Below are 111,944 nucleotides of genomic sequence, written 5' to 3' on the forward strand. Positions count from 1 at the left end.
CGCAGCGCGCAGAGCGGTATTAGTCCGGGGGTCAATCGCCCTGCGGGCGATTGAACATAACGCGGCGTTATGCAAAGCGCCGGTCTGTCACAGCGCTTGCAATGCTGCCTTTGGCCAAGGGGTTGCTCGCAGGCAAGCGCTGCGCCAGCCCAGCGCTTCGCATAACACGCGTTCATGTCTTGCGCCCCCGGAAGATCAAGAGCCGATCACCCAACGGTACGTGTGGGCGCGTGTGCTGCGCACACCCACCCACGTCATGTGGTGCGCGTTCCGCGCCCGCATCCCACGGTCCGCGAGCTGCGCGTGGGCAGCGTCCACGGCTTCGGCCACATCCGGGCCACGCGCCGGTCAGCAGGGAGGAAGGATCATCGCTGCCCCAGGATCATCGCCCTGGGAACCGAACCGGCGGCGTGGCGATCGGGATCAAAAGCGTCATCGTCGGGGCGCTGCCCCGACACCCCGGGACGGTCGACGCGTGGCCAAACCCTCTTCCTGATGACCAATGATCTGGTCGAAGCCGAACCTGGTGGCCGGCTGAAGCCGAGCGCGCTGATCGGGACGCCGCAACGTGCTTGCCGATCCGACGCCCAGGCCGCTTGACGCGCCCGCGCTGCCGGCCGAAAGTCGCATCAAGGGTTTTGGCCCGAACCACAGGAGGTGCATCAAGGCGATCGAGCGACGGCAGGCCGCATTGCATCAAGGGTTGATCGCAGCACCAGGCGGAACCCGCGTCGGGTCAGAGTGTTCAGCGCTATTACGATCCGGCGGTGGGGCGGTTCTTGAGCGTTGATCCTGTGACCGCGCTCGACAACGGCGACATGCGGCATTTCAACCGCTATGCGTATGGTTACAACAATCCCTACAAGTTCACTGACCCCGACGGCCGTTGTCCTGTTTGCTTGATTCCGTTTGTGATCGGACTGATCACATATTCAGAGCCTGCGAATGCGCCTGCACCGGGCGAACAACCAGTGAGCGCTTCTTCCGGTGAAGCACTGGCAGCAGCATTGCCTCCGGCAAGACTGCTTGTTCCTTTAAGGATGGCAGCGAATGCAGGAAAAACTCACACAACCTATACCCGCGAGAAAGGTGACGGCACTACTTACGGGGGAAGGACTAGCGGAAAAGGAACGCCTGAGCAGCAAGTTGCCGCGAGAACCGCGAAGCCGGACCATCAGGCAAAAACAGCTGAAGGCTACGGCCCAGCCAGGGTGGACAAGAACACAACGAATCCGGATGCCGCTCGTGGTCGCGAGCAGCAGCTAATTGACCAGAATGGCGGTGCGCAATCGCAAGGTGGCACTTCTGGCAACAAGATCAATGGCGTGGCACCCACGAACCCTAAAAGCGAGACATATCAGACCGCGTGCAAGAAAGAGTTTGGCTGCTAGGTGGAGGAGTGGCCCGCGCTAAGTGAAGCGCGGGTCTTTTCCCAGGAGTTGAAGTTCAGGGCGGGCCAGTTCCCAAGTAACGTCTTGCTCCATGTGATAGTCCCACTCGCGCAATGGCAATGATTCCGAAGCCAGCGCTTGGAGCGTATCGCTGGCCGTTTCCGGATTGCTTACCCGAAACAGAAGCACTCGTTCGCCTCGCGCGGTTATTCGCGCCAGAAAAATCGCATTGTTGTTGGCTTGCAGCGGCCTAGTAATTTCGTCTTCCAAAAGATGAAGCGCTTTGCCTTCTTCATTAGTAGGCATGCCGTTAGCCCCTAGATCCTTGCACTCAATTCCAATTCTCAAGTGCCAAGGAAAGGCGTCGTAATCCCTAAACGCTCGCAGCGCAGAATTGACAACAACGACAGCTGGATCCTTGCCGATCGTGGTGTTTATCACCGTGTAGTAGGGCTCAGGAGTCATATTCGTCTTCGCGGTTTTTGGCAGATGCTGAGGCTTTCTTAGATGATGATGTGCGGCCAGATAGCTTGGCGTTTTCGCTGTGTCTGTTCAGGATTTGGCCTGCCCTGATGCTGCCAAGAATGTATCGATCAGCCCGAGTAGTTGCTGCTTGGGCTTGGGCGGCATCCGCTCGATCATCTTGAGCCGGCGCTCGAGCCGCGTGCTGACAGCGGGCATGGCGACCTTGGCGCGTCGCCCGGTGTGTACGCCGAGCAGTTCATCGGTAGTGACATTGAGTGCCTGCGCCAGCGCGATCAGCAGCCCGGCCGGCGGATGTTCCGACTCGCCCTCGTAGTAGGCGACCTGGCGCCGGCTGGCGCCGATCTCGTCGGCGAGTTGCTGCTGGGTGTAGCCGGCGGCCTTGCGCAGCAGCGCGAGGCGTTCCCCGAACCCTTGGGTCTGTGGGTCGGCGTGCTTGGACATGGCGGCGGTTCCGGTGGGTGACCGCTCCGGAGAGTAAACCCGGTTTTCGTACATGGCGCTTGCTCGGGGCTGGGGCATGGCCTAGAGTGTACGATATTCGTACACGCTGCTGTCCCGGTCTTTTGTCGCAGAAAAGTTGCGCCAGGGGCTTGACAGGTTTTTGAGGGAGACCGCCATGCCGACCTTGCCCCCTGCCGATCCGCGGACCCGTGAAGCGGACTTGTCCGCTCCACGGCTGCCCGCCCAGGCGGCCGCTTCTACGCCTACCGCGGCCGTGATCGCCGGCGACGACGACATCCGCCTGGCCCGCGGCCCGCGCCACTACCGCGTGCGCGGCCTGGCGCGGAACCTGAGCGCCGAGGTGCTGAAGGTGACGCTGCGGCTGGCGTGCGGTGAGCACCTGCACCTGGACACGCTGGACCTGTACCAGGCGCGGGCCCGCAGTGCGTTCGTGAAGGCGGCGGCGCTGGAGCTGGGCGTGGCCGAGCCGGTGATTGCCGGCGATCTGGCGGCGCTGGTGATCGCGCTCGAGCCGCTGCAGGAGGCGGCGATCCGCGGCGCGCTGCAGCCGGACGCATCGAGCGCGGAGCCCACGCTGACGCCTGACCAGGAAGCCGCCGGCCTGGCCCTGCTGCGTGACCCGGCCTTGGCTGAGCGCATCGCCATCGACGTCGAGGCCATCGGCGTGGTGGGCGAAGGCACGAACGCCCTGGTGGGCTATCTGGCCATGGTGTCGCGCCTGCTGGCCAAACCCCTGGCGATCCTGATCCAGTCCACCAGCGCGGCCGGCAAGTCGACGCTGATGGACGCGCTGTTGAGCCTGATGCCCGAACGCCAGCGGGTGCACTACAGCGCGATGACCGGCCAGTCGCTGTTCTACCTGGGCGAAGGGGATCTGAAGCACAAGATCCTGGCCATCGCCGAGGAAGAAGGCGTGCGCCAGGCCGCGTACGCCCTGAAGCTGCTGCAGAGCCAGGGCGAGCTGACCATCGCCAGCACCGGCAAGGACCCGGCCACGGGCAAGCTGGTGACATCGGACTACCGGGTGCAGGGCCCGGTGATGCTGTGCCTGACCACGACGGCGATCGACATCGACGAGGAGCTGCTCAACCGCTGCCTGGTGCTGACGATCAACGAAACCCCCGAACAGACCGCAGCGATCCAGCAGCGCCAGCGCCAGGCGCGGACCTTGGCCGGGCTGCAGGCGAACGTTCGGGCCGGCCAGGTGCTGCAGGCCCACCGCGCCGCGCAGACGCTGCTGCGGCCGCTGGCGGTGGTGAACCCCTATGCCGAGAGCCTGACGTTCGCCAGCGACCGGGTGCGCCTGCGCAGGGACCACGTGAAGTACCTGGCGCTGATCGACGCGATCGCGCTGCTGCACCAGAACCAGCGGCCCGTGCAGACGGTGGAGGTCGACGGCGCCGCCGTCGAGTACATCGAGGTGACGCAAGGCGACATCGCGCTGGCCAACCGGCTGGCCCACGCGGTGCTGGGCCGCAGCCTGGACGAGCTGCCGCCGCAGACGCGGCGGGTGCTGGCGGCTCTGGATGCGTGGGTGAGCGAGCAAGCGAAGACGCAGGGCATCGAGCGGGCTGCCGTGCGGTTCACCCGGCGCACGGTGCGCGGCGTGCTGGGCTTGTCGGACACGCAGCTGCGCGTGCACCTGGAGCGGCTGGTGGCACTGGAGTACGTGCGCCTGCACAGTGGCCAGAACGGCAGCCTGTACACCTACAGCCTGGGGTTCGACGGCCACAGCGAGGACGACGCCGCGCAGCTGATGGGGCTGGCCAGCACGCAGGCGGCCCCGACCTTGCGGGGCAACGCGGCCACCTTGCGGGGTAAAACCCCCGACCCTGCGGGGACCTTGCGGCCCGCTTGCGGTGACCCTGCAGCCACCTTGCGCAGCACGAAATCAGCCAAAGACGCCGGGAAAATAGCGCTCAACCGCACCACGGCACCGATACCCGCCCAAAAGCCACGTAGCAGGAAGGTCAATGGCCATGCCACGGCCGATCACTGATGGCCGGCAAGCGCACCGAGCGGCTGGCCCAGCTGCTGGCGCCGTCGCCCCCGGACAGCCTGTCGGCCTGGATCCGCCGCTACCTGCAGCACCTGGAAACCCAGCACCGCAGCCTGGCCGATCAGCGAACGCGCAGGAGCCGCCTGGCCCACTTCCACAGCTGGTGCACCGAGCGGGGCATCGAGCAGCCCCAGGCCGTCACCCACGCGCACCTGGCACGGTTCCAGCGCCACCTGTTCCTGTACCGCAAGGCCAACGGCGCCCCGATCGCGATCAACGGCCAGCGCATCGCCCTGTTCACCGTGGAAATGTTCTTCCGCTGGCTGGTGCGGCACAAGGTGATCACATCGAACCCCGCCGCCGACCTGGAGCTGCCCCGCCGCACCGACGACTTGCGCGAGCCGCTGACGCTGGACGAAATGGAGACCGTCCTGGCCTTGCCCGACATCGCCACCGCCGACGGCCTGCGCGACCGGGCCTGCCTGGAGCTGTTCTACGCCACGGGCATCCGCCGGGTGGAGCTGACCAACCTGCACCAATCCGATCTGGATAGAACCCGCGGCACGCTGCACGTGCGGCTGGGCAAGGGACGCAAGGATCGGTTCGTGCCGATCGGGGAGCGGGCGCTGGCCTGGGTGACGAAGTACGAACGTGAAGCAAGACCTGAGCTGCTGAGCGACCCCACAGAGCGACATCTGTTCCTGAACCAGTATGGAAATCCCCTGTCTCCCGATGGGTTGAGTTGGCGTGTGCGCGACTACTTCAAGCAAGCCGGGATCGAGAAACGAGGCGCCTGCCACCTGTTCCGGCACACCATGGCCACGGCGATGTTGGACAACGGCGCCGACATCCGCCACGTGCAGGAGATCCTGGGCCACGGCCAGATCACCAGCACGCAGCGCTACACGCACGTGTCGATCGCGAGGCTGCACGCGGTGCATGCGGCGACGCACCCGGCGGCGAAGCTGCTGCGTGACCTGGACAACGCCGGCGACGTCGACGATCCGGGCGACGCGGCTTAACGGCTTCGCCGTTCAAGCCGACGTCGCATCGCCCGGCCGAGCCTACCGGCGACCGGGGAGTAAAGAGCGAGTCGGTCAGCGCCCTGCTTCGCAGCGCGCAGAGCGGTATTAGTCCGGGGGTCAATCGCCCTGCGGGCGATTGAACATAACGCGGCGTTATGCAAAGCGCCGGTCTGTCACAGCGCTTGCAATGCTGCCTTTGGCCAAGGGGTTGCTTGCAGGCAAGCGCTGTGACAGACCGGCGCTTCGCATAACACGCGTTCATGTCTTGCGCCCCCGGAAGAGCAACAGCCGATCACCCAACGGTACGTGTGGGCGCATGTGCTGCGCACACCCACCCACGTCATGTGGTGCGCGTTCCGCGCCCGCGTCGGCGGGTCCGCGAGCTGCGCGTGGGCAGCGGCCGCAGCTTCGGCCAGGTCCGGGCCACGCGCTGGTCAGCAGGGACAGGGTCGTCGCTTCCCGAGGAACGTCGCCCTGGGAACCGAAACGGCAGCCCAGCGATCGCGATCCGAAGCGTCACCGTCGGGGCGCTGCCCCGACACCCCGGGACGGTCGACGTGTGGCTGAACTTCCTTCCTGCTGACCATCAACCTGGTCGAAGCCGAGCATCGCCACCGGCTGAAGCCGAACCGGATAACCGGGACGCCACGATGTGCTTGCCGATCCGAAGCCAGGCTACTTGACGTGCCCACGCTGCCGGTCGAAAGTCGCATCAAGGGTTTTTGCCCGAACCACAGGAGGTGCATCAAGGCAATTTGGCGACCGCAGCCCGCACCGCATCAAGGGTTGATCGCAGCGTCAGGCGGAACCCGCGTCGGGTCAGAGTGTTCAGCGCTATTACGATCCAGCGATCGGGAGGTTCCTGAGCGTCGACCCGGTGACGACGGATCCGAACTCTGGGGCCATGTTCAATCGCTACTTCTACGCCAACAACAACCCATACCGATTTGTCGATCCGGACGGGCGCGCTCACCAGATCTTCTGGTCATCAGAAAACACGGCAACAGTAGTCGTTCCATTCGCGGTATCTGATCCGCACGGTGTCGCAGCTTTCACTGGTGCTCAGGTCGCAGCCGACTTCAATGCCAGATTCTCGGGCGCGACCGTCATCGACGGCGTCAAGGTGACGGTAACGGCGGTGGCGATCGAAGTGCCTTTCTCCCTCGGTTCACTAACGAACGAGAATGTCAACGTCGTGACCGTCAATCCGCAAACTACTACGTCCACGACCAGCAAGATCGGTGGCAGGGCCGTGGATCTACGAGGGACGGCAGGTGCCGATGTTGTATCCCACGAACTGGGACACGCTGCAGGCGCGGGAGACCAGCGTGGCGGAGGTGTTGACGTAAGTGGCCAACGGATCCCTGGAGGTGTACCAGCAACGCCCGGCGCGATGGGCGACAATGTCGGGCCTGCAAATGATCAGACGAGGCGAGAGATCCTTCAGGCACCTTCCGCCAAAGTAGGCTGCGCAGGCGGAGTCTCGAACGGAGCTTGCTCATGAGAATGCTTGCATTGTTGCTGCTGCTCGTGGGATGCCACGAGACTCCGAGAAGTGAGGTGGAGATCCCGCAGGAACCGCCTGTAACCTGTACTTTCAATCGCGGGGCTTGGTGCCTTCTGACGAATTCGTTTGGCTTGAGTTCTGAGCAACGTGATCCGGAAACCGACCGCTGGGTTTGGCAAATTTCTGAACCATTTTGGAGTGACGAGCCAGGCTACATCCTAGAAAACAAAAACTGTAAAGATCGTCTGGCGACTGGAGCCAATATTCGAAGGATGCCGGACATTGAGTGGCGAGATAGCAAGTGGCGGGTTGTGAGGGTTGCGCTGACGAAGGACTGTAGTTTGGAGTTACTTGCGCCGCTGCGCGAAGAAGTGAAGCTGGATATGGCTGCTAGCGCGATCGCCACTCATCTAGCGATTTGTATAGCTGGTACTGAATGCGAGAAAACGCTTGTTGCCGCCGAGATATTCGCAAAGTTCAAGGAATCCGCGCCACAGCGTCACCAACGCTAATGGGATCGTCGGAAATGCGAAAAGTTGCGGATGCAGCAGCGCTACTACGACCAGAAGATCGGTAGATTCTTGAGCGTCGATCCGGTGACAGTTGATCCCGTGACGGGAGGCGGATTCAATCGATACCAGTACGCGGCGAACAACCCATATCGGTTCGTCGACCCGAACGGGCGACAGGAAACAACCTGCACGGGGAGTCGGACGGGCTGTCCGAGCGCCACGGAGGGCGCAACGCAGAATGAGCCAGAGGCACGTGCGGCTGCCCGGGAAGACCGTAAGGCGCAGGAAAGTTCATCAGCCGGGAGTGGCTCACAGTACCTCGCTAGCGCAAGCGGCGGCGGCGGGGGCGGTGGCGGGATAACCCCAAGGGATACGGTCGACGCCAAGATTAGGGATGAGATACGCAAAGGCAATTGGGAAGATGCGATCTATACGGCCGAATTGATGGGCGGAAACGTAACACCGGCAACTGCGCGAGCACTCGAAGCAATCAGCATCTTGCGAAAAGCCGGTTATAACCCCAACGGCCTAACTCACGTTTTCAAGCCAAAACATTTTCTAGACGATATCGTGAAGGCCGCTGGCTCTCAGGAGGCGGCAATGGTCCAGATTCACCGTGCCGCTCAAACTCTGGCAAATGGAGCCGCGAACGGCACCGTGATAAGAACAAGCTTAGTGAGGGTAGCTGGTCACGATGTATATGTATCTGGAAGGATCATAGACGGAACGCTAAGGGTTGCCACTGCAAGGACAAGGCTATGAGTGGCTTGTTGATAAGTGCTGCGGAACGTCTAGCCTTGGCAGAGATGTTGCGCCAACGCCTCGCTGAGGATGAAGTAGAGGGAATAGTGGGTGGGCTCGTTGTCACCAAACGCGAGATTGATGGCGCCGGATTTATTACTGAGTTTGCACCTTCGCGAATAGATTCGCTTGCGAGAACATCTCAATCACCGCTTACTGCCGTCGCAGAGCATCCGAACCTTTCCGAGGGCGCGATCTTTACTCTAATAATCACCGAGGACGGGACTATCGACTCAATCGAGGGCGCGACTTTCGCTGGCGAGGTTTGGCCGGAGGACGATTCGCTGTTTCAGTTGTCTGAAATTTAGCTACTCCGAACGCGCAATGCCTTTGCAGCTGTTTGATCGGGGCCATTTACGCGTCATCGATAGCTGGCTACTGGCGAGTCTCGCCTCCATTTAGGTTCCACGCGACTGGAGACAACAAGATGAAGAATGATCCCGTTTCTTTTGGCATCTGCATGAAGGTAATTGGTTACGCAGCCATGTCTTTGATATTTCTTCTGCCATCCGATAACGCAGGTGCGCAAGCTACTAGCCGATCCTGTAGTGCTAGCGAAGAATCCGCTGCCAGGCTTACCGCTGCGGAATGCGCCGCTCTGTCGCCTTCGGCCAAGACAAGGTCGATGATCTACCGGGATGCCGAAGTGCAGGTCATGATCGATCATGAACGATCGATGTTGTCAAACGGTTCCGGCGAAGCGACTCTTATAATCAACTTGGGTGTCAATCCGAATGAAGACACCGAAAATGCTATCCGTAGCCTCAAGCGCCGGCAACGCTTCGACTGCCGCAATGGTACGCAGGCAATAGTCGATGAAGAGGTGTTCACTCGGCCCGTAGCTCGCGGCGAGGCTCTCACGTACTCCCGCACGCCGAACGCCACAATGCAGAGCCCACAAGACGGCAGCATTGATGCGAAGATTCTGTCTGCTTTGTGTGTGGCTTCATTGTAGGAACACGGGCACGGGGGCCGTCGATGATCGCCCCAATAAAGGAACAGCAACGGTCCGAAGGGCTTTCTTCTATTGGTCTTTTAGTCTCTGCTGTTCATGACCGGCGGTTTCGCGCGTGCTGGTCAAAGTCAACCGGAATCAGAGGTCAACCTGGCCGGAATACGCACGCGTTCACCGAAGCGGCGAACGGCATCTCCAAACTGCTCCAGCGGACGGGGCGCGGCTATGGGTTCGAAGTCATGCGAGTGAAGCTGCTGTACGGCAAGCGCGGGCAGGCTGTCGACCTGTCGGACTATGACGCCGATCTGGCCAGCGACGGAAACCAGGGATATCTTGGGTACAGTCGTGCGACCGGAGGTTTCCGTCCTAGACTGCCAGCGGCCTCTGGAAACCGCGTGCGCCGAGGGCCGACATTTCCCCGGGTCGAGTGGCTGACCAATGAAGGCTACTACGACCTAGAAGATGAGCGAATTGCCAATGATCTCGACCAGCTAGTTCGAGAATTCGCCGTTTTGGCCTAGGAGCAGGCTGGTCACTCCTCAGTGCCAACCTATCCCACACGATCTATAAGCTCAACTATTTCATTGAGCTTGCAGGGCTCATCAGTCATTCCATCAGGCCATTTGAGGACGAACTCATCCTCTATTCGGAATGTACTCAACGGACCGTTTGAGGCATAGAAGAGCCCGTCTGCTCGTCTGTTCGCAAAAACCAAGTAGCGCCCAGAAGCCTCGCAGCAGTCGGGATCCGCTTCTACAAGATGTCCCTTCGTAATCAGTACGACAAGACCAGATGGCGGGTCTCCCTTGACCATGCTTTCTACAGCAAGAGTCACTGATCCGTGAACACCCCGCTCCGCATCGACGGGGCCTGCCTCTCCGACTTTTACGACCATTATGAATTCGGAGCTTGTGACCTGTTCTTCCACTGAAATCTTTCGGAGTTCGTAGGCCGCAGCAGAAGATGCGAATAGCCAACTCGCCAATAATGGAATCAAAGGAAGTATCGACACGCGTGAAGGGAAGTTGCGCATCACCTTAGTCCCGTGTTTCGGGATGAGGAAGTACCTTTCGTTCCGGAAGCCCCTGAATCTCGCGCCGAAGATTGTTTTCGTTCTCGATTCCGTTGCCGGTGTTGGGATGCCCCATCATCGGCAAGACATGCGCCGTAAATTCATGCATGACGGTGTCAGCGGCGGTATTTAGGTAGCTGCTACCGTCTTGCGCGGTCCCGACGGAGTCGTTGCCAGTAATGTAGACCTCGATACCTCCTCCAACTCTCCCGGTGGCTCCTCCTTTCAGGTGGACGTCAATATCGACATCAGTGCCCGATGTCCTATCGGCGATCGTCTGCCGCACAAACATCGTGGCGGTTTTGTCGCTCGCAATTGCAGTATCTAGCTCCCGCGAGTAGCTGCCAGACCTGGTTTCACTTGGCGTTCCCTCGCTGGTCCGTACCAATCGGTTGTCGGAGCTGAAGGCGTACGTGCCTTGAGCCCTCTCATTGATCCATCCGGCAATGCGCCGCCCCTCCTCGGGGGTATTCGCGACAACTTCCCGCCCATCCGGGTCAGTAAACCGATAGGGGTTGTTATTCGCGTACCAGTAGCGATTGAAGTTCGCGCCGTCCCGCTGATCCGCTTTCACCGGATCTACGGACAAGAAACGAGCCTCGGCGCCGCCGCAGATCATGACCAGGATGCCGGTCATCACAACTGAATTCTTAGCATTCATCGGTCAGTTCCTCGCCTCTCGAGTCTTCTTCTCGCGTCGAATCGATTCTAGATACCTTGCTTCCTGCTCCGGCGACGGTGGTGTCCAGCCGAGCCGCTCGGCCTCAGCATACCAGCGCAGGTTCTCTTGGCTAACGCTGAGAAATTCGGCCCGCTGGTGGGCAGGAATTTGGTTCGGATCGGGATACGGACGCACGAAGCGCTGCTGCAGCAGTAGGTAGTAGGCCGCGCCCTTGTGCTGCATGGCCACCACATCGCGCGGATCGACCTTGAGGGCCAAGTCTGCCGCGGCGATGCGCTGGGTATGAAGGCCAGTCTTGCCGTAGTGCTCCATTAGCGAGATCATCATTACCGTCACGGATTCCCGGCGGCTAAGCGGCCGCAGGTAGATCCCGGTTTCGGTGGCCCGAGGTGAGATGCCGGTCTCACGTTCGTAGCTGCTGTCATATTTGAAGCCGCCCGCCGTGGCCTCCACGTTCAGCCAAGCGCCATCATCACCGCGGAACTTGACCAGCACGTGGCTGGGTGCGGTAGCGAGGGTCACCGGCAGGCCCAGGCGCTGGCCAACGATCGCAAAGAGAATCGGCATCGAGACGCAGTTCCCCTTGCGAGTCGTCAGATAGACCGAGAGCAGTTTGTTCTGAAGGTCTCGGCCCACCGGGTCATCTAAGTCGTACTGGAACGGCCTGCCGCCATTCCAAGCGCCTGGTTCGTACAGGGTCGACAGCAGCACATTGGTCTTGCCAAGGTTCGATGCTCCGGCGGGAATGCGGGCCTTCACGCTGGCGACCAAAGCGTCAATCTGGAGGCGGACTGAGGCTGGATTAGCCTTCGGCGAAATCAGGCTATCGATGGCCAGCTTGGCTTCCAGCAGGTCAATCTCCCCATCCCGACCCTCCAGGATTGACTCGATGCGTTCCAATCCAGCCGATCCCGGATCAGATGCGGATGCAGGCGGTATGGCGAGCAGGCAAGCGAGGAACGCCACGATCAGTCTCATCTGGACCTGCGAGTGGTGAAGGCTCAGCCATCGTAGGCGGATTGGCCGGAGGGCTTCAACTGACTGGCGGACCCGGAATCCACATCTTGGCTGCAGATCGCCTTCCCCGGAATCCACGCCTGCACCATCCCTCCCAAACCCAGGCCTTACGGGGGCCTGCCAGTCAGTTCAACACTGAAATCCAAATAGCCAATAAAAACCCCGCGGGCCAGGGGAAGCCCGCGGGGTCAGGGGTTGGGAACCTAAGGCTGGGGAGAGCCCGGTTCCCGGTTGGATCCACTCAGGGGAGGGAGTGATCCTGCGTCGGACCTTGCATCCGACGCCCCTAGTAGACCCCCCAAACCATGAGAAGTTCGTGAATAGCTTCGCAGGTTCGGGAATTAGTTCAGGACGCATTCATGGATTTTTCAAGCCACTGATTAATAAGGAGAATTAGGTCACGCTTCAGTGCGCCTCTTCCCAGTTGGAACCCGTCCCCACGTCCACCACCAGGGCCACCCGCAGCTCGGCCGCGGCAACCATGCGCCGGCGCACCTCATCCACCAGGGTTTCCACGAAATCGGCGTCGACTTCGAACACCAGTTCATCGTGCACCTGCATCATCATCCGCGCCCGATCGCCCTGCCCGTCCAGCCAGGCCTGCACCGAGACCATCGCCCGCTTGATGATGTCGGCGGCCGTGCCCTGCATCGGTGCGTTGATGGCGGCGCGCTCGGCGCCGGCACGCTGGGCCTGGTTGCGCGAATGGATTTCGTTGAGCTGCAGGCGGCGGCCGGACACCGTTTCCACGTAGCCCTGTTCGCGCGCCTGCTGGCGAATGCGCTCCATGTAGTCGCGCACGCCGGGATATTTGCCGAAGTAGAGCGCGATGTAGTCCTGCGCTTCGCCGCGGCCGATGCCCAGTTGCTTGGCCAGCCCGAAGGCGCTCATGCCGTACATCAGGCCGAAGTTGATGGCCTTGGCCGCGCGTCGCTGGTCGCCGTCCACCTGGTCGAGCGGCACGTCGAAGACTTCGGACGCCGTGGCGCGATGCACGTCCAACCCGCCTTCGAAGGCCTTGAGCAGGCCGGGGTCGCCCGAAAGATGGGCCATGATCCGCAGTTCGATCTGCGAGTAGTCGCAGGCGACGATGCGGCATCCCTCCGGCGCGATGAACGCCGTGCGGATGCGGCGACCATCCTCGGTGCGGATCGGGATGTTCTGCAGATTCGGATCATTCGAACTCAGGCGGCCGGTGGCGGCGCCGGCCTGGTGGTAGCTGGTGTGGACGCGACCCGTGTCGGGATTGACCATGTCCGGCAGCTTGTCGGTATAGGTGTTGCGAAGCTTGGCCAGGCTCCGGTAGTCGAGCACCAGGCGCGGCAGCTCATGCTGGTCGGCGATCGCTTCCAGCGCTTCTTCGTTGGTGGACGGTGCGCCGGTCGGGGTTTTCACCAGGGCCGGCAGCTTGAGCTCCTCGAACAGCAGCTGGCCCAGCTGCTTGGGCGAGTCGAGGTTGAAGCTGCGGCCGGCGAGTTCATGCGCGCGCTGCTGCGCGACCAGCATGCGCTGCGACAGGTCGGCGCTCTGGCGTCGAAGTTCGACCACGTCGATCAGCACGCCGGTCGCTTCCATGCGCGTAAGCACCGGCACCAGAGGCATTTCGATGTCGCGATACACCGCCTGCAGCGTCGGCTCGGCGGCCAGCTTTGCCGACAGCACGCGGTGCAGGCGCAGGGTGACGTCGGCGTCCTCGGCGGCGTAGCGGGTGGCGTCGTCCAGGGCGACCTGCGAGAACAGGATCTGCTTGGCGCCCTTGCCGGCGACATCAACGTACTTGACGGTGGTGTAGCCCAGGTACTTCTGCGCCAGCGTGTCCATGTCGTGGCGCTGGCCGCCGGCGTTGTAGACGAAACTCTCGAGCATGGTGTCTTCGGCGTAGCCGCGCACCACCACGCCGTGCCGCCGCAGCACGTGCAGGTCGTACTTGCCGTGCTGGCCCAGCTTGGGCTTGCCGGCGTCTTCGAGCACCGGGCGCAGGGCCTCGAGCACCGCGGCGCGATCGAGCTGCACGGGCGCACCGGGATAGTCGTGGGCAACCGGGATGTAGCAGGCGTGGCCCGGCTCGATGCAGAAGCTCAGGCCGACCAGGTTGGCGCGCATCGGGTCGAGCGAGTCGGTCTCGGTGTCGAAGGACACCAGCTGAGCCGCCTGCAGCTTCGTGACCCAGGCCTGCAGGGCCTCGGCGTCTAGGATGCATTCGTATTCGCCTGGCGCAGACAACGAAGGATCGGGCGCCTCCTCGGCCACCGCCGCCGCCACCGGCCGGGCACCGCGGCCGATTGGCGCCGCGCCGCCGTCGAGCTCGCGCAGGGCGCTACCGAAGCCGCAGCGGGTGTAGAGCTCGCGCAGCGCCTCGACGTCGCGCGGTTTCAGCGTCAGTTCGTTCGGCGCGCGGTCCAGGGCGACATCGGTCTTGATGGTCACCAGCTGCTGGTTCAGCGGCAGGCGATCGAGCGCCGCGCGCAGGTTGTCGCCGATCTTGCCGCCGATCTTGTCGGCGTTGGCTACCACGGCCTCCAGCGTGTCGTATTCACCCAGCCACTTTGCCGCGGTCTTGGGGCCACACTTATCGATCCCGGGCACGTTGTCGACCGAGTCGCCCATCAAAGCCAGCAGATCGATGATCTGGTCCGGACGCACGCCGAACTTCTCGACCACGCCGGCGTCGTCGAGCACGCTGCCGCTCATGGTGTTGGTAAGCGTAATGCCGGGTCGCACCAACTGGGCGAAGTCCTTGTCGCTGGTGGAAATGGTGACCGGGATACCGGCCGCATGCGCCTGCAGCGCCAGCGTTCCGATGACGTCGTCGGCCTCGACCCCGGGCACGCACAGCAGCGGGAAGCCGAGCGCTTCGACGATCTGCTTCATCGGCTCCACCTGAGCGCGCAAGTCGTCCGGCATCGGCGGACGGTTGGCCTTGTACTCGGGGTACAGCGCGTCGCGGAAGGTCGGTCCGGGGGCGTCGAGCACGAAGGCGGTGTAGTCCGGGCCTTCCTTGAGCGTGTTGCGCAGCATGCTGACGATGCCGTACAGGGCGCCGGTGGGCGAGCCATCCGGGGCGGTCAGCGGCGGCAGCGCATGGAAGGCCCGGAACAGATAGGACGAGCCGTCGATCAGGACGAGGCGGGACATGGCGGGGCCTTTCTGGACGAAGGCTGGATTTTAAGCCCCACGGGCCTTGAGCGCCCGCCCCGCATTTGCCATTCTCGAAGGCCCGCGTGAGGACATTGCCATGGCCATCCTGCTCCCCCTGCTGCTGGCCCTGTCGGGCCAGGCCGACGCGCCGCGCGAAGAAGCTCCGCTCCCGGAAAAAGCGCAGGCGCCCGCGCCCGTGGATGACGCCGTGCCCGAGGTCGCCATTCGCGTCCAGGACAACGGCGACCGGGTCGAGGAATACCGCCAGAACGGCGTGCTTTACATGGTCAAGGTCACGCCCGAGCGCGGGCCGCCGTACTACCTGATGGACACCGACGGCAACGGCCGCTTCAACCGTGACGAGCGCGACCCCCGCATCCAGCCGGTGCACTGGGTCATCTACGAATGGGATTGAGCCGGCTGGGACCGCTGCTGCGCGCGGTCGACGCCGTCAACGACGCCGCCGGCCGCCTGGCCGGCTGGCTGGCCGTCGCCCTGGTGGCGCTGGTGTTCGGGCTGGTGCTGGCGCGCTATGCCTTCAGCCTGGGCTCGGTGGCGGCGCAGGAAGCGATGCTGTGGCTGCACGCGGCCATCTTCCTGCTGGGCCTGGGCTATACGCTGCGGCACGAAGGACATGTGCGGGTGGATGTGTTTTCCCAGCGCTGGTCGCCGCGCACCCGGGCCCGGGTGACCCTGATCGCGACGGGCCTGCTGTTGCTGCCGTTCTGCCTGTTCATGATGGCGATGAGCTGGGACTACGTCGCGGCCAGCTGGGCGGCGGGTGAAGGCTCGCGCGACCCGGGCGGCCTGCCGGGCTGGTACTTGCTCAAGTCGCTGCTGCCGCTGTCGGCGGCGCTGCTGTTCCTGCAGGGCCTGGCGCTTGCCCTGCGGTCACTGCCGCCGGCCCTGGCGCGCGAGGCCGGATGAGCGGCCACGATCAACAGATCCTGATGCTGGTGCTGCTGATGCTGGGCCTGTTCGCCGGCCTGGCCAGCGGCTTCCCGGTCGCCTTCGTGCTCGGCGGTGTGGCCCTGCTGGCGGCCGGCGTGGGCATCGTGTTGGGAAGCTTCGATCCCAGTTTTCTGGAGGCATTCCCGAACCGCGTGTTCGGCGTGATGACCAACGAAACGCTGGTCGCGGTGCCGCTGTTCGTCTTCATGGGCGTGATGCTGGAAAAATCCCGCATCGCGGAATCGCTGCTCGAGGCCGTTGCGTCACTTTTCGGGCAGGTCCGCGGGGGACTCGTGGTCGCCGTACTGCTGGTGGGCGCGCTGCTGGCGGCATCCACCGGCATCGTCGGCGCCACGGTGGTGGCGATGGGCCTGATTTCACTGCCCACCATGCTGCGGCATGGCTACTGTCCGCGCCTGGCCAGCGGCGCCATCTGCGCATCCGGCACCCTGGGCCAGATCATCCCGCCTTCGATCGTGCTGGTGCTGCTGGGCGACCAGCTGGGCAACGCCTACCAGCAGGCGCAGCTGCGTCAGGGCGTGTTCGCGCCCGAGACGATTTCGGTCGGCGACCTGTTCGCGGGCGCACTGGTTCCGGGCCTGGGCCTGGTCACCCTGTATCTGGTCTACGTGCTGTGGGTGGCATGGCGCCAGCCGGCGCGCGCGCCCGCGATCGTGACGACGACACGCGGGAAGCTGGCTCTGGCGAAGGCGATCGTACCGGCGCTGTCGCTGATCCTGTTGGTGCTGGGCTCGATCCTGGGCGGCATCGCCACCGCCACTGAAGCGGCGGCGGTGGGCGCCGTCGGTGCCACTGTTTTCGCGGGGCTGTACGGTCAACTGGGCTGGGCCCGGCTGCGCGAAGTCGGCGAGCACACGGTGCGCGTGACCGCGATGGTGTTCGCCATCCTGCTTGGCGCGGCGCTGTTCTCGCTGGTGTTCCGCGGTTACGGCGGCGACGATCTGGTGCACGAAGCGCTCACTGCGCTGCCGGGCGGCAAGTGGGGTGCGGTGGTGGCGGTCATGCTGCTGATGTTCCTGCTCGGCTTCGTGCTCGACTTCATCGAGATCGTGTTCGTGGTGGTACCGATCGTCGGGCCCGTGCTGCTGGGGCTGGGCGTGGATCCGGTATGGCTGGGCGTGATGATGGCCATCAACCTGCAGACCTCGTTCCTGACCCCGCCCTTCGGCTTCGCGCTGTTCTACCTGCGCGGCGTGGCGCCGCCCGGGCTGGCCACCGGCGACATTTACCGCGGCGTGCTGCCCTTTATCGGCCTGCAGCTGCTGATGCTGGCCCTGGTGGCGACCTTCCCGGCGCTTGCGACGGCGCTGCCGGCCTGGCTGTACCGCTGAGCGCCCGCGCCTAGCCGCGGGTGGCGTAGAAGGCCTCTTCCGACACTGCATGCCAGGCCTTGGCCTGGGCCTGGAACTTGCGCATCGAGTCGAGCGCACGACGCGCCATCGGATCGGCGACCGCGGTTTCATCCAGCACTTTGTCCGAGGCGCGACGCAGGGCCAGCAGCACGTCGTCGGGCAGCTGGCGCAGTTCGACCTCATGTTCGCGCACCAGCACGTCCAGCGCCTGCTGGTTGCGTGCGGTGTACTCGGCCAGCATGGCGTCGTTCACGGCACGGCAGCACAGCGCGACGATCTCGCGCAGGTCGGCGGGCAAGGTGTCGTAGGCCGCCTGGTTGACCATGCATTCGAGCGTGGGCCCCGGCTCCTGCCAGCCCGGGTAGTAGCAATACTTCGCCGCGCGGTGCAGCCCGAACGCCAGGTCGTTGTAGGGACCGACCCATTCGGCGGCGTCAATGGCGCCCGACTGCAGTGAACTGAAGATCTCGGCGCCGGGCAGGTTGACCGGGGTGGCGCCGACGCGCGCCATCACTTCGCCGCCCAAGCCGGGAATGCGCATCTTCAGGCCCTGCAGGTCGCGCAGTGACGCCACCGGCTTGCGGAACCAGCCGGCCATCTGCACGCCGGTGTTGCCGGCCGGGAACGGCAGCAGGCCGAAGGGCGCGTACAGTTCGCGCCACAGTTCAAGACCGCCGCCCTCGTACAGCCAGCCGTTCATTTCCTGTGCGTTGAGACCGAAAGGAACGGCGCAAAAGAAGGGTGCGGCGGCCGCCTTTCCCTTCCAGTAGTAGCTTGCCGAATGACCCATTTCGGCGGTGCCACGGCTCACGGCGTCGAACACTTCGAAGGCCGGCACCAGTTCACCGGCGCCGTAGACCTTCACCGACAGGCGGCCGCCGCTGGCGGCCGTGATCATTTCGGCCAGGCGCGCGGCGCCGGTGCCCAGACCCGGGAAGTTGGTGGGCCAGGACGTAACCATTTTCCAGACGAATTTCTCGGTCGATGCCGCCGTAGCCGTAGCCGCCTCGGGGCGTGCACCACAGGCCGCCAGGCCGGTCGCCACCGCGGCAACGCCGGCACCGCGCAGGAGTTCACGTCGCTTCATGGATTCATCCCCGTTAATCAGGCCCCAAGTATGCCCGACGCCCCTGTAGGAGGGCCTTCAGGCCCGAAGCTCTTCGCCGAACAGCTTCGGGCCTGAAGGCCCTCCTACAGGGTGCGGCTTAGGCGGGGCTTAGGTTGGCGTAGCCCAGGACCAGCCATTTGGGGCCACCGCGTTCGAAGTTCACCTGCACCCGCGCATGCGGGCCGCTGCCTTCGGCGTCCATTACCGTGCCTTCGCCGAAGCTGGGGTGGGTGACGCGCTGACCCAGGCGCAACATCGGGCCCGACGCTGTCTCCAGCGCGGCCGCGCGCGGCGCGCCGTAGGACGGTCGGCTGACGCTGACTTTCGGGCGAATCTCACGCACCAGCGCCGGCGGGATTTCGCGCAGGAAGCGCGAGGGCGTGCCGAACATCTCCATGCCGTGCAGGCGGCGCGATTCAGCGTAGGTCAGCACCAGCTTTTGGCGCGCGCGGGTAAGCCCGACGTAAGCCAGCCGGCGCTCCTCCTCCAGGCGGCCCGCTTCCTCGATGGACTTGCCGCTCGGGAACAGGCCTTCCTCCATGCCCACCAGGAACACCTGCGGGAACTCCAGGCCCTTGGCGCTGTGCAGGGTCATCAGCTGCACGCCGTCCTCGCCGGCCTCGGCCTGCCCTTCGCCAGCCTCGAGCGAGGCATAGCTTAGGAAGGCGACCAGTTCGCTCATCTCGGCGCTGGCTTCGTCGTCGCGACGCTCGAAACGACTGGCCACCGAGACCAGTTCGTCCAGGTTCTCGACGCGTGAGTCGAGGCTGCCTTTCGACTCCTGCGCGTAGTGGACGCGCAGGCCGGACGTGACAATGACGTGGTCGAACTGCTCATGCAGCGGCTGGTCCTCGCTGCCAGCATCCAGTCCATCCACCAGTTCGGCGAAGGCGCGCAGGGCGTTGCGGGCGCGACCAGGCAGCGCACCGCCTTCCGACAGCGCCACGGCGGCATGCCACAGCGGCAGCGCCTGTTCGCGGGCGTGGCGGCGTACTTCGTCCAGGGTCTTGCCGCCGATACCGCGCGGCGGCGTATTCACGGCGCGCTCGAAGGCGGCATCGTCGCTGCGGTTGGTCATCAGGCGCAGATAGGCCAGCGCGTCCTTGATCTCCATGCGTTCGAAGAAGCGCTGGCCGCCGTAGACGCGGTAGGGCAGGCCGGCCTGCACCAGCTGTTCTTCGATCGCGCGCGACTGGGCGTTGGAGCGATACAGCACGGCATTGTCGCCGGCGCTGCCGCCGTCGCGGATCCAGGCCTGGATGCGGTCGATGACGAAGCGCGCCTCGTCCACCTCGTTGTAGGCGGCAAACAGATCGATTTGTTCGCCGTCGCCGTCCGCGGTCCACAGCTCTTTGCCCAGACGATCCGGATTGTGGGTGATCACCGCATTGGCCGCGGCCAGGATATTGCCGGTGGAGCGATAGTTCTGCTCGAGCTTGAGCGTGCGGGCACCGGCATAGTCACGCAGGAAACGCTGCACGTTTTCGACTTTTGCGCCGCGCCAGCCGTAGATGGCCTGGTCGTCGTCGCCGACCACGAACACCTCGCCGGTATCGCCCGCCAGCACGCGCACGAAGGCGTACTGGATGGAGTTGGTGTCCTGGAATTCGTCCACCAGCAGGTGACGGAAGCGCTGCTGGTAGTGGCTCAGCAGGGCCGGGTGCTCGAGCCACAGCTCGTGCGCGCGCAGCAGCAGCTCGGCGAAATCGACCAGCCCCGCACGCTGGCAGCGCTCCTGGTAGGCCTCGTAGACCTTGAGCATGGTCGAGCCATACAGATCGCCGCCGGCTGGCTGGATGTGCTTCGGGCGACGTCCCTCGTCTTTCTGTGCATTGATCCACCAGGCCATCTGGCGCGGCGGGAAACGGCCGTCGTCGAGCTCGAGGTCGGCGCTGATCCGCTTGAGCAAGCGCACCTGATCGTCCTGGTCGAGCACCTGGAAGGACTCCGGCAGGCCGGCCTCCTGCCAGTGCAGGCGCAACAGCCGGTGCGCCAGCCCGTGGAAGGTGCCGATCCACATGCCGCGAGCGCCGTTGCGCAGCAGCGCTTCGACCCGGCCGCGCATCTCGGCGGCGGCCTTGTTGGTAAAGGTGACGGCGAGGATGCCGTGCGCCGGCACCCCGACGACTTCGTGCAGCCAGCCGATGCGGTGGGTGAGGACACGGGTCTTGCCCGAGCCGGCGCCAGCCAATACCAGGGCATGGCCCGGCGGCGCGGAAACGACCTCGCGCTGGGCCGGGTTCAGTTCGTCAAGCAGGTGGGAGACATCCATGGCGCCATTGTACCGGCGCTACCCGCCGCACTGCCCGTGCATGTAGGAGGGCCTTCAGGCCCGAAGCTCTTCGCCGAGAAGCTTCGGGCCTGAAGGCCCTCCTACACTGGGTTGGGTCAGTGCGCGGCTTTGCCGGAAGGCTTCGCCGCATGCGACATCAGTCGGTCGGTCCAGGCAATGCCGATAGCCGAAAGGATGAAGATGGTGTGGATGATGGTCTGCCACATCACGCCGATGGCGGTGACGTTGGTGCAGCCTTTCTCCTTCGAGCCAATCTCGATCATCAAGCGCATGGCTTCGACGCCCGCCTGGCTGCTGCAAAGCGGCACGCCACCGAGCGCACCGGCCTCGATGAAGGTCTTGAGCAGGTGGATCGAGGAAATGCCGATGATGGCCATCGCCAGCTTCACCTTGAGCACCGAGGCATTCACGTGGCTCAGCCATTCGGGCTGATCGGGGTGGTTTTGCAGGTTCAGGCGCGAAACGAAGGTTTCGTAGCCACCCACGATCACCATCACCAGCAGGTTGGAGATCATCACCACATCGATCAGACCCAACACCAGCAGCATGATCCCCATCTCGGTGAGGACGTTGGCGTCGGCAATCAGGTGCCACAGTTCCTTCATGAACAGGAACACGTAGACGCACTGGGCCAGGATCAGGCCCAGGTAGAGCGGCAGCTGCAGCCAGCGCGACGCGAAGATCAGGGTTGAAAGCGGGCCGAGCTTCGGCGTCGCGTTGGATGCAGGTGCATTCATGGTTTCGTCCGCTTACTTCTTGCTTGCCACGCCAACCACGACCGCGATGGCGCCGGCGCCGAGCAGGATCCAGCCGAGGTTGATGGGCGGGGTCTTGGTGTCGGTCTTGCTGATTTCGATCGGGCCGATGTCGGCCACCTTCTCGGTACTCTGGAACTTGAACACGCCGCCGGCGATCAGACCGCCGATGATGAGCAGGATGACGCCGATGACGATGGCGGGCGTACGCATGGTTCTACTCCAGGTGGGCCCGTGGATCGGGCACGCGAAGCGTAGTGGCAACGCGGGGCGCTGCCAAGCGGCGGCGGCCCGGATCGCTCAGTCCAGGGTCACGCCGGGCAGGCCCAGCACGTAGTCGGCACCCATCAGGGCCGACGGCGTGTAGTACCCGCCCGCCGGCGCCGGACCGTCCAGCAGCCGCGCGACGATGCCCAGGGCGGCGGTGACGGTGATTTCGTAGCCGTTGGGCGTGCGCAGGCGGCGCCTGACCTCGCGACCCTCGGCGTCGCGGGCCTCGCCCCAGACCACGCAGCCGGTCTTGCCGCGAGTGGCGCCCGAGGGGCCGCGCACGCGCTTGGCGACCTGCCGCTTGAGCAGTGCCTGCACCGGCCCAAGCCCCAGCAGCGGCCCCAGCAGACGCAGTCGGCGCAGCTTCGAGGCCGTACCCGGCGGCACGCCCATGTAGACCTCGATGTTGCCGATGCCGGTGGACACGTAAGCGGTGTAGACGTCGCCCCAGGGAATGGTCATGGCGAAGCGCTGCTCGCCGTCGCGCTCGAAGGTCCGCGTCTTCCAGGCCAACGGCACCCGGGTCAGCTTGCCCTCGATGCGCGCGCGGCCGCCGTTGCCCAGGCCCTCGACGCTGGTCTTGGCGGTGCCGGGGCTGGGACCGCCACCGGCTTCGAAGGCCAGCACCAGCGAATCCGCGCCTGGAAGCTCGCGCTTGAGCTGGGCGGCCAGGCAGTCGGTCGGCACCACGTCGAAACCGGAGCCCGGCAGCACCACGATGCCTTTCTCTCGCGCCCGCGCATCCTGGGCATGGCAATGGGCGAACACGTCTATCTCGCCGGTGATGTCCAAGTAGTGCACACCGACGTCCAGGCAGGCCTCTAGCATCGGCTCGCAGGTGGCCGAGAACGGCCCCGCGCAGTGCAGCACCAGTCCGATGCCGTTGAGGCCGCTGCGCAGCGCCTGCGCGTTGTCGAGCGCAAAGGCGCGTACCGGCAGTCCGTGTTTCTGCGCCATGGCCTGCAACGAGGCCGCGCTGCGCCCCGCGAGCACCGGGCGCAGGCCGCGGCGCACGGCTTCCTCGACCATCATCTGGCCCGTGTAACCGTTGGCGCCATAGATCATCCAGTCCATGTCAGGAGCCTGCGCCGCGTGCCCGGGCGTACTTGATGACGTTCGAGAAGTAGAGCTCAGGGAACCAGCGTTTGATCCGCCAGCGCATCGGCTCGTGCTTGGTCGGAATGATGAGGAACTGGCCGCGCTCAACCGCCGCAAAAACACCGTCGGCAACGCTGTCCAGGGTGTCGGGCGAGGTGTCCATCAACTTTTCCGCGAAACCGCGCAGCTTCGGGTTGCCCTGCCAGCTTTCCAGCAGGTTGGTGCGGAAGAAGCCCGGGCACAGCACGCTCACCTTGATGCCTTTTCCGTGCATTTCGGCGCGCAGCTGCTCAGAAAGCGCCACCACCGAGGCCTTCGTCACTCCGTAGCTCATGATGCTGGGCGCCCCGGCCAGTCCGGCGTAGCTGGCGGTATTGATGACGTGACCCCGACCCGCGGCGATCATTCCGGGCAGGAACAAACGGCAGCCGCGAACCACGCCCAAAAGGTTGATGGCAAGCACGTTGTGCCATTCAGCCATGGTGGTTTCCACCATGGCGCCACCGGTCGCGATGCCGGCGTTGTTCACCAGCACGTCCAGGCCACCCCATTCGCGGGCTACGGTTTCGTGCACCTGCTCCATGGCATCGTCGCTGGCAACGTTGGCGGCCATGGTCAGGTGACCATTGCCCGGCAATGCGGCGCGGGTCAGTTCAGCGCGGGCCGCGTCAACATCCACGCAGGCCACCCGATCGCCGGCCCTTGCGTAGCGTATGGCCAGCGCCTGCCCCAAACCGCTTCCCGCACCCGTGATCAATACCCGACGCTGCGACATGGAACGTTCCCCTGGTGTGTGCCAAGCCGCGACGGGGCCTGTGCTAGATTCCCGAGCATACCAATCCGTACGTTAATCACACGTCCCTGTGGAGTTCCCCGTGCCTGATTCGCTATTCGACCTCACCGGCAAGACTGCTCTCGTCAGCGGTGCCTCGCGCGGCATCGGTGAGGCCATCGCTCGCCTGCTGGCCGGTTTCGGCGCCCACGTTGTCTGCACCAGCCGCAAGCTTGAAGGCTGCGAAGCGGTCGCCAGCAGCATTCGCGGCGACGGCGGATCGGCCGAGGCGCACGCGGTGCACGTGGGTGATACGGCGGCGATTGAAGCCCTGTTCGCCCGCCTCGATGGCACCGGCCGCCGCGTTGACGTGCTGGTGAACAACGCCGCGGCCAATCCCTATTTCGGCCCGGCCATCGACATGACGCTCGACGCCTACGAGAAAACGGTCGAGGTAAACCTGCGCGGTTACTTCTGGACCACCGTGCAGGCGGCCCGCCGCATGCAGGGACACGGCGGCAGCATCATCAACATCGCGTCGGTCAACGCCGAGCGTTCGGCTCCGGGCCAGTTGGTGTACTCGATGACCAAGGCCGGCATCGTCAACATGACCGAGGGCTTCGCCAAGGAGCTGGCGCCGATGGGCGTGCGGGTGAATGCCGTGCTGCCGGGCCTGACCGACACCAAGTTCGCCTCGGCCCTGACCAGCAATCCGAAGATCATGGCGATGATGCTGCAGCTGATTCCGATGGGCCGCATGGCGCAGCCCGATGAAATCGCACCGGCGGTGCTGTTCCTGGCCACGCCGGCCTCGTCCTACCTCACCGGCGTGTCGCTGCCGGTCGACGGCGGTTACCTGGCCTGAGGAATTCAAGATGATTGACCTTTACTACTGGCCGACGCCGAACGGCCACAAGATCACCCTTTTCCTGGAAGAAGCCGGACTCGACTACCGCATCGTGCCGGTCGACATCGGCGCCGGCGATCAGTTCAAGCCGGAGTTCCTGGCGATCTCGCCCAACAACCGCATGCCCGCGATCGTCGACCAGGCGCCGGCGGACGGCGGCGCGCCGATCAGCGTGTTCGAATCCGGCGCCATTCTTTGCTACCTGGGCGAGAAGTCCGGCCAGCTGCTGCCCGCTGGCGCGCGCGAACGCAAAGCCGTGCTGGAGTGGCTGTCCTGGCAGCTGGGCGGCTTCGGGCCGATGCTCGGCCAGAACCACCATTTCACCCGCTACGCCCCGGAAAAAGTGCCGTACGCGATCGAGCGCTATCAGCGCGAGGCCGCGCGTCTGTATGGCGTGCTGGACAAGCACCTGGCCGATCGCAGCTTCATTGCCAACGAAGCACTTTCCATCGCCGACCTCGCCTGCCACCCCTGGGCCGCGGCGCACGAATGGCACCACATCGACCTGGCCGACTATCCGAACGTACTCCGCTGGCACGACGCCATTGCGGCGCGACCGGCGGTGGCCCGCGCCTACGCGCTGGAGCAAACCTTCAAGCGTCCCGCAGAAATGACCGAAGAAATGCGCCGAAACCTGTTCGGGCGTCCCGCCTGACCCCACCCGCTGCCCGGAGTCCACCATGTTGCCTGCCGTCCGCCCCGCCCTTCTTCCCGCCGCGCTGGCGGCCCTGATGCTGGCCCTGCCGGCCGCAGGCCAGGACTTTTCCAAGATCGAGGTTGAAAGCACCCGGATCGCCGAAGGCGTCTATGCGCTCAAGGGCGCTGGCGGCAACCTCGGCCTGGTCATTGGCGAGGACCGGGCCTTCCTGATCGACGACCAGTACGCACCGATGGTGCCCAAGATCCGGGCCGCCATCGCCGCAATCACCGACAAGCCGGTCAGCTTCGTGCTCAATACCCACTGGCATGGCGACCACACCGGTGGCAACGAGGCCTTTGCCGAAGCGGGCACGCTGGTGGTGGCGCATGACAATGTGCGAACGCGGCTGTCTTCGGACCAGGTCATGGCGGCTTTCGACCGCACCGTGCCCGCTGCGCCAAAAGGCGCGCTGCCGGTGATTACCTTCAACGACCAGATGACTTTCCACGTGGGCGGCCACACCGTGCGCGTGATCCATATCCCCAACGGCCACACCGACGGCGATGCCATCGTGCAGCTGCCGGAAACCAACGTGATCCACACCGGCGACCTGGTTTTCTACGGCCTCTACCCGGTGGTGGACTACAGCAATGGCGGCAGCCTCAAGGGCATGGCAGACGCCACGGCGCGCCTGCTTGAGATGTCAGATGCCGACACCCGTTTCATCCCTGGCCACGGGCCGGTGCAGATCGGCCGCAAAGAGCTGGCGGAGTACCTGGAGATGCTGCGGGTAGTGCACGCGCGGCTGGAAACCCTGATCGGCGAAGGCAAGACGCTGGAACAAGTGATTGCCGCCAAGCCCACCGCCGAGTTCGACGAAGCCTGGGGCAAGGGCTTCCTGCCGCCGGACCGCTGGGTTTCCATCAACTACCAAGGCATGACCGCCGACCGGGACGGTGGCCGATGAAGAGCCTGCTGCTGGCCACGATGATGACCTTGACCACCTCCGCCATTCCCGCTGAAAAGCTCAGCCTCGAAGCCATTACCGGCGGCGCGTCGCTTTCGGGCCCGAGCCTGATGAAGCCGGCGATCTCGCCCGATGGCCAGCGCGTCACCTTCCTGCAGGGCAAGGCCGACGATCGTTTCAAGCTCGACCTCTGGGAGTACGCCATCGCTGACGGCGAGCGCCGCTTGCTGGTCGATTCGGCCGTGGTGCTGCCGGGCGAGGAAGTGCTCTCGGACGAAGAGAAAGCGCGGCGCGAGCGCCAGCGCATCGCCGCCTTCAGCGGCATCGTCGAATACCAGTGGGCGCCGGATGGGCAGTCGCTGCTGTTTCCGCTGGGTGGCGAGCTGTACCGCTACGACTTGGGCGAAGGCGTCGCCGATCCGGTGCGCAAGCTCACCTCGGGTACCGGCTTCGCCACCGATCCCAAGGTCTCGCCAGCCGGCGGCTTCGTCAGCTTCGTGCGCGACCGCAACCTGTGGGTGATCGACCTGGCCACCGGCCGTGAGCGTGCGCTGACCACCGACGGCAGCGACGTAATCGGCAACGGCGTGGCGGAGTTCGTTGCCGACGAGGAAATGGACCGGCATACCGGCTACTGGTGGGCGCCGGATGATTCCGCGATTGCCTTCGCGCGGATCGATGAGACGCCGGTGCCGGTGCAGAAGCGTCCGGAGGTCTACGCCGATCGCACCGAGATCGTCGAGCAGCGCTATCCGGCCGCCGGTGACCCGAACGTGCGCATCACGCTGCACGTGGCTTCCCTGCGTGAGAGCGGCGGCATCACCGACGTCGACCTCGGCGCGGAAACCGACATTTACCTGGCGCGCGTGAACTGGCGCGATCCGGACCGACTCACCTTCCAGCGACAGTCGCGCGACCAGCGCCGGCTGGACCTGATCGAGGCCACTTTGGCGACGGGCCGCCAGCGTGTTCTGCTCACCGAAACCAGCCGCACCTGGGTGCCGCTGCATGACGGTCTGCGCTTCCTGGCCGACGGCAGTTTCCTTTGGCTGTCCGAGCGCAGTGGCTTCGAACACCTTTACCTGCACGACGCCGACGGCAAGCCCCTGCGTGCGCTGACGTCCGGCGAGTGGACGGTGGAAGCGCTGCTGGGACTGGACGAGACGGCCGGCAAGGCCTACGTCGCCGGTACGCGGGACACGCCGCTGGAAAACCACGTGTACGCCGTGCCGCTGTCCGGTGGCGCGCCGGAACGACTGACGCGCGAGCCCGGCATGCACCAGGCGGTGTTCAGCGCCAATGCCGCGGTGTTCGTCGACCTGTGGTCGAGTCCGACCACGCCGCCCCAGACCGAATTGCTGCGCGCCGATGGCACTGCGTTGGCGAAGCTGGTGAACAACGACCTCGCCGACCCGGCGCATCCCTATGCGCCGTATCGGGCCGCGCACCGCCCGGTGGAGTTCGGTGAACTTACCGCCGCCAGCGGCGAGACCCTGCACTACAGCCTGATCAAGCCCGAGGGCTTTGACCCGGCCAAGCAGTACCCGGTGGTCGTATACGTTTACGGCGGCCCGGCTACGCAGACGGTGACGCGCGCCTGGCCCGGCCGCGCCGACGCGCTGTTCAACCAGTACCTGGCCCAGAACGGCTACGTGGTGTTCTCGCTCGACAACCGCGGCACGCCGCGGCGCGGCGCCCGGTTCGGCGGCGCGCTTTACGGCAAGCAGGGCACGGTGGAGGTCGAAGACCAGAAAGCCGGCGTCGCCTTCCTGCGCCGCCAACCCTGGGTCGACGGCGCCCGCATCGGCGTGCACGGCTGGTCGAACGGCGGCTATATGAGCCTGATGCTGCTGGCCCAGGCCAGCGATCACTACGCCTGCGGCGTGGCCGGCGCACCGGTGACCGACTGGGCGCTTTACGACACCCACTACACCGAGCGCTACATGGACCATCCGGCGGCGAACCCGGAAGGCTATCGCGTCGCGTCGGTTTTCACCCACCTCGACGGCCTGCGCTCGAAGCTGCTGCTGGTGCACGGCATGGCCGACGACAACGTGCTGTTCACGCATTCGACCAAGCTGATGTCCGAGCTTCAAAAGCGCGGTACGCCGTTCGAGCTGATGACCTATCCCGGCGCCAAGCACGGCCTGCAGGGCGCCGACGCCCTGCACCGCTACCGCCTCGCCGAGGATTTCCTGGGCCGCTGCCTCAAGCCCTGAGCCTTCGCCGTCTTTGTAGGAGGGCCTTCAGGCCCGAATCCTTTCGCGCAAAAGCTTCGGGCCTGAAGGCCCTCCTACATGATTTGAGGGATCAGTAGATCAGCGGCTCAGGCGCACGATGGCGGGGGCGTGGTCGCTGGGGCGCTCCCAGGTGCGCGGCTCGCGATCAATCTCGGCGCCGGTGCAGCGGGCTATGAGCGCATCGCTTATCAGACACAGGTCAATGCGCAGGCCCAGATTGCGTCGGAAGCCCGCTGCACGATAATCCCACCAGCTGAACACGCCGCCTTCCTCATGGTGGAGGCGGTAGCTGTCGTGCAGGCCCAGGGCCAGCAGTCGCGTCAGGGCCGCGCGCTCAGCGGTGGAGGTTAGGATGCTGGCGTCGTTCCAGGCCGCGGGATCATGCACGTCGCGGTCGTCGGGGGCGATGTTGAAGTCGCCCAGCACCACCAACTCCGGATGCGTCTTGATCTCCTCCGCCAGCCAGCCGTGCACGGCGTCGAGCCAGCGCAGCTTGTAGTCGTACTTGTCAGTGCCGACTTCCTGGCCGTTCACCACGTACAAATTAACGACGCGCAGCCCACCCACGGTCGCCGCGATCACCCGCTTCTGCTCGTCCTCGAAGCCGGGGATGCCGAGCTGCACGTCCGTAGCCGGCTCGCGCGAAACGATGGCGACGCCATTGTATGTTTTCTGGCCTGCGAAAACGCTGCGATAGCCCAGCGCCGCCAGCGCGTCGTCCGGAAAGCGCTCGTCCTCGAGTTTGGTTTCCTGCAGCGCGACGATGTCGGGCGCGCGCAGCTTCAGCCAGTCCTCCAGATGCGGAAGGCGGACGTTGAGGGAGTTGACGTTCCAGCTGGCGATCGTGGTCGTGGTCATGTGCGAATGCTAACGGTTCGCGCCTTCGACGGCGACCGCTTGACGCCGATCAAGGCCGATGGCGGCAATAGGGCCACACTCATACTCAGTAGTCCATCTGGAGACCCGCCATGAATAACGCTCGCCGTTACGCGCCTTCCCGCCGCGCGCTGCATTGGCTGATGTTCGTTGGTGTGGTCCTGGCTTTCATCTTCATCGAGGGCCGGGTCTGGTTTGAACGCGGCACGCCGGCGCGGCTGGGCATGGTGCAGGCCCACTTCTGGATCGGCATCACGCTGCTGGCGCTGATGCTGCCGCGGCTGCTGCTGGCTTTCTCGGGTCCGGCGCCGGCAGTGCTGCCGGCCCTGCCGGCCTGGCAGGCGCTGCCGGCCAAGGCCGTGCACCTGCTTCTGTACGCCATGCTGGTGGTGCAGCCGCTGCTGGGTCTTGCCACGGCCTGGACCGACGACAAGGCGATCCTGATCCCGCTCACCCAGATCGCCCTGCCCACGCTGCTGGCCCCCAACGAGGCGCTGGCGGGCCAGATTGAGGACCTTCACAAGCTGCTCGGCACAGCCTTCTATTGGGTGGTCGGGCTGCACGTGGCCGCGGCGCTCTATCACCACTTCGTCCGTCGCGACGACACGCTGCGGCGGATGCGCTGAGCGTTGCGTTCATGGATGGGCTCGGCCAGAGTGACGACTTCTCTGCCGTCACGGATTCGCGCATGCCCTGGGTTGATCTTCGCAGCGACACCGTCACCTGTCCCACCGACGCGATGCGCGAGGCCGGCATGCGTGCGCCGGTTGGCGATGACGTGATGGGCGACGACCCCAGCGTCAATGCGCTGCAGGATCGTCTTGCCAGCGAGCTGGGTTTCGAGGCCGGGCTGTTCGTCCCCAGCGGCACCCAAAGCAACCTGCTGGCGCTGATGGCGCACTGCGAGCGCGGTGACGAATACCTGGTCGGCATGGACGCGCACACCTACAAGTACGAAGGCGGCGGTGCCGCGGTGCTGGGATCGATCCAGCCGCAGCCGATCGTCAACGCCGTCGACGGCACGCTGCCGCTGGACGCCGTGGCCGCGGCGATAAAGCCGCTCGGCGACGCCCATTTCGCGCGCACCCGGCTGCTGGCGCTCGAGAACACCTGGCACGGCCGCGTGCTGCCGCTGGCCTACCTGGCACAGGCGCGCGAGCTGGCGAAAGCACACGGACTTGGTTACCACCTGGACGGCGCACGCCTGTACAACGCCGCGGTGGCCGGCGGTGTCAGCGCCGCGCACATCGCCTCGCACTTCGACTCGGTGTCGGTCTGCCTGTCGAAGGGCCTGGGCGCGCCGGTGGGCTCGGTCCTGCTCGGTCCCCACGCGCTGATCGACAAGGCGCGACGCTGGCGCAAGGTACTCGGCGGCGGCTGGCGCCAGGCCGGCCTGCTGGCGGCGATGGCGCAGCATGCGCTCGACCACCACGTCGAGCGACTCGCCGACGACCACCGCCGCGCCGCAGAGCTGGCGGCGGCGCTGCGTTTGCTGCCCGGCCTGCAGGTGGAAGACCCGCAGACCAACCTGGTCTTCATCACCGTGGCCAACGACCGGCAGGCCGCGCTGGCACAGCATCTGGCCGCCGAGACGATTCGGGTGTCCGCCGGCCGCGGTCCGCGGATGCGTTTGGTCACCCATCTTGATGTCGACGACGCCGGGCTGGCGCGGGTGATCGCCGCGTTCCAGGCCTTCTTCAAATGAGGCCTGTCGCTTTCGGCATAATCGGGCCATGAACCTACCCGATAGCCACCTCGATCTCGGCTGCGGCACGCAGCCGCGCAACCCCTACGGCCGCGGCACGCTGTACGGCGTCGACATCCGCGCACCCGAGGGCCCGGTCGACTACGAGCACCGCGTCGCCAACCTGGTGCTGCAGCCGATCCCCTTCGCCGACAGCAGCCTGGGTTCGGTGTCGGCCTTCGACTACCTCGAGCACGTGCCGCGCCTGTTCCCGGACGGCGCTGGCGGCACCTGCTTCCCCTTCGTGCGGCTGATGGACGAGATCTGGCGCGTACTTGCGCCCGGCGGCCGGCTGTACGCGCTGACGCCGGCGTATCCGCATCCGGAAGCCTTCGTCGACCCGACCCACGTCAACATCATCACCGACGAAAGCCACACTTATTTCTGCGGCGAATCACCGCTGGGCCGGATGTATGGTTTCCAGGGTCGATTCCGCGCCCTGCGGGTCATCCGCACGGAGCGCGCCAGCGCCTACAGCGCGCTGGCGGATTCGCCGCTCAACCACGGCCCCGGCAAGCGCTTCGCGCGCAGCCTGCGCCGCTGGATCCGCTTCCTGCGCGGCAAGCGCACGCAACTCTCACCCGCCTGGCTGCTGTGGGAACTGGAAGCCATCAAACCCTGACCCACGCCCCCGCCCTGTAGGAGGGCCTTCAGGCCCGAAGCCTTTGGCGGAAAAGCTTCGGGCCTGAAGGCCCTCCTACAGGGGGAGCTTCGGGCCTGAAGGCCCTTCTGCAGGGGGAGCTTCGGGCCTGAAGGCCCTCCTACAGGGTGCTCAGGTGTTGGGGCGTTGGGCGGCTTTGGGTTCGGTGACTTCGTGGCCGGCTTCGGCGCGGCCGGCCATCTCGGCGCCGGCGTCTTTGGGCAGGCGGAACATTACCCAGGCCGACAGCGCCGAGATCGTGCCCACGGTCAGGAAGGCCCAGCCGAAGTTGCTGGCGTCGGCATAGTCCTGGCCCGTGAACGCCCCCGCCAGCTGCAGCGCATAGCCGCCGATGGCCACACCCAGCGCCAAAGACAGCTGCTGCATCATTCCCGACAGGCTGCTGGCCTGGCCCATCCGCGCCGAGTCCACTTCGGCGTAGCTGATCGCATTGAGGCTGGTGAACTGCAGCGAGCGGAAGCAGCCCGACACCAGCAGCACCGCCATGATCACCCAGTGCGCGGTGTCGGCGCGGAACAGGCCGAAGCCCGCCAGCATCGCCGAGGCCAGCAGCGCATTGATCCACAGCACGCGCCGGAAGCCGAAGCGCTTGAGCACCGAGGCCGCGATCGTTTTCATGAACATCGCGCCCACCGCCGAAACGAAGGTCAGCAGGCCCGAAGCCAGCGGCGTCAGGCCGAAGCCCAGCTGCAGCATCAGCGGCAGCAGGAAGGGCGTCGCGCCGATGCCGATGCGAAACAACATGCCGCCCATGACGCCGGCGCGGAAGGTGGCCAGCTTGAGCAGGCGCAGGTCAATCAGCGGGTGCGGATGCCGCAGCGCGTGCCAGACGTAGCCACCCATGCCCGCCAGCCCCAGCAGCAGGCAGCCGACGGCCACGGACGTTGAGACCATGTGCCGCCCCAGGCTGGAGAAGCCGAACAGCGCCAACGCCAGCCCCAAACCCGACAGCGCGAAGCCGGTCCAGTCCAGCGGCTTCACCGGCTCGCGCAGGTCGGGCACGAAGCGCCAGGCCAGGAACAATCCCAGCAGGCCCATCGGGATATTGATCAGGAAGATCCAGCGCCAGTCGCTGTAGGTGGCAATCAGGCCGCCCAGCGGCGGGCCGATGATGGGCGCCACCAGCGCGGGAATGGTCAGCCAACTCAGCGCCTGCACGAGTTCGTTCTTGGGCACCGTGCGCAGCAGCACCAGCCGCCCGACGGGCACCATCAGCGCCCCGCCCATGCCCTGCAGGAAGCGCGCGGCGACCAGTTGCTCGAGCGTTCCACTGGCCGCGCAGGCCAGCGAGCCGAGAAGAAACACTGCAATCGCCACCATGAATGTGCTGCGGGCGCCAAAACGATCGGCAATCCATCCGCTGATCGGGATGAAAACCGCCAGCGCCAGCAGGTAGGCGGTCAATGCCAGTTTCAGCGCGATCGGCTCGGTGCCCAGGTCGGCCGCGATCGCCGGCAGCGAGGTCGCGATTGCCGTGGAGTCCATGTTCTCGATGAACAGGGCGCAGGCGACGATCAGCGCCAGCCGCCGACCCGCGTTCATGGCAAAAACGTCACGCCGGCTGCCACCGCGCGCTTATGCCGCCAGTCCGTAGGAACGCAGCAGGGCGTCGGGCTGCGGCTCGCGGCCGCGGAAGGCGATGAAGCTCTCCAGGGCCGGGCGCGAACCGCCCACCGACAGGATTTCGCGGCGATAGCGTGCGCCAGTGTCGGCATCGAAAACCCCGGCCTCCTCGAAGGCCGCGAAGGCGTCGGCGCTGAGCACTTCAGCCCACAGGTAGCTGTAATAGCCCGCTGCGTACCCGCCCGAGAAGATGTGGGTGAAGGCGTGCGGACCGCGGTGCCAGGCCGGCGGCGGCAGCACGGCGACTTCATCGCGAACCGCGTTGAGCAGCTCCAGCGCGCGTGCGCCGCGGGCCGGATCGAACTCAAGATGCAGGCGGAAGTCGAACAGCGCGAACTCCAGCTGCCGCACCAGGAACAGGCCGGCGTGGAAGTGCCGGGCCTGAAGCATTTTCGCGTAGAGGGCGTCCGGCAGACGCTCGCCGGTCTGCCAGTGGCGCGCAAACATATCCAGCGCCTCGCGCTGCCAGGCGAAGTTTTCCATGAGCTGGCTGGGCAGCTCCACCGCATCCCACTCGACGCCGCTGATGCCGCCGATGCTCGGCCAGTCCACTTCGGTAAGCAGGTGATGGATGCCGTGGCCGAACTCGTGGAAAAGCGTAATCACGTCATCGTGGGTCAGCAGGGCCGGCTGCCCGTCCCTGGCCGGCGCCGCGAAATTGCAGGTCAGGTAGGCCACGGGTTTGGACTGCGACTCACCGTCGTTCATGCGCGCGCGGCAAACGTCCATCCAAGCACCGCCGCGCTTTCCGGCGCGGGCGTAGTGATCGAGATAAACGCCGGCGCGGACCGTGCCGTCCTGGTCCACGACGTCGAAGAAGTGCACGTCGGGATGCCAGGTATCGACGTCGCTGCGTTCGACCAGGCGCACACCGAACACGCGCTCGGCCACGGTGAACAGGCCCTGCATCACCGACGGCAGCGGGAAATAGGGCTTGAGGTCTTCCTCGCTGAAGGCGAAGCGGCGCTCGCGCAGCTTCTCCGAAGCGTAGGCCACGTCCCAGGGCTGCAGGTCAGCCAGGCCCAGTTCGGTGGCCGCGAAGGCGCGCAGCCCGTCAAGCTCGCGCGCCGCGACCGGCTTCGCCTTGGCGGCCAGCTCGTGCAGGAAGCCCAGCACGCGCTCGGGCGTGCCGGCCATCTTGTCGGCCAGGGAAAGGTGGGCGCTGGAATCGAAGCCCAGCAGACCTGCCGCCTCGTGCCGCAGCGCCATGATCTGCTCGATGCGCGCGCTGTTGTCGCGCGTGCCCGCCTGCGGCCCCTGGTCGGAGGCGCGGGTGTTGTAGGCGGTGTAGAGCTGTTCGCGCAGCGCGCGATCGTCGGCGAAGGTGAGGATGGCCTGCACCACCGGCCCCTTGAGCGTGGCGAGATGCCCGTCCACGCCCTTGTCCTTGGCCATCGTGCGCAGCATGTCGCGCGCCGAGTCCGGCAGGCCGGCCTGCTCGGCTTCGGTCACCGGCCGGGTCCAGGCGTCGGTGGCGTCGAGCACGGCCTCTTCGAATTCGGTCTCGAGCTTGCTCAGCCGGGTCTGGATGTCCTTGAAGCGCGAACGCGCGGGCTCTTCCAGCGCCACGCCCGACAGCCGGAAGCCGCGCAGGCTGTCCTCGACCACCGTGCGGCGGGCGCGGTCCATCGCAGCGAAACCGGGGCCATCGTGCAGGGCCTTCACCGCCTGATAGAGCTCGCGGTTCTGGCCCAGCTCGGTGCCGTGCACGGTCAGCTTTTCCAGCGCCGCCGAATAGGCCTCGCGCAGCGCCGGCGAATCCTTGACTCCGTGCAGGTGCGACACCGGCGCGAAGCAGCGCCCCAGGCGCTCCTCCCAGCGCTCCAGCGGCGCCATCAGGCCGGCGAAATCACGCGCACCCGGATCGGCCACGAGCCGCTTCACTTCGGCGCGGAAGCCGGCCAGCACCTCGTCCACGGCGGGATTGACGTGCTCGGGCGTGATGGCGGAGAACGCGGGCAGTTCGCCGGCGGCAAGCAGGGGGTTTTCAGTAGTCATGGCTTTCCAGATGGCGGTCCGGGCCGCCGTTTCCAACCCTGGCCGGCCCCGGCGTTGCCGCCCGGGCCCGTCATGGCATCAGCGCGTGAGCAGTTTCACGACGAAATCCGCGAGCTTTCCGAAGGGCGGATCGAATATGGACATCCCGTTCAAACGCGACTGATAGAGCACAGGCATGGACTTGCTGAGCGCCAGGAAGCCCGCATGGCCGTGGTATTCGCCCATGCCGCTGGGCCCTACGCCGCCGACCGGCAACGAATGCTGGCCGAACTGGATCAGGCAGTCATTGACGCAGACGCCGCCCGCCACGACGGCGTCCAGCGTGCGCCGCAGGCGCGCCCGGTCGCGATCGAAGGGATAGAACGCCAGCGGCCGATCGCGGCCATTGATGTAGGCGATCGCGGCGTCGTGGTCGTCGTAGGACTTGATCGGCAGCAGCGGCCCGAAGATTTCTTCCTGCATCACCTTGGCCTCGTCCGGCGGGTCGAGCAGGACCGTGGGCGGGATCACCTCGACGCCCGGCGGCGGCGCATCGGCGTCGGGCCGGTACTGGATCACCGATACGCCGCGGTCGCGGGCGTCATCGATCCAGTCGCGCAGGCGGCTGGCCTGGCGGCGGTTTACCACCGCGGTGTAGTCAGGGTTCGCGGCCAGGGTCGGGTAGCGGCGGCGGACGCTGGCCAGGTAGGCGCGCACGAATTCGTCGCGCTGCGCGCGGGGCACCAGCACGTAGTCGGGCGCGACGCAGGTCTGGCCGGCGTTGAAGCACTTGCCGGCGGCGATGCGGTCAGCGGCCTGTTCGATCGGATAGCCGGGCGCCACCAGCGCGGGCGACTTGCCGCCCAGCTCCAGGGTCAGGGGCGTGAGGTTGTCGGCCGCGGCCGACATCACCGCCCGGCCCACCGCGGTGGAGCCGGTGAAGACCAGATGGTCGAAGGGCAGCCGGGTGAAGGCGGCACCGACAGCGGCATCGCCCTGCACCACGGTGACCCGCTCGGACGGGAAGGCCTCGGCCAGCAGCCGCGACAGCAGGGCCGAGGTCCGCGGCGTGTGCTCGGACGGCTTCACCATCACGTGGTTGCCGGCGGCAATGGCGTCGGCCAGCGGGATCAGGGCCAGCTGGATCGGGTAGTTCCAGGGCGCCACCACGCCGACCACGCCCAGGGGCTGGCGGCGGATCTCGCCGCGGGCGGGCAGGAAGGCCAGGTTCAGGCCGCGGCGCTCGGGCCGCATCCAGCCGCGCAGCTTGCGGCGCAGATATTTGATCTCGTCCAGCGTGACCATGATGTCCGCGGCCAGAGTCTCGTGCCGCGAGCGGCGGCCGAAGTCAGCCGAGACCGTCTTCACCAGTTCGTCCCGGTGCGAACGGATGACCTCGCCCAAGCGGGCCAGGTCGTCCATGCGCTGCCGGTAGGTCGGCGGCTGGCGGCGGTGGGCGGCGCGGAGCTGCTCGAGCAGCGGCCGCAGGGCGTGGTCGGGGTGCGCGGAAGTGTCCATTCCCCCAGTTTATGCCTATCCCGGGAGGGTGGCGCGAAGGCGGGGTTAGAATGCGCGCATGCACATCCGACCCTTTCGGGGCATCAGCCCCACCCTTGGCGCCCGCGCCTACGTCGACCCCGCCGCCTGCGTCATTGGCGACGTCCACCTGGGCGACGACAGCTCGATCTGGCCCGGCTGCGTGGTGCGCGGCGACGTCAACTACATCCGCATCGGCGCCCGGACCAATATCCAGGACGGCACCATCGTCCACGTTACCCACGAAGGCCCCTACACGCGGCCGGGCGGCTGGGCGACCTTGATCGGCGACGACGTCACCATCGGCCACGGCGCCATCATCCACGCCTGCACCCTTGGCAACGCCGTGCTGATCGGCATGGGCGCCACCGTGCTCGACGGCGCCGAGGTGATGGACCACGGCTTCGTCGGCGCTGGCGCCGTGGTACCGCCGGGCAAGCGCGTGCTCAGCGGCGAACTCTGGCTGGGCAACCCCGCCAAGCCGGTGCGCAAGCTCAGCGACAAGGAAATCGAGCAGCTCTACTACAGCGCCAAGCACTACGTGCGGCTGAAGGACGAGTACCTGCAGGCGGCGGGTCCGGCCAACGCCTGAGCGTCGGCCGCGCGCCAGTCAGCGCCTCAGTCGGCGGTGAACAGGGCGTCGCCGTGGGCCCGCAGTTCGGCGTAGACCTCGTCGGTCTCGGGCCGCTGCCCGTGCCAGATGGCGAAGCTTTCAGCCGCCTGTTCCACCAGCATGCCCAGCCCGTCGATGCGCGGTTCGCAGCCGGCCGCCTGGGCCCAGGCCAGGAACGGGATCGCGGCTTCGCCGTAGCTCAGGTCCACCGCCAGGGCGCGCGCTTCGGCAAGCCGGAACGGCAGCGTGATGCTGCCGTCGCCGTGCCCCGCCGAAGTAGCGTTGACGATCATGTCGTAGTTGCCGAGGTTCGGCAGATCCTCCAGATAGCGCGTGTGCACGCGATCGGGATCACCCAGGGCGTCGGCCAGGGCATCGGCTTTCTCGGGGGTGCGGTTGACGATCCAAAGCTCCTGGACGCCCGCATCCAGCAGCGCCGGGGCGACGCCGCGAGCGGCACCGCCGGCGCCGAGCAGCAGCACGCGGCGCGCGCGCAGGTCCTGGCCATGGCGGCCGGTGAGGTCGCGCACCAGGCCTTCGCCGTCGGTGTTGTCGCCGTGCCAGTCCTGGCCGACCCGGGTCAGCGTATTCACCGCACCGGCGCGCTTGGCGCGGGCGCTTAGCTGGCTGCACAGCGCCAGCGCCTGCTCTTTGTGCGGCAGCGTGACGTTGGCGCCCATGCCACCGGCCGCGGCGAAGGCCGCGATGGCGCCGGTGAACTCAGCCGGGCTGGCGTTGATGGCGACATAGTCCATCGCGATACCCGCCTGCTTGGCGAACACAGCGTGGATACGGGGTGACAGCGAGTGCGAAACCGGGTGTCCGAAGACGGCGTAATGCGCGGTCATGTCATTCCTCTTTAAGCCAGCGGGCCGCGTCGAGCGCGAAATAGGTGAGCACGCCGTCAGCGCCGGCGCGTTTGATGGACAGCAGGGTTTCCAGCGCGCAGGCGCGCTCATCGAGCCAGCCGTTGAGCGCGGCCGCCTTGAGCATCGCGTACTCGCCGCTCACCTGGTAGACGAAGGTCGGCGCACCGAAGTGATCCTTCACCCGCCGGACGATGTCGAGGTAGGGCAGGCCTGGCTTGATCATCACCATGTCGGCGCCCTCCTCGAGGTCCAGGCCGACCTCGCGCAGGGCTTCGTCGGAATTGGCCGGGTCCATCTGATACGTGTACTTGTTGCCCTTGCCCAGGGCGCCGGCGCTGCCGACGGCGTCGCGGAACGGACCGTAGAAGCTGGAGGCGTACTTGGCGGCGTAGGCGAGGATGCGGGTGTCGGAGTGGCCGTTTTCTTCCAGCGCCTCGCGAATCGCGCCGATGCGGCCATCCATCATGTCGCTGGGCGCGACCACGTCGGCACCCGCTGCGGCATGCGACAGCGCCTGCATCACCAACGCATCAACGGTGTCGTCATTCACCACGTGGCCATCGGCGTCCACCAGGCCGTCCTGGCCGTGGGTGGTGTAGGGATCGAGCGCGACATCGGTGATCACGCCCAGCTCCGGAAAACGCTGCTTTAGCGCGCGGATGGCGCGCTGGACCAGTCCGTCCTCATCCCAGGCGGCAGCGGCGTCGAGCGACTTGGCCTCCGGCGCCGTGACCGGGAACAGCACGATGGCGGGAATCTTCAGCGCCACGGCCTGCTCGGCCGTGCGCAGCAGTTCGTCCAGGGACAGGCGCTCAACGCCGGGCATGGACGCAACCGCAGCGCGGCCCTGCAGTTCGTGGATGAACACGGGCAGGATCAGGTCGTCGGCGACCAGTCGATGCTCGCGCATCAGGCGCCGGGAAAAATCGTCGCGGCGCATGCGCCGGGGGCGGGTGTAGGGGAACGCCATACAGGGTCTCGCTGCCAATAGCCTGAGCCCATGATACGCCCCGCACGCGACGGCTAAGATGCGAGGCATGACCCCGCGGCCGCCCCTGCCCCGCTCCGCCCGCGCCTGCCTGTGGCTGATCGCGCTGCTGGCAGCGGCCTGCTGGCTGGCGCTGCTGCTGCCCGGACACGACCCGCACCGGCCGGACTGGAGCGCGCTGTCTTCAGCCCCATCGCTGGCCAGCGGCCACTGGTTCGGCACCGACGCGATCGGCCGCGACATCCTGGCGCGCACGCTGGCCGGCGGCCGGCTGTCGCTGACGGTGGGGGCGCTGGCGACCGTGATGGCGCTCGCCATCGGCCTGGCCTACGGCGCCATCGCGGGCTACGCCGGCGGTCGCGTCGAGCGGGCCATGGTGCGCGTGCTGGACCTGATGTCGGCGCTACCTTTCCTGCTGATCGTGATCCTGCTGCTGGCGCTGTTCGGCCGCTCGCTGTGGCTGCTGCTGGCGGCGATTGGCGGCTATGTGTGGATTGATCTTGCGCGCGTTGTCCGCGCCGAGTCCGCACGCCTGCGCGAAGCGCCGTTCGTGCTGGCTGCGCGCGCGGCGGGAGCGCGCTTCGACCAGGTGCTGCGCTGGCACCTGCTGCCGAACCTGCTTCCGCTGGCCTTGGTCTATCTGGGCCTGATCCTGCCGCAGGCGATTCTGGTCGAGAGCTTCCTCGGGTTCCTGGGCCTGGGCGTGGACGAACCTGCCGCCAGCTGGGGCAGCCTGCTGCACGAAGGCAGCCAGGAACTCGACACCGCACCTTGGTCGCTGCTGTTCCCCGCCGGTTTCCTGGTCGCGACCCTGGCCAGCTTCCAGATTCTGGGTGACGGGCTGCGCGACTGGCTGGACGTGCGCGGAGCGGCGGCATGAGCGCCCTGCTGTCGCTGCGCGGGCTGGAAGTGCGCGCCGGCCCGCAGCGGCTGCTGGGCCCGCTGGACATGGAGCTGGCGCCGGGTCAGTGCCTGGGCCTCGTGGGCGAAAGCGGCAGCGGCAAAAGCCTGACCGTGCTGTCGCTACTGGGCCTGCTGCCGCCCGGGCTGCGGGCGTGCGGAACCCTGTCATGGCAGGGCCGAACGCTCGATGCCGGGCGCAGCGACCACGTCGCGCTGCGCGGGCGCGACATCGCCTGGATGCCGCAGGACCCGCAGGCCAGCCTGCATCCGCTGCGCCGGGTCGGCGCAACGCTGATCGAAAGCCTGCGCGTACTGCGCGGCCTGGACGCGGCGACGGCCCAACGCGAGGCTTTGGCACTTTTCGAGCGGCTGCAGCTGCCCACGCCGCCCGCGCTGATGGCGCGCTACCCGCACCAGTTGTCGGGCGGCCAGCGCCAGCGCGTGCTGCTGGCCCTGGCCCTCGCCGGCTCACCCCGGCTGCTGCTGGCGGACGAGCCGACGTCGGCACTGGACCCGCGACTGGCGAAAGAGTCGCTCGACCTGATCGACGCGCTGCGGCGCGAATTGGGCCTGGCGGTCCTGCTGGTCAGCCACGATCTGCCCTTGGTGGCTGCCTACGCACAGCGCGTGGCCGTTCTGCGCCAGGGCGAATGCGTCGAGGCCGGGGACGCCGCCGAGATATTCACTCGACCCGCGCACGCTTACACCCGCGAACTGCTGGCCGCCGACCAGTTGCCCGCGCCGGAGCAGGCGACCCCCGGCCCGCGCCTGCTGCAGGTGGACAGCCTCACCGTGCATTACCCGCGCGCGCCCGTGGCCGCGCTTCAGGACGCCAGCCTGTCGCTGCATCGCGGCGAATGCCTGGCCCTGGTCGGCGAAAGCGGAAGCGGCAAAAGCACCCTCGGCCGCGCGCTGCTGCGGCTGGTGGTGCGTGGGGTGCACGGCCGCATCCTGCTCGACGGCGAAGACCTGCTGTCGGCCGGACGCGGCCGGCTGCGGGCGCTGCGCCGACGCATCGGCGTGGTGTTCCAGGATCCTTATGCCTCGCTCGACCCACGCATGCGTATCGGCGAGATAGTGGCCGAGCCGCTGCGCATCCATGCGCTCGGCGCCGCTGCATCCCATCCCGCGCGGGTCGCGGCCTTGCTGCAGGCCGTGGGCCTGGATCCGGACCTGGCCGCGCGCTGGCCACACCAGCTTTCCGGCGGCCAGCGCCAGCGCGTCGCCATCGCCCGCGCGCTGGCGACCGATCCCGACCTGCTGGTCTGCGACGAAGCGGTGTCCGCACTCGATGCCCATCACCGCGCCGGCGTGCTGGCGCTGCTGGGTCAACTCAAGCGCGAGCGCGGGCTGGCCTTGCTGTTCATCACCCATGATTTCGGCGCGGCGCGGGCGCTGGCCGAACGCACCGCCGTCATTGCCGACGGCCGCCTGCTGACCTGTGGCGACACCGCCACGGTACTGGCAGGCGGCGCTCGAACCGGCTGATACACTCCGCCAACCCCCGGGTAGGGGCACGGATCCTAGATGTCGCAGAGTCCCCAGGCGCAGAGCCCCGCGCCCGCCAACATCGCCGAGCCAACACGGACCGACGAGTCCGCCACCCTGGCCATCGAGGTCCAGCGCCTGCGGGTGGACGTCGAACGCCTGGGCCGCGCCGAACGACTGCAGCGCGCACTGTTCGCGATCAGCGACTTGGCCAGCTCCGACCAGGACACCACGGCTGTATTGCGCGGTCTGCATGAAATCGTCGGCCGCCTGATGTACGCGGAGAATTTCTACATCGTTCGATACTCGCCCGAGACCGAAGCGATGCGCTTTGCCTACTTCGCCGACAGCCTCGACGAGAGCTATCCGGATCCGAAAGAAGAGTTCAGCGCGGACCGGATGGCCAACAGCCTCACCTTGGCCCTGATCCGTCACGGCAAGCCGGTGCTCGGCCCTTCCGACCTGGTGCGTCGCCAGCTGGGGGTCACGCATGACGAGAGCCTGGGTCCGGACAGCGTGGACTGGCTGGGCGTGCCGATGGTGGACGACGGCGTCGTACGCGGTGCAGTGGTGGTGCAAAGCTACGATCCGGAATCGCGCTACACGGAAGACGATCGCACCCTTCTCGGCTACGTCGCCCAGCACATTCTTACCGCCCTGGCCCGGCGCGAGGCACAGGAAGAGCTCGAGCGCCGCGTGGACGAACGCACCCGCGAACTGCGCGAGCAGGTTACCGAACGAGAGCGTAGCGAGAAACTGCAGGCGGCGCTGTTCCGCATCGCCGAGCAGGCCGGGCGCAGCGAAAGCATCGAGGTCTTCTACGCCGAGGTGCACGGCATCGTCAGCGACCTGCTCGACGCCCGGAACTTCTTCATCGCCTTGCTCACCGAGGACCAGCAGGAGCTCGACTTCCCGTATTCGGTGGACGAACGCGACCAGAAACGACCGCGCCGCCGGCTGGCGCGCGGCATGACAGAGTACGTACTCAACACGGGCGCACCGCTGCTGGCGGACCGGGACGAAGTGCGCTCGTTGATCGCAAGCAAGAAGCTGCTGTCGTTCGGCACGCCTTCGGTGTGCTGGCTGGGCGTTCCGCTGCATTTGGACGGCCACGCCGCCGGCGTTATCGCCGTGCAGAGCTATACGCCGGACTACCTGTACACCCGGCGCGACCAGGAGCTGCTGAGTTTCGTTTCTTTCCATATTGCACAGGCACTGGAGCGGCGGCGCGCCAACGAATCACTGCGCCTGGCCTACGCCGACCTCGAGCAGCGCGTGGCCTCGCGTACCGCCGAACTCGCCGACGCGAACCGCGAGCTGCTCGGACAGATCTCGGTGCGCGAGCGCATGGAGCGCAAGCTCAAGCACGAAGCGCTGCACGACACGCTGACCGGCCTGCCCAATCGAAGCCACCTGCTCGGCCGCATGGGCCAGGCGCTGTCGCGCTATCGCGCCGATGAGCGCCAGCAGTTCGCCGTCCTGTTCCTCGATCTCGACCGATTCAAGGTAGTCAACGACTCGGTCGGCCATCTGGTCGGCGATGAATTGCTCAAGGAAGCCGCCCGCCGAATCGGCAGCTGCGTACGCGACCCGGACATGGTGGCGCGCCTGGGCGGCGACGAATTCGCGATCGTGCTCGACTTCATCCACGGCGACGAGGACGCGGTGGCCGTCGCCGAGCGTGTGATCGAAGCGCTGGCGGCGCCGATGCGTATCGCCGGCAAGGAGCTCTACACCTCGGCCAGCATCGGCATCGCCGTGGTGGACGGCCGCTACCGCCGTCCGGAGGAGCTGTTGCGCGACGCCGATGTCGCCATGTACCGCGCCAAGGCCAACGGCCGCCAGGGCTATTCCATCTTCGACGAACAGCTGCACGAGGCCGCGCTGAAGCTGCTTGAGCTCGAGGGTGACCTGCGCCGCGCGCTGCAGCGCCATGAGTTCGAGCCTTACTACCAGCCCATCCTCACGCTGGCCGACGGCGGCCTGGTCGGTTTCGAAGCGCTGATGCGCTGGCACCATCCGGTGCGCGGCCTGCTCGCGCCGGGCGAGTTCCTCGGCATTGCCGAGGAAACCGGCAGCCTCGAACACATGGACTGGCAGATCTACGACCTGGCCTGCCGTGACATCAAGCGACTCTCGGCGCGCAACGGCTACACCACGCTCAATGTCTCGCCGCGACACCTGCGTACGCCCGACTTCGACCAGCGCCTGCTTGAGCTGATGTCGCGACACGGCGTGAAGCCTGGCCACCTGCGCCTGGAGGTGACGGAAGGGGCGCTGCTTGAACAGCCCGAGGAGGTGAACGCCTGCCTGGGTCGCCTGCGCGAGACGGGCGTGCTGACCCTGCTTGACGATTTCGGCACCGGGTATTCCTCGCTCAGCTACCTGCACCGGTTCCCGCTGCACGGGCTCAAGATCGACCGCAGCTTCGTGACCGAGCTGCGCAGCGGCGAGAGCGGCGGCAGCACCGCCATCGTGCGCGCGATCCGGCTGCTGGCCGACTCGCTGGGGCTGGAAGTAATCGCCGAAGGCATCGAGACCGAACAGCAGCGTTACCAGCTGCGCTTGCTGGGCCTGAGCCTCGGGCAAGGCTATTTCTTTGCCAAGCCCGCCTCGGCAAACGACCTGCTGGCGCGCTACGGCATGGAAGGCGGCGGCGCCGACTGAGGCGTCAGCAGCGCTTCGGCGCGCAGCCAGGCGATGGTGTCAGCCAGCAGCGCCGGCAGCGGCGTGCTGCGATAGCCGAGTTCGCGCTCGGCCTTGCCTGAGTCAACCTTGAGCTCATGACAGGTGAAGGTAACCGCCGCGGGCGTCAGGTCCGGGCGCTTTCTAGTGATGCGTGAAGCCAGGTCCAGCGTGCGCGCGAGGCCGCGCAGCAGCCACGCCGGCATCGGCCGCGAAGGCGTCGGCTTGTCCAACTGACGACCGATTTCGCTGACCAGCGCCTGGAAACTGGCATGCTCACCGCCCACCAACCAGGTCTCGTCCCGCGCCGGCTGGCGCCAGGCCCGAACCTGGGCGCGGGCGATTTCACGGACATCAGCGAACGCGCCTGACCCCGGCGGCGCACCCGGCAGCTTGCCGGCGTCCACCAGGCGAATCAGGTTCGACCAATTGTTGCGGTCGCCCGGCCCCAGGATATGCGAGGGCTGGAACACCAAAAAGGGCAGCCCGGACTCGCGCACCAGACGCTCGGCGGCGTACTTGGTGCGCTCGTAGTTGATCCAGGACTCGGCGCCGCGCTGCGGCACGTCCTCGCGCAGCGTGCCGTGCACCAAGTGCGAGTAGGCCGAAACACTGGAGGTATGCACGAAGGTTCCGACGCCCGCCGCGCGTGCCGCCTGAAGCAGGCGGGCGGTTCCCCCGACGTTGGTTTCGGTCTGGACGGCATCGCCCGGGCCCCAGTTGTTGGTGTCCGCGGCGGTGTGGAAGACCGCCTGCGTGCCGGTCGCCGCCGCGTTCAGTGCATCGGCATCCCCCAGATGCCCCCGCACCGGCATGGCGCCCAGCGCAACCAGCGCCGCGTCGCCCGCGGCCGAACGCGACAGCCCACGCACCGACACGCCATCGGAAACGAGCTCGCGGACCAGATGCTGGCCCAGGAACCCGGTGGCGCCGGTGACAAGGACGGTGGGCATGACGGCTTCTCGACGGCGGGGGCAGCCGATACTTACCCGCCCGTCTGGTCTTGGCAAATCGTGCCTCGGCCAGCGACCCGACGACAGCCCGGCGTCCCGGGCGCTGAGCGCCCACAAGGCGGGCGGCTGGACCCCTATACTTTCGTCATGCCAACCCACGCCACGCCGCCTGACGAATTGCTGCAACTGCTGCCGGACGTCGTCATACAGACCAGCTCGCAGTGGGTCATCACCTACTTGAATCCCGCCTGGCAAAAGGTCACCGGGCATTCCGTGCAAGCGGCTATCGGCAAGTCCCTGCTCGAATTCGTACACCCCGACGACCAAGGCACCCTGCGCTCGGGCATGCCCGTGTTCCGCCTGCGCTTCGCCGGCGCGGACTATCGTTGGGTACGCCTGCAGCTGCAGGCCGATACCGATGCGGCGGATCGCGTGCTGAGCCGGCAGGGCATGCTGATCGAGATCACCGAGATCACGGAACAGGTTTTGATCGAGATCCGAAAGCGCTTCCTGCGCCTGCTCGAGACCATCGACGGCGTCGTCTGGGAAGCCGAGCGCGGCGTAGGCAATACCTTCCTCAGCCCCCAGGTGGAACGCCTGTTCGGCTACACGGTCGAAGAGTGGCGCGCCGATCCGGGTTTCTGGCGCGCGCATGTGCACCCGGAGGATTTCGCCGCGGCGCATGCCATCGACGAGGCGGCCTACAACGCAAGCGAGAGCTATGCCTACGAGATGAGCTATCGCTTGATCGCCAAGTGCGGCAAGGTCGTCTGGGTGCGCGATCTGTGTCGCGCGGTGGTCGAGCCAGGTCAGCCCAATCGCATGATCGGACTGATGATCGACGTGAGCCAGCAAAAGCAGACGGAGCTGGAGCTGGTGCAGTCCGACCATCGCTACGCACTCGCCACCCGCGGATCCAACGACGGCATCTGGGACTGGAGCCTGAGCACCGGCGTTTTCCACGCTTCCCAACGCTTCCACGAGATCGTCGGGCTGGAGGGAGCCGGCGGCCAGTATGAGGACGGCTGGGCCTTCCTCGAGGCCCTGATCGATCCCGATGATCGCGAGCGCGTGCAGGCCGTCTATCTCAGGCATCTCGAGGGCGGCAGCCCGAACTTTTCGGTGGACTTCCGGGCGCTTCACGCGTCAGGGCGACTGGTGTGGGTCAATTGGCGCGGCGTCGCCCATTTTGAAAACGGCAGCGCCTCGCGCATGGCGGGCTCACTGAGCGACCTGGCGGAGCGCGGCAGCTCCTACGATTTCCTGACCAGCCTGCCGGGGCGACCGCTGTTCCGTGATCGCCTCGAGCACGCCATCGCGCTGCACAAAGACGCGACGCGGGACAACGCGTCGGCGGAGAAAGAAAACGCCGCCACGTTTGCCGTGCTGCTCTTGGATCTGGATGACTTCAAGGCCGTCAACGACACGCTCGGCCATCATGCCGGCGACCAACTATTGCAACAGGTGGCGCGCCGCCTCGAAGCCAGCGTTCGGCCGGCCGACCTGGTTGCGCGCATGAGTGGCGATGAGTTCAACGTGCTGCTTGAATCGGTGGATGCCGCCAGCGCAAGCGCCAGGGTCAAACAGATTGCCGCCGCGCTCGCCGCGCCCTACTTACTTGACGGGAAACCCGTGACCGTCGCCGCGAGCATCGGCGTTGTGATCAGCCAGGCCGGATTCGACAGCACCGACAACTACCTGCGCGCCGCCGACGCCGCCATGTACCAGGCCAAGAGCGAGCGGTTGGGCGTGGTCATGTTCAAGGCCTGAGGGCAAAGGCCACCGGCGCGGAGCCCAAAGGCCCCTGCGGCGCCTCCCTGACCTGGCGGCGTCAAGCCCGTCTTGGCCGTATTGTGAAACCAGTCACGTTCTGAAGGCTATGCTTGAGCAAGACTTCCTAACTACCTGGTCTGATTAGTATTCATGAGCCCGCTGCTGCCACTCCCCCTGCCCTTGGCCTCCGTGGCCTGGCTCACCGGCTTCCGGCGCGTTCCTGACAACTGCGTGGTCACCGTGCATCGCTTCGGCCGCTTCGTCCGGGCCCTGGGCGCGGGCTGGCGCTGGACCGTGCCGGGCCTGGACCAGCTGGGCCAGCCGGTCTGCCTGATCGGTCATCACCTCGATGTCTCCGCTGAAGCGGGCGGTCATGCCGAGCTCTACTACCAGATCCTCGACCCGGCCCAGGCCGGCGCCGACCTCGACCGCGTTGACGCGCTGGTCACCGACCAGGCGCGCGACGTGCTGGCCACCCTGCCCAGCCCCGCCGTCGAACAGTTCAAGGCCGAAATCAACCGGCGTGTCGCCGCCATGGGCCTGCGCGTGATCCGCTGCGACCTTCGCGCCGCCTGAGCCACCCCGCTTTTGTAGGAGGGCCTTCAGGCCCGAAGCTTCTCGGCGAAGAGCTTCGGGCCTGAAGGCCCTCCTACATGGTGGTTATGGGCGACAATGCGCGGCATGAATCCGCTATCGCATCTGCTTCCCGAGCTCGAGACCGGCCTGGTCGCGCTGGGGCTCCCGGCGCAGCCGCTGGCCGGGCGGCTGCTCGACTATCTGGCGCTGCTCGATCGCTGGAACAAGACCTATAACCTCACCGCCGTCCGCGACCCGCACGAGATGCTGTCCCGGCACTTGCTCGATTCGCTGTCCATGTGGCGGCACGTGCGCGAGGGCAAGCTGGCCGACCTCGGCACCGGTCCCGGACTGCCGGGCATCCCGCTGGCCATGGCCATCCCCGGCCTGCAGGTCACCCTGGTCGAAAGCATCAGCAAGAAGACCCGCTTCCTGCGCGAGGCCGTGCGCCAGCTGGGCCTGAACAACATCCGCGTGCTCGACGGCCGGGCCGAAGCCGTCAACGAGCCCGGCGCCTACGACCAGATCACGGCCCGCGCCATGGACACGCTGGCCGGCATTCTCGCCGTGGGCGGCCACCTGCTTTCACCCGGCGGCCGGCTGCTGGCGATGAAAGGCCAGTACCCAAGCGCTGAACTGGCCGCGCTGCCCGCCGGATGGCGTCTGGAATCGGTGCAGCCACTGGCCGTTCCGGGCCTGGAAGGCGACCGGCATCTGGTCACGATCACCCGCGACCCCCCGCAGGCGGCATAATCACCCGTTCGGGCCGACGCTTCGCGGATGCCCGATCCGCGCCACCAACCCCCGGTCACGACGACCGGCGCCAGGAGACTGCATGGGCCGCATCATCGCCATTGCCAACCAGAAAGGCGGCGTGGGCAAGACCACTACCGCCGTGAACCTGGCCGCCGCGCTCGCCGCGGTCCCGCGCAAGGTACTGCTGGTGGACATGGATCCGCAGGGCAACGCCACCATGGCCTCGGGCGTGGACAAGCGCGAGCTGGAAAACTCCAGCTGCGAGGTGCTGCTGGGCGAATGCAGCGCCACCGCCGCCATCGTCACCACCCCGGAAAACTACGCCCTGCTGCCCGGCAACATTGACCTGACCGCCGCCGAGATCCGGCTGATGGACGAATCGGCGCGCGAGCAGCGGCTCAAGACCGCGCTGGCCACCGTTCGCGACCAGTACGACTACATCATCATCGACTGCCCGCCCTCGCTGTCCCTGCTCACCCTCAACGCCCTGGCCGCGGCCGATGGCGTCATCGTCCCGATGCAGTGCGAATACTTCGCGCTCGAGGGCCTGAGCTCGCTGGTGGACACCATCAATGCACTCAAGGGCAAGCTCAACCCGGCCTTGGAAATCGAAGGCATCGTCCGGACCATGTTCGACGTGCGCAACAACCTCGCCAATGCGGTCTCGGGCGAGCTGACCAAACATTTCGGCGACAAGGTCTTCCGTTCGATCATTCCCCGCAACGTGCGCCTGGCCGAGGCGCCCAGCCATGGCCAGTCCATCGTCGGCTACGACCGCGCCTCGCGCGGCGGCATCGCCTACCTGGGGCTGGCCGGCGAGATCGTGCGCCGCGAGAAAAAGCTGTTGAAGGAGTCGGCATGAGCACCAAGAAGCGCGGCCTCGGCCGCGGCCTGGAGGCCCTGCTGGGCACGGGCAACAAAGGCGCGGCCCCCGCGGCTGAATCGGCGACGGCCGGCGGCGAAGGCCTGCGCAGCCTGCCGATCGATCACCTGCAGCCCGGCAAATACCAGCCACGCACCGGCATGGACCCGGCCAAGCTCACCGAGCTGGCCGAGTCGATCAAGGCCCAGGGCCTGATCCAGCCGATCGTGGTGCGGGAAATCGGCGCCGGCAAGGACGGCCAGCCCCGCTACGAGATCATCGCCGGCGAACGCCGCTGGCGCGCCGCCACCCAGGCCGGCCTGGCCGACGTGCCGGTGGTGCTGCGCGAGGTCGACGACCGCGCCGTGATCGCGATGGCGCTGATCGAGAACATCCAGCGCGAAGACCTCAACCCGCTCGAGGAAGCCCAGGCGCTGAGCCGCCTGATCGACGAGTTCAGCCTCACCCACCAGCAGGCCGCCGAGGCCGTCGGCCGCTCCCGCGCCGCGGTGTCGAACCTGCTGCGCCTGCTCGAGCTGCCCGACGGCATCCGCGAGCTGCTCGAGACCAAGCAGCTGGAGATGGGCCACGCCCGCGCCCTGCTCACCCTGGCCCCGCAGGCGGCGCTGTCGCTGGCGAAGGAGGCCGTGGCCGAAGGCTGGTCGGTACGCGAAGTCGAGCGTCGCGCCCAGATGCTGGGCAAGGGCCAGATTCCGGGCAAGAAACCCGCCAAGCCCAACGGCAAGAAGATCGATGCCGACATTGCCGCGCTGGAACGCGAGCTGTCCGAGAAGCTCAGCGCCAAGGTCGCGGTGCAGCACGGCCGCGGCGGCCGCGGCAAGCTGGTGATCAGCTACCACGGCCTGGACACCCTGGACGGCATCCTCGAGCGTCTGCGCGGCGGACAGTAGGCCTCGGGGACCCGCGCTGCGCAGGAAGTTTTAACAACCCGCTTGGAATAATCGCGTTCTCCTTCACTAGCCGGGCGCACCGCCCAAAGTCGTCGTCGTGCTCCAACCCCAGCTTTCGGTCGTCATCCCAGCGTTCAACGAGGCCGGCAACTTGCCCAGGCTCGTGGACGAAGTGATGTCCGCGCTGCGTGGCCATGTCGGCTTCGAACTGATCGTCGTGGACGACCACAGCAGTGACGACAGCCTCGCCGTCCTGCAGGCCGCCAAGACCCGCCACCTCGAGCTGCGCGTACTCAGCCACGCCCGCCAGAGCGGACAGAGCACCGGCCTGCGCACCGGCATCCGCGCCGCCCGCGGCGAATGGATCGCCACCCTGGACGGCGACGGCCAGAACGACCCGGCCGACCTCCCCAAGCTGCTGGCCGCCCGCGACGCCGGCCCCACCGACGTGAAGCTCTACGCCGGCTGGCGCACGCAGCGTCAGGACAGCGGCAGCAAGAAGTGGGCCTCACGCTGGGCCAACGGGATCCGCTCGCGGCTGCTGCGCGATGCGACCCCCGACACCGGCTGCGGCACCAAGCTGTTTGAACGTGCCGCCTTCCTGGACCTGCCCTGGTTCGACCATATGCACCGGTATCTTCCGGCCCTGATGCAGCGGGCGGGCTGGCGCACCGTCAGCGTGCCGGTGAATCACCGTCCGCGCGGGGCCGGCCAGTCCAAGTACACCAACCTGGGGCGCGCCCTGGTAGGCATCCGCGACCTGATCGGGGTGGGCTGGCTGATCAAGCGTAACCGGCTCACCGACGTGCGCGAACTGGAGTGAGGCCATGAACCAGGAACTGCTTTGGCTGGACTGGACCGGCATGCACATCACCCCCTGGAAGCTGATCGGCTATACCGGCGCCCTGATGTTCGGCGGCCGCTGGGTGGTCCAGTTCTTCGCCTCGCGCCGCGCCGGCAAGCCGGTCATCCCCCGGGCGTTCTGGTACATGAGCCTGGTGGGGGCGCTGATGACCCTGAGCTACTTCCTGTTTTCCGCCAAGCAGGACTCGGTGGGCGTCATCCAGAACCTGTTCCCCAGCTTCACCGCCGCCTACAGCCTCTGGCTCGACATCCAGCACCGCGGCTGGCGCCGGGACCGCGCCAGCCACTAGGCCCCAGACCCCTGTGGGCGGGGCTGTGGATAAGTCCTTGCGCGGGCCGCCGGGCGCCGGCATAATTCGCGGCTCGCTCCGTACCTGCCCCAGGCCCCGGCCCCGGAAGTGCGATTCCGGCCCTTGGCGGAGCGTCTGCAACATCCCGCATCGCATGCGCCTGCCAGGTCCCCAGACCAGCCGCGCGGGGCCGCCGCCGCCCGGGCTATGGGTGGCCAGTCCTGACCCAGGAGTTGCACCATGAGTCGAGTTTGCCAAGTAACCGGCAAGAAAGTGATGACGGGTAACAACGTCTCGCATGCCAACAACAAGACCCGCCGCCGTTTCCTTCCCAACCTGCACGAGCGCCGCTTCTGGGTAGCCTCGGAAAACCGTTGGATCAAACTGCGTGTTTCCGCCAACGCCCTGCGCACCATCGACAAGAACGGCATTGACGCCGTGCTCGCCGATCTCCGCGCCCGCGGCGAAAAGATCTGAGGAGGACTGAACCATGGCATCCAAGCGCGACAAGATTCGCCTGACGTCTTCTGCCGGCACCGGTCATTTCTACACGACCGACAAGAACAAGAAGACCACCCCGAACAAGATGGAGATCAAGAAGTACGATCCCGTCGTTCGCAAGCACGTGATGTACAAGGAAGGCAAGATCAAGTAATCCGCCCGGCGGATTACCTGTAGGAGGGCCTTCAGGCCCGAAGCCCTTGACCTGGATCCACATCCAAAGCGAAGCGCTTCGGGCCTGAAGGCCCTCCTACAAGATCAGGAAAACCCGCCCGCGTGGCGGGTTTTTTTTGGCCGTTGCCACGAAGCCAAACACGACAGGGCCAAGCCTGCCTTTACAACTGCGACTTGAACGGCAGCACCACCGTTTCATGCAGGCGCTCGGTCCAGGGCCGCGCCTTCCATTCATCCAGCGTGTAAGGCTTGGCCTGGCGCAGGTCGCGCTCGAAGGTTGCGGTCATCAGGGCGGCGAAGTCGCGATCGTAGACGTTGAGGCTGGCCTCGTCGTTGAGCTGGAAGCTGCGCACGTCGAAGTTGGTGGAGCCGACCGAGACCAGATAGCCGTCGGCGATCAGCGACTTCACGTGCATCATCGTCGGCTGGTAGACGTGGATTTCGATACCGGCCTCGAGCAGCTCGCCCCACAGCGCCCGCGAAGCCGCGCGTACCAATTCGGAATCAATATGTTCGCCGGGCACCAGCACGCGCACCCGCACGCCGCGCTTGAGCGCCATCTTCAGCGCTCGCATCGTCAGTTCGTCCGGCACGAAATAGGACGCGTGGATATCCAGCGAAGACTGCGCCGATGAGATCGCCATCAAGTACATCAGGTGCATGCTTTCGCCGCCGCCCTCGGGCGAGCTGATAAACAGCTGGGCATCCATGCCGCCGGCCTCGGCCAGCGCTGGGAAATAGGCGTCGCCGTTCAGAACCCGGCCCGTGCTCTTGATCCAGTTGTCGATGAAAGCCGCCTGCAGCTGCGCCACCACCGGGCCCTCCACGCGGAAATGCATGTCGCGCCAGTGCTCGGGGTCCTCGGCGTTGCCCTCCCACTGGTCGGCGATGCCGACGCCGCCGGTGTAGCCGATACGGCCGTCCACCACCAGCAGCTTGCGGTGCGTGCGCTTGTTCACGCGCGAGAGGTTGTACCAGTGCAACGGGCGATACAGTTCAAGCTTGATGCCGGCGCCACGCATGGACGTGACCAGGGACTCTTCCATCTTCATGGCGCCGACCCAGTCGATCACCACGCTCACCTCGACGCCGGCCCGGGCGCGCTCGGACAGCGCGTCCGAGAACGCCTTGCCGATTTCGCCCGACCAATAAATGTAGGTCTCGAAGGTGATGCTGCGCCGCGCCGCGCGAATGTCGGCCAGCATGGCCGGGAAGATCTCTTGCCCGTTGTCGAGCGCCTGCACCTGGTTGCCGGCAGCGATGCCCGGCCCGAGAAGCACGCCCACCTCACGCCGGAACTGGGCCGAGTCGATGTCATGCCGGTGCACCAGCTCGCGCTCGAGCTGCTTCTCGCCGCGGGTAAAGTTGAACGACAGCAGCACCAGCACCAGCGTGGCGAGCGCCACGCCCAGCCAGCGCCAGCCGTGGCGGCGGCGTCTCACCGGCATGGGGACAGGCGTGCGCGCAGAGTCATGATCCGATACTGACGGAGGTCCTGCCGCGCCACAACCCAGCCATCAGGGCGCTGGCAGCGGCCAGGTGCCCCGACGCAGCAGGTCTGAGATGGCAGACGCAGTCAGCGGCTGACCGGCCGAGCGCTCGCGGGCGTCTGCTCCGATGCCGCCGCTGGCTCGGGCAGCCGCTGCGAATGCGCCCGCTCCGGGGGCCCGAACAGTTGCCCCAGGCGCGAGCGCAGCGACTGCGGCCGGACCGCGTCACGCAGCATGTCGCGCCACTCGTGGAAAGTAAGCGTGAGCGGGTTGTGCGTGCGCACCGGCTTGACGATGCCGTACTCGCAGGGCACCGCCGGGTCTTCCTCGACGAAACTCCCGAACAGCTTGTCCCAAATGATCAGCACGCCGGCGTAGTTGCGGTCGATGTACTTGGGGTTGCGCGCGTGGTGCACGCGGTGGTGCGAGGGCGTGTTGAACACCTTCTCCAGCCAGCCCAGCTTGCCCACCGCTTGCGTGTGCACGAAGAACTGAAAGCCCAGATTTATCGCCACGACAAGGATGATGTGCGGCGGCGAGAACCCGAGGAAAGCCAGCGGCAGCCAGAACACCCACATCCCCGACACCGGGTAGGTCAGGCTTTGCCGGAAGGCGGTGGACAGATTCAGCCGCTCGGAGGAGTGGTGCACCACGTGCGAGGACCACATCCAGCGGACGCGATGGTGGGCGCGATGGAAGAAGTAGTAGAAGAAATCCTGGGCGACGAACAGGCCCGCGATCGTCCACCAGGTCGCGGGCAAGTCGAACAGACGGTACTGGTAGACCCACCAGTACAGTCCGATGACCGCCAGCCAGGCCAGGGCATCGGTGGCCTGGTGCATCAGCGCCAGCACCGCGTTCGATAGCGTGTCGCGCAGGCTGTAGTGCGGCTCCCCGCGGCGGTGCCAGTACCAAGCCTCCCAGCCGATAAAGCCCAGGAACACGGGTGCCATCGCCAGCAGAATCCATTCGCCCATCAGGGCTTGCCGGGGGCCGGGTCGGAGGACGTGAGGGCCCGCGACATGTTCTTCAGGCAACGATGCATCGCGCGCGCCATGAACAGCTTCAACACCAGCGCGGCAACCGGCCACAGCCACTGGCGTTTGAGTCCGAACTCATAATCCCAGCGCACGCGGGAACCGAATTCGTGGCCGGTGAATGTCCAGTTCGCTTCGCCCTGCGTGACCAGCCAGGCGAAGGGCGGGCGGAACCCGCTGAGCGTGTAGGCGTGGCGCACCGGCGGGTCGTGGGCAATAACGCGCTCGCTGAGCACCGTGCCGTCGGAATTATGGACGCGGCGCTGGCTGCCCACCGCCAGCGGCGAATGCAGGCGGATGCCGCGCACCGCCGGGATCGGCCCAAACCCGGTGAAAAAGGTCGGGAAGCGATCCGGGTCGGTGGCCAGGGCGAAGGCCACTTCGGGCCGGCAAGGCAGGGAACGTTCGGCGTGGCAGGTGACAGGCATGGGTTGATTTTCGCCGCGTCGGCCGCGGGTGTCCACGGGGAGCGTCGCGAAACCGGCCTCAGCGCGGCGGACGCTGGTCTACCAGGCTGTCCACCACGCCCGGATCGGCCAGCGTCGAGGTGTCGCCGAGCCCGCTGCGGTCCACGCCCTCGGGGCCGGCCTCGGCGATCTTGCGCAGGATGCGACGCATGATCTTGCCGCTGCGGGTCTTGGGCAGGCCCGGCGCCCACTGCAGCCAGTCGGGCGCGGCGATCGGGCCTATTTCCTTGCGTACGTGCGCCACCAGCTCCTTGCGCAGCGCGTCCGTGGGCTCGATGCCGGCCCTGAGCGTGACGTAGGCATAGATTCCCTGGCCTTTGATGTCGTGCGGTGCGCCGACCACGGCGGCCTCGGCAACGGCCGGATGGGCGACCAGCGCACTCTCGACCTCGGCGGTGCCCATCCGGTGGCCAGACACGTTGATGACATCGTCCACGCGACCGGTGATCCAGTAGTAGCCGTCCTCGTCCCGGCGGCAGCCATCGCCGGTGAAGTAGGTGCCGGGATAGGTCTTGAAGTAGGTGTCGATGTAGCGCGCGTGGTCGCCATAGACGGTACGCATCTGGCCCGGCCAGGAGTCGAGCAGCACCAGGTTGCCCTCGGTGGCGCCCTCGAGCACCTTGCCCTCGGCATCCACCAGCGCCGGCTGCACGCCGAAGAAGGGCAGCGTGGCCGAGCCCGGCTTGGTCGCGATGGCGCCGGGCAGCGGTGAGATCAGGATGCCGCCGGTTTCGGTCTGCCACCAGGTGTCCACGATCGGGCAGCGGCTGTCGCCGACCACGCGGTGGTACCAGTCCCAGGCCTCGGGATTGATCGGCTCGCCCACGGTGCCCAGCAAACGCAGGGACTGCCGCGAGCTGCGCTTGACCGGCTCGTCGCCCTCGCGCATCAGCGCACGGATCGCGGTGGGCGCGGTGTAGAAGATGGTGACCTGATGCTTGTCCACCGCCTCCCAGAAGCGCCCGGTATCGGGATGGCTGGGCACGCCTTCGAACATCACCGTGGTGGCGCCGTTGGCCAGCGGCCCGTAGACCACATACGTGTGGCCGGTGACCCAGCCTATGTCGGCCGTGCACCAGAACACGTCGTCAGGCTTTAGGTCGAAAACGCATTCGTGGGTGTAACTGGCCCAGGTGAGGTAGCCGCCGGTGCTGTGCAGAACGCCCTTGGGCTTTCCGGTGCTGCCGGAGGTGTAAAGGATGAAAAGCGGATCTTCGGCGTCCATCGGCGGCGCGTCGTGGGTGGCCGGCTGCGAATCCACCACGGCGTCGTACCAGCGGTCGCGCGGCATCTGCATGGGCACGCCGCCGCCGGTGTGGCGCACCACCAGCACGGTTTCAACGGTGTTGGTGCCCGGCTTGCGCAGCGCCTCGTCCACGTTGGCCTTCAGCGGCACGGACTTGCCGCCGCGCAGGCCTTCGTCGGCGGTGATCACCAGCTTGCTGCCGCAGTCGGCGATGCGATTGGCGATCGAGTCCGCCGAGAAGCCGCCGAACACCACCGAATGGATGGCGCCGATGCGGGCGCAGGCCAGCATGGCCACCGCCGCCTCGGGGATCATCGGCAGGTAGAGCGTGACGCGGTCGCCCTTGACGACACCCAGCGCGCTCAGCGCATTGGCCAGTCGGCAAACATCGGCGTGCAGCTCGCGGTAGCTGATGCGGCGCGCAGGCGTGTTCGGATCATCGGCTTCCCAGATGATCGCGGTCTTGTCACCGCGCTCGGCCAGGTGCCGGTCCAGGCAGTTGACGCTGACGTTGAGCTGGCCGTCGGCGTACCAGCGGACGTGAAAGTCCTTGAGCGCGAAGCTGGTGTCCTTGGCCCGGGTGTAGGGCCGGGACCAGTTCAGGCGTCGCCCAACCTGGCTCCAGAATGCTTCGGGATCGCGCACCGACTCGGCATACAGGCGCTCGTAATCGGCGCGTTTGAGCGCGGCGGCGGCCTCGAAATCGGCGGGGATCGGGACGATGCGTTCGGACATGGGGCTTCCTTGTGCGGTACGACCTGTTCCCCCAGACTACCGCTGTTTGTGGCAGGGACTTCAGTCCCGATGCCCTTGGTCGAAAAGAATCGGGACTGAAGTCCCTCCCACAGGGGTTACCAGTCGGTGGGGCGGTAGTCCTTCAGGAACTGGCCCCAGGCGTGCTGCCCGGTGTTGAAGCCGTCGATGATCGGATCAACGATGCGCGCGGCGCCATCGACGATGTCCAGCGGCGGGTGGAAGCGCTCTTCCTTGGTCTTGCGCGCCGCGATCTCGACCGGGTCTTCGTCGGTGATCCAGCCGGTGTCCACGGCGTTCATATGGATGCCGTCGCCGTGGTAATCGGCGGCCGAGGTGCGCGTCATCATGTTCAGCGCGGCCTTGGCCATATTGGTGTGCGGGTGCCGGGTGGTCTTGAAGTTGCGGTAGAACTGCCCCTCCATCGCCGAGACGTTGACGATGTGCTTGTCGCGCTCGGGCGTGCGCAGCATCAGCGGCTTCAGGCGCGCGTTGATGATGAAGGGCGCGACGGCGTTCACCAGCTGTACTTCAAGCAACTCCACGGCGGGCACTTCGTGCAGCAGCAGGCGCCAGGAATTTCGCCCGCGCAGGTCCACCTGCTGCAGGTCCTGGTCGAGGCGGCCGTCGGGGAACAGGTGCTTCTGGCCCAGGAGTTCCTCGGCCAGCAGCGGCACCTGCGACAGCTCGGCGGCGCGGGTGATGCCGGGCGCAGCCAGTCCGCTCACCAGCGTCTGCCCCGCGGGCAGGATGTCGCCGGCGCGCACGCCCTCGTAGCTGCCCAGCAGCTTGCGCACGTGTTCGGGCATGTCGCCGTGGGCGGCGGTTTCACCGGCCATCATGTGCGCATAGAACTCCGGCGGGCGGCGCACGGTCTGGCAGGCGTTGTTGACGATGAAGTCCAGGCGCTCGCGCGTTTCCACCAGCTGCTGGCAGAAAGCCTCCACGCTGGGCGTGTGGCGCAGGTCGAGACCGAACACTTCGAGCCGGTGGCCCCACTCGCCGAAGTCGGGCTCTTCGGCGTAGCGCGCGGCGGAGTCACGCGGGAAACGCGTAGTCACGATCAGCGAAGCGCCGGCGCGCAGCAGTTTCAGGCCGGCCTGGTAGCCGATCTTGACGCGGCCGCCGGTAAGCAGCGCGACGCGCCCGGAGAGGTCGGCGGTTTCGGTGCGTTTGTGGAAATTGAACTCGCCACAGGCCGGGCACATCTGGTCGTAGAAGTGATGGATGCGCCGGTATTTTTCCTTACAGACGTAGCAGTGCTGCAGCTCAATGGACTCGCGCGCCGGCTCGTCCGTGATCTGGTCCACCGGCGCCTGGGAAGGCGGGAAATAGTTCGGCGTGGTGAACACCGGCTTGCGCCGCAGCTCGCGGATGCCGGTGGCGTTGAGCACGGCGTCGTCCTGCTGGTTCTTCTGGGCCACCTGTTCACGCTTACGCTCGCGGCGACGCTTGCGGTGGTCGACCGGGTCGGGGTTGTGGAAGCGGCTCACCGCCGCTTTCAGGCGCTTCTGGTCGACCTTGGGCAGGCCCTCGAACGCGGTCTTGTCGGCCGCCACGGTTTCCAACAGTTCGGCGGCGGCGCGCAGGCGCACCAGCAGGTCGGCCTCGGGGGCGCCGGATTCGGGGGTCTGGGTCATGGTTCTTGGAAGACTTGGCGCTTGCTGCAGCGAGGCACGCATTGTCGCAGAGAAGCCTGGAGAGTTTCTTCTCCCCAGCGGTGGTAGGGGCGGCGCTGCGATGACGTCTCGGTGTGAGGGCGCCAAGCGCAGCGACCCCGCACCCCCGCTACGCGTCCGGAGCGCCGCGAGGGTCCAGAGGCCCGCCGCCGGGGCTGCGGCCGGTGCCCGGCACGGGCGCCCTGGGTTCGGGCAGGTCGCGGACGTGGATATCCATCTGCGGGTAGGCGAAGGCGATGTCGTTCTCGTGGAAGAGTTCGATCAGGCGCATGTTGATCTCGTTTCGTACCGCCAGGCGGTCGGTCATCGCGCCCACGAAAACCCGCAGTTCGAAGTCCAGCGTGCTGGCGCCAAACTCCAGCAGCCAGCTGCGCGGCGGCCAGTCCTGCAGCACGCGGGGGCTTTCGTTCGCGGCCTGAAGCAGCAGCCGGTGCACCAGGACCGGGTCGGTGCCGTAGTCCACGCCCACCTTCATGGTGATGCGGGTGGTTTCGTCGCTCAGGGTCCAGTTCACCAACTGGCCGGTAATGAAGGTCTTGTTCGGGACCACGATTTCCTTGTTGTCGAAGTCCAGGATGGTCGTGGCGCGGGTGCGGATTCTGGTTACGGTGCCGTCGAGGTTGTTCACCGTGATCACGTCGCCCACCCGGAACGGCCGCTCGAAAAGCAGGATCAAGCCCGACACGAAGTTGGCGAAGATTTCCTGCAGGCCAAAGCCCAGGCCCACCGTAAGCGCCGCCGCCATCCACTGCAGCTGACCCCAGTGCAGGCCCAGCAGGCCCAGGCCGGTCACCACACCCACCACCACGATCACGTAGCGCGACACGCTGGTGATCGCGTAGCGCGAGGCGGCGTCAATGTTGGGGCGCGAACGCATGCCGATTTCCAGCAGGCCCGGCAGGTTGCGCGCCGCCACGGCCGTCAGGGCCAGGGCCAGCAGGCCCAGCAGCACGGCCACCAGGGTCACGGCGACTTTCACCGTGCCGCCATCCTCCGCGGTGTCGTTGACGTGCCACAGGGCAATTTCGTCAAAGCGTGCGAACGCCGGCAACACGTCTGCCCACACCCAGACCAGGCCGACCACCATCAGCGTAAGGCGGAACGCGCGCAGCAGCCGTCGGCTCTGCGCGTTGACCGTTTCCAGCGGAATCTCCTGCTCCACGTCGGCAGGCACGGCCTCGCCGCCCGCGCCGGCGTCCACGCCACCCTCGGCTTCCACCTGGGCCGCAGCGGCACGCTTCTGGTCCTGGCGATGCAGGGCCAGCCGGCGCTCTCCGAGCAGGAACCAGCGCGACAGCAGCCCGTGCAATACCGCCACCATGATCGCCATGCCGATGCTGCCGAACAGCGCGGCGAGCACGATCGCCGACGAATACACGTAGCCGTCGATGGCCAGCAGCGCAATCACGACCAGAGCAGCCGGCATTACGACCCGCAGCGTACGTCGCGTCGCCGACGGTTCCGGGTCGTGTCCGCGCACATGCCAGATACGGGCCGGCTGCAGCAGGTCCCAAAGCACCCAGGCCGAGTACAGGCTAGCGAAGACGATCGCAATTCGTCCCGGCACCGAGATCGCGAGTTCCTGGTTGCGGATAAACGACAGCGCCACGACGAAATACAGCGGCAGCAGCACCGCGATCGTCCAGGGCAGCCAGGCCGCCAGTGCGTCGCGGCGGGTCTTGGTCCATCGGAAGTGCGCGTGCGCGAGGCCACGCTCGCGCACCATCCACTTCAGGAAAAACAGACTGAACAGGGGCAGCGCCAGCGCCTGACAGGCCAGTCCGAGCGAGTCGCTGTACTTGCCGGCCTCGCCCACGCCCTGCAGCAGGCCGCCGACCAGGAACAAGGCGGCCGCCCACGGCAGTGCGCCGGCAATGGTCCAGGCCAAGCTTTCAAAGGTGCGGCGATAGCGGTCCTTGCGCACCTGACGCACGGCCAGCGCCAGCAACTCCAGCCGCGACGGCGCACGACGGTGAAGCACGAACAGGCCCAGCACCAGCAGCAGGCTGCCGAGATAGCGCAACGGTCGTTCGCGGAAGTCACTGTGCACCAGCGCGAAGGTGGACGCGAAGCGGGACGGCTTCACCAGGTCGCGCCCGCCGGCGGGGAGCGTCGCCAGCCAGGCGCTGTCGACCGGCGAATGGCTCCGGATCCAGAGCAGATGGCGATCCAGCGTGGCGCGCAGTTCGCGGTTGGCGACCAGTCGTGCATTGAGACTGCGCTCGGACTGTTCCAGCGCCGCGATATGCCGCCAGATGAGGGGTTCAAGGCGACTGGCGAGGTCGCGACGCTGCGCGATCAGTGCGGGCAGCGGATCGACGTCGGACGTATCGGCCGCGGGCGCGTCCTCATCGCTGCCTGGCGCATCCCGACGCAGCGCACGCACGGTCGCGGGAATATCGGAAAGGGCGCGCTGCAGTTCGCCCAGGGTGATCAGCCGAAGGCGGAGCGCACCCAGCAATCCACGCACTTCGTCCCTGCGCTCGCTCAGGCGCGCTTCGGGCTCGAGCCGCCGTAGTTCGGCCCATAGCCAGGTGCCCACCTGCTCGCTTTGACCGCCCAGCTCCAGCCGGGTCTTGGCATCCTGCAGCCCGGCCACGTCGCGCGCGAGTGCCTCTTCTTCGCCCACCAGCGCGGCGCGCTGGCGCGCCAGGGCCTCGTTGGTAAGCAGCATTTCGTCGCCCAGGGCCCGATTGTAGGCCGCGGCCTCGGACACCGCGGCGTCTTCCCCAGCGACGGACTGGGCCTGCTCGGCGAGGCGAGCGGCCAGAGCCTCGAGCTCTTCGCGGCCGAGCTCGGCGATGCGTTCCTGTAGCAGGGCCAGACGCGGCTCGCGCAGGGCGAGACGGTGACGAAGGGCGCGCATCTCAAGCTCCTGCAGACGCTGGCGAGTGGCGGCCAGGTCCTGCTGGGCCTGGCGCAGCGCCAGGTCGGCGGTGAGCTTGCGGCGTTCGGCGTCGTTGCGCAGGCTGCGCGCGCGCGTCAGCGGCTCGGGCTCGCCTTCGGCCGGCAGCAGCGGCTGGGCCAGCTCGTCCAGACGCTGCTGGATTGCGGCGAGCTCCTGGCCGGTGCGCGAGGGCTGGGCCAGGCTTTTGGCCATCTCGGTGGTCAGCGTGGCGATCTGGCTGCGCAGCTGCTCGGCGACCAGTCGCTCCTGCTCCAGCGCGGTTTCCAGGGTTTCAACTTCGGCGCGCGCCGGCAGGCGCGTCTGCCATTCCTGCGTTGATTGCTGCAGGTCAACGGCCAACTGCGCCGTCAGCTCGCGGCTTCGCGCCGGCGCATTGGCGGCCTCCGACCGCAGTGCGGCCAGGCGATCGGCCAGAAGGGCGGTCTCTCGATCCGCGGCGGCAGCGGCATCCAGGGCGTCGTTGGTGGCCTTGGCCTGGGGTTCGGCGAGGCCGTCGGCGGCGGTGCGCAGCAAGCCCATCGGCCCAGAGGCTGTCGCGGTCACCGCGCCGGGCAACAGCAGCGCCGACAGCAGGAAGATCGCCGCAAGGCGGGACGACGCAAGGTATAGGAAGGGGCGCATGCGCCTAGGCTAGCCCTGCGCCCCTGAACCGGCAATTCGCGCGGTCTTGGCCCGGTCGCCACCTACAATGCCGCCATGCCCGAATTGCCCGAAGTCGAGACCACCCGCCGCGGCCTGGCGCCACACGTCGAAGGCCGACGCATCACCGGCGTGGTCTTGCGCCGGCCGGACCTGCGCTGGCCGATCCCGCCCGAGGTGGCCCGCCATTTGCCCGGCCAAGCCGTACTGTCGGTGCGTCGTCGCGCCAAGTACCTGCTCCTCGATACCGCGCCCGGCAGCGCCCTGCTGCACTTGGGCATGTCCGGGATGTTGCGGGTGCTGCCTGCGCATACGCCGGTGGAAACGCACGACCACGTGGACCTGGCGCTGGATTCGGGGCGGGTGCTGCGCTTCACCGATCCCCGGCGGTTCGGCTGCCTGCTTTGGCAGCCGGCCGGCGAAACCCACGACCTGCTGGCGCACCTGGGCCCGGAACCGCTGTCGGACGACTTCGACGGGGACTACCTGCATTTCCGGAGCCGCGGTCGGAAGGCGCCGATCAAAGCCTTCCTGATGGACCAGGCGATCGTGGTCGGCGTTGGCAACATCTATGCTGCCGAAAGCCTGTTCCGGGCCGGCATCGCCCCCGGGCGTGCCGCCGGCTCGGTCAGCCGGGAGCGCTATGGCCGGCTGGCCTCGGCGGTCAAAACGATCCTGGCCCATGCCATCACCCGCGGCGGCACTACCTTGCGTGATTTTCTGAACGCGGACGGGGCGCCGGGCTATTTCGAACAGGAGCTGTTCGTGTATGGCCGCGAGGGTGAGCCGTGCAGGACATGCGGGCGGCCGATCAAGGATGGACGGATGGGGAATCGGGCAACGGCGTGGTGTTCGCGTTGCCAGCGATGAAGAGCTTTCGGGCCTGAAGGCCCTCCTACATCCGCGCGGATGTAGGAGGGCCTTCAGGCCCGAAAGCCGATCCTCGGCGGTTTCGCTATAGTGTCGGCGTCCCGCGCAGACGGGATCCGGGGAGCTATGAACGAAACAGCCGACATCACCCAGTGGCTTAGTGCCGCGCGCGGGGGCGACAAGTCAGCGCTCGATCGAGTGCTGGCGACGCTTTACCGTGAGCTGCACGGCATGGCACGGCGCCAGTTGGGCGGCCACCCGCATGGCCATACGCTCGACACCACCGCCCTGGTGCACGAGGCCTACCTCAAGCTGGCCGGCCGCGCCGAAGCCGAGTTCGAGGACCGTGCCCACTTCTTCGCCTACGCCGCCAGCGCCATGCGTTCGGTGGTGGTGGACTACGCCCGCCAGCGCATGGCGGTGAAGCGCGGCGGTGACCTGCACCGGGTCACCGACCTGCCTGAAGACGCCGGCGGCGGCATGCGCCTGGACGAGGACATGCTGGGCCTGGACGTGGCGCTCAACAAGCTCCACGACCTCGACCCGCGCCTGGCCCAGGTGGTCGAGATGCGCTACTTCGCCGGCCTGTCGGAGACCGAGATCGCCGGGCTGCTCAAACGCTCCGAGCGCAGCGTGCGTCGCGACTGGCAGAAAGCCCGCATGTTCCTCCTGGCCGCCCTGCAGGGCTGAGCCCGGGACGCGCGTGGACACCCAGCGCTGGTCCACGCTATCCGCCCTGCTCGACGAACTGCTGGAGCTCGAGCCCGGCGTCCGCGCACGCCGCCTGGATGAAGTCACCGCCGCCGACCCCGGCCTGGGCGAAGAGCTTCGGAACCTGATGGCGCTGGAGGAGGAACGACCGGACTTCCTCTCGCAATCGCTGGTGGATGCCGCGGCGTTCTCGCCCCAGCCCGGGCAGAAGATCGGTCCCTATCAACTCGAACGACCGCTGGGTGAAGGCGGCATGGGCCAGGTATGGCTGGCGCTTCGCGCCGATGGCCTCTACGACCGCCGGGTGGCGCTGAAGTTGCTGCGGCCGGGACTCGGCGACGCCGGCCTGCGCACCCGCTTCACCCGCGAACGCCAGATCCTGGCACGCCTGGGCCACGCCCACATCGCGCGCCTGCTCGACGCCGGCATCAGCAGCGACGGCCAGCCCTACCTCGCACTGGACTACGTGCAGGGCGAGGCGATCACCGACTACGCCCGCCAGCTGTCGCTGAGCACCAGCGCGCGACTGCGCCTGTTCCTGCAGGTGTGCGCCGCCGTTAGCCATGCCCATGCCAACCTCGTGGTGCACCGCGACCTGAAGCCCTCAAACATCATGGTCACCTCGGCCGGCGAGGTCTGCCTGCTTGATTTCGGCATCGCCAAGCTGCTCGACGAGTCCGCCAACGGCGACGCCGAGATCACCGGCACGGGCACCCGCGCGTTCACCCTGCACTACGCCGCACCCGAGCAATTGCGAAACGGCGTGATCACCACGATGACCGACGTGTATTCGCTGGGCGTGGTGCTGTATGAAATGCTGGTTGGCCGCAAACCCTACGACCCGGCCCGCGCCACCGACGCCGCCTTCGAAGAAGCGATCCTGAGCGGCGATCCGGTGCGTCCTTCGACCGCCGCCCTGCGCCTGGCCCGCGAGGCAGGCGCTGCCTACCCGCGCCGGCTTTCGGGCGAACTGGCGGGGGACCTCGACAACATCCTGCTCAAGGCGCTGGCGAAAACGCCCGAGGAGCGCTACGTCTCGGTGGAGGCGCTGGCCCAGGACCTGCGTCGCCACCTGGACGGCGAGCCGGTGCTGGCGCGACCGCAAAGCCTGGGGTATCGGACGGCAAAATTCGTTGGCCGCAATTCGCTGGGTCTGGTGGTGACGCTGTTCATGGCGGGCCTGTTGTTGGCGGCGCTGGGTTTCGTGTCGTGGCAGGCGCAACGTGCGATCGTTGAAGCGGAACGCGCTCAGGCGATGGAAGACTTCGTGGTGGCGCTGTTCGAGAACACCGACCAGGCCGGCAGTGGCGGCGGACTCGACGTACGCACGCTGCTGGAGGCCGGCGTGCGGCGTGCCGACACGGAGCTGCTTGGCCAACCTCAAGCTCGCGCCGAGCTGTTGGGGCTGGTGGTGCGGCTGCGCCAGGGTTTGGGCGACGACCGCGAGGCGCTGGAGCTGCTGGACCGACAGTCGCAGGTGCTGGGCACGCTGGCGGGTGAGGCACCGGCGCGGCTGGGCATCGAGGCCGCGGCGATGCGCGGCCGCAGCCTGCGCGCCCTGGGCCAGCCCGAGGTCTGCGTGCGCGCCCTGCTGCCCTGGCTGCCGGTCAGCCAGCAGCAGGCGGCAAGGCAGCCGCGCGAGGCCTCTGAATTCCTGTCGCAGCTGGGTCGCTGCCATCGTCGCCTGGGCGGCAGCGCGGTCGCGCGCGACCTTTTCGGCCAGGCGCTGGCGCTGCGGGAAGGTCCCGACTCCAAAGCGCTGCAGGCGGAAAGCCAGGCCGATCTCGCCGGTCTGCTGGCCGACGAAGGCCGCTATGCCGAAGCCATCCTGCAGCTGCGTTCGGCGCTGTCGCTGCTGCGCGCGAGCGGCGGCGACCGCAATGCGCTCGGCGTCGAGATCTGGCGCGAGTTAGGCGGCCTGCACCAGGCCATCGGCGATCCGGTGGAAAGCGAGTCCTCGTATCGCCAGGCGCTGGAGATCGCACTCACGCGCTTCGGCACCGGTCACCCTGCCAGCACCGGCGTGCAGCGACCCTTGGCCGTACTCTTGGTGCATACCGGAAAATTGGAAGAATCCGAGCGCCTGCTGCGCGCCGCGCACGAGCGCCTGCTTGCCCGCTTCGGCCCCGAACATCCGGAAGTGGCGTCTTCCTGGCAGCAGCTCGGCCGATTGTCCTGGGAGCAGGGTCGGGTGGCGCAGGCGCAGGATGCCTTCCAACGCAGCCTGCAGCTGCGCCGGCGGGGCAACGATCTCGATTCACGCTCCTCGGTGCTGTGCGACCTGGCCCAGATCCAGCTGGTGCTGGACCAGCCCGACGGCGCCGAACTCCTGGCCCTGGAATGCCACCAGCTGGCGCTGACCGACAGCCCCCTGCAGACCGCGCGCGCCGAGCTGCTGCTGGCCCGGGTGGCCACGGCCCGCCGCAATACCGAGGCCGCGATGTCGCTGCTGGCCTCGGCCGAACAGCGCCTGATGTCCACCGGGATGGCCAAGGGCAGCGACGACTACTTGGCGGTGGCGCTCGCGCGCACGCAGCTGCTGATAGACAGCGGCAACGTGCCGGGTGCGGACGCCGGCCTGCAGGCAATGCGCAACCTGCCCCGGGTGCGTCGCACCGAGCGCGATGCCTGGGACTGGCGAATCGGCGCCCTGCAGGCCCGTCTTCTCTGCCGCCAGGGCCGCAGCGGCGATGGCCGCGAACTGCGTCAGCAGATGCTGGACGAAGCCGGACTCGATCAGCCGGAGCGTCAACGGCTGGCGGTTGAAATCGCGGAGTTGTCGGCGGGCTGCGGCGTCGGCTGAGCCAATGCCCGGCCGCCACCGGCCCCCGGCACGGGTCTGGTTGCGCTATTTCTCGACACCACCCAGCGGCAGCTGGGGCTGCTGCAGGTCGATCACGCCCTCGCCGGCCATCACTTTCTTGAACTCGCCTCGGCTGACCGAGACATAGCGCTCGTTGCCGCCGATCTCCACTTGCGGGCCATCGGACAGCGCGCGGCCTTGTTCGTCCACGCGCAGCACCATGGTCGCCTTGCGGCCGGTGTGGCAGATGGTCTTGATCTCGACCAGGTTGTCGGCCCAGGCAAGCAGGTACTGGCTGCCTTCAAACAGCTCGCCGCGGAAATCAGTGCGCAAGCCATAGGCCAGCACCGGCACGTTCAGGCGGTCGACGATCTCGGTCACCTGCCAAACCTGGTGCTTGGACAGGAACTGGGCCTCGTCCACCAGCACGCAATGCAGTGGGCCGCGTGCATCCATGTCGGCGCGCACCAAGGCCAGCAGGTCGTCGTCGCGGCCGAAGATCGTGCCGCGGGCCTTGAGCCCGATGCGGGACGCCACCACGCCCTCGCCGAAACGGTCATCGAGACGCGGCGTCAGTATCAGCGTGCGCATGCCGCGCTCGTGATAGTTGTGCGCGCTCTGCAGCAGCGTCGTGGTCTTACCGGCGTTCATCGCCGAGTAGTAGAAGTAGAGCTTGGCCAAGGCAGCGGTCCGGAACGTGCGGACCGCCATTATCGCCGCGGCTGCCCACCCATTACCAAGGGGGCGGGCACCGCGCCGTCATCACTCGTTTTCGGGCATCGGCTCGGGCTCGGGCGTAGGCGGGGCCAGCTCGCCCATCGTCTGCATCGAACCGATCTCGACCGTGCCCTTGCCCTCGGTGGTCCAGTCGCTGTCCTGCAGGCTCCAGTACTTCTCCGGCTCCCAGAACTTCTCGTCGTAGAAGGTGCTGGCGTTGATCACCCGCGGGCCGTCCGGCGTCGGGATTTCGATCCGGGTATTGCCGGTGAAGCCAGTGCGGCTGCCGGTGGTGTTGCGGCGACGGAACTTCATCTCGCGCTCCAGGCGCGGCTTGGCGTACTTGTCGGCATAGGCCAGGAACAGGTCGTCGCCGATCGTCAGCGCCTTCGCCCGCTCGTCCTCGCTCAGGTCGGCCCAGTAGCGCTCGCGATGCACCACCATGGAGCGATAGCCACGCTCGGCGGCGATGTCCATCCAGATATAGGCGGCCGGACGATCCATGGCCACGCCCTCACCCTTCCACAGCATCTCGGCCACCATGCCCTGCGACGGCTTGTCGGCGTAGCGCGAGGCGCGGCGGAAGCGCACGAAGGCCTCTTCGTAATTGCCCTGGCGGTAGTGCCACAGCGCGGCCAGACGGTTGCGCAGGTCCGGGTGACCGCTCAGGAAGGCCTCGGAGGACATGATGACGCGGTCGCGTTCACCTTCAACGACCTCCTGTCGCGGTGCTTCATCCTTGGCAAAGGCAGGCACGGCGACAAGGCCCAGGGCGAGCGAAATCAGGAGGGGGCGAGCGAGTTTCATCAGTACTCCGGCCGGCTGGCCTGTCAGGGGGAGGGGTAAGCGGCGCCAAGATTGACGCCTGTCATTGGCTAAAGCATCGGCCGCAAGTCATGCCGGCGCGGTGAAGGAGGTCCAGCCGAGCCGGGCCATGGCCTGGTTCCAGCCCTCGTCGCCCGGCGCAGTCACCGACAGGCGGCGGCCGTCAAACGGGTGTGGGAAGGACAGCTGGTGGGCATGAAGAAGCATGCGATGGATGCCCATCATGCGAAAAGCCTGGTTGTGGCGACCATCGCCATGGCTGGAGTCTCCGACCAAGTGATGATGGATGTGCTTGAGGTGACGCCGGATCTGGCGGAACCGGCCGGTGCGCGGCGTGCAGCGCAGCAAGGCGTAACGCGAAGTCGGATGCTGGGCACTGGGCAGGTCCAGCTCGGCGGTGGCCAGGCAGGTGTAGTCGGTGACCGCCGGCTTTTTCTGCGGCTTGCCGGGGCCGCCGTCGAGCGGATGATCAATCGTGCCCTCGCTCGGATCGGGCCAGCCGCGGCAGACCGCCAGATAGCGCTTCTCGAAGGCCTGCGACATCAGCGCCTTGCCCAGCGTCGAGGCGCTGTCGCGATCGAAGGCCAGCAGCAGGCAGCCGCTGGTGGCGCGGTCGAGGCGATGGACCAGGAATACGGGGCGGCCAAACTGTTCGCGCAGGCGGTCGGCGGCGAAGTCAGTTTCGCCGCGGGCCAGGGCGCTGTCGTGCACCATCAGGCCGGCGGGCTTGTTGACTACCGCCAACTGCTCGTCGGCGTAGATCACGGGTAGCGCGAGCGTCACGACGACGCTAGCGCCGCGGCCAGGCGGCCAGGAACGCGCCGAACGCGCCCAGGCTGGCGATGCCGGCCGCGGCCGGGATGCCCAGCAGACGCGGGCCGCCGGCTTCCAGCCCCACCAGCACGGCGGCCACCACCATCAGGCCGGTGCCAAGGATGGCGTAGACCGTCTGCCGCTGGCCGGCGCGCGATATCCGCGCCAGCTCGGCCAGGTCTTCGCTGCGCATGTGGATGCTGTGCTGGCCGCGCACCTGCTGGGCCAGGAAGCTGTGGATCAGCCGGGGCATGTCGGGGGCGTGGGTGATCAGTTCGGGCAGGCGCTTGCGGAACTCGGCGCCCAGTGTCGCCGGGCTGTAGCGCTCGCGCAGGATCTTCTCCAGCACCGGCCGGGCCTCGGCCCAGATGTCGAGCTTGGGGTCGAGCTGGCGGCCCACGCCCTCGATATTGAGCAGGGTCTTTTGCAGCAGGATCAGCTGCGGCTGCAGGGTCAGCTCGTAGCGCTGGGCGGTCTTGAACAGCTTCACCAGCACCTCGCCCAGCGATATCTCGCTCAGCGGGCGGGTGAAGTAGGGCTCGCAGACCGAGCGCGTGGCGGCCTCGAGCTCATCAATGCGGATGTGCGAAGGCATCCAGCCGGCCTCGATGTGCAGCTCGGCAATGCGGCGGTAGTCGCGCTGGAAGATCGCCATGAAATTCTCGGCCAGGTAGTACTGGTCGCGGCGATCGAGCTGGCCGACGATGCCGTAGTCGATGGCGATGAAGCGAGGGTTTTCCTTGCGGGTCGCGTCCACCCAGATGTTGCCGGCATGGGCATCGGCGTGGAAGAAGTTGTCGCGGAACACCTGGGTGTAGAACACCCGCACGCCCTTGGCCGCCAGGGCCTTGCGATCGATGCCGGCGGCGTCCAGCGCCGCCACGTCGTCGGACGGAATGCCGCGCACGCGCTCCATGGTCAGCACGGTCTCGGTGCTGTAGTCCCAGAACACCTCGGGTACGTACAGGTCGTCGCTGCCCATCCAGGTGCGGCGCATCTGGCTGGCGTTGGCGCCCTCGCGCTGCAGGTCGAGCTCGGCGTACAGCGTCGCTTCGATTTCGGACACCACGTCCTGTGCGCGGATCTTCGCGGCATTGGGGTGGTGGCGATCGGCGAGGCCAGCCAGGGTGCGCAGCAGGTCGATATCGGCATCAATGCGGCCGCGGATATCCGGGCGCAGCACCTTGACCACGACTTCGCGGCCGTCATGCAAACGCGCGGCATGCACCTGCGCGATCGAAGCCGAGGCCAGCGGCGTCAGGTCGAACTCGGCGTAGATCTCGGCCACCGGCTGGCCCAGCGCCGCCTCGATCAGCGCCCGCGCCTGCTCGCCCGGGAAGGGGGCCACCCGGTCCTGAAGCAGGGTCAATTCGTCGGCGATATCCGGCGGCAGCAGGTCGCGGCGCGTGGACAGGACCTGGCCGAACTTGACGAAGATCGGACCCAACTCCTGCAGCGCATGACGAAGCCGCTGGCCCCGCGGCAAATCGACCGCCTCGCGCGCCGGCGTGATGGGCTTGAGCAGCCACAGCCAGCGCCGGAACGGGGTGTCGCGCAGGAAGTCGTCCAGCCTATGCCGCAGCAGCACGCGGGCAATGCCGACCGCACGCAGGCTGGCGGTCAGCCCGCGCGAGCCCCCGCGCACCAAACCCGCCGCGCTCATGCGCCCTGCCCCGCATCGAGGCGCGCGAATCGCGCCAGCAGGCGTTCGGCGCGATCACGCAGGTCGTCCACGTCGTCATGGAAGGCGCTGAGCTCGGCCTTGCCGACCAGGTCGCGCGATTCCTCGGTGAGGTAATCCACCGCGTCGCGGCTGAAGCCACGGGCGAACTCGCCGCCTGCGCGCAGTGCCTCGCGCAGGACGCGCGCGACCTGCGGACCGATCACCGGACCCAGCAGGTCGGCGAAAGGTTTGTCGAAATCGGGATCGAAGCGCTGGGCGAGGTGCTGAAGGGTGCGCGCCAGTTCGGCGTCACCATTGATGCGGACCTTGCCCACCGGCGGCGCGCCGCTGGCGCGCAGGAAAGGCAGCTGTGACAGCACGCCGGACAGTGTGGCGCGAATGCCCAGGTCCGGCTCGTCGGTGGGTGGACCCACCTGCAGTTGGCCCTCGTGGACGCGAATGTCCAAGGCGACCGGCGGCGCTTCCAGCGCCAGCCCGATACGACGACCGCCGAGTCGCGTGAGCGACTCGGCGGTGTCGGGATCCAGGGCCACCCATCGGTTGAGGGCCAGTTCCAGCGCGCGGCCGGCAAGCGGCTTGAGGGCATCGAGGGGGGAGGCTGAAGACTGCTTCATGCCGCCATTCTAGCCAACCGCCGGGCCGCGCGGTTTATGTGGCTTTCTTGAGGAAAGAAACCACGGCCAGGATCAGGAACACGACGAACAGCACCTTGGCGATGGTGGCTGCCATGCCGGCCAGGCCGCCGAAGCCGAGGACGGCAGCGATGATGGCGACCACGAGAAAGATCAGCGCGTAATGGAGCATGGATGCTCTCCTTGTTATTGGGGGGGTGCCTCTGATGGGCAAGACGACCCTAGTCCCTTTTTCCTGACCCGATCGTTAAACCCTGAATCGGCGTCAGCTACCGTTTAGCTGGGCCTTCACGTGACGCTAGCGAACGCCTTGGCGCCACCATGCGGCCAGGCGCTCAAGCCCTTCGGCCGTGCTTACACGGGGCACGTAGCCGAAGTCGCGCCGGGCGGCCGAGATGTCATACCAGTGCGGCGTAGAGAGCTGTTCGGCCAGGAAGCGCGTCATGGGCGGTTCGCCGCGCAGGCGCAGCAGGGTCCAGACGACTTCGAGCATGGCGCCGGCTGCAAAGGCCAGCGGGTAGGGCAGGCTGCCGCTGACCGGCGGCACGCCGGCGGCCACCAGCATGTCGTTGACGATCTGGCGCACGGGCCGCGGCTCACCGTTGGAAATGAAATAAGCGCGGCCTGCACAGGCCGCCCCCGGCGCCAACGCCCGGAAAGCATCCATATGCGCCTGGGCGGCGTTGTCGATGTAGGTGGTGTCCATGCGGTTGTGACCGCCGCCGACGAAACGCAGCCGTCCGGCCCGGGCGCGATCCACCAGACGCGGCAGCAGCTGGGTGTCGCCGGGACCCCAGATCAGCCGCGGCCGCAGCGCGACCGTGGCCAGCTCGGCGTCGTTGGCCGCCAGCACTTCACGTTCGGCAATCAACTTCGTGGCCGGGTACGGCGCCTTGAAGTGCTGGCCGTAGGGCGTGCCGGTCTCGTCGCCGCCTTCCACCGGCGTGCGCCCGCTGTGGGTGACGCTGGGCGTGGAGGTGTAGACCAGGCGGCCGATGCCGTGCGCACGCATCGCCGCCAGCACATTGCGGGTGCCCGTGACGTTGGCGCTGAAGTAGCTTTCCTCACTGCCCCAGGCGCCGGCCTTGGCGGCGTTGTGGAAAATCGCATCCTGGCCGGCAAAGGCGGCGTGCACCGCCGCCGCGTCGGCGAGGTCGCCGCGCACCTGGCGCACACCCATCGTCTCAAGCGCCGGCGAATGGCTGCGCTGGAAACTGGTGACGGAATGGCCTTCGGCCAGCAGCGCCCGGCACAGGGCCTGGCCCAGGAAGCCGGCGCCGCCGGTCACCAGCACCTTCATGCCTGGTCTCGCGGGGCATGCGCCTGCTTGGCGGCCCACCGCGCCAAGGACTCGCGGCCGATCTTGGCGTTGTGGCGGATATCCACCGGAAAGGCCGGATGGATCAGGAAGTCCTCGATGCGCGCGGTGTGCACGAAGCCCATGCCCAGGCGCCGGAGTTCGCTGATCACGCGTGGATGCGCCGATGCCGGCAGCCCCGGCGCGAGTTCGACGCACAGCACCGGCCGCTGCTCCGACGCCTCGCCCACGCCAACCAAGGCGGTGCGTGCGACCTCGGGATGCACGTTGAATACCGGCTCCACCTGTTCGGTGTAGAGATTGCCCAGCGCCGTGCGCACCCGATGCGACTTGCGGCCGCAAAACCAAAGGCGCCCTTCGGCGTCGAAGCGACCCAGGTCGCCCATGCGGTGGACTACGCGGGTGCTGCCATCGGGCAGTGTTTCCCGGATCTTGGCCAGCGCCGTGGCCTGCGGACGATTGAAGTACTCGTCGGTGGCGGTGGGCCCGGCGACGGTGATTTCGCCGATCGCCTCGGCGCCCAACACCTGCGCCTGCGACCAGTCGGCGATGGCCGCGTCGGTGATGGCGATGATGCGCACCTCGTTCGGCGGCACCGGCCGGCCGACGCAGGTGCCGGCGCCCTGCTCGGTCGCCTCGCGGGTGGACTGCAGTTCGCGGCCTTCGATCACCGCGACCGGCAGGCACTCGGTGGCGCCGTAGGGCGTCCAGAACTGAGCGTCCTCGGGCAGCAGGGCGCGGATGCGCGCGACCACGTCGGCCGGCACCGGCGCGCCGGCGGACGTGACGCGGCGAACGCCTTCGAGCTTCTGGCCGTGGTCGGCCAGCACCCGCATCAACGCCGGCGAGCCGAACAGCTGGTCCACGCCGAAGGTCTTGATCGCGTGCAGCAGCTTGCGCGGATCGGCCTTGGCCGGGCGGGTCGGATCCATGTCCGGGATGATCGAGCTCAGGCCCAGGGCCGGGTCGAACAGTGCGAACGGCGGGAAGGTCGGCATGTCCACGCCGCCGGGGCGGATGTCGAACGCATCGCGCAGCAGGTCCATCTGGGCCACGAAGTGACGGTGGCGATAAACCACGCCCTTGGGCACACCGGTGGAGCCCGAGGTAAACAGGATGGCGGCGACATCGTCGCCGGCCGTGTCGGCCAACTGCGGCCCCGCGCCGGCACCGGCCGCTTCCACCTCGGCCAGGCTCGCGCCGCCCCAGCCCCAGCGTCGGCCGACCGTGATGCGCGTGCGCGCCGACGGCGCCCAGCGCAGCAGCAGCCGCGCGAACTGCGCCAGCGGAATGCCGATGAACGCTTCGGGCCGGGCTTCGCCCAGGCACTGCTTGAGCGCGCGCTTGTCGATGCCCGGATCCACCAGCACCGGCACCGCGCCGGCCTTGAACAGCGCGAACATCAGCAGGAAGAACTCGGGCGAGGGCCGCACCATCACCACCGCCCGCGTGCCGCGACCGATGCCCTGCTTCGCCAGGCCCGCGGCGATGGCGTCGGAGCGACGATCGAGGTCGCGATAGCTCAGGGTCAGGTCGTGGCGGGCAAAGCCGTCGGGCCCGCGCGAGCCCGGGCAGCGCATGGCGATGCGGTCGGGCGCATCGGCGGCAAGCCGCGGCAGCGCGGCGGCGATGTTGCAGGCCGCCGTCATCTCACAGCAGGTTGCGGTCGAGGAAGTCGCGGATGCGCGGCACCAGCAGTTCGTACTTGTCTTCGAGCACGTAGTGGCCGGCGTCCTCGTAGACCTGTTTCTCGGCGCGCGGCAGCGCCTGTTCGAAGGTCTTCAGGAAATGATGATCGAACACGAAGTCCTGCAGGCCCCAGCCCAGGTAGGTCGGGCGGTCGGCGTAGGACGCCAGGCGCTTGCCGGCTTCCTCCACCACGTCCCAGGCGCGGTCGCCGGGCGCCAGCGGAATGTCCTGGACGAAACGCAGGGTGGAGATACGGTTCTTCCAGCTGTCGTAGGGCGCTTCGTAGGCCTTCTGCACGTCGGCCGGCATCTTGCGCACCACGCCCTGCCGGGTCGCGCCGCCGGCGAACGCGTTGAAACCGCGGATGGCGAGCGCGCCGAGGTTGTAGTCGCGGCCAAGCTTGAGCTGCCAGGGCATCGGCTTGCTGGGCGGCAGCGGGAAGGACGCGGTGTTGAGGATCACCAGTCGCTTGATGCGCGCCCCGTGCTTGAGCGCCCAGCCGAAGCCGATCATGCCGCCCCAGTCGTGCACCGCAAGCGTCAGGTCGTTGCCGACGTCGAGATGGCTCAGCAGGCGATCCAGGTCCTGGATGCGGCTGCGCAGCGTGTAGACGTAAGCCTTGTCGTCGGGCTTGTCGGACAGGCCCATGCCGATGTGGTCGGGCACGATGCAGCGGTAGTCGTCGCGCAGGCCCAGCACCAGGTGGCGCCAATAGTAGGACCACGACGGATTGCCGTGCAGCATGAGCACCGGATCGCCCTCGCCCTCGTCCAGATAGGACTGCGTGAGCCCGTTCGGATGCACGAACGACTTCGGGGTGAAGGGATAGTCCGGGAACGGACCCTTGGCGAGGACGCGGGCCTGTTCGGCGCTGAGGGTGGTCTGGTTCATGGGGCAGGATTCTACGCGAGGCCGGCGGCGCGAGGGCCGGGCGCGGACGGCTTCACGGTCCAGTGGGTATGGTGGCGGCTGCCCCACGCCGTCCGGAGTTCGTCCATGAAGCGCCCCCTCGTCATCGTAGCCTTGGTCCTGGTAGCGGCCATGCTGGGCTGGGTCGGGATCCAGAAGCTGCGCGGTCCGGTCCTGGATGGCTATCAGGTGACGGCTCAGCCGCTGGTGCAGACCGTGGTCGCCACCGGCCGGGTGGTGGCGGTATCACGCGCCCAGATTGGCAGCCCGATCACCGGCGTCCTGCTCGAGCGCCGGGTCAAGGAAGGCGATGCGGTACAGCCCGGCGATGTGCTGGCCGTAGTGCGCGCCGATGATCTGGAGGCCGCTGCACGCGAAGCGGAATCGGCCCTGGCCCAGCTTCAGGAATCCACCCGCCCCCAGGCCCAGGCCGCCCTGCGCGAAGCCGAGGCGCGGTTGGCCCAGGCCACGCGGGAAGCCGCGCGGCGGCGTGACTTGTTCGCCCGCCAGCTGATCGCCCGCGAAGCAATGGAACAGGCCGTCCAGGTCGAAACCACGGCCCGCGCCGCCGCCGAGCAGGCGCGTCTGGCGGCCAGCGCGCTGGCGGCTGGCAACCCGACCGAAGCCGCGGCCCGGGCCCGCCTTGAGACGGCACGCGCGCAGCTGGCGAAGACGATCATCCGGGCCGAAGTCGCCGGCACCGTGCTCACCCGCAACGCCGAGCCCGGCGACCTGGTGCAGCCCGGCCGCGTCCTGTTCGAGATCGCCCGCGCCGGCGATACCGAGGTGCTGGTGCCGCTGGACGAAAAGAATCTAGAGGTGCTGGCCCTGGGCCAGCCGGCGATGTGCGTGGCCGACGCCTATCCGTCGCGGCCCTTCCCGGCCCAGGTGAGCTTCATCGCGCCGAGCGTGGATCCGCAGCGCGGCTCGGTGGATATCCGGCTGACGGTGACGCCGGTGCCCGATTTCCTGCGCCAGGACATGACCGTGTCGGTGAACGTGGAGACCGGCCGTCGCGACCGCGCCGTGGCGGTCCCCAACGACGCGCTGGGCGCGGTGGACGGTGACCGCGCGCAGCTGTGGCTGGTCGTGGACGGCAAGGCCACACGGCGCGAAGTGACGCTGGGCCTGCGCGGCCTGGCCATGACCGAGGTCACCGAGGGGCTCGCCGCCGGCGACTGGGTCGTGGCCGACGCCGCGGCGCCGGTGGAGGAAGGTGCGCGCATTCGCGTCCGCGACACCACGCTGGCCGGCGATGCCAACGAGACCGCCACCCGCAACGAAACGCCGGCCAAGTTCGACTGACGCCGATGTGGATCGAATGGACCATTGCGACCAAGTTCCTGCGCGAAGGCAAGGCGCAGAGCACGCTGATCCTGGTCGGCATCGCGGTGGGCGTGGCGGTCATCGTGTTCCTGACCGCACTGATCACCGGCCTGCAGGACAACATCATCGACCGCACCCTGGGCACCCAGGCGCACATCCGCGTGCAGCCCACGGAAGAGTCCAACCGCATCCTTGAACCCGGCGACGGCAGCCTGCAGCTGGTGCTGGAGAACAAGCGCGCGCAGCGCCTGCGTTCGATCAACAACTGGCAGCAGGTGCGCGACGTGCTCGACACGCTGCCGCAGGTCAGGGCGGTGTCGCCGGTGATCTCGGGCCCGGCCTTCGCCCGCCGCGGCGAGGCTCTGGAGTCGGTGGCCTTGGTCGGTATTGATGCGGCGCGCTACCAGCGCATCATTCCGATCCAGGACGACGTGATCGCCGGCGTGTTCCGCATTGGCGCCGGCGACACCGTGATCGGCAAGCAGCTGGCGGCCGACCTGGGCCTGCGGGTGGGCGACAAGCTGCGGCTCGACGGCGGCCAGGGTCGCGAGAGCGTGGTCAACGTGGCCGGGATTTTCGAACTGGGCGTGCGCGAGCTGGACGCGCGCTACGTCTACCTGGACATGAAGCAGGCGCAATCGCTGCTCAACCTGCCCGGCGCCGCCACCGTGATTGATGTCACGGTGGACGACATCTTCGCCGCGCAGCCGATTGCGGCGCGCATCGCCCGGCTCACCGGCCTGAAAGCCGAGAGCTGGATGGAGACCAACGCACAGTTGATGAACGCACTGCGTTCGCAGAGCCTGAGCACGCAGATGATCAGCGTCTTCGTCGCGCTGAGCGTAGCGCTTGGCATCGCCAGCGTGCTGTCGGTGAGCGTGGTGCAGCGCACGCGCGAGATCGGCATCCTGCGCGCGATGGGCACCACCCGACAGCAAATGCTCCAGGTGTTCCTGATCCAGGGCGGTCTGTTCGGCCTGGCCGGTTCGCTGATTGGCGGGCTGGCGGGCTATGCGCTGGTCGGTGCGTTCAACACCTTCGGGCCGAAACTCTTCTACATCCCGGTTGATCCGCTGCTGCTGGTCGCCGCGGCCGTGCTGGCCACGGTGACCGGCATCGTGTCGGCGGCGATTCCGGCGCGGCGGGCGTCGGGCCTGGATCCGGTGGAGGCGATCCGTCATGTCTGAGCACAACGCCGACCAGGAAGTGCTGCGGCTCGAGGGGCTCAAGAAGAGCTACAACGTCGGCAAGCCGACCGAGGTGGAAGTGCTGCATGGCCTGGACCTGCGGCTTCAACGCAAGGACTTCGCGGCGCTGGTGGGCGCGTCGGGCTCGGGCAAGAGCACGCTGCTCAATGTCATCGGCCTGCTGGACAAGCCCACGGACGGCGAGCTTTTCCTGCTGGGCGACGCCACCCGCGCCATGGACGATGGTCGCCGCACCGCGCTGCGCGGCAGTGCCATCGGTTTCGTATTCCAGTTCCACCATTTGATCCAGGCCTTCACCGCGCTGGAAAACGTGCTGATGCCGCTGATGGTGTCCTCGGGCAAACCCACGCCCGAACAGCTGCAGCGCGGCCGTGGGCTGCTGGCGGATGTTGGCCTGGCGGGACTGGAACACCGCAAGCCCGACCAGCTTTCCGGCGGCCAGCAGCAGCGTGTGGCCGTTGCCCGCGCGCTGATCACCCGGCCGGCCTTGCTGCTGGCCGACGAACCCACTGGCAACCTCGACAGCAAATCGGCGGCAGAAGTGTTCGAGCTGTTCCGCAAGTTCAACCGCGAGTTTGGCTGCGCGGTGCTGCTGGTAACGCACGACCATCGCCTGTCGGAGCAGTGCGACCGCACCCTGGTGTTGGAAGACGGTCGACTCGCATCCGACCGCTGAGGGCTCGGCCAGGTTCCAGCCGGAACCTTTTTTACTTCAAAAGATTCGGGAATTCACGCGGCTGAGAGCGCAGGTATTGCGGCGGTGCGCTGACGCTGGCACCCAAGTGCGCCGCGGCGTGCCAGGGCCAGCGCGGGTTGTAGAGCATGGCGCGGGCGATCGCGATCAGGTCGGCGTCGCCGGCGGCCAGGATCGCTTCGGCCTGGTCGAAATCGGTGATCAGCCCGACGGCCACCACCGGGATTTCGACCGCCTGCTTCACCGCGCGCGCCAGCGGCACCTGGTAGCCCGGACCGACGGGAATGTCCTGCGCGGGGTCGAGGCCACCGCTGGACACGTGGATGGCGCTGCAGCCACGCGCTTCGAGCGCCTTCGAGAAGGCGACGGTCTGCTCGATATCCCAGCCGCCGGGCACCCAGTCGGTGCCGGACAGCCGCACGCTCACCGGGCGCTCGGCCGGGAAGGCGGCCCGCACGGCGTCGAAGACTTCCAGCGGGAAGCGCATGCGGTTTTCGAGCGAGCCGCCGTATTCATCCTCGCGATGATTGGCGAGCGGCGACAGGAACTGGTGCAGCAAGTAGCCGTGGGCGGCGTGGATCTGCACCGCGTCGATGCCCAGGCGGGCGCTGCGGCGGGCCGCGGCGGCGAAGGCCTCGCGGATGGCGTCGAGGCCAGCGCGGTCGAGCGCCACGGGCGCGGCGTCGCTGTCCTTGAATGCCTGCGCGGATGGCGCCACGGTCTGCCAGCCGTTCTCATGCCCGGGCCGGAGCTGGCCACCGCCTTGCCAGGGCAGATCGGTGGACGCCTTGCGACCGGCATGCGCCAGCTGGATCGCGATCGGCATCTTCGACCAGCGGCGCACGCTGGCCAGCACCGCGCCCATCGCTGCTTCGGTGGCATCGTCCCAGAGGCCGACGTCGGCATAGGAAATGCGTCCCTCGGGAACGACCGCCGTGGCTTCGATCGTGAGCAGGCCCGCGCCCGATAGCGCCAGATGACCCAGGTGGATCTGGTGCCAGTCGGTCATTCGCCCGTCCACGGCCGAGTACTGGCACATCGGTGCGATGACGATGCGGTTGGCCAGCTTGAGTGTGCCGGCGTCCAGCGGTTCGAAGAGTTTCGGCAGGCTCATTGCTTCCAGGTGTCCATGGCGAGTTCGAAAGAACGCACGCGCGCAGCGTGGTCGAAGATGTTGGCGGTCAGGATCAGCTCGTCGGGCCGATAGCGGTCGACGAAGGCCTGCATCGCCGCGCGCACGGTGACCGGCGCGCCGACGGCGCGGCAGGCCAGGGTGCTGTCGATCATGTGTCGCTCCGCCGGGCTGCAGTAGTCGTTGATGGCCGCTGCGTTTTCCAGCGGCGGTGGCACCAGGCCAGGACGGCCGCGGCGAAGGTTCACGAAGGCCTGCTGCTGGGTAGTGAACAGCCGACCGGCTTCTTCATCGGTATCGGCCGCCACCACGTTCAGCGCCAGCATCACGTGCGGCTGCGCCAGCCGCGCCGAAGGTTTGAAATCGCGGTGGTAGACCGCCAGCGCCTGGTCCAGCGCATCGGGCGCGAAGTGCGAGGCGAAGGCATAGGGCAAGCCCAATGCCGCCGCGAGCTTGGCGCCGAAAAGACTCGAGCCCAGGATCCAGGTCTCGATAGCGACGCCGGCGCCCGGCACGGCCTGCACCGTCTGGCCGGGCTCCGCGGGTTCGAAGTAGCGCAGGAGCTCGACCACGTCGGCGGGGAACTCTTCGGCATTGGCGTAGTAGCGGCGCAAGGCCTGCGCGGCCGCCTGGTCGGTACCTGGCGCGCGGCCCAGGCCAAGATCGATGCGGCCGGGAAACAGCGTGCCCAGGGTTCCGAACGCCTCGGCCGCCTGCAGCGGGGAATGATTGGGCAACATGATGCCGCCGGCGCCGACGCGGATCGTAGTCGTGCCGCCCGCGACGTGACCGATCAGCACCGCCGTGGCGGCGCTGGCGATGCCCGGCATGTTGTGGTGCTCGGCCAGCCAGTAGCGCCGGTAGCCCAGGCGTTCACCGGCCCGCGCGAGATCGAGCGCGTTGGCGAAGGTCTGCGCCGGCGTGCTGCCGACCGTGACGGGCGCGAGGTCGAGAATGGAAAGTGGGGTCATCGTGGCGCCTCGGGGGACAGGATCCTTTGATGGGGTCCGACGAGCTCACCCGCAAGGCGCAGCATGACGCGCGAGTCCCGGTTCGCCGTGAACGCTGTGTCGCAGGCGGCCGGTCAGCTTGGCCGGGGCGAATGCGCCGCGTCCCACGCCGCAAGCAGCTGCTCGTAATGCGCCAGCTCGTCTGCATACACGTCGTATACGCACCGGTCGCAACCGCTGTCGCAGCAGTCGGACGGCAGCGGCTTCTCCGGCGCCACCGGCTTCGCCGTGGGCGGCGCGGGCAGCGGTTTGTGTTTGGCGTCAACCATGGCGACAGGATACCGACCCCGGCGCGTGCTTGACGGCCTGGACACCGGATTTGCGGTAGCGTGTTATCGCCCAACCGGAGACGCCCATGCCCCGCACCCTGTTTGCCATCGCCTGCCTGGCCGCCGGCCCCGCCTTCGCCCAGTCCGCGCCGCCGCCGGCGGAGAACATGGCGCTTCATGAAATCGGTACGGCGCCATCGCCAGTTCGGATCGAAGCCGACATTCGCAAGCTGGTTTCCTTCGGCACCCGCCACACGCTCTCAAGCCAGACCGATCCCGAGCGCGGCGTCGGTGCGGCCACGCGCTGGATCCACGACGAGTTTGAGCGCATCTCGCGCGACTGCGGCGGCTGTTTGGAAGTGCGCGAAGTGCGCGGCACCGTCGAGGGCGAACCACGCATACCGGGCCCACTGGACGTGGTCAGCGTGATCGCCATCCAGCGCGGTAGCCGCGACCCCGGCCGCTACGTGCTGATGAGCGGCGATATTGATTCGCGCGTTACCGACGTGATGAACGCAGAACTCGATTCGCCGGGCGCGAACGACAATGCCTCGGGCGTGGCCGGCACGCTGGAAGCGGCGCGGGTGCTGACCAAGTACACGTTCCCCGCCTCGATTGTCTACGCGGCCTTCTCCGGCGAGGAACAGGGCCTGTTCGGCGGCAAGATCCTCGCTGAAGAGGCCAAGCGCGACGGCTGGCGCATCCAGGCCGTGCTCAACAACGACATGATCGGCAACATCGCCGGCATCAACGGCGTGATCGACAACACCACCGCCCGTGTTTTTGCCGAAGGTACGCGGATGACCGAGACCCCGGAAGAGGCCCGCCAGCGCCGCTTCACCGGCGGCGAGGTCGACTCGCCGACCCGCAACCTCGCGCGTTACATCGACCGCATGGCCGACTACGTGCCCAACCTCGACGTGATGATGATCTATCGCCTCGACCGCTTCGGACGCGGCGGCCACCACCGTCCGTTCAACGACGTGGGTTACCCGGCGGTGCGCATCATGGAAACCAACGAACACTACGACCGCCAGCACCAGGACCTGCGCACTGAAGATGGCCGCGTTTATGGCGACACCATCGAAGGCGTGGACTTCGACTACGCCGCCAAGCTCACCGCGCTCAATGCGGTCAGCCTGGCCGGCATGGCCTGGGCGCCGCCGCCGCCGGCGGACGTGAGCATCTCGGGCGCGGTCACCGCGGACACCACGCTCAAGTGGACGCGGCCGTCCGGTCCGCAGGCCGCCGATCTCGCCGGCTACCGGGTTTACTGGCGCCTGACCACCGACGCCCAGTGGACAAAGAGCCGCTGGGTCGGCGACCTCAGCGAGTACACGCTAAAGAACGTCGTGATCGACAACTACTTCTTCGGCGTCGCGGCGGTGGCGAAGGACGGCAGCGAGAGCCCGGTGGTATTCCCCGGCGCGGCGGGCAGCTTCGGCGGCTACTGAGGCTTACTCAGGACCTTTCGGCATCGCCGTGGAGGTGCCGGTTACTTGCGCCAGTAGTTGTTCGCGGCCGCGATGGTGGCGAATTCGGTGGCGACCACCTGGCCGACGCTGATCAGCATGGCCGGGTCGTTGGCGTAGATATCACGCATCCGGCCGCGGGCCTCGTCGTCGGGCTGGGTGGCTTTGATCACGAGTCGCGACATCTTGATAGCCAGGGCGCGGCCTTCCTCGGGGCTGGCGGTGATCAAGGTGTTGTTGGGAACAAGCGTGGTCATCGTGGTTTCTCCTTGCGGGCAAAGAAATTCGCGCCAGATCGTTCCGGTCGAGTCTAGGCGGGCCCCGGCCGGTAAACAAACCGGGCCGTATGCGCTCAGCCGCGCAGGGTCTGCAGATGCACGCTGGTCTCGCTGGCGCTGATGCCCTCGATGCCGCGGATGCGTTCGAGCACGGCCGAGAGTTCGGCCAGGCTGCCCACGCGCAGCTCGGCCAGCAGGTCCCAGCGGCCGTTGGTGTCGTGCAGGGCGGCGACGCCGGGCTCGCCGAGCAGGGCGCGGATGACGCGATGCTGGTTGCCCTCCACCGCCAACGAAGTCCAGGCGCAGATCTCGTCCGGCGCCGCATCGGGGCGCAGCCGCACCGTGTAGCCGGTGATCACGCCATCGCGCTCTAGCCGGGCCATGCGGTTGGTGACGGTGCCGCGAGACACGGCGAGGGCCTGCGCCAAGTCGGCGACGGGGGCCCGGGCGTTGTGGCGGAGCTTGGCGAGCAGGCGGTGGTCGAGATCGTCCATTTCTGTCGTTCCGGCAACTGTTCCTGTCGTTTTATCAGGTTTCTGGCTAAAACGTGGCATTACTGCCGTTTCGCGCTGTCGCCGGGATCCGGACAATGGCAATTACTGACCCACCTTTCCGGAGACCGCCCATGGCCATGACCCAGCTCACCACCCAAGACCTCACCCGCATCGTCGCCAGCAAGGGCCTGCCGAGCCTGCTCGGCCGCCTGGTGGAGTACGTGGAAGCCGACTTCCGCCGCTGGCCCGAGTTCGACAAGAGCCCGCGCACCGCGGCGCACTCCGAAGGCGGCGTGATCGAGCTGATGCCGGTCTCGGACGCCAAGGAGTTCAGCTTCAAGTACGTCAACGGCCACCCGGGCAACACCAAGCTGGGTCTGTCCACCGTCGTCGCGTTCGGCGTGCTGGCCGACATGGACACCGGTATGCCCACCGTGATCAGCGAACTGACCCTGACCACCGCCCTGCGCACCGCCGCCACCTCGGTGATGGCCGCCAAGCTGTTGGCGCGCAAAGATTCCAAGACCATGGCCCTGATCGGCAATGGCGCCCAGAGCGAATTCCAGGCGCTGGCCTTCCATCACCTGCTGGGCATCGAGGAAGTGCGCGTGTTCGACGTGGACAGCGCCGCCACCGACAAGCTGGTGCGCAACCTGGCCAAGGCCGCGCCGGCACTGCGCGTGCTGCGCAGCGCCAGCATTGCCGAGGCCGTGCGTGGCGCCGACATCGTCACCACCGTCACCGCCGACAAGGCCAACGCCGACATCCTGACGCCGGAGATGATCGAGCCGGGCATGCACATCAACGGCGTCGGCGGCGATTGCCCGGGCAAGACCGAGATGTCGCCGGACGTGGTGTCGATGGCATCGGTGTTCGTCGAGTTCGAGCCGCAGTCGCGGATCGAGGGCGAGCTGCAGCAGATGCCGGCCGACTTCGCGGTCACCGAGCTGTGGGAAGTACTGACGCTGAAGACCGCCGGCCGTCGCAGTGCGGTTGAAGTCACGCTGTTCGATTCGGTCGGCTTCGCGCTGGAGGACTACTCCGCGCTGCGCCTGGTGCGCGACTGTGCCAAGGAACTCGGCCTGGGCCACGAAGCCGGCCTGATCCCGGCCCTGCAGGACCCGAAGGACCTGTTCGGCGAGCTGGCCGCGGCGCCGGCGATCGCGCGGCTGCAGGCCGCCTGATCCACGACAAAGGTTCGCGCTAAGCTGGCCCCGTCTTCCACCGACGGGGCCGCTTTGTGATGAAACGCCGCACCTTGTTTCGCGCCAGCGCACTGCTGGTCCTGCTCGCCGGCATCGTCGCGCTGGCATCCGTGTGGGAGCCCGACCGCAGCGTGGAATCGCTGACGCCGAAGTGGGCGCCGCCGCCCTCGCAGTTCATCGCCCTCGACGGCATGCAGGTACACCTGCGCGACGAAGGCCCGCGCGATGACGACGAGCCGATCCTGCTGCTGCACGGCACCTCGGCCAGCCTGCATACCTGGGACGGTTGGGTGGAAGACCTCGCGCAGGACCGGCGCGTCATCCGGGTCGATCTACCGGGCTTCGGCCTGACCGGACCCGACCCCGCGAGCCGCTATGACGTGGCGTCCTACGCCCGCTTCGTAGTTGGCGTGATGGACCAACTGCAGGTCGAGCGCGTGGTGCTGGCCGGCAACTCTTTGGGCGGCCAGATCGCCTGGAAGACCGCACACGACCATCCCGCCCGCGTCAGCAAACTGATCCTGGTGGATGCCGCCGGCTACGCCTACGAACCGGAATCCGTGCCGGTCGGCTTCCGCCTGGCCCGGAACCCGCTGTTCGCACCCCTACTGACCCGCATCCTGCCGCGAAGCACCGTCGCGGCGAGCCTGCGTGATGTCTACGGCGACCCGGCACGCGTCAACGAAGCCCTCGTGGATCGCTACTTCGAACTCACCCTGCGCGCCGGCAATCGCGGCGCCATCGCGGAGCGCTTCGAACAGATGCCCCTGGACGCCCATGAAGACGAGATCCGGGACGTGAAGCAAGCGACCCTGGTCCTTTGGGGCGGCAAGGACCGACTGATCCCGCTGAAGTTTGGCGAGCGGTTCGCGCGGGATCTGCCGGATGCGCAGCTGGTGGTGTTCGACGACCTGGGGCACGTGCCGCAGGAAGAGGATCCGGTGGCGACGGTGCGGGCGGCGCGTACGTTTTTGGCGGAAACCCTTTCCCCCCGCGACACCTCTGATTCCGGTCGCTTGGAAAAACCATGAACCCATTCAAGCGCTATCCGAGGTCGACGGCTTTCGTATTCAGCGGTTTCGCGCCCATCGCGAGCTACCTCGCCCTGGTCCTGTTTGCGGGCGGCGCCGCCCCTTGGGTGGCACTCGCACTCATCCCGCTTCTCGGGTTTGGCCTGGGCATGCTGGTATCGAACCCAACCGGCCCGGTCACCGCTGGCCGCATCACGGTTGCCGCGCTGATTGGCCTGTCCATGCCCTGGCTCTTGCTGGTCCTGTTTACGTTTGGCGGCGCCTTGCTCGGTGCACCGATCATCGCGGCCTACGCCGCCGCAGTACATTTCGGCCAGCGCGTCGCGGCACGCAAGCCAGCGTTGACGAATTGACTCCGGCTGGCTGCGCTACTCAAGCGTTGCAACCGCAACATTTGCGGCGCGGCTCACCCTCTCCCAGCGACGCGGAGAGAGGGATCGCTTCCTACTTCCTGCGCGCCTGCTCGTCGATCCAGGCATCCATCCGCGCATCGAGCACCGACAGCGGCACCGCGCCGTCGACAAGCAGCGCATCGTGGAAAGCGCGCAAGTCGAAGCGGTCGCCCAGCTTGGCCTCGGCCCGCGCCCGCAATTCACTGAACTTCAGTTGCCCGATCTTGTACGCCAGCGCCTGGCCTGGATTGGCGATATAGCGGTCGATCTCGTTGGTGATGTCGAGCTCGGACTTGGGCGCGTTGGCCTTGAAGTAATCGATCGCCTGCTGCCGGCTCCAGCCCTTGGCGTGCATGCCGGTGTCGACGACCAGGCGCACGGCGCGCCACATCTCGTACGACAGCTGGCCCATGCGGTCGTACGGGTCGTCGTACAGGCCCATGTCGTAGCCGAGCTGTTCGGCATACAGGCCCCAACCCTCGACGTACGCTGTGAACGGCGACATGCGCCGGAACATCGGCTGCTCACCGTTCTCCTGCGCCAGCGCGATCTGGAAGTGGTGGCCAGGCACCGCCTCGTGCAGCGTCAGCGGCACCATTTCCCAGGTCAGCCGCGTCTCCGGCTTGTGCAGGTTGACGTAGTAGTAGCCAGCGCGTTTTCCGTCCGGCGTCGGGGGCTGGTAGTACGCGGTGGTGGTGTCGGGCGCGATCGCGTCGGGAATCGGGATCACGCCGTAGGGCACGCGCGGAAACACCGAAAACACCTTGGTCACTTCCGGATCTACGCGCTTGGACAGCGCGCGGTAGGCGGCCAACAGCGACTCGGCATCCTTGGGATGGAAGCTGGCGTCATTGCGCAGGTGCATGAAGAACGCCTGCAGGTCGCCGTTGAATCCGACTTCCTCGCGGATCTCGTCCATCCGGGCGCGGATGCGCGCCACTTCCTTCAGGCCAAGGGCGTGTATGTCGTCGGCCGACATGTCGGTGGTGGTGTAGCTGGCCGCGAGGTGGTCGTAATAGCGCTTGCCCTCGGGCAGGTCGCCGGCGGCGACCGACTGGCGCGCCGCAGGTAGATAGTTGTCGTTGAAGAACGCCTGGAAATCGCGAAGGGCCGGCAGCACGCCGTCCTTGATCGCCGCCTGTGCCTCGGCGCGCAACAGCGCCTGCGTCGCCGCCGGGATCGAATCCGGCATCTTCTCGAACGGACGGTAGAAGCTCGCCTTCACCGGGTCGTCGACGAGCTGCGCGGCAATCTGCGGCGGCAGCCGCGTCATGATCGCCTCGGGCGCCGTCCAGCCGCTGTCGATGCCGGCCTGCATCAGCGCCGTGTTCTGCGCGAGGAAGCCCGGGTAGCCGCGCAGGCGCGCGATCCAGTCGCGGAAGTCCTTCTCCGAATTGAATTGCATTACCTGCAGCATCGACTCGGCGACGCTGTGCGGGCCGCCGTCCTGCGCCACCGGGATGCGCTCGGTCGGAAAGGCCGCACCGGCGATGCTGTCGTCGAGCACGGCCGCGTAGATGTCGTAGTTGAGCTGGTCGGCCGGCGACAGCTGCGCGCGGTCGATCTGAGCCAGCGCGGCACGCGAGTCGACGTTGGCCTGGTGGCGTTGGGCGATCGCCGTCGGGGACGCATCGGGCCAGCGGTCGTTGTAGCGCGCGTCGCCCAGGTAGGTGGCCAGAAACGGGTTGCCTTTCAACTGCCGCTCCCAGTCTGCGTCGAACAGCGCGTGCAGTGCGGTGGCAGCGGCGTTGGCCTGCGCCTGCGCCGTGGCGGGCCGGGTATCGGCGAGGGCGAAGGTCGGCGGGGCGCCAATGGCCAGGGCCAGCGCGAGGATCAGGGGACGGGGACGCAGCATGATGGATCTCCCTTGGAGGAGCTTTGGAAGCTCAGACGGAGCATCGGAAACTTAAACAGCCTGTTCAAGCAGTCTGCGCGGCAGTCCAGGACGGTGCAACCGTCACAAACCGGGTCGGTGCGGATTCCGCCTGGGTGGAACTAGCGTGCCGGTCTACCCTGACGGCCCACTGGTGCTGACCGGCTTCAATCGGCCAGGAGCGGACACTGCGCGATGGCTCAGGGTTCAGAGCCCAGAAGGCGTGCCAATGGAGTCGAGCAGCTTCTCGACGACATCAGAACCGTAGCGGACTTCGGTTGGGGTTGTCTTCAGTGGCGCGGGGGCGTCCGATCTTCGGAGAGTCTCGTCCAGGCCGCTCGTGCTGCCATAAATCGGCGCGGTCACCGTGAGCGGGCCCAGCCCGGGAAGTTCTTCATGGACGGCCTGGTAGACGAGCACTGCGTTGAGCAGTGCCAACTCCCGGCCAGGATGAAAACCGTCTTCGGCGAACCACGACAGTTCAGGATTCGAATGGCGTAGCCGCTGCAGCTTCGCTGAGACTTCGATGTAACTGATGCCAGCCCTGCGTGCGGCCTCTGACTCTCCTTCAATCAACTTTCGGGAGGCTGATGGATCTGGCTGATACGTACCCATCAGGAAAACCTCTACTCCGTTTCGCTTACCGATCTGCGTCAATGCCAGGACGGCTTCGCTAGCATCTGCGCAGGCCTCTTGCCCGAATGAGCACATCAGGTCACCGCCGCGCTCCTGAATCACAAGGTGCGTATATGCGCCTTCTTCTAGCGCACGTTCAACCGACCCGTCGCCAACCCTTTGAGAAAGAGTCGCACCACCCCGGACGATCATGTCGCTCCGCGAAGGGCGTCCGTTTGCTTCTGCCAGCGCGCTGTACACCGCCGGGACGTTCCCGACGTAGATAAGACTGTTCCCCACGAACAACACCTCCGCGGATGACCATTGCTGCTCTCTGGCGCTGCAAGAGACAAGCGCGAGCAATGAGCAAAGGGCAAGAGAGCGAAGGGTGTTCATGGTCGTTGGGATTCCGAATCTAGTTGGGCCGTTTTCGCTAGGTGGCATTGGAAAGTCCACCGGAACAATTTCGCGGCCGAAAACGAGGTGGCTTTTCAGCCGGATCTCGCGCGATGCAAGCTCTCTATTGGGCTTTGATACGTAGTGTTCAAGGTCCGCTTCGGGTCGGAAGCGGCCAGCTCGGCTCTCTACCAGAATAGTTAGCCAGGTCGAGTTCAGCCACGCTGTCCGAACAGCCGCATGCACAGCGCCACGCCGATTCCCCAGGCGCCGTTGAGCAGCAGCGCGCCGACGATCAGGTTGCTGTTGAGCTCGATGCCTTTGATCGGAAACACCACGAACCAGGCGACCAGGCTGGGCAATAGCGCACCCAGCACGAACGCGAGCAGCCAGTGCGCCATGCCGGTGCGTTTACGGATGAGCGCCCATAGCGCGATGCCCCACAGTCCGCCCCAGAACGCGAGGGAGATCACTTTGGGCACGCCCAGCGGTGGGGCCGGGTCCATGTTCCAGGCGGCCATCGGAACCTTCGCGGCGAGGTGCAGCAACTGCAGCAGGCCCTGGTGAAAGAGCAGGGTGGCGATGAAGCCGGCGATAAAGGCGAAGAGCAGGGTTTTGGGCTTGAACACGGGGACTCCGATCGGCCATGGCAACGAGGACAGAATACGCTGACGCGGGGTCAATCAACGGTATCCCTGCGCCTGCAGCTTGAACAGGTGTGCGTAGTGGCCGTCCTGCGCCATCAACTCATCGTGGCTGCCGCGCTCGATGATGCGGCCGTCCTGGATGACGATGATCTGGTCGGCCATGCGCACGGTGGAGAAGCGGTGCGAGATCAGGATGGCGATGCGGTTGGTGGTGAGCTTGCGGAAATGCTCGAAGATCGTGGCTTCCGCCTCCGCGTCCATCGCCGCGGTTGGCTCGTCGAGCACCAGGATGTCGGCGGACGAGCGCATGAAGGCGCGGGCCAGCGCGATCTTTTGCCATTGGCCGCCGGAGAGTTCGCGGCCGTCGCGGAACCACTTGCCCAGCTGGGTATCGAAGCCGTCCGGCAGGGCTTCGATGAAGGGCGTGGCCATGCCCATGTCGGCGGCGTCCTGCCAGCGTTGGCGATCCTCGAAGTGCTCGACGTCGCCGACGCCGACGTTTTCGCCCACGCGCATCTGGTAACGGGCGAAGTCCTGGAAGATCACCCCGACCCGCTGGCGCAAAGTGGTGTCGTCCCATTCGCGCAGGTCGCGACCGTCAAGCAGGATGCGGCCCTGCGCCGGATCGTACAAACGCGTGAGCAGCTTGATCAGGGTGGTCTTGCCGGAACCATTCTGGCCGACCAGGGCCAGTGATTCCCCGGGGCGGATGTGCAGGTTGATGTCCTGCAGCGCCGGCGATTCGCCGCCGGGATAGGTGAAGGAGACATTCTCGAAGCGGATGCCATCGTCGGGATCCGGGCCGCTGGTCGCCGAGCCCATGGAGGCAGGCACGGGCGTGTCGAGGTATTCGTAGAGGGTGGACAGGTAGAGGTTGTCTTCGTACATGCCGCCGATCGCGGACAGGATTGCCGCCACCGCCGACTGGCCCTGGCGGAACAGCATGAAGTACATGGTCATCTGGCCCAGCGTGATGCGGCCCACCACCGTGGTCAGCGCAATCCAGCCGTAGGCGGCATACAGGGTAACGGTGCCGATCAGGCCAAGCACGAAGCCCCAGCCATCGCGACGAATCGCCAGCTTCCGGTCTTCGCGATAGAGCGTGTGGAAAATGCCGCGGTAGCGATCGAGCAGCAGCGGGCCCAGGCCGTAGAGCTTGACCTCCTTGGCGTGGTCTTCGCGCGCCAGCACCGTCTCGAGGTACATCTGCATGCGTGTTTCCGGGGAGCGCCAGCGGAACAGGCGGAAGGCATCGCCGGAGAACTTGGTTTCGGCCAGGAACGCAGGCAGCCCTGCGAGCAGCAGCACGGCCACGGCCCAGGGCGAGAACTGCGCCAGCAGCACGCCGTAGCTGACCAGCGAAATGCCGTTCTGGGCCAGGCCGAAGGTGCGCGTCACCAGGGACAATGGTCGACTCGAGGCCTCGCGCCGGGCCCGGGTGAGCTTGTCGTAGAACTCCGAGTCCTCGAAGTGCGCCAGCTGCAGGGTCAGCGCCTTCTCCAGGATCATCACGTTCACGCGCTGGCCCAGCTGCGCCCGCAGCAGCGACTGGCACAGCGAGATGCCGCGCTGCGCGCCCGCCATGCCCATCACCAGCACGGCTTCCAACGCGATCAGCCAGAACACCGGCACCATCGCCACCACTTCGCCCGCCGCGGCCGCGCGGCTGGCCGCAACGACCGCATCGACGATCAGCGCGCCGACGTAGGCGATGCCCGCCGGCAGCAGGCCGCCGACCAGGGTCAGCAGGCCCAGCCAGAGCGTCAGCCCTCGACTGGTGCTCCACACCAGTTCCAGCGCCCGCCCGCTGAAGCGGAATACGCCCAAGAAGCTGCGGGTGAAGTCGCCGGTCTCAGGCGTGGATGTGGTGCCGTGATGCGCCAAGCTCGATCCCTGCGATCTGGCATCCGGCGGGATGCGGAGCCGCCATGATTGGGCTACGCCCGCATTGATGCAACCAGGCCTCGGCGGAGTCCCTCAGACCAAGCCTAGGTCAGCCAGGGTTTGGGGAATCTTCTGCCTTACCTTGAAAAACCCCGCCGTTGCCGACGGCCAGATCTCGGAATCCCACTCGCGTCGCCACTCGGTCAAGGTGATGCCATTCCCGGCCAGAGAAGGCGCTCCCTCGCGCAGCCAATCGTGAATCGGGCCGCGCGTAACGTAGGGCGTGACGATCTGGACGGCGCCCGCTGATTCCGCCCACATCGCCAGCGCCTTGGGATCGTCTGCACGCAAAGCGACGGCGCTCACGCCTGCCCGCGCCGCGGTGTCGGCCAGAGCACCGGATTCGAATCGCTCCACGGCTTCAGCGACCGGCAAGGGCGAACGCAAGTGACTCGTGGCGAGTGTAGCCGTGGTGCAAATATTGAGACCCGACAGCGCGAAGTCTTCGAGCCGGCAATCCTCGTCGGTGATGAGCAGCGCGGTGGGGACACCCGCTATCGGTGCGACGATGTCGCGCAGCGCCAGTACGGGTGGCAGGCCATCAGGCTCAGTCGCCTCCAAACCCTGGGACACGTCCGCCAAGTCGCCGGGCCGCGGTGCGAAGCGGCCGTGGGTGCAGGTCTTGATGTTGTCGGCTCGCGCCGCGTAAGGCTTGCCGCGCGTATGAAGCCCCGCCACCCAGCGCCAACCGAGCGTGTTCGACGCCGCATCACCATCCAGAAGGTGCCGGTAAAAGAAGTCCGCGCCCAAACGCCAGGGCAGGCCGAACGTAAAAATCCAGATCGAGGCGAACCACATCCGCGCATGGTTGTGCAGATACCCCGTTTCAACCAGTTCGGAGGCCCACGCATCGAAACACGCCAAGCCCGTCTGCCCGTCAATCGCGCGCTCTACGCTGCGGCGCAGCTTGCGATCGCTCTCCATGGCGGCCAGGTCGGCTTGCAGGCCGAGGGTGTAGCTGCTCCAGACCTGCGGTCGCCGCTCCAGCCATCCTTTGAAATAGGTGCGCCAGAACACTTCCTCTACGAACTTTTCCGCCATCTCGGGACCATGCGCAGCCATGGCGGCTGCGACCACTTCCGGTTCGGTCACCAGACGGCGGCGGATGTAGGGCGACAGCCGCGATACCGCCTTGTGGGCCCCGGGCCCGTGGTCGGCATTGCGGCCGTTGGCGTAACGCTTGCCCATGGCGGGCACGAAGGACGCCATCGCTTCGAGGCCGGCGGCGCGGCTGGCAGAAAAGTCATTCATGGCTAAGGACAAGTACTCGCGGGATGCAGATCAGGTCGTGGCCAAGATCAACGGAGAAGCCCGCCGGGAGGCGGGCTTTTTTGCGAGGGCGTTCCCCTCTCCCCGGCCCTCTCCCACAAGGGGAGAGGGAGACCAGCGGGGTTACCAGACTACTTCGGCCATCGAGCAGTTCAGGCCGGAGCCGATACCCAGCAGGGCCACGCGGTCGCCCTTCTTCAGGCGGCCCATTTCGCGCAGCTTGCTCAGCACGATCGGCACCGAGGCCGGGCCGATGTTGCCGTGCTCGTTGAAGATGGTGAGCACCTTCTTGGGGTCGATGCCGAAGGCCTTGATGAAGGCCTGGGTGTGAACCTGGCTGACCTGGTGGATCACGAACTCGTCGAGCTCATCCACCACCCAACCCAGGGCCTGGCGGGCGGCGCCGAAGGTGGCGGTGGCCAGCTTCAGACCTTCGATCAGCAGCATGCGGGTGTCGGTGACCATGCGGTCGAGGTTGCCGCGGCACAGGGTGTTCCACTGCGTGGCGGCCTTGGTGACGCCGCCGCGATACTTGGGCGCGTCGGGGGTGAGCTCGGCGCGCGAGAGCACCATGGCGGCCGCGCCGCAGCCCAGGGTCAGCGTCGCCAGTTCGTTGCGGAACTGCTCTTCGGTGACGTCCGGGGCGCTCAGGCGCTCCAGGGTCTTCTTGTAGGCGAGGTTGGCGGTTTCGCCGTCAACGATCAGGGCGTACTCGATCTCGCCGCGCTCGATCATGCGGCTGGCGATGTCCATGCCGTTGAGGAACGCGAGGCAGGCGTTGGCGACGTCGAAGTTCTGACAGTCCTCGCCCAGGCCCAGGTTGCCCGAGACGATGGAGGCGGTGGACGGCTCGAGGAAGTCGCGGCTGACCGAGGTGTTCACCAGCAGGCCGATCTTGTCGCGCGGCACGCCGGCGTCGGCGAGGGCTTTCTCGGCGGCGAGGGTGGCGGCGTCGGAGGCCTGGGTTTCGTCATCCCAGAGGCGACGCGCAAAGATGCCGGCGATGTCCTGCAGCACATCGGTCTTGATGCCCAGCCGGTCCATCGTTGGCTTGAGCTGGGCATTGAGATCGGCGGAGCTCAGACGATGCGGGGCATCGATATGGGCGAGACCGGCAATGGAAACGTGCTGGAACAGCATGGGCAGGATTCGCCTAGAGGGAAACCCGTCAAAGTTACCCGTTTAGGCCCGCCGCCTCAACTTTCACCGCTGTCGGTGTGAAGAACCGATACCGGTGACTCAGTCGGCAATCGGGTAGGTCTCGGCCTGGCCTTCGGCCGCCGGCGCGTTGTTCCGGACCGGGGTGCTCAGGTTGGCCGTGCCGCAGCGGTAGGCCAGGAAGCGCTGCTCGCCGTCGGTGGGCTGGTTCTTGGGCTGCACCGTATCCGCGCCCAGGCTGGGCGCCTCGTTGCGGGCCAGGGTCTCGAGCTCGTCGCGAACCCGCAGGTCGTTGCGCTCGTAGGGGCCCAGGCGATCCTTCACCGACACCGAGACTTCGCCGCGCTTGGTGCAGGCGGACATGTCCTGGTCGACGCGGACGACGCGAACCTCCTTGGCGCCGGGGGCCATCTTCACCCAGGTGCAGGCGGAGACGATGGGGAGCAGCAGCAGGACGCAAAGAAGCTTTCGCACGGGCAGATCTCCAAAAGAACACGGGCGGGATTGTCGCCCCGCCCGTGCTGAACCGGCAATGAGTTGGACCAATTACTTCTTGGCAGCCACCGGCTTGCCGTCGGCGTCCACCACCTGCACCTCGCCGAGGTTGAGCGCACGCACGCCAGCCTCGATCTTGGACAGGTCGCCCACCACGACCCAGGTCAGGGCCTCGGGCTCGATGGCGGTGGCAGCGGACTGCACCACGGCCGGGGTCAGGGCCTCGATCTTGGCGCGGCGCTGGACCACATAGTCGTCCGGACGCTGGTAGCGCACGATGCCGCCGATGGCGCCGAGAACGGCGTTGGCGGTTTCGTACGAACCCGGCAGGCTGCGGATCTCGGCGGCCTGGATCTTGGCCACCTCGGCCGCCGTCGCCGGCACCCTGGCGCTGGCGTAGTCGCTGATCTCACGCTTCATTTCGGCGATCGACTCCTGGGTCTTGTCGATCTGCACCGCCGCGAAAGCGAGCCACGGACGCTGGCCCTGGGCTGCCTGCACGAAGCTGTAGGAGCCGTAGGCCCAGCCCTTGTCTTCGCGCAGGTTCATGTTCAGACGCGAACTGAACTCACCACCCAACACGGCGTTGGCGATCTCGAGCTCGGTCGACTTTTCGTCGCGGGTGGACGGCACCAGCTGGCCAACATAGACGTTGGCCTGGATGGCGCCGGGCTGATCCACCAGGAACACGCGCGACTGCGCCGGCAGGGCGACGGTCGGGATGGCGGCGGGCTGGGTGGCCTCGCCTTCGGCGTTCCAGCTGCCCAGATGCTTCTCGAGCAGCGGGGTGATCTCGGCCAGGGTGGTGTCGCCGACGATGACCAGGGTGGCGCCTTCCGGACGCACCCAGCGCTGGTGGAAGGCCACCAGGTCATCGCGGGTCAGCGAGGCGATGGACGCCTCGGTGCCGCTGCCGCTGAACGGGATGGCGTAAGGATGCTGGTCGCCGTACATCAGCGGCGGCAGCAGGCGCAGGGCGGCCGCGTTCGGGCGGGCCTTTTCCTGCTTGATGCCCGCAATCCAGCTCTGGCGGACGCGCTCGATTTCTTTCTCTTCGAAGCGCGGCTCGCGCAGCATGGTGGCGAACAGGGCGACGGAGTCGTCCAGATTCTCCTTCAGCGAAGACAGGTAGGCGCTGCCGCCGTCGAGGTTGGCGCTGGCGCCCAGGTTGGCACCCAGCTCCTCGGCGCGATCACCGAAGTCGAGCGCACCGAACTGGCCGGCACCTTCGTCGAGCATGCCCATGGTGAAGCTGGACGTGCCCAGCTTGCCGCCCTGGTCGGCCGCGTAGCCGCCGTTGAGCAGCATGTTCATCTGCACCACCGGCAGGCCCGGACGTTCGGCCAGGATCACCTTCATGCCGTTGCTGAGCTCGGCGCGCTGCAGGGCCGGGAACACCAGGGCCGGGAACTCTTCGGTCCTGGGCACGCCCTTGCTGCGATCAACGCCGGTTTCGACGGTCGTGTACTTCGGGTCGGCCGCGGGTACGGCGGCGGCGGCCGGCGGGGTCACGCTGGGCGCCTCGACGGTAGCGACGCGCTCGCCCGGGGTGATGATCATGGTGTGGTCGCCCTTCGACAGCCAGCGGCGGCCGGTGGCCAGCAGGTCGCCGGCGGTGGCGGTTTCCAGCGTGGCCAGGCTGTTGCGGAAGCAACCCGGATCGCCGGCGAACACGGCGCATTCGGCCAGGGCATCGGCCTTGCCGCCGAAACCACCGATGCGCTCGATGCCGCGCACGAAGCCGGCCTTGAACACGGTGCGGGCCTGCTCGAGTTCAGCCGCGGTCGGGCCCTCGGCGAGGATCTTCGCCAGTTCCTCGTCCAGGGCCTGCTCGACGGTGGCCACGTCCACGCCCTGCTTCACGTCGACCTGGATGAAGAACAGGCCACCCAGCAGGTTCGGCCAAGCCGCGGCAGACACGTTGTCGGCCAGCTTGTCGTCAAAGATCAGGCGCTTGTCCAGGCGCGAGCTGCGCGAGCCGCCCAGGACCTGGGCCAGCAGCTGCAGGTGCTCGACGTCGGCCTTGCCGTACTCGGCGGTGTTCCAGGCGCGGTAGATGCGCGCCTGCGGCACGTTGTCGGTGAAGGCGTCGCGGGTGGACACGGTGCGCGGCGCGGGATCGACCGCGGGCTGGGCCATGGTCGGGCCGGCCGGAATGTCGCCGAAGAACTTCATCGCCTTTTCGCGGGCGGTGGCGACGTCGATGTCGCCGGCGAGCACGAGCACGGCGTTGTTCGGGCCGTACCAGGTCTTGAAGAAGCGCTTGACGTCATCGAGCGAGGCCGCGCTCAGGTCGGCCATCGAACCGATGGTGGTCCAGCTGTAGGGATGGCCTTCCGGGTAGCTGGCCTTGAGCAGGCGCTCGAAGACCTGGCCGTAAGGCTGGTTCTCGCCTTGGCGCTTCTCGTTCTGGACGACGCCGCGCTGCTCGTCGAGCAGCTCCTGCGTCACCGCGCCGAGGAAGTGGCCCATGCGGTCGGACTCCATCCACAGCGCCGTATCGAGCGCCGTGGTGGGCACGTTCTGGAAGTAGTTGGTGCGGTCGGAGTTGGTGGTGCCGTTCTGGTCGGTGGCGCCGACCAGCTCGAACGGCTCGAAGAACTCACCCTGGTAGTTCTCGCTGCCCTGGAACATCAGATGCTCGAACAGATGCGCGAAGCCAGTGCGACCCGGCAGTTCGTTCTTGGCGCCAACGTGGTACCAGATGTTGACCGCGACGATCGGCGCCTTGCGGTCGGTGTGCACGATCACGCGCAGGCCGTTGGGCAGGGTGAACTGCTCGAAGGCGATGTCGGCGACCGGGGCAGGCTGGGCCTGTTCCTTGGCGACGGCTTCCTGGACGTACAGCGGCGAGAGGCTGGCAACGGCGAGGCCGAGGGCCAGGGCAAGCGCGCTGGCGCGCGGGCGGCGGATCGAGGTCATGGGCTACCTTGTGTTCGGACAACCGGCAAATACCGGGGGACCCGAATCCTAGCCTGCCTTGACGGCCCTTACACTAGGCCGAAGGCCATAGTGGAATTTCAATGAACACAAGTCCTTCACATCGCGTTGTCGTCACCGGCGCCAACCGCGGCCTCGGTCTGGAGTTCACGCGCCAGCTGCTGGCGCGCGGCGCGCGCGTGGTTGCTACCTGCCGACGCCCGGCCTCGGCCGAGGCGCTGGCGGTGCTGGCCAAGCAGTACCCGGTAGAGCTGCAGGTGCTGGCGCTGACGGTGGATGATCAAGACAGCCGCCAAGCTTTCGGGCAAGCGCTGTCCGGCATGCATGATGGGCTCGAGCTGCTGGTGAACAACGCCGGCCTGCTCGAGCGCGGCGAGCAATTCGGCGCACTGCGGGCCGACGTGCTCGAGCGCACTTTCGCCACCAATGTCACCGGGCCGCTGCTGCTGGCCCAGTCGCTGGCGCCGCTGCTGTCCCGCGGCCACCGGCCGCGCGTGCTCAACATCGGCTCGAAGCTGGGTTCGATCGCCAGCACCAGCACATTCAATACCCCCAGCTACAACATCAGCAAGGCCGCGCTGAACATGGCCGGCGTGCTGATGGCGCACGCCATGAACCCGATGGGCATCGGCGTGGTGACCGCCAGCCCGGGCTGGGTACGGACGGCCATGGGTGGTGACGGCGCCGAGCTGACGGCTGACGAGTCAGTGCGCTCTTTGCTTAAGACAATTGAAGAATATCCGGGCCTGCCGGCCGGCGTTTTCCTGGACCGCAACGGCGAGACCCTCCCATGGTGATGCGTACGCTCCTAATTGCCTGCCTGTTGGCGCCGCTGCCGGCGCTGGCATCGATCACGTTCGAAGAAGGCGTCGCCCGCGAGCCCGGCAGCGAGCGCCTGCTGTATCGCGAACAGCATCTGATCCGACGCCAGGACGGCGAGCCGACCGAGCGGCTGGTGATCTATCGCTGCGGCAACGGCACCGCGTTCGCACGCAAGCGGGTTGACTACCGGGGCTCCTCGGTGGCGCCGGAGTTTGCGTTCGAAGACGCGCGGCTGGGCTACGGCGAGGGCCTGCGCCGCCTCACCGGCATCGAATCGGTGTGGGTGCGCGAAGGCGCGGGCGCGGCCGAGCGCAGCGCACCCCTCAAGGACGACGCCGGCCTGGTCGCCGACGCCGGCTTCGATGAGTTCATTCGCGACAACTGGACGCCGCTGGTGTCGGGCCAGTCGGTGCCGCTGCGGTTCGCCGTGCCGTCGCGGCTGCAGTCGCTGGGCTTCAAGGTGAACCGGCAGGGCAGCGCGCAGTTTGGCGGCGAAGCGGCCGAGACCTTCCGGCTGCGGCTGGGCGGACTGCTGGGCTGGATTGCGCCACATATTGACGTGGCCTACGGGCGCGACAGCCGCCGGCTGCTGTTCTTCGAAGGGCTGAGCAACCTGCGCGCCGACGACGGCGACTCGCAGTTGGTGGCCCGCATCGAGTTCGCCGCCCCGGCCCAGGCCGCGAGCGAAGCCCAGTGGCAGGCCTTCGCCGGACAAAGGCTCTCCGCCTGCCGGGTCCAGGGCTGACCGGCGCCGCGCGCGGACACCGGCGCGGAGCGGCGCGATAATGCCAGGATGATCAACGTCATCCTGTTCGAACCCGAGATACCTCCCAACACCGGCAACGTCATTCGCCTTTGCGCGAACACCGGCGCGGCGCTGCATCTGGTCGAGCCGCTGGGTTTCGACTTCGACGACGCCAGGCTGCGGCGTGCGGGCCTGGACTATCACGAGTTCGCCAGCGTTCAACGACACGCCTCGCTCGAGGCCTGCCTGGTCAGTTTGGGCCAGCCCAGGGTGTTTGCGTTCAGCGCGCGTTCGTCCGCGCGCTTCGACCAAGTTCGCTATGCGCCAGGCGATGCCCTGTTGTTTGGTCCGGAGACGCGCGGGCTACCGGCCCACGTCATTGACGCGATTCCGCCTGCACAGCGGCTGCGGTTGCCCATGCGAGCCGGCCAGCGCAGCCTGAATTTGTCCAATGCCGTGGCGGTGGCGGTGTTCGAAGCCTGGCGCCAACATGAATACATGGGTGGCCTTGGGCATGACTGACGGCATGGCAAGGGCGAAATCGGCGCGCCGTTAATCTTCCGTTACTTTGGGATTCGCATACTGCGCCACAGCTCGACGCATTCTTTCGCCGGGCGCCCCCACATAAAAAGGATCCACCCCATGAAGCGTTCCCTCCTTGCCCTGGCCCTGATTGCCGTCCTTCCGCTGTCGGCCCAGGCTGACGACAAGCTCAGCTACACCTACATCGAAGGCGGCTACAACTTCATCGACGCCGACGGCGGTGGCGAAGCCGACGGCTTCGGCGTGCGCGGTTCCTTCGAGTTCGGTGAGTCGAACTTCTACGGCTTCGGCAGCTACAGCCAGGTCGAAGTCGACAACGTGAACGTCGACATCGACAACACCGAGCTGGGCCTGGGCTATGCCCACAGCATGTCCGACAACCTGGACCTGATCTCCGAAATCGCCTGGAACGACATTGACGTCGACGGCTTCGGCAGCGCCAACGGCTACCGCGCCTCGATCGGCCTGCGTGGTTCGTTCAGCGAAAACTTCGAGGGCCTGGTCAAGGCCAACTACAACGACGGCGACAACGCCAGCGGCGACTTCTCGGGCACCATCGGCGCCCAGTACAAGTTCTCGCAGACCTGGGGCATGGTGGGTGAAGCCACCTTCGCCGACGGCGGCCAGCAGTACCTGGTCGGCCTGCGCGCCAGCTTCTGATTCCAGCCACACCGCAACACCCGAAAGGCCGCCTCCGGGCGGCCTTTCTCTTTCCACGCCTACCTGAAACCCTGTAGGAGGGCCTTCAGGCCCGAAACCCCCAACTCACCCCAGCCCCCACACCACCACAAACACAAACGCCACAAAAACCCCCACCAACAAGCCGCTGCAAATCACCGCAGCGCCGGCCGCCGTACGCGCCGTCATTTCGGGTGAGGACTCCCGGGAAGCCACATAGGCCGCGCGGAGAAGTCGGATGGCGTGCCGCCACAGCGGGGACGCGGGCAGGCCGCGCGCGATTGCGAACTCAGCAAGCAGGTGCAACAGCGTGGCGGTCAGCACTGCCACGGCGAGCAACAACATGCCTGTGAGCACGGCCAGCACCGTCGAGCCCTACTCGAAAAGACCGGCGGGATACTCGGGCTTCTGATCGCGCGAGAGCAGCATCTTCAGGCCCTCGATTGGAGTGATCTCGTCGTGCAGCACGCGATGCACCAGCTCGGAGATCGGCAGTTCGATACCGTGACGCCGGGCCAGGCGGATGACTTCGTCGGCGGTCTGCACCGATTCGACCACCTGGCCGATTGCAGCCACGGCTTCCTGGATGGACTGACCGCGGCCCAGGGCCAAGCCAAGCCGGCGGTTGCGGGAAAGATCGCCAGTGCTGGTGAGCACCAGGTCGCCCAGGCCGGCCAGGCCCATCAGGGTTTCAGCACGGCCGCCGAGCGCGACGTTCAGGCGCAGCATTTCGTTGAGCCCGCGCGTGATCAGGCCGGCGCGCGCGTTCAGCCCCAGCTGCATGCCGTCGGCGATGCCGGTGGCCACGGCAAGCACGTTCTTCATGGCACCGCCCAGTTCGGCGCCGAGCATGTCGGTGCCGGTGTAGGCGCGGAAGGTCGGGCCGTGCAGCGCCTCGGCAACGCGGCGGGTGAAGTCCTCGTCGTCCGAATGCACCGTGACGGCCGTCGGCAGTCCCTGCGCCACTTCCTTGGCGAAGGAAGGGCCGGTAACCACGGCCAGCGGCACGTCGGGGCCGAGCACGTCGCCGGCGACTTCGTGCAGGAAGCGGCCCGAGCCGGGCTCGAAGCCCTTGGTGGCCCAGGCAACGCCCGCGTGTGCGCGCCGATGCGGCGCCAGCGCCTGCAGGGTTTCAGTAAAGGCATGGCTGGGCGTGACGACCAGCACCAGATCGGCGCCGGCCACGGCCTCGGCCAGGTCGCCGGTGGCGCGCAGGTTCTCGGGCAGCGGGACGCCGGGCAGGTAGCGGGTGTTCTCGTGCTGGCCGTTGATCGACGCCACCTGGGCGGCGTCGCGGCCCCAGATCACGGTCGGGTGGCCGTTGCGCGCGATCAGCGACGCCAGCGCCGTGCCCCAGGACCCGGTCCCGAGCACGGCGATGGCTGGCTTGGCGGTGCTCATGGGCGCCGCGCCTGGATCAGGCGTTGCCGCCCTCGGGCAGCTGCGCGGCCTGGGCCTGCGCCTGCTCGGCGCGACGACGCAGGCCTTCGGCGTACAGTCCTTCGAAGTTGATCGGCTGCAGGTAGAACGGCGGGAAGCCGCCCTGCGTCACCAGCTCGCTGATGGCCTGGCGCACGTACGGGAACAGCACGTTCGGGCAGTAGGTGCCCAGCATCATGTCCAGGGTGCGCTCGTCGAAGCCGCTCAGGCCGAACAGGCCGGCCTGCTCGATCTCGGCCAGGTAGACGGTCTTGTCTTCGATCTTGCAGGTCAGGGTGATGCCCAGCGCGACTTCGTAGACGCCATCGCCGATGCGACCCACTTTCTGGTTCAAGTTCAGCTCGAGGTTCGGCTGGCCCTGTTCGTTGAACACCTGCGGCGCATTCGGCACCTCGAAGGACACGTCCTTGACGTAGATCTTCTGGATGGTGAACTGCGCCTGGTCGGCGCCCGCGGCGCCATTGTTCTGCTCGGCCATTACGGAAACTCCGGTGTGATTCGGTGGGAAAGATCGGCGATTATCGCACGCCGCGTGTAGCTCAGGCCTTGCCCTTGGCCAGCGGCAAGCCTGCCGTGGTCCAGGCGGCGATGCCGCCATCGAGCACGTTGACCTGCTTGAAGCCGGCCTTGACCAGCTTCTGGGCGGTGCCCGTGGCGGTCACGCCGGCGTTGCAAACCAGCACCACCGGTGACTCCTTGGCCTTGGCCAGCAGCTTGCCGGCCGGGTCCACCTGGCTGGGCAGCACGTGGCGCGAGCCGATGATGTGGCCCTTTTCGAACTCCGGCTGGGCGCGCAGGTCCACCACGAGGGCGTTGTCGCGATTGATCAGGTCGGTCAGCTGGGCCGGGGTAACACCCTTGAAGCCGCGGAACAGCCGCATGACCTCGGTGATCACCAACGCCAGGGTAAGGCCGACGAAGGCGATCGACAGCAGGGGGTTTTGTTGGGCGAGCTCGAGCAGACGATCCATGGCGGGCGGGCAGTTCCTACGGCAGGGGCGGCATTATGGGCGCCGCCGGGGCCGCGGGCAAAGCCGGCTTAGCGGATGGCGTCCAGATCGGGCAATCCGGTCATCAGCCACCAGCGCTTGGCTTCAGCATCCCAGCGCCAGGTCTGGCGGTCGGTGATGACCTTCTCGACCTGGGTATGGCGGTTGACGATGCGGATCTCAACCACCTGCTCGTAAAGATCGGTAGACGGCTCAGCGCCGGATTTGACCTCGTAGCCTGAGACCTGGAACTGCTTGTAGCGCTCTTTCTCGAGGTCGGTCAGGGGCTTGGCTTCGAGCACCGCCGGGTCGATGAAGCCCTGGGCGACGTCGAAATCGCTCCAGCGGACGGCGCTGACGTAGTGATACAGCGCCTGGTCGCGCGGGCTGCGCTGCACGGTCTGGCCGGCGCAGGCAGTGAGGACAACCAGCCCGAAGGCCAGCGCGATACGGAAGAGGCGTTGGGCGTTCATGCGGCCATTATGCACAAAGGCCCCGGCCCCGCTCAGGGCGCCCGCAGGGCCGCGAAGCGGCCGGTGAATTCCGCCACCGTCGCGCCTTCGGGATCCAGCACGCGCGCCACCAGCTGGGCCCGGGCCCGGCCGCGCTCCCGGTAGCTGCGCAGGAAGCTGTCCCAATCGGTACCTTCCTCTAGCCAGGCCTCGGCAGCGAGGTCGGCCACCAGCGGCTTGAGGTATTTGAGCTGGCTGTCGGCGACATAGACCTCGGCCCGGATGTCGGCTTCGCCCAGGCGCAGGGTCAGCAGGCCCCAGGCCGCCAAGGTCGCGATCGAAGCCATGCTGCCGCCGAACACCGTGCCCTTGTCGTTGACGTTGGCGGCCAGCGGCGTGCGCAGGCGCAGCACCCGGCCGTCCCAGCGGGCGCTTTGGATGCCCATGGCCGCAACGGGCGGCATGGCGAGGTAGCAAGCGTCGAGTTGTTCCAGGGTTTTCATACGGTGACGGGTCCAAGAGGCTGTGCGAAGCTGGGGCATGGTCAGACCAAAACCAGCGCCGGTACTGGATGGATGGTATGTCATCTCGCTGCGACCCTCGGGCAGCCACGCATCGGTGAGGCGCGAGGCGGCAGCCCTGGGTGCGAAGGTGCTGCCGATTTCCACGCTGCGGTTGCTGTCGCTGGATGCCGGCGTCGCGCTCGATGCGGCGCTCGCCTGCCCGGTGCTTCTTTTCACCAGTCCGGCCGCCGTCCGTTTCGCCCGCGCGCAGCGTCCGCTGGCATCACGTCCCGGGCAAACCTGGGCGGCGGTGGGTGGCGGCACGGCCACGGCGCTGCGCCAGGCCGGCATCGCCGAGGTGCTCATACCCGCCGATCGCCCCGATTCCGAAGGCCTGCTGGCCTTGCCCGAACTGCAGTCGCTGCGCGGCCAGTCGGTGGGCCTGGTCACTGCGCCGGGCGGCCGCGGCCTGATCGCCGAGACCTTGGCCCAGCGCGGTGCGCGGGTGCACCTGGCCGAGGTCTACCGGCGCGAGCCGCTGATTCCGAGGCCGTCGCGAACCGGCCTGATCGAGACACTGCCGGAATCCTCGGCGCTACTGGTGAGCAGCGGCGAAGCTTTCGATGCGCTGTGGTCGCGACTCGATGAGTCGGCGCGAGCGGCACTGCGTCGGCGTCCGGTGGTGGCCAGCAGCCCGCGGCTGGCGGCGCGGCTGGCCGCAGACATGTTCGCGGCCATCGTCATCGCCGACGGCGCCGCACCGAGCGCCCTGCTCTCGGCGCTGGCAGCCGATGTCGCCGGCGGACGCTTCCGGTAGGATTGCGTCAGTTTCCGCGTTATCCCCCGGCAGTGGACACCGTGCTCGAACCTAGCCCCGATACCCCTTCGTCCCGTCGCCCCTTCGGTGTCCTGGGCTGGCTGCTGCTGTTGCTGGTCGCGGCCGCGCTCGGCGCGGGCGGCTGGTATGCCTGGCGGTCCCTGCGCACCGTACCGGTGGAGGGTCCGGACCTGAGCCCACAGGCGCTGGACGCCCGCTTGCTCGATGCCGAACAGGCCGTGGTGACCCTGCGCCGCACCCAGCAGGGTCTGGACCAGCGGCTGACCGACACCACCGCGCGCACCGGCCTGCTGCGCGACGAAGTGCTGGGCGTGGGCCAACGCGCGGCGATCCTGGAAGACAGCCTGCGCGAACTGTCCACCCAGGCCCAGGAAGGCCGCGAGGCCCTTCGCCTGGACGAAGCCGAATTGCTGTTGAGCCTCGCCCAGGCCCGGCTGGACGTGGCCGGTGATCTGCCCGGTGCGATTCGTGCCACGGCGATGGCGCGCGACACGCTTGAGCCGCTGACCGATCCCGAATACATCAGCCTGCGCCAGACCCTGGGCCAGGAGCTGGCGGCCCTGCGCGCGCTGCCGGCCGACCCGCGCAGCATCGCCGCCGGTGAGCTCGACGCCCTGCAAACCAGCCTGCCGCGCCTGGCCAGCCGCGCCCCGGGCGCGCCGCCGGCCTCGGGCACCGGTTCGGGTTGGCAGCGCCTGCTGGACGCGATCGTGCAGGTGCGGCCCAGCAGCGCCCAGGACCTGATTTCCCCGGCCGACCGCGCCACCGGCGAGGCCGCGCTCGGGCTCGAGCTGGCCTTGGCGCGCATCGCCCTCGACCGCCGCGACGAAGAAGGTTTCCGCGCCGCGCTGGTGCGCATCGACCAGTGGCTGCAGCGCCTTTACGCCGAGGACGCCGCCCTGCGCGAACGTCGCGAACGCCTGGACCGTTTGGGCGAACTGGCGCTGGCGCCCGAACTGCCGATGTCCGGCAGCGGCCTGCAGCAGCTGCGCGACCTGCGTCGGGGCACGCGGCGGTGAATCTCTACCGAAGCCTGCTCTGGTGGCTGGCGCTGGCCGCCCTGGGCGCGCTGGGCTGGACTTGGTTTTCCCAGGACATGGGTGATGTGGTGGTCCGCTTCCGCGGGCTGACCTATACCACCACGCTGGCCTACTTCGTCATTGGCTGGGCGCTGCTTTGGTTCGCGCTCTGGGCGCTGGTGTGGCTGTTGAAGCTGCCGCTGCAGGCCTGGCGCCGGCATGCGCGCCAGCTGTCCCGCAGCCGGCTGGCAACGGGGCTCGAAGCCCTGCACCAGGGCCGCTGGCAGCGCGCCGAGTCACTGCTGCTCAAGGCCGCCGAAGAACCCCTGCTGCGCACGCCGGCCTTGATCGCCGCGCGTCGCGCCGCCGATGGTCGCGACGACGTGGAAGCCGCCGCACGCCATCACGCCGCGCTGCTGGCCGAGGACCCGCAGGCCGCGGCGCTGGAGCAGGCGGTGCGCCTGTCCGCCCAGCAGCGCCACGAAGACGTTCTGGCCGCGCTGGCGCCGTTCGCCAACCTGCCGCCGGCGGGGCTCTTGCTGCAGGCGCATGCCTTGGCCGGCGCCGGCCGCGCGCAGGAAGGCCAGGCCCAGCTCAACACCCTGCGGCGCGAACAGGCGCTGTCGCCTGAGGGTCTGACGGCGCTGGAAATCGAGCTCACCGCCGCCGCGCTGGCGCAATCGCCGCAGGCCGACGGCCTGCTGCAGCGCTGGAATGCGCTGCCGCAGCGGCTGCAGCACACGCCGGCGGTGGTTGCTTCCTTCGCCATCCGCGCGGCCCAGCTGGGTCTGGAGGACACCGGCGCGGAGGCGCTGGCCGATACTCTGGATACGCAGTGGAGCGAAGCCTTGGTGGCGATCTACGGACGCCTGCCGGCCGGGCGCGACCCCAAGCGCCTCTCGCGCGCCGAAGCCTGGCTGTCCGCGCACGCCGCCAGCCCCGCCCTGTTGGTCAGCCTGGGCCAGCTGTGCCTGGTGCAGCAGCTGTGGGGCAAGGCCGAAGATTTCCTGCACCGCGCCCTGGCGCAGGGCGCCGGCGCCGAAGCCTGGGAGCTACTGGGCCACGCCTGGACGGCGCAGAACGACAGCCCGCGCGCGATGATCGCCTATGCCAACGCCCTGCGCGTGGCCCGCGACGAAGGCCCGTTGACGCTGAGCGGCCGCAGCCTGCGCGAACAGATCGCCGACGAAGCCGTCGCCGAACTGCGCAACGAACACGGCATCCCCCTGCTGCCGCCCTGAAACCCTGCCGCCCTGAAACCCTGTAGGAGGGCCTTCAGGCCCGAAGCTTTTTCGCGAAGGGCTTCGGGCCTGAAGGCCCTCCTACAGGGGGCTCAGCGTTCGATGATGGCGGCGACCAGGGGGCTCAGCGTTCGATGATGGCGGCGACGCCCATGCCGCCGGCGGTGCAGATCGACACCAGGACGCGGCCGCTGCCTTTTTCCTTGAGCAGCTTGGCAGCCGTGGCGACGATGCGGGCACCGGTGGCGGCGAAGGGGTGACCCACCGCCAGCGAGCTGCCGACCACATTGAGCTTGGCGCGGTCGATGCTGCCCAGCGCGCCGTCCCAGCCGAGCTTTTCGCGGCAGAAGGTCTCGTCCTCCCAGGCCTTGAGCGTGCACAGCACCTGGGCCGCGAAGGCCTCGTGGATCTCGTAGAAATCGAAGTCCTGCAGGCTCAGGCCATTGCGCTTGAGCAACTGGGCCACGGCCCAGCACGGCGCCATCAGCAGGCCTTCGCCATGCACGAAGTCGACCGCGGCCACCTGGGCGTCGCGCAGGTAGGCCTGCACTTCCAGGCCACGCTCGCGCGCCCAGTCTTCCGACGCCAACAGCGCGGCGGACGCGCCGTCGGTCAGCGGTGTTGAGTTGCCGGCGGTCAGCGTGCCGTTGCCGGAGCTGCGGTCGAAGGCGGGCTTGAGCGTGGCGAGCTTTTCGATCGTGGTGTCGGGGCGCAGGATGTTGTCGCGCTCAACGCCCCGGAAGGGCGTAACCAGGTCGGCGAAGAAGCCGCGGTCATAGGCCATCGCCGCCTTGGTATGGGATTCGAAGGCCAACTGGTCCTGGGCTTCGCGCGGTATCTTCCACTCCTTGGCCATCATTTCGCAGTGCTCGCCCATCGACTTGCCGGTACGCGGCTCGCCGACGCCCGGGAACTCGGGCTTGAACTCCTTGAACCGGAAGCCCGAGAACGCCTTGAGCCGGGCACCGAAGCTGCGCGCCATGTTGGCGTCGAGCAGGCGCCGGCGCAGGCGCTTGTTGACCGCGATCGGTACGTCCGAGGTGGTGTCGGAACCGCCACCGATGCCGGCGTCGATCTGGCCAACGGCGATCTTGTTGGCCACGTGGATCAGGGTGTCGAGCGAGGTGCCGCAGGCGCGCTGCATGGTGATGCCCGGCGTCGCCGGCGACAGGCCGGAACTCAGCGCCGCCTCACGACCAAGGTTCCAGTCGCTGCTGTGCTTGAGCACGGCGCCCATGGCGACCTCGCCCAGCACTTCGCCGTGCAGCTTGAACTTCTCGACCACGGCGCCGAGCGCTTTGATCGACATGCCAAGGTTGCCGACGTCGTGGTAGGCCGTGTTATTGCGGCAAAAGGGGATGCGGACGCCGCCGAGGATGGCGACACGACGGGGGGACGACATCGGTTCACTCCTTGCTGTAACGGTGCAACGGTATGATCACGATCATAACCCGACGCCACCGTATGCCCATGTCAAAACCTGAACTCAGCTGCCTTGGCGCTCTCGCCGTTGAACTATCGCCCGGCACGACGGCCGCCCGTACCGCGCTTTCGCCCGACGAGGCCGGGGCGCTGGCCGCTCTTGTGGCCCGCGACCTGGACAAACTGGTGCCCGGTGTCGCCGCCCTCGACCTGGGCCTGGTCGCCGCCCTGTTCGACCCGGTCGAGCTGCTGCGGCCGGGCTATCCACTGCATGCCGAGCTTGAACGCCTGGTGGCCCGCGCTCCCGGGGCCGCAGGGGGCCGGGTGATTGGTTTCGGCACCGGCGCCGAGGGTCTGCCCATCCCGCTGCGCCCGGCGCCTGAACACGCCCAGGGCCCACTGCGCCTGCTGCCGCTGCTGGTTCGCGGCGACCCGGGGGCCGTTGCCGACGTGGGTGAGCGCATGGAGCAGGTGCTGCTGGACACCGGCATGGCCAGCGCCGACACCGCCCTGCTGGCCCAGGATGGCTTCCAGGCCACGATCGAACACGTCCGCCTGCTCACGCTCAACGACCTGGCCGCGATGATGGCGATGCAGTACGACCACGCCGGCGTGGGCCCGCTGTGGCTGCTGCTGGAGGCGGCGCTGCTGGCGCCGGACCGGGAGCAATGGCTGGACGCGCCGCCCGAACCGCTGGCCCGCTACGCCAGCGGCGAGGTGCGGATTGCCATGCTCGATGCCGACGCCTGGGCCGAGGGCGGATTCGCACCGACCGGCGCTGACGCCGACCGCCTGGTCCGGGCCTTCGAACGCTTCCAGGCCCGCCAACGTCAGTTCGCCGCCGTGCTTGAGGCCCACGGCATCCCGGTCACATTCGACCACTGCCCGGCCGGCCAGGACCCTCGCGCGGTGCTGTCGGCCTGAAGCTTCGCTGAGGCTGCCGCACGCTCGCGGTGGTCCAGGCCCGGGCGATGCGGAACAATGCCCGGTCCCCCGGAGCCCCACCATGCCTTTGTCCCGAATCCTGAGTCTTGTTTTGCTGATGGCCCTGGCGCCGCTGGCGCGGGCCGAAGACGCGCCTGCCGCCACCATGGCCTGCGGCGTGCGCGCCGAGGGCGACACCCGGCCCCGGATCGGCTTGGTGCTGGGCGGCGGCGGCGCCCGTGGCTTCGCCCACGTGAGCGTGATCAAAGAGCTGGAGCGCCAGCGCATTCCCGTCGACTGCATCGCGGGCACCAGCATGGGCGCGATTGTCGGCGGGCTCTATGCCTCGGGCATGTCGGCCGTGGAGCTTGAGAAGCGGATGCTGGCGATGGATTGGGGCCGGATGTTCGTTGATCGCCTGGACCGGCCGCAGCGCTCGTTCCGCCGAAAGCGCGACGACGACCTCGCCCTGGTCTCGGGCAAGCCCGGCATCGGCAACGAAGGACTGAAGATCGCCCCCGGCGTGCTGTCGGGCGAACGCGCCCTGCTGCTGCTTGAAGAGCTGACCCAGCCGGTCGCCACGCGCGAAGACTTCGACACCCTGCCGATTCCGTTCCGCGCCGTCGCCACCGACCTCAACACGGGCCAGGCCGTGGTGCTCGACTCGGGCAACCTGGCGCTGGCGATGCGCGCGAGCATGTCCATCCCCGGAATTTTCAAACCCGTGGTTGTCAACGAACGCGTGCTGGTGGACGGGGGCCTGGCGAACCAGGTACCCGTGGACGTGGTGCGCGCGATGGGCGCCGACATCGTGATCGCGGTGGACGTGAGCACGCCCCTGATCAAGCTCGACGAGGGCGCCAGCCTGTTCGCCATCGTCGACCAGATCAGCGGCTTCATGACCGTGGGCAGTGCCAGCCTGCAGACCGCGACGCTGGGGCCGCGCGACCTGCTGGTGCGGCCGTCGCTGGGCGCGGAGGTCTCGACCTCGGACTTCGACAAGATCGAGCTGGCGATAGCGCTGGGCGAACGCAGCATCAACGAGCTGCGGCCACGGCTGGCGGTGTTGGCGCTGGATCCGGCCGTTTACGAGCGCGCGATGGCTGCCCGCGACGTACCCTCGCGCGAGGCGCCGGTGATTGATTTCGTACGGCTGGACAATCGCAGCCGCTACGCCGACGCGTTCTTGCTGGCGCGTCTGGACATCGCTCCCGGGGCGCCGCTCGACAGCGAGCGCCTGCAGCGCAACCTGCAGCGCATCTATGGCCTGGACACCCTGGACCTGGTCACCTACGACGTGGTCGAGGAGGCCGGTCGCACCGGTGTGGTGGTGCGCGTGGTTCCGCACAGCTATGGCCCCAACTACCTGGAAACCGGCCTGAGTCTGTATTCCGATTTCAGCGGGGATTTCTTCGTGAACCTGCGTGCTGGCGTGCTTCGCGCTCCGGTGAACGAGAGCGGTGGCGAAGTGCGCGGCCTGCTGCAGCTTGGCGACGAGCCGGGGCTGCTGATGGACTGGTACCAGCCGCTGGCCGCTGAAAGTAACTATTTCTCCCTCGTGCAGCTGAGCGCCGAGAACCCGAAGTTCTCGATCTTCAACGACGACGGCGAACGGCTGGCGACCTTCCGCGCACCCAACTGGGGCGGCGAGATCGGGATCGGCCGTGAGTTCGGCAATCATGGCGCCGCGACCCTGGGCCTGCGCCGTCGTTTCGGCGCCGTCGAGCCCGAGGTTTTCGACCCGCTGTTTGACGGACTCGACTACGACCTGGGCGAGGCCGAGTTCGCGCTCACCTACGACCGCATCGACAGCACCTATTTGCCGCGCGCGGGCACCTACGCCGTGCTGAGCCAGGTGGCTTCGCGCGCAAGCCTCGGCGCCGATGGCGATTTCAATCAGTCCAACTTCGACGTGATCCACGCCCGCGCGATCGGCAAGCATTCCGGTTTCGTCGGCCTGCGCTATCACGTTTCCAGCAGCGTCCTGATCCCGATCCAGAGCCAGTTCCGGCTGGGGGGCCTGACCCGCTTCGCCGGCTACCGCCCGAACGAACGCCTGGTGGACAACTACGCGCTGGCCTACGGCGGCTATACCTACGAACTTGGCCGCGTGCTGAGCCGACCGGCGGTGCTGGGCGGCACCCTCGAATACGGACGCAGCTGGGCCAGCGGCGCCGATCTGGACGGCGCCGAAGGCGAACTGCACGGCAGCATCTACTTCGGTTTCGATTCCTGGCTTGGCCCGCTGCAGCTGGGCTACGGCCTGCGCCAGGGCGGCAACGGCATTTTCCTGCTGGAACTGGGCCGGCCGCGCTGACGCCTCAGCGGCCGCCCGGGCCCCAGTAGCCCAGCTCGCGGCGAATCTGCAGGCTGCGATAGTGCGATGACAGCGGCTTGCGCCGCAGTTCGCCCAAGTCGCCGGAAAGCAGTGCATCGGTGGCCGCCAGCACGCGCTCGCTGGCGCGGCCGTCGCGCAGGGGGTGGATGGCGTCGGCGTAGTCGGCAATGGCCTGGCTGAGCGCGGGCTCGGGCGAGAACGCGCGCGCAAGCACGGTTTGCAGCTGGTCGGGCTGGTCGAAGTCGATCATGTGTGGCTTCGGCGCGCGGTTGCGGAAGGTCACCACCGGCTTGCGCTGCACCGCAAACTCCGAGACCACCGAGGTGGTGTCGGCAAGCAGCACGTCGGCGGCGCGCTGGGCCGATATCAATCGTTCGGTTTCGATGAACACCGCGTTGTCACCCGCCAGGGCGCGGTATCGCGCGAACAGCTCCGGAGCGCATTTCGGATGCAGGGTGAGCAACCAATAGCGCTCGCCGCGGGCGACTTCAGCCGCGATCGCATCGGCCAGATGCGGTGCCGCGCTCAAGCGCTCCGTAAAGGTAGACGCGAACAGCACCACCGGTCGGCCGCCGGCACGCGCGCGCAGCGCATCGGCGTCGGCATCGTCGCCGCGGAACAGCGGGTCGAGCTTGGGCCAGCCGGTTTCGACCACGGCGAAATGACCTAGCTCGCGCGCCATCGCCGCGAACGGCGCGGTCGTCAGCGGCCCTTGGGTGCAGTAGAGGTCGAACAGGCCGCGAACGCGGAAGTGACCGCGATGATCGGCGCGCTTTTCGACGTTGAATCCGTGGAAAAGCTGCACTTTGGCCCCGGACACGAAGGGGGGCACGCTGTTGGCGGCGCTGAACACCGCGCGCGGGCGCAGCGCCACCGCGCCGCGCACGTCCACCGGGCGCACCGGCGAC

General features: G+C 67.2%; 104 protein-coding genes and 2 pseudogenes (1 of these 106 only partly in view). 51 read left to right on the forward strand and 55 right to left on the reverse strand.

Features of this window, described 5'->3' with window-relative positions; translation table 11 throughout:
- Positions 1–755: 755 nt before the first annotated feature.
- Positions 756–1,391 (forward strand): annotated as a pseudogene (locus ACYVGY_RS08055) (RHS repeat-associated core domain-containing protein); the annotation flags it as partial.
- Between the two features lie 18 nt (positions 1,392–1,409).
- On the opposite strand, the gene ACYVGY_RS08060 reads toward ACYVGY_RS08055, so the two are convergent.
- Positions 1,410–1,856, reverse strand: coding sequence for a DUF695 domain-containing protein (locus ACYVGY_RS08060; RefSeq protein WP_460456972.1), 447 nt, complete (start codon positions 1,854–1,856; stop codon positions 1,410–1,412).
- Between the two features lie 87 nt (positions 1,857–1,943).
- Positions 1,944–2,318: a helix-turn-helix domain-containing protein gene (locus tag ACYVGY_RS08065; protein WP_460456973.1), complete on the reverse strand. Its 375-nt coding sequence runs from the start codon at positions 2,316–2,318 to the stop codon at positions 1,944–1,946.
- Positions 2,319–2,493: 175 nt separating this feature from the next.
- On the opposite strand from ACYVGY_RS08065, the gene ACYVGY_RS08070 reads away from it, so the two are divergent.
- The 8 genes and pseudogenes from ACYVGY_RS08070 to ACYVGY_RS08105 all read left to right on the forward strand — a co-directional run bounded on the left by ACYVGY_RS08070 (position 2,494) and on the right by ACYVGY_RS08105 (position 9,659).
- Positions 2,494–4,338: a hypothetical protein gene (locus ACYVGY_RS08070; RefSeq protein WP_460456974.1), complete on the forward strand. Its 1,845-nt coding sequence runs from the start codon at positions 2,494–2,496 to the stop codon at positions 4,336–4,338.
- On the forward strand, positions 4,338–5,360 hold the full coding sequence (gene xerC, locus ACYVGY_RS08075; RefSeq protein ID WP_460456975.1) for a site-specific tyrosine recombinase XerC: 1,023 nt from the start codon (positions 4,338–4,340) through the stop codon (positions 5,358–5,360). The genes ACYVGY_RS08070 and xerC overlap by 1 nt, the downstream gene beginning before the upstream one ends.
- An 841-nt stretch (positions 5,361–6,201) precedes the next feature.
- Positions 6,202–6,867: pseudogene (locus ACYVGY_RS08080) on the forward strand (RHS repeat-associated core domain-containing protein); the annotation flags it as partial.
- Positions 6,864–7,382 (forward strand): hypothetical protein, encoded by a 519-nt coding sequence (locus tag ACYVGY_RS08085; protein ID WP_460456976.1) that lies wholly within the window; start codon positions 6,864–6,866, stop codon positions 7,380–7,382. The pseudogene ACYVGY_RS08080 and the gene ACYVGY_RS08085, both read left to right, overlap by 4 nt.
- Positions 7,383–7,412: 30 nt before the next feature.
- On the forward strand, positions 7,413–8,144 hold the full coding sequence (locus tag ACYVGY_RS08090; RefSeq protein ID WP_460456977.1) for an RHS repeat-associated core domain-containing protein: 732 nt from the start codon (positions 7,413–7,415) through the stop codon (positions 8,142–8,144).
- Complete coding sequence (locus ACYVGY_RS08095) at positions 8,141–8,491, forward strand: hypothetical protein (protein ID WP_460456978.1); 351 nt, start codon at positions 8,141–8,143, stop codon at positions 8,489–8,491. The genes ACYVGY_RS08090 and ACYVGY_RS08095 overlap by 4 nt, the downstream gene beginning before the upstream one ends.
- A gap of 119 nt (positions 8,492–8,610) precedes the next feature.
- Positions 8,611–9,138 (forward strand): surface-adhesin E family protein, encoded by a 528-nt coding sequence (locus tag ACYVGY_RS08100; protein ID WP_460456979.1) that lies wholly within the window; start codon positions 8,611–8,613, stop codon positions 9,136–9,138.
- 23 nt (positions 9,139–9,161) lie between these two features.
- Positions 9,162–9,659, forward strand: a complete 498-nt coding sequence (locus ACYVGY_RS08105; RefSeq protein WP_460456980.1) for a hypothetical protein — start codon at positions 9,162–9,164, stop codon at positions 9,657–9,659.
- A gap of 29 nt (positions 9,660–9,688) precedes the next feature.
- Here ACYVGY_RS08105 and ACYVGY_RS08110 read toward each other — a convergent pair whose 3' ends face one another.
- The 4 genes from ACYVGY_RS08110 to polA form a co-directional block, all read right to left on the reverse strand.
- Positions 9,689–10,171: a hypothetical protein gene (locus ACYVGY_RS08110; RefSeq protein ID WP_460456981.1), complete on the reverse strand. Its 483-nt coding sequence runs from the start codon at positions 10,169–10,171 to the stop codon at positions 9,689–9,691.
- Positions 10,172–10,175: 4 nt separating this feature from the next.
- Entirely contained in the window at positions 10,176–10,871 is a 696-nt protein-coding gene (locus ACYVGY_RS08115) for an RHS repeat-associated core domain-containing protein (RefSeq protein ID WP_460456982.1), read from the reverse strand.
- 3 nt (positions 10,872–10,874) lie between these two features.
- On the reverse strand, positions 10,875–11,870 hold the full coding sequence (locus ACYVGY_RS08120) for a transglutaminase family protein (RefSeq protein WP_460456983.1): 996 nt from the start codon (positions 11,868–11,870) through the stop codon (positions 10,875–10,877).
- 444 nt (positions 11,871–12,314) lie between these two features.
- Positions 12,315–15,044, reverse strand: a complete 2,730-nt coding sequence (polA, locus tag ACYVGY_RS08125; protein ID WP_460456984.1) for a DNA polymerase I — start codon at positions 15,042–15,044, stop codon at positions 12,315–12,317.
- Between the two features lie 100 nt (positions 15,045–15,144).
- Between polA and ACYVGY_RS08130 the strand changes: the two genes are divergently transcribed.
- Genes ACYVGY_RS08130 through ACYVGY_RS08140 form a run of 3 tightly spaced genes read left to right on the forward strand, consistent with a single transcriptional unit; the run spans position 15,145 to position 17,350 of the window.
- Positions 15,145–15,462, forward strand: a complete 318-nt coding sequence (locus ACYVGY_RS08130; protein ID WP_460456985.1) for a DUF2782 domain-containing protein — start codon at positions 15,145–15,147, stop codon at positions 15,460–15,462.
- Complete coding sequence (locus ACYVGY_RS08135) at positions 15,459–15,974, forward strand: TRAP transporter small permease subunit (protein WP_460456986.1); 516 nt, start codon at positions 15,459–15,461, stop codon at positions 15,972–15,974. Before ACYVGY_RS08130 ends, ACYVGY_RS08135 begins: the two co-directional genes overlap by 4 nt.
- Complete coding sequence (locus ACYVGY_RS08140; RefSeq protein WP_460456987.1) at positions 15,971–17,350, forward strand: TRAP transporter large permease; 1,380 nt, start codon at positions 15,971–15,973, stop codon at positions 17,348–17,350. Before ACYVGY_RS08135 ends, ACYVGY_RS08140 begins: the two co-directional genes overlap by 4 nt.
- Positions 17,351–17,360: 10 nt before the next feature.
- On the opposite strand, the gene ACYVGY_RS08145 is transcribed toward ACYVGY_RS08140, so the two are convergent.
- From ACYVGY_RS08145 to ACYVGY_RS08170, 6 genes are all read right to left on the reverse strand, one after another.
- Positions 17,361–18,458 (reverse strand): TRAP transporter substrate-binding protein, encoded by a 1,098-nt coding sequence (locus ACYVGY_RS08145; RefSeq protein ID WP_460456988.1) that lies wholly within the window; start codon positions 18,456–18,458, stop codon positions 17,361–17,363.
- A 118-nt stretch (positions 18,459–18,576) separates the two neighbouring features.
- Positions 18,577–20,751 (reverse strand): DNA helicase II, encoded by a 2,175-nt coding sequence (uvrD, locus tag ACYVGY_RS08150; protein ID WP_460456989.1) that lies wholly within the window; start codon positions 20,749–20,751, stop codon positions 18,577–18,579.
- 116 nt (positions 20,752–20,867) lie between these two features.
- Entirely contained in the window at positions 20,868–21,509 is a 642-nt protein-coding gene (locus tag ACYVGY_RS08155; protein WP_460456990.1) for a TIGR00645 family protein, read from the reverse strand.
- Positions 21,510–21,521: 12 nt separating this feature from the next.
- Positions 21,522–21,740, reverse strand: coding sequence for a hypothetical protein (locus ACYVGY_RS08160; protein ID WP_460456991.1), 219 nt, complete (start codon positions 21,738–21,740; stop codon positions 21,522–21,524).
- Positions 21,741–21,827: 87 nt separating this feature from the next.
- On the reverse strand, positions 21,828–22,871 hold the full coding sequence (locus ACYVGY_RS08165) for a saccharopine dehydrogenase family protein (RefSeq protein WP_460456992.1): 1,044 nt from the start codon (positions 22,869–22,871) through the stop codon (positions 21,828–21,830).
- A 1-nt stretch (position 22,872) separates the two neighbouring features.
- Positions 22,873–23,670, reverse strand: a complete 798-nt coding sequence (locus tag ACYVGY_RS08170; protein ID WP_460456993.1) for an SDR family NAD(P)-dependent oxidoreductase — start codon at positions 23,668–23,670, stop codon at positions 22,873–22,875.
- 100 nt (positions 23,671–23,770) lie between these two features.
- On the opposite strand from ACYVGY_RS08170, the gene ACYVGY_RS08175 reads away from it, so the two are divergent.
- From ACYVGY_RS08175 to ACYVGY_RS08190, 4 genes are read left to right on the forward strand one after another with little or no spacing between them, the layout of a single operon-like run.
- The gene (locus ACYVGY_RS08175) at positions 23,771–24,532 is read left to right on the forward strand and encodes a glucose 1-dehydrogenase (protein ID WP_460456994.1); all 762 of its coding nucleotides are present in this window, start codon (positions 23,771–23,773) and stop codon (positions 24,530–24,532) included.
- Positions 24,533–24,542: 10 nt separating this feature from the next.
- On the forward strand, positions 24,543–25,229 hold the full coding sequence (locus ACYVGY_RS08180; RefSeq protein WP_460456995.1) for a glutathione S-transferase N-terminal domain-containing protein: 687 nt from the start codon (positions 24,543–24,545) through the stop codon (positions 25,227–25,229).
- 25 nt (positions 25,230–25,254) lie between these two features.
- Complete coding sequence (locus tag ACYVGY_RS08185) at positions 25,255–26,181, forward strand: MBL fold metallo-hydrolase (protein ID WP_460456996.1); 927 nt, start codon at positions 25,255–25,257, stop codon at positions 26,179–26,181.
- On the forward strand, positions 26,178–28,400 hold the full coding sequence (locus tag ACYVGY_RS08190; RefSeq protein ID WP_460456997.1) for a S9 family peptidase: 2,223 nt from the start codon (positions 26,178–26,180) through the stop codon (positions 28,398–28,400). Before ACYVGY_RS08185 ends, ACYVGY_RS08190 begins: the two co-directional genes overlap by 4 nt.
- Before the next feature lie 99 nt (positions 28,401–28,499).
- Here ACYVGY_RS08190 and xth read toward each other — a convergent pair whose 3' ends face one another.
- A complete protein-coding gene (xth, locus tag ACYVGY_RS08195) occupies positions 28,500–29,279 on the reverse strand; it encodes an exodeoxyribonuclease III (protein WP_460456998.1) in 780 nt (259 codons plus the stop codon).
- 110 nt (positions 29,280–29,389) lie between these two features.
- Here xth and ACYVGY_RS08200 point away from each other — a divergent pair, with 110 nt between their 5' ends.
- The 3 genes from ACYVGY_RS08200 (at position 29,390) to ACYVGY_RS08210 (ending at position 31,663) form a co-directional block, all read left to right on the forward strand.
- Positions 29,390–29,923, forward strand: a complete 534-nt coding sequence (locus ACYVGY_RS08200; RefSeq protein ID WP_460456999.1) for a cytochrome b — start codon at positions 29,390–29,392, stop codon at positions 29,921–29,923.
- Positions 29,924–29,985: 62 nt separating this feature from the next.
- Entirely contained in the window at positions 29,986–31,002 is a 1,017-nt protein-coding gene (ltaE, locus tag ACYVGY_RS08205) for a low-specificity L-threonine aldolase (RefSeq protein ID WP_460457000.1), read from the forward strand.
- A gap of 28 nt (positions 31,003–31,030) precedes the next feature.
- Positions 31,031–31,663, forward strand: a complete 633-nt coding sequence (locus ACYVGY_RS08210) for a class I SAM-dependent methyltransferase (protein WP_460457001.1) — start codon at positions 31,031–31,033, stop codon at positions 31,661–31,663.
- A gap of 150 nt (positions 31,664–31,813) precedes the next feature.
- On the opposite strand, the gene ACYVGY_RS08215 is transcribed toward ACYVGY_RS08210, so the two are convergent.
- The 3 genes from ACYVGY_RS08215 to ACYVGY_RS08225 form a co-directional block, all read right to left on the reverse strand.
- Complete coding sequence (locus ACYVGY_RS08215) at positions 31,814–33,244, reverse strand: DHA2 family efflux MFS transporter permease subunit (protein ID WP_460457002.1); 1,431 nt, start codon at positions 33,242–33,244, stop codon at positions 31,814–31,816.
- Positions 33,245–33,277: 33 nt separating this feature from the next.
- Complete coding sequence (locus ACYVGY_RS08220; protein WP_460457003.1) at positions 33,278–35,323, reverse strand: M3 family metallopeptidase; 2,046 nt, start codon at positions 35,321–35,323, stop codon at positions 33,278–33,280.
- Between the two features lie 78 nt (positions 35,324–35,401).
- Positions 35,402–36,820, reverse strand: coding sequence for a coniferyl aldehyde dehydrogenase (locus ACYVGY_RS08225; protein WP_460457004.1), 1,419 nt, complete (start codon positions 36,818–36,820; stop codon positions 35,402–35,404).
- Positions 36,821–36,878: 58 nt separating this feature from the next.
- Between ACYVGY_RS08225 and ACYVGY_RS08230 the strand changes: the two genes are divergently transcribed.
- The gene (locus tag ACYVGY_RS08230) at positions 36,879–37,430 is read left to right on the forward strand and encodes a gamma carbonic anhydrase family protein (protein ID WP_460457005.1); all 552 of its coding nucleotides are present in this window, start codon (positions 36,879–36,881) and stop codon (positions 37,428–37,430) included.
- Positions 37,431–37,456: 26 nt separating this feature from the next.
- Here ACYVGY_RS08230 and aroE read toward each other — a convergent pair whose 3' ends face one another.
- Both aroE and hemB read right to left on the reverse strand, forming a co-directional pair.
- Positions 37,457–38,299 (reverse strand): shikimate dehydrogenase, encoded by an 843-nt coding sequence (gene aroE, locus ACYVGY_RS08235; RefSeq protein ID WP_460457006.1) that lies wholly within the window; start codon positions 38,297–38,299, stop codon positions 37,457–37,459.
- 1 nt (position 38,300) lies between these two features.
- Positions 38,301–39,290: a porphobilinogen synthase gene (gene hemB, locus ACYVGY_RS08240; RefSeq protein ID WP_460457007.1), complete on the reverse strand. Its 990-nt coding sequence runs from the start codon at positions 39,288–39,290 to the stop codon at positions 38,301–38,303.
- A gap of 67 nt (positions 39,291–39,357) precedes the next feature.
- Between hemB and ACYVGY_RS08245 the strand changes: the two genes are divergently transcribed.
- The 3 genes from ACYVGY_RS08245 to ACYVGY_RS08255 are packed head-to-tail and all read left to right on the forward strand — an operon-like array spanning position 39,358 to position 44,366.
- Complete coding sequence (locus tag ACYVGY_RS08245) at positions 39,358–40,188, forward strand: ABC transporter permease (RefSeq protein WP_460457008.1); 831 nt, start codon at positions 39,358–39,360, stop codon at positions 40,186–40,188.
- Positions 40,185–41,699 carry an ATP-binding cassette domain-containing protein gene (locus ACYVGY_RS08250; RefSeq protein ID WP_460457009.1) on the forward strand — a complete coding sequence of 505 codons (1,515 nt, stop codon included), beginning with the start codon at positions 40,185–40,187 and terminating at the stop codon, positions 41,697–41,699. The genes ACYVGY_RS08245 and ACYVGY_RS08250 overlap by 4 nt, the downstream gene beginning before the upstream one ends.
- A gap of 39 nt (positions 41,700–41,738) precedes the next feature.
- Positions 41,739–44,366 carry a bifunctional diguanylate cyclase/phosphodiesterase gene (locus tag ACYVGY_RS08255; RefSeq protein WP_460457010.1) on the forward strand — a complete coding sequence of 876 codons (2,628 nt, stop codon included), beginning with the start codon at positions 41,739–41,741 and terminating at the stop codon, positions 44,364–44,366.
- Here the strand turns inward: ACYVGY_RS08255 and ACYVGY_RS08260 are convergent.
- The gene (locus ACYVGY_RS08260) at positions 44,336–45,337 is read right to left on the reverse strand and encodes an NAD-dependent epimerase/dehydratase family protein (RefSeq protein WP_460457011.1); all 1,002 of its coding nucleotides are present in this window, start codon (positions 45,335–45,337) and stop codon (positions 44,336–44,338) included. The genes ACYVGY_RS08255 and ACYVGY_RS08260 overlap by 31 nt on opposite strands.
- A gap of 147 nt (positions 45,338–45,484) precedes the next feature.
- On the opposite strand from ACYVGY_RS08260, the gene ACYVGY_RS08265 reads away from it, so the two are divergent.
- From ACYVGY_RS08265 to rpmG, 9 genes are all read left to right on the forward strand, one after another.
- A complete protein-coding gene (locus ACYVGY_RS08265) occupies positions 45,485–47,107 on the forward strand; it encodes a GGDEF domain-containing protein (protein ID WP_460457012.1) in 1,623 nt (540 codons plus the stop codon).
- Positions 47,108–47,260: 153 nt separating this feature from the next.
- On the forward strand, positions 47,261–47,686 hold the full coding sequence (locus ACYVGY_RS08270; RefSeq protein ID WP_460457013.1) for a hypothetical protein: 426 nt from the start codon (positions 47,261–47,263) through the stop codon (positions 47,684–47,686).
- Positions 47,687–47,791: 105 nt separating this feature from the next.
- Positions 47,792–48,439, forward strand: a complete 648-nt coding sequence (gene rsmG / locus ACYVGY_RS08275; protein ID WP_460457014.1) for a 16S rRNA (guanine(527)-N(7))-methyltransferase RsmG — start codon at positions 47,792–47,794, stop codon at positions 48,437–48,439.
- An 82-nt stretch (positions 48,440–48,521) separates the two neighbouring features.
- Complete coding sequence (locus ACYVGY_RS08280; protein ID WP_460457015.1) at positions 48,522–49,304, forward strand: ParA family protein; 783 nt, start codon at positions 48,522–48,524, stop codon at positions 49,302–49,304.
- Entirely contained in the window at positions 49,301–50,215 is a 915-nt protein-coding gene (locus ACYVGY_RS08285) for a ParB/RepB/Spo0J family partition protein (RefSeq protein ID WP_460457016.1), read from the forward strand. Before ACYVGY_RS08280 ends, ACYVGY_RS08285 begins: the two co-directional genes overlap by 4 nt.
- Before the next feature lie 97 nt (positions 50,216–50,312).
- A complete protein-coding gene (locus ACYVGY_RS08290; protein WP_460457017.1) occupies positions 50,313–51,038 on the forward strand; it encodes a glycosyltransferase family 2 protein in 726 nt (241 codons plus the stop codon).
- 4 nt (positions 51,039–51,042) lie between these two features.
- Entirely contained in the window at positions 51,043–51,369 is a 327-nt protein-coding gene (locus ACYVGY_RS08295) for a lipid-A-disaccharide synthase N-terminal domain-containing protein (RefSeq protein ID WP_460457018.1), read from the forward strand.
- A 240-nt stretch (positions 51,370–51,609) separates the two neighbouring features.
- Positions 51,610–51,846: a 50S ribosomal protein L28 gene (gene rpmB, locus ACYVGY_RS08300; RefSeq protein ID WP_460457019.1), complete on the forward strand. Its 237-nt coding sequence runs from the start codon at positions 51,610–51,612 to the stop codon at positions 51,844–51,846.
- 13 nt (positions 51,847–51,859) lie between these two features.
- Positions 51,860–52,024, forward strand: a complete 165-nt coding sequence (gene rpmG, locus ACYVGY_RS08305) for a 50S ribosomal protein L33 (protein ID WP_034224346.1) — start codon at positions 51,860–51,862, stop codon at positions 52,022–52,024.
- 181 nt (positions 52,025–52,205) lie between these two features.
- On the opposite strand, the gene ACYVGY_RS08310 is transcribed toward rpmG, so the two are convergent.
- From ACYVGY_RS08310 to ACYVGY_RS08335, 6 genes are all read right to left on the reverse strand, one after another.
- Positions 52,206–53,492, reverse strand: a complete 1,287-nt coding sequence (locus tag ACYVGY_RS08310; protein ID WP_460457020.1) for a phospholipase D-like domain-containing protein — start codon at positions 53,490–53,492, stop codon at positions 52,206–52,208.
- A 128-nt stretch (positions 53,493–53,620) separates the two neighbouring features.
- The gene (locus tag ACYVGY_RS08315; protein ID WP_460457021.1) at positions 53,621–54,511 is read right to left on the reverse strand and encodes a sterol desaturase family protein; all 891 of its coding nucleotides are present in this window, start codon (positions 54,509–54,511) and stop codon (positions 53,621–53,623) included.
- Positions 54,511–54,999, reverse strand: coding sequence for an SRPBCC family protein (locus tag ACYVGY_RS08320; RefSeq protein ID WP_460457022.1), 489 nt, complete (start codon positions 54,997–54,999; stop codon positions 54,511–54,513). Before ACYVGY_RS08320 ends, ACYVGY_RS08315 begins: the two co-directional genes overlap by 1 nt.
- Before the next feature lie 58 nt (positions 55,000–55,057).
- Positions 55,058–57,019 (reverse strand): acetate--CoA ligase, encoded by a 1,962-nt coding sequence (gene acs / locus ACYVGY_RS08325; protein ID WP_460457023.1) that lies wholly within the window; start codon positions 57,017–57,019, stop codon positions 55,058–55,060.
- A gap of 116 nt (positions 57,020–57,135) precedes the next feature.
- Positions 57,136–58,677, reverse strand: a complete 1,542-nt coding sequence (locus tag ACYVGY_RS08330) for an SDR family NAD(P)-dependent oxidoreductase (protein WP_460457024.1) — start codon at positions 58,675–58,677, stop codon at positions 57,136–57,138.
- A gap of 148 nt (positions 58,678–58,825) precedes the next feature.
- Positions 58,826–62,245 (reverse strand): mechanosensitive ion channel domain-containing protein, encoded by a 3,420-nt coding sequence (locus ACYVGY_RS08335; protein ID WP_460457025.1) that lies wholly within the window; start codon positions 62,243–62,245, stop codon positions 58,826–58,828.
- A gap of 75 nt (positions 62,246–62,320) precedes the next feature.
- Between ACYVGY_RS08335 and mutM the strand changes: the two genes are divergently transcribed.
- The 3 genes from mutM (at position 62,321) to ACYVGY_RS08350 (ending at position 66,647) form a co-directional block, all read left to right on the forward strand.
- On the forward strand, positions 62,321–63,133 hold the full coding sequence (gene mutM / locus ACYVGY_RS08340) for a bifunctional DNA-formamidopyrimidine glycosylase/DNA-(apurinic or apyrimidinic site) lyase (protein ID WP_460457026.1): 813 nt from the start codon (positions 62,321–62,323) through the stop codon (positions 63,131–63,133).
- A gap of 126 nt (positions 63,134–63,259) precedes the next feature.
- Complete coding sequence (locus tag ACYVGY_RS08345; protein ID WP_460457027.1) at positions 63,260–63,823, forward strand: ECF-type sigma factor; 564 nt, start codon at positions 63,260–63,262, stop codon at positions 63,821–63,823.
- Positions 63,824–63,836: 13 nt separating this feature from the next.
- Positions 63,837–66,647, forward strand: coding sequence for a protein kinase domain-containing protein (locus tag ACYVGY_RS08350; protein WP_460457028.1), 2,811 nt, complete (start codon positions 63,837–63,839; stop codon positions 66,645–66,647).
- 45 nt (positions 66,648–66,692) lie between these two features.
- On the opposite strand, the gene ACYVGY_RS08355 is transcribed toward ACYVGY_RS08350, so the two are convergent.
- The 9 genes from ACYVGY_RS08355 to ACYVGY_RS08395 all read right to left on the reverse strand — a co-directional run bounded on the left by ACYVGY_RS08355 (position 66,693) and on the right by ACYVGY_RS08395 (position 75,216).
- Positions 66,693–67,328 (reverse strand): thymidine kinase, encoded by a 636-nt coding sequence (locus ACYVGY_RS08355; RefSeq protein WP_460457029.1) that lies wholly within the window; start codon positions 67,326–67,328, stop codon positions 66,693–66,695.
- A gap of 81 nt (positions 67,329–67,409) precedes the next feature.
- A complete protein-coding gene (locus tag ACYVGY_RS08360) occupies positions 67,410–68,171 on the reverse strand; it encodes a hypothetical protein (protein WP_460457030.1) in 762 nt (253 codons plus the stop codon).
- A gap of 87 nt (positions 68,172–68,258) precedes the next feature.
- Positions 68,259–68,972 carry a pseudouridine synthase gene (locus tag ACYVGY_RS08365; RefSeq protein ID WP_460457031.1) on the reverse strand — a complete coding sequence of 238 codons (714 nt, stop codon included), beginning with the start codon at positions 68,970–68,972 and terminating at the stop codon, positions 68,259–68,261.
- A 7-nt stretch (positions 68,973–68,979) separates the two neighbouring features.
- The gene (ubiB, locus tag ACYVGY_RS08370; RefSeq protein WP_460457292.1) at positions 68,980–70,626 is read right to left on the reverse strand and encodes a ubiquinone biosynthesis regulatory protein kinase UbiB; all 1,647 of its coding nucleotides are present in this window, start codon (positions 70,624–70,626) and stop codon (positions 68,980–68,982) included.
- 35 nt (positions 70,627–70,661) lie between these two features.
- Entirely contained in the window at positions 70,662–71,300 is a 639-nt protein-coding gene (locus tag ACYVGY_RS08375; RefSeq protein ID WP_460457032.1) for a ubiquinone biosynthesis accessory factor UbiJ, read from the reverse strand.
- A gap of 34 nt (positions 71,301–71,334) precedes the next feature.
- Positions 71,335–71,490, reverse strand: a complete 156-nt coding sequence (locus ACYVGY_RS08380; protein WP_034212741.1) for a DUF1328 domain-containing protein — start codon at positions 71,488–71,490, stop codon at positions 71,335–71,337.
- Positions 71,491–71,616: 126 nt separating this feature from the next.
- The gene (gene oleD, locus ACYVGY_RS08385; RefSeq protein ID WP_460457033.1) at positions 71,617–72,618 is read right to left on the reverse strand and encodes a 2-alkyl-3-oxoalkanoate reductase; all 1,002 of its coding nucleotides are present in this window, start codon (positions 72,616–72,618) and stop codon (positions 71,617–71,619) included.
- Positions 72,615–74,285, reverse strand: a complete 1,671-nt coding sequence (oleC, locus tag ACYVGY_RS08390) for an olefin beta-lactone synthetase (RefSeq protein ID WP_460457034.1) — start codon at positions 74,283–74,285, stop codon at positions 72,615–72,617. Before oleC ends, oleD begins: the two co-directional genes overlap by 4 nt.
- 1 nt (position 74,286) lies before the next feature.
- Positions 74,287–75,216 (reverse strand): alpha/beta fold hydrolase, encoded by a 930-nt coding sequence (locus ACYVGY_RS08395; protein WP_460457035.1) that lies wholly within the window; start codon positions 75,214–75,216, stop codon positions 74,287–74,289.
- Between the two features lie 105 nt (positions 75,217–75,321).
- Between ACYVGY_RS08395 and ACYVGY_RS08400 the strand changes: the two genes are divergently transcribed.
- From ACYVGY_RS08400 to ACYVGY_RS08410, 3 genes are read left to right on the forward strand one after another with little or no spacing between them, the layout of a single operon-like run.
- Positions 75,322–76,539, forward strand: a complete 1,218-nt coding sequence (locus tag ACYVGY_RS08400) for an efflux RND transporter periplasmic adaptor subunit (RefSeq protein ID WP_460457036.1) — start codon at positions 75,322–75,324, stop codon at positions 76,537–76,539.
- A 5-nt stretch (positions 76,540–76,544) separates the two neighbouring features.
- Positions 76,545–77,747: an ABC transporter permease gene (locus ACYVGY_RS08405; RefSeq protein ID WP_460457037.1), complete on the forward strand. Its 1,203-nt coding sequence runs from the start codon at positions 76,545–76,547 to the stop codon at positions 77,745–77,747.
- A complete protein-coding gene (locus ACYVGY_RS08410) occupies positions 77,740–78,444 on the forward strand; it encodes an ABC transporter ATP-binding protein (protein WP_460457038.1) in 705 nt (234 codons plus the stop codon). Before ACYVGY_RS08405 ends, ACYVGY_RS08410 begins: the two co-directional genes overlap by 8 nt.
- Before the next feature lie 31 nt (positions 78,445–78,475).
- Here ACYVGY_RS08410 and ACYVGY_RS08415 read toward each other — a convergent pair whose 3' ends face one another.
- The 3 genes from ACYVGY_RS08415 to ACYVGY_RS08425 all read right to left on the reverse strand — a co-directional run bounded on the left by ACYVGY_RS08415 (position 78,476) and on the right by ACYVGY_RS08425 (position 80,873).
- Entirely contained in the window at positions 78,476–79,576 is a 1,101-nt protein-coding gene (locus ACYVGY_RS08415; protein WP_460457039.1) for an NADH:flavin oxidoreductase/NADH oxidase, read from the reverse strand.
- Positions 79,573–80,565: an LLM class flavin-dependent oxidoreductase gene (locus ACYVGY_RS08420; protein ID WP_460457040.1), complete on the reverse strand. Its 993-nt coding sequence runs from the start codon at positions 80,563–80,565 to the stop codon at positions 79,573–79,575. Before ACYVGY_RS08420 ends, ACYVGY_RS08415 begins: the two co-directional genes overlap by 4 nt.
- 113 nt (positions 80,566–80,678) lie before the next feature.
- On the reverse strand, positions 80,679–80,873 hold the full coding sequence (locus ACYVGY_RS08425; RefSeq protein WP_460457041.1) for an oxidoreductase-like domain-containing protein: 195 nt from the start codon (positions 80,871–80,873) through the stop codon (positions 80,679–80,681).
- An 86-nt stretch (positions 80,874–80,959) separates the two neighbouring features.
- On the opposite strand from ACYVGY_RS08425, the gene ACYVGY_RS08430 reads away from it, so the two are divergent.
- A complete protein-coding gene (locus ACYVGY_RS08430) occupies positions 80,960–82,327 on the forward strand; it encodes a M28 family metallopeptidase (protein WP_460457042.1) in 1,368 nt (455 codons plus the stop codon).
- Between the two features lie 41 nt (positions 82,328–82,368).
- On the opposite strand, the gene ACYVGY_RS08435 is transcribed toward ACYVGY_RS08430, so the two are convergent.
- Positions 82,369–82,602: a hexameric tyrosine-coordinated heme protein gene (locus ACYVGY_RS08435; RefSeq protein ID WP_460457043.1), complete on the reverse strand. Its 234-nt coding sequence runs from the start codon at positions 82,600–82,602 to the stop codon at positions 82,369–82,371.
- Positions 82,603–82,697: 95 nt separating this feature from the next.
- The gene (locus tag ACYVGY_RS08440) at positions 82,698–83,117 is read right to left on the reverse strand and encodes an Lrp/AsnC family transcriptional regulator (RefSeq protein WP_460457044.1); all 420 of its coding nucleotides are present in this window, start codon (positions 83,115–83,117) and stop codon (positions 82,698–82,700) included.
- Between the two features lie 131 nt (positions 83,118–83,248).
- Between ACYVGY_RS08440 and ACYVGY_RS08445 the strand changes: the two genes are divergently transcribed.
- From ACYVGY_RS08445 to ACYVGY_RS08455, 3 genes are read left to right on the forward strand one after another with little or no spacing between them, the layout of a single operon-like run.
- Positions 83,249–84,301, forward strand: coding sequence for an ornithine cyclodeaminase (locus tag ACYVGY_RS08445; protein WP_460457045.1), 1,053 nt, complete (start codon positions 83,249–83,251; stop codon positions 84,299–84,301).
- A gap of 59 nt (positions 84,302–84,360) precedes the next feature.
- Complete coding sequence (locus ACYVGY_RS08450; protein WP_460457046.1) at positions 84,361–85,353, forward strand: alpha/beta fold hydrolase; 993 nt, start codon at positions 84,361–84,363, stop codon at positions 85,351–85,353.
- Positions 85,350–85,706 carry a hypothetical protein gene (locus ACYVGY_RS08455; protein WP_460457047.1) on the forward strand — a complete coding sequence of 119 codons (357 nt, stop codon included), beginning with the start codon at positions 85,350–85,352 and terminating at the stop codon, positions 85,704–85,706. The genes ACYVGY_RS08450 and ACYVGY_RS08455 overlap by 4 nt, the downstream gene beginning before the upstream one ends.
- Before the next feature lie 91 nt (positions 85,707–85,797).
- On the opposite strand, the gene ACYVGY_RS08460 is transcribed toward ACYVGY_RS08455, so the two are convergent.
- The 8 genes from ACYVGY_RS08460 to ACYVGY_RS08495 form a co-directional block, all read right to left on the reverse strand.
- Entirely contained in the window at positions 85,798–87,600 is a 1,803-nt protein-coding gene (locus ACYVGY_RS08460; protein ID WP_460457048.1) for a DUF885 domain-containing protein, read from the reverse strand.
- Positions 87,601–87,825: 225 nt separating this feature from the next.
- Complete coding sequence (locus ACYVGY_RS08465; RefSeq protein ID WP_460457049.1) at positions 87,826–88,629, reverse strand: hypothetical protein; 804 nt, start codon at positions 88,627–88,629, stop codon at positions 87,826–87,828.
- A 215-nt stretch (positions 88,630–88,844) separates the two neighbouring features.
- Positions 88,845–89,258: a hypothetical protein gene (locus ACYVGY_RS08470; protein WP_460457050.1), complete on the reverse strand. Its 414-nt coding sequence runs from the start codon at positions 89,256–89,258 to the stop codon at positions 88,845–88,847.
- A 54-nt stretch (positions 89,259–89,312) separates the two neighbouring features.
- Positions 89,313–91,160 carry an ABC transporter ATP-binding protein gene (locus tag ACYVGY_RS08475; RefSeq protein WP_460457051.1) on the reverse strand — a complete coding sequence of 616 codons (1,848 nt, stop codon included), beginning with the start codon at positions 91,158–91,160 and terminating at the stop codon, positions 89,313–89,315.
- Between the two features lie 93 nt (positions 91,161–91,253).
- Positions 91,254–92,471, reverse strand: coding sequence for an FAD-binding domain-containing protein (locus ACYVGY_RS08480; RefSeq protein ID WP_460457052.1), 1,218 nt, complete (start codon positions 92,469–92,471; stop codon positions 91,254–91,256).
- Between the two features lie 141 nt (positions 92,472–92,612).
- The gene (locus ACYVGY_RS08485) at positions 92,613–93,629 is read right to left on the reverse strand and encodes a 3-oxoacyl-ACP synthase III (RefSeq protein WP_460457053.1); all 1,017 of its coding nucleotides are present in this window, start codon (positions 93,627–93,629) and stop codon (positions 92,613–92,615) included.
- 99 nt (positions 93,630–93,728) lie between these two features.
- On the reverse strand, positions 93,729–94,121 hold the full coding sequence (locus ACYVGY_RS08490) for a DUF4156 domain-containing protein (protein ID WP_460457054.1): 393 nt from the start codon (positions 94,119–94,121) through the stop codon (positions 93,729–93,731).
- Between the two features lie 72 nt (positions 94,122–94,193).
- Positions 94,194–97,064 carry a M16 family metallopeptidase gene (locus ACYVGY_RS08495; RefSeq protein ID WP_460457055.1) on the reverse strand — a complete coding sequence of 957 codons (2,871 nt, stop codon included), beginning with the start codon at positions 97,062–97,064 and terminating at the stop codon, positions 94,194–94,196.
- Between the two features lie 101 nt (positions 97,065–97,165).
- Between ACYVGY_RS08495 and ACYVGY_RS08500 the strand changes: the two genes are divergently transcribed.
- From ACYVGY_RS08500 to ACYVGY_RS08515, 4 genes are all read left to right on the forward strand, one after another.
- Positions 97,166–97,879, forward strand: coding sequence for an SDR family oxidoreductase (locus ACYVGY_RS08500; RefSeq protein ID WP_460457056.1), 714 nt, complete (start codon positions 97,166–97,168; stop codon positions 97,877–97,879).
- Positions 97,879–98,649 carry a hypothetical protein gene (locus ACYVGY_RS08505; RefSeq protein WP_460457057.1) on the forward strand — a complete coding sequence of 257 codons (771 nt, stop codon included), beginning with the start codon at positions 97,879–97,881 and terminating at the stop codon, positions 98,647–98,649. Before ACYVGY_RS08500 ends, ACYVGY_RS08505 begins: the two co-directional genes overlap by 1 nt.
- A gap of 48 nt (positions 98,650–98,697) precedes the next feature.
- A complete protein-coding gene (locus tag ACYVGY_RS08510) occupies positions 98,698–99,171 on the forward strand; it encodes a tRNA (cytidine(34)-2'-O)-methyltransferase (protein ID WP_460457058.1) in 474 nt (157 codons plus the stop codon).
- A gap of 120 nt (positions 99,172–99,291) precedes the next feature.
- Positions 99,292–99,852 carry an outer membrane beta-barrel protein gene (locus ACYVGY_RS08515; RefSeq protein ID WP_460457059.1) on the forward strand — a complete coding sequence of 187 codons (561 nt, stop codon included), beginning with the start codon at positions 99,292–99,294 and terminating at the stop codon, positions 99,850–99,852.
- Between the two features lie 105 nt (positions 99,853–99,957).
- Here the strand turns inward: ACYVGY_RS08515 and ACYVGY_RS08520 are convergent, their stop codons facing one another.
- The 6 genes from ACYVGY_RS08520 to ACYVGY_RS08545 all read right to left on the reverse strand — a co-directional run bounded on the left by ACYVGY_RS08520 (position 99,958) and on the right by ACYVGY_RS08545 (position 103,254).
- Positions 99,958–100,236: a hypothetical protein gene (locus ACYVGY_RS08520; protein WP_460457060.1), complete on the reverse strand. Its 279-nt coding sequence runs from the start codon at positions 100,234–100,236 to the stop codon at positions 99,958–99,960.
- A gap of 9 nt (positions 100,237–100,245) precedes the next feature.
- A complete protein-coding gene (locus ACYVGY_RS08525; RefSeq protein WP_460457061.1) occupies positions 100,246–101,271 on the reverse strand; it encodes an NAD(P)H-dependent glycerol-3-phosphate dehydrogenase in 1,026 nt (341 codons plus the stop codon).
- 16 nt (positions 101,272–101,287) lie between these two features.
- The gene (gene secB, locus ACYVGY_RS08530; RefSeq protein ID WP_460457062.1) at positions 101,288–101,788 is read right to left on the reverse strand and encodes a protein-export chaperone SecB; all 501 of its coding nucleotides are present in this window, start codon (positions 101,786–101,788) and stop codon (positions 101,288–101,290) included.
- Between the two features lie 61 nt (positions 101,789–101,849).
- Entirely contained in the window at positions 101,850–102,281 is a 432-nt protein-coding gene (locus tag ACYVGY_RS08535) for a rhodanese-like domain-containing protein (RefSeq protein ID WP_460457063.1), read from the reverse strand.
- A gap of 68 nt (positions 102,282–102,349) precedes the next feature.
- Positions 102,350–102,772, reverse strand: a complete 423-nt coding sequence (locus tag ACYVGY_RS08540) for a hypothetical protein (RefSeq protein WP_460457064.1) — start codon at positions 102,770–102,772, stop codon at positions 102,350–102,352.
- Between the two features lie 32 nt (positions 102,773–102,804).
- A complete protein-coding gene (locus ACYVGY_RS08545) occupies positions 102,805–103,254 on the reverse strand; it encodes a YiiD C-terminal domain-containing protein (protein ID WP_460457065.1) in 450 nt (149 codons plus the stop codon).
- Positions 103,255–103,291: 37 nt separating this feature from the next.
- Here ACYVGY_RS08545 and ACYVGY_RS08550 point away from each other — a divergent pair, with 37 nt between their 5' ends.
- From ACYVGY_RS08550 to ACYVGY_RS08560, 3 genes are read left to right on the forward strand one after another with little or no spacing between them, the layout of a single operon-like run.
- Positions 103,292–104,071: a uroporphyrinogen-III synthase gene (locus ACYVGY_RS08550; protein WP_460457066.1), complete on the forward strand. Its 780-nt coding sequence runs from the start codon at positions 103,292–103,294 to the stop codon at positions 104,069–104,071.
- A 41-nt stretch (positions 104,072–104,112) separates the two neighbouring features.
- Positions 104,113–105,111, forward strand: a complete 999-nt coding sequence (locus tag ACYVGY_RS08555; protein ID WP_460457067.1) for a uroporphyrinogen-III C-methyltransferase — start codon at positions 104,113–104,115, stop codon at positions 105,109–105,111.
- The gene (locus tag ACYVGY_RS08560; protein WP_460457068.1) at positions 105,108–106,352 is read left to right on the forward strand and encodes a heme biosynthesis HemY N-terminal domain-containing protein; all 1,245 of its coding nucleotides are present in this window, start codon (positions 105,108–105,110) and stop codon (positions 106,350–106,352) included. The genes ACYVGY_RS08555 and ACYVGY_RS08560 overlap by 4 nt, the downstream gene beginning before the upstream one ends.
- A 124-nt stretch (positions 106,353–106,476) precedes the next feature.
- On the opposite strand, the gene ACYVGY_RS08565 is transcribed toward ACYVGY_RS08560, so the two are convergent.
- Positions 106,477–107,754, reverse strand: coding sequence for an acetyl-CoA C-acetyltransferase (locus tag ACYVGY_RS08565; RefSeq protein ID WP_460457069.1), 1,278 nt, complete (start codon positions 107,752–107,754; stop codon positions 106,477–106,479).
- Positions 107,755–107,822: 68 nt separating this feature from the next.
- Between ACYVGY_RS08565 and ACYVGY_RS08570 the strand changes: the two genes are divergently transcribed.
- Both ACYVGY_RS08570 and ACYVGY_RS08575 read left to right on the forward strand, forming a co-directional pair.
- Positions 107,823–108,698: a hypothetical protein gene (locus ACYVGY_RS08570; RefSeq protein WP_460457070.1), complete on the forward strand. Its 876-nt coding sequence runs from the start codon at positions 107,823–107,825 to the stop codon at positions 108,696–108,698.
- Between the two features lie 82 nt (positions 108,699–108,780).
- Positions 108,781–111,015 carry a patatin-like phospholipase family protein gene (locus ACYVGY_RS08575; protein WP_460457071.1) on the forward strand — a complete coding sequence of 745 codons (2,235 nt, stop codon included), beginning with the start codon at positions 108,781–108,783 and terminating at the stop codon, positions 111,013–111,015.
- Between the two features lie 4 nt (positions 111,016–111,019).
- Here the strand turns inward: ACYVGY_RS08575 and ACYVGY_RS08580 are convergent, their stop codons facing one another.
- Positions 111,020–111,944 carry the 3' portion of a CDP-glycerol glycerophosphotransferase family protein gene (locus tag ACYVGY_RS08580; protein WP_460457293.1) on the reverse strand. It continues 137 nt past the right edge of the window, so the window shows 925 of its 1,062 coding nt (coding positions 138–1,062); its start codon lies off the right edge, out of view; the stop codon is at positions 111,020–111,022.

It is taken from the genome of Arenimonas alkanexedens, assembly GCF_054781355.1.

Bases quoted from the DNA above. Each gene is read 5' to 3' on its own strand.
- ACYVGY_RS08060 (WP_460456972.1), bottom strand. From the start codon at position 1,856: ATGACTCCTGAGCCCTACTACACGGTGATAAACACCACGATCGGCAAG.
- ACYVGY_RS08065 (WP_460456973.1), bottom strand. From the start codon at position 2,318: ATGTCCAAGCACGCCGACCCACAGACCCAAGGGTTCGGGGAACGCCTC.
- ACYVGY_RS08070 (WP_460456974.1), top strand. From the start codon at position 2,494: ATGCCGACCTTGCCCCCTGCCGATCCGCGGACCCGTGAAGCGGACTTG.
- xerC (WP_460456975.1), top strand. From the start codon at position 4,338: ATGGCCGGCAAGCGCACCGAGCGGCTGGCCCAGCTGCTGGCGCCGTCG.
- ACYVGY_RS08085 (WP_460456976.1), top strand. From the start codon at position 6,864: ATGAGAATGCTTGCATTGTTGCTGCTGCTCGTGGGATGCCACGAGACT.
- ACYVGY_RS08090 (WP_460456977.1), top strand. From the start codon at position 7,413: ATGCAGCAGCGCTACTACGACCAGAAGATCGGTAGATTCTTGAGCGTC.
- ACYVGY_RS08095 (WP_460456978.1), top strand. From the start codon at position 8,141: ATGAGTGGCTTGTTGATAAGTGCTGCGGAACGTCTAGCCTTGGCAGAG.
- ACYVGY_RS08100 (WP_460456979.1), top strand. From the start codon at position 8,611: ATGAAGAATGATCCCGTTTCTTTTGGCATCTGCATGAAGGTAATTGGT.
- ACYVGY_RS08105 (WP_460456980.1), top strand. From the start codon at position 9,162: ATGATCGCCCCAATAAAGGAACAGCAACGGTCCGAAGGGCTTTCTTCT.
- ACYVGY_RS08110 (WP_460456981.1), bottom strand. From the start codon at position 10,171: ATGCGCAACTTCCCTTCACGCGTGTCGATACTTCCTTTGATTCCATTA.
- ACYVGY_RS08115 (WP_460456982.1), bottom strand. From the start codon at position 10,871: ATGAATGCTAAGAATTCAGTTGTGATGACCGGCATCCTGGTCATGATC.
- ACYVGY_RS08120 (WP_460456983.1), bottom strand. From the start codon at position 11,870: ATGAGACTGATCGTGGCGTTCCTCGCTTGCCTGCTCGCCATACCGCCT.
- polA (WP_460456984.1), bottom strand. From the start codon at position 15,044: ATGTCCCGCCTCGTCCTGATCGACGGCTCGTCCTATCTGTTCCGGGCC.
- ACYVGY_RS08130 (WP_460456985.1), top strand. From the start codon at position 15,145: ATGGCCATCCTGCTCCCCCTGCTGCTGGCCCTGTCGGGCCAGGCCGAC.
- ACYVGY_RS08140 (WP_460456987.1), top strand. From the start codon at position 15,971: ATGAGCGGCCACGATCAACAGATCCTGATGCTGGTGCTGCTGATGCTG.
- ACYVGY_RS08145 (WP_460456988.1), bottom strand. From the start codon at position 18,458: ATGAAGCGACGTGAACTCCTGCGCGGTGCCGGCGTTGCCGCGGTGGCG.
- uvrD (WP_460456989.1), bottom strand. From the start codon at position 20,751: ATGGATGTCTCCCACCTGCTTGACGAACTGAACCCGGCCCAGCGCGAG.
- ACYVGY_RS08155 (WP_460456990.1), bottom strand. From the start codon at position 21,509: ATGAATGCACCTGCATCCAACGCGACGCCGAAGCTCGGCCCGCTTTCA.
- ACYVGY_RS08160 (WP_460456991.1), bottom strand. From the start codon at position 21,740: ATGCGTACGCCCGCCATCGTCATCGGCGTCATCCTGCTCATCATCGGC.
- ACYVGY_RS08165 (WP_460456992.1), bottom strand. From the start codon at position 22,871: ATGGACTGGATGATCTATGGCGCCAACGGTTACACGGGCCAGATGATG.
- ACYVGY_RS08170 (WP_460456993.1), bottom strand. From the start codon at position 23,670: ATGTCGCAGCGTCGGGTATTGATCACGGGTGCGGGAAGCGGTTTGGGG.
- ACYVGY_RS08180 (WP_460456995.1), top strand. From the start codon at position 24,543: ATGATTGACCTTTACTACTGGCCGACGCCGAACGGCCACAAGATCACC.
- ACYVGY_RS08185 (WP_460456996.1), top strand. From the start codon at position 25,255: ATGTTGCCTGCCGTCCGCCCCGCCCTTCTTCCCGCCGCGCTGGCGGCC.
- ACYVGY_RS08190 (WP_460456997.1), top strand. From the start codon at position 26,178: ATGAAGAGCCTGCTGCTGGCCACGATGATGACCTTGACCACCTCCGCC.
- xth (WP_460456998.1), bottom strand. From the start codon at position 29,279: ATGACCACGACCACGATCGCCAGCTGGAACGTCAACTCCCTCAACGTC.
- ACYVGY_RS08200 (WP_460456999.1), top strand. From the start codon at position 29,390: ATGAATAACGCTCGCCGTTACGCGCCTTCCCGCCGCGCGCTGCATTGG.
- ltaE (WP_460457000.1), top strand. From the start codon at position 29,986: ATGCCCTGGGTTGATCTTCGCAGCGACACCGTCACCTGTCCCACCGAC.
- ACYVGY_RS08210 (WP_460457001.1), top strand. From the start codon at position 31,031: ATGAACCTACCCGATAGCCACCTCGATCTCGGCTGCGGCACGCAGCCG.
- ACYVGY_RS08215 (WP_460457002.1), bottom strand. From the start codon at position 33,244: ATGAACGCGGGTCGGCGGCTGGCGCTGATCGTCGCCTGCGCCCTGTTC.
- ACYVGY_RS08220 (WP_460457003.1), bottom strand. From the start codon at position 35,323: ATGACTACTGAAAACCCCCTGCTTGCCGCCGGCGAACTGCCCGCGTTC.
- ACYVGY_RS08225 (WP_460457004.1), bottom strand. From the start codon at position 36,820: ATGGACACTTCCGCGCACCCCGACCACGCCCTGCGGCCGCTGCTCGAG.
- ACYVGY_RS08230 (WP_460457005.1), top strand. From the start codon at position 36,879: ATGCACATCCGACCCTTTCGGGGCATCAGCCCCACCCTTGGCGCCCGC.
- aroE (WP_460457006.1), bottom strand. From the start codon at position 38,299: ATGACCGCGCATTACGCCGTCTTCGGACACCCGGTTTCGCACTCGCTG.
- hemB (WP_460457007.1), bottom strand. From the start codon at position 39,290: ATGGCGTTCCCCTACACCCGCCCCCGGCGCATGCGCCGCGACGATTTT.
- ACYVGY_RS08245 (WP_460457008.1), top strand. From the start codon at position 39,358: ATGACCCCGCGGCCGCCCCTGCCCCGCTCCGCCCGCGCCTGCCTGTGG.
- ACYVGY_RS08250 (WP_460457009.1), top strand. From the start codon at position 40,185: ATGAGCGCCCTGCTGTCGCTGCGCGGGCTGGAAGTGCGCGCCGGCCCG.
- ACYVGY_RS08255 (WP_460457010.1), top strand. From the start codon at position 41,739: ATGTCGCAGAGTCCCCAGGCGCAGAGCCCCGCGCCCGCCAACATCGCC.
- ACYVGY_RS08260 (WP_460457011.1), bottom strand. From the start codon at position 45,337: ATGCCCACCGTCCTTGTCACCGGCGCCACCGGGTTCCTGGGCCAGCAT.
- ACYVGY_RS08265 (WP_460457012.1), top strand. From the start codon at position 45,485: ATGCCAACCCACGCCACGCCGCCTGACGAATTGCTGCAACTGCTGCCG.
- ACYVGY_RS08270 (WP_460457013.1), top strand. From the start codon at position 47,261: ATGAGCCCGCTGCTGCCACTCCCCCTGCCCTTGGCCTCCGTGGCCTGG.
- rsmG (WP_460457014.1), top strand. From the start codon at position 47,792: ATGAATCCGCTATCGCATCTGCTTCCCGAGCTCGAGACCGGCCTGGTC.
- ACYVGY_RS08280 (WP_460457015.1), top strand. From the start codon at position 48,522: ATGGGCCGCATCATCGCCATTGCCAACCAGAAAGGCGGCGTGGGCAAG.
- ACYVGY_RS08285 (WP_460457016.1), top strand. From the start codon at position 49,301: ATGAGCACCAAGAAGCGCGGCCTCGGCCGCGGCCTGGAGGCCCTGCTG.
- ACYVGY_RS08295 (WP_460457018.1), top strand. From the start codon at position 51,043: ATGAACCAGGAACTGCTTTGGCTGGACTGGACCGGCATGCACATCACC.
- rpmB (WP_460457019.1), top strand. From the start codon at position 51,610: ATGAGTCGAGTTTGCCAAGTAACCGGCAAGAAAGTGATGACGGGTAAC.
- rpmG (WP_034224346.1), top strand. From the start codon at position 51,860: ATGGCATCCAAGCGCGACAAGATTCGCCTGACGTCTTCTGCCGGCACC.
- ACYVGY_RS08310 (WP_460457020.1), bottom strand. From the start codon at position 53,492: ATGCCGGTGAGACGCCGCCGCCACGGCTGGCGCTGGCTGGGCGTGGCG.
- ACYVGY_RS08315 (WP_460457021.1), bottom strand. From the start codon at position 54,511: ATGGGCGAATGGATTCTGCTGGCGATGGCACCCGTGTTCCTGGGCTTT.
- ACYVGY_RS08320 (WP_460457022.1), bottom strand. From the start codon at position 54,999: ATGCCTGTCACCTGCCACGCCGAACGTTCCCTGCCTTGCCGGCCCGAA.
- acs (WP_460457023.1), bottom strand. From the start codon at position 57,019: ATGTCCGAACGCATCGTCCCGATCCCCGCCGATTTCGAGGCCGCCGCC.
- ACYVGY_RS08330 (WP_460457024.1), bottom strand. From the start codon at position 58,677: ATGACCCAGACCCCCGAATCCGGCGCCCCCGAGGCCGACCTGCTGGTG.
- ACYVGY_RS08335 (WP_460457025.1), bottom strand. From the start codon at position 62,245: ATGCGCCCCTTCCTATACCTTGCGTCGTCCCGCCTTGCGGCGATCTTC.
- mutM (WP_460457026.1), top strand. From the start codon at position 62,321: ATGCCCGAATTGCCCGAAGTCGAGACCACCCGCCGCGGCCTGGCGCCA.
- ACYVGY_RS08345 (WP_460457027.1), top strand. From the start codon at position 63,260: ATGAACGAAACAGCCGACATCACCCAGTGGCTTAGTGCCGCGCGCGGG.
- ACYVGY_RS08360 (WP_460457030.1), bottom strand. From the start codon at position 68,171: ATGAAACTCGCTCGCCCCCTCCTGATTTCGCTCGCCCTGGGCCTTGTC.
- ACYVGY_RS08375 (WP_460457032.1), bottom strand. From the start codon at position 71,300: ATGAAGCAGTCTTCAGCCTCCCCCCTCGATGCCCTCAAGCCGCTTGCC.
- ACYVGY_RS08380 (WP_034212741.1), bottom strand. From the start codon at position 71,490: ATGCTCCATTACGCGCTGATCTTTCTCGTGGTCGCCATCATCGCTGCC.
- oleD (WP_460457033.1), bottom strand. From the start codon at position 72,618: ATGAAGGTGCTGGTGACCGGCGGCGCCGGCTTCCTGGGCCAGGCCCTG.
- oleC (WP_460457034.1), bottom strand. From the start codon at position 74,285: ATGACGGCGGCCTGCAACATCGCCGCCGCGCTGCCGCGGCTTGCCGCC.
- ACYVGY_RS08395 (WP_460457035.1), bottom strand. From the start codon at position 75,216: ATGAACCAGACCACCCTCAGCGCCGAACAGGCCCGCGTCCTCGCCAAG.
- ACYVGY_RS08400 (WP_460457036.1), top strand. From the start codon at position 75,322: ATGAAGCGCCCCCTCGTCATCGTAGCCTTGGTCCTGGTAGCGGCCATG.
- ACYVGY_RS08405 (WP_460457037.1), top strand. From the start codon at position 76,545: ATGTGGATCGAATGGACCATTGCGACCAAGTTCCTGCGCGAAGGCAAG.
- ACYVGY_RS08410 (WP_460457038.1), top strand. From the start codon at position 77,740: ATGTCTGAGCACAACGCCGACCAGGAAGTGCTGCGGCTCGAGGGGCTC.
- ACYVGY_RS08415 (WP_460457039.1), bottom strand. From the start codon at position 79,576: ATGAGCCTGCCGAAACTCTTCGAACCGCTGGACGCCGGCACACTCAAG.
- ACYVGY_RS08420 (WP_460457040.1), bottom strand. From the start codon at position 80,565: ATGACCCCACTTTCCATTCTCGACCTCGCGCCCGTCACGGTCGGCAGC.
- ACYVGY_RS08425 (WP_460457041.1), bottom strand. From the start codon at position 80,873: ATGGTTGACGCCAAACACAAACCGCTGCCCGCGCCGCCCACGGCGAAG.
- ACYVGY_RS08430 (WP_460457042.1), top strand. From the start codon at position 80,960: ATGCCCCGCACCCTGTTTGCCATCGCCTGCCTGGCCGCCGGCCCCGCC.
- ACYVGY_RS08435 (WP_460457043.1), bottom strand. From the start codon at position 82,602: ATGACCACGCTTGTTCCCAACAACACCTTGATCACCGCCAGCCCCGAG.
- ACYVGY_RS08440 (WP_460457044.1), bottom strand. From the start codon at position 83,117: ATGGACGATCTCGACCACCGCCTGCTCGCCAAGCTCCGCCACAACGCC.
- ACYVGY_RS08445 (WP_460457045.1), top strand. From the start codon at position 83,249: ATGGCCATGACCCAGCTCACCACCCAAGACCTCACCCGCATCGTCGCC.
- ACYVGY_RS08450 (WP_460457046.1), top strand. From the start codon at position 84,361: ATGAAACGCCGCACCTTGTTTCGCGCCAGCGCACTGCTGGTCCTGCTC.
- ACYVGY_RS08455 (WP_460457047.1), top strand. From the start codon at position 85,350: ATGAACCCATTCAAGCGCTATCCGAGGTCGACGGCTTTCGTATTCAGC.
- ACYVGY_RS08460 (WP_460457048.1), bottom strand. From the start codon at position 87,600: ATGCTGCGTCCCCGTCCCCTGATCCTCGCGCTGGCCCTGGCCATTGGC.
- ACYVGY_RS08465 (WP_460457049.1), bottom strand. From the start codon at position 88,629: ATGAACACCCTTCGCTCTCTTGCCCTTTGCTCATTGCTCGCGCTTGTC.
- ACYVGY_RS08480 (WP_460457052.1), bottom strand. From the start codon at position 92,471: ATGAATGACTTTTCTGCCAGCCGCGCCGCCGGCCTCGAAGCGATGGCG.
- ACYVGY_RS08485 (WP_460457053.1), bottom strand. From the start codon at position 93,629: ATGCTGTTCCAGCACGTTTCCATTGCCGGTCTCGCCCATATCGATGCC.
- ACYVGY_RS08495 (WP_460457055.1), bottom strand. From the start codon at position 97,064: ATGACCTCGATCCGCCGCCCGCGCGCCAGCGCGCTTGCCCTGGCCCTC.
- ACYVGY_RS08500 (WP_460457056.1), top strand. From the start codon at position 97,166: ATGAACACAAGTCCTTCACATCGCGTTGTCGTCACCGGCGCCAACCGC.
- ACYVGY_RS08505 (WP_460457057.1), top strand. From the start codon at position 97,879: ATGCGTACGCTCCTAATTGCCTGCCTGTTGGCGCCGCTGCCGGCGCTG.
- ACYVGY_RS08510 (WP_460457058.1), top strand. From the start codon at position 98,698: ATGATCAACGTCATCCTGTTCGAACCCGAGATACCTCCCAACACCGGC.
- ACYVGY_RS08515 (WP_460457059.1), top strand. From the start codon at position 99,292: ATGAAGCGTTCCCTCCTTGCCCTGGCCCTGATTGCCGTCCTTCCGCTG.
- ACYVGY_RS08525 (WP_460457061.1), bottom strand. From the start codon at position 101,271: ATGAGCACCGCCAAGCCAGCCATCGCCGTGCTCGGGACCGGGTCCTGG.
- secB (WP_460457062.1), bottom strand. From the start codon at position 101,788: ATGGCCGAGCAGAACAATGGCGCCGCGGGCGCCGACCAGGCGCAGTTC.
- ACYVGY_RS08535 (WP_460457063.1), bottom strand. From the start codon at position 102,281: ATGGATCGTCTGCTCGAGCTCGCCCAACAAAACCCCCTGCTGTCGATC.
- ACYVGY_RS08540 (WP_460457064.1), bottom strand. From the start codon at position 102,772: ATGAACGCCCAACGCCTCTTCCGTATCGCGCTGGCCTTCGGGCTGGTT.
- ACYVGY_RS08545 (WP_460457065.1), bottom strand. From the start codon at position 103,254: ATGAAAACCCTGGAACAACTCGACGCTTGCTACCTCGCCATGCCGCCC.
- ACYVGY_RS08550 (WP_460457066.1), top strand. From the start codon at position 103,292: ATGGTCAGACCAAAACCAGCGCCGGTACTGGATGGATGGTATGTCATC.
- ACYVGY_RS08565 (WP_460457069.1), bottom strand. From the start codon at position 107,754: ATGTCGTCCCCCCGTCGTGTCGCCATCCTCGGCGGCGTCCGCATCCCC.
- ACYVGY_RS08570 (WP_460457070.1), top strand. From the start codon at position 107,823: ATGTCAAAACCTGAACTCAGCTGCCTTGGCGCTCTCGCCGTTGAACTA.
- ACYVGY_RS08575 (WP_460457071.1), top strand. From the start codon at position 108,781: ATGCCTTTGTCCCGAATCCTGAGTCTTGTTTTGCTGATGGCCCTGGCG.